The 113266-nt window shown below is 64.5% G+C and carries 108 protein-coding genes and 4 pseudogenes (1 of these 112 cut by a window edge); 65 read left to right on the top strand and 47 right to left on the bottom strand.

The genetic code is table 11. The features are described 5' to 3' along the window. The 4 genes from M3I53_RS04935 to M3I53_RS04920 form a co-directional block, all read right to left on the bottom strand. Window positions 1-523, bottom strand: partial view of a LysR substrate-binding domain-containing protein gene (locus tag M3I53_RS04935; protein ID WP_254314843.1) — the 5' portion only. It extends 398 nt beyond the left edge of the window; only the first 523 of its 921 coding nucleotides appear in the window; the start codon lies at window positions 521-523; the stop codon falls past the left edge of the window. A gap of 82 nt (window positions 524-605) precedes the next feature. Then, window positions 606-1742: a porin gene (locus tag M3I53_RS04930; protein WP_254314842.1), complete on the bottom strand. Its 1137-nt coding sequence runs from the start codon at window positions 1740-1742 to the stop codon at window positions 606-608. 81 nt (window positions 1743-1823) lie between these two features. Beyond that, window positions 1824-2864: an ABC transporter substrate-binding protein gene (locus M3I53_RS04925; RefSeq protein WP_254314841.1), complete on the bottom strand. Its 1041-nt coding sequence runs from the start codon at window positions 2862-2864 to the stop codon at window positions 1824-1826. A gap of 83 nt (window positions 2865-2947) precedes the next feature. Further along, on the bottom strand, window positions 2948-4078 hold the full coding sequence (locus M3I53_RS04920; RefSeq protein WP_254314839.1) for a mandelate racemase/muconate lactonizing enzyme family protein: 1131 nt from the start codon (window positions 4076-4078) through the stop codon (window positions 2948-2950). A 250-nt stretch (window positions 4079-4328) separates the two neighbouring features. Between M3I53_RS04920 and M3I53_RS04915 the strand changes: the two genes are divergently transcribed. The 3 genes and pseudogenes from M3I53_RS04915 to M3I53_RS04905 all read left to right on the top strand — a co-directional run bounded on the left by M3I53_RS04915 (window position 4329) and on the right by M3I53_RS04905 (window position 7335). Beyond that, a complete protein-coding gene (locus M3I53_RS04915; RefSeq protein WP_254314837.1) occupies window positions 4329-5789 on the top strand; it encodes a PLP-dependent aminotransferase family protein in 1461 nt (486 codons plus the stop codon). 30 nt (window positions 5790-5819) lie between these two features. Continuing rightward, window positions 5820-6073: pseudogene (locus M3I53_RS04910) on the top strand (LysR family transcriptional regulator); the annotation flags it as partial. 152 nt (window positions 6074-6225) lie between these two features. Continuing rightward, window positions 6226-7335, top strand: coding sequence for an aromatic ring-hydroxylating dioxygenase subunit alpha (locus tag M3I53_RS04905; RefSeq protein WP_254314835.1), 1110 nt, complete (start codon window positions 6226-6228; stop codon window positions 7333-7335). Window positions 7336-7358: 23 nt separating this feature from the next. Here the strand turns inward: M3I53_RS04905 and M3I53_RS04900 are convergent, their stop codons facing one another. The 8 genes from M3I53_RS04900 to M3I53_RS04865 form a co-directional block, all read right to left on the bottom strand. Further along, on the bottom strand, window positions 7359-7766 hold the full coding sequence (locus tag M3I53_RS04900) for a DUF1801 domain-containing protein (protein ID WP_254314833.1): 408 nt from the start codon (window positions 7764-7766) through the stop codon (window positions 7359-7361). 65 nt (window positions 7767-7831) lie between these two features. Beyond that, window positions 7832-8572 (bottom strand): LrgB family protein, encoded by a 741-nt coding sequence (locus tag M3I53_RS04895; protein ID WP_254314832.1) that lies wholly within the window; start codon window positions 8570-8572, stop codon window positions 7832-7834. A gap of 64 nt (window positions 8573-8636) precedes the next feature. Then, on the bottom strand, window positions 8637-9071 hold the full coding sequence (locus M3I53_RS04890; RefSeq protein ID WP_254314831.1) for a CidA/LrgA family protein: 435 nt from the start codon (window positions 9069-9071) through the stop codon (window positions 8637-8639). A 95-nt stretch (window positions 9072-9166) separates the two neighbouring features. Beyond that, window positions 9167-10630 (bottom strand): CHASE2 domain-containing protein, encoded by a 1464-nt coding sequence (locus tag M3I53_RS04885; protein ID WP_254314830.1) that lies wholly within the window; start codon window positions 10628-10630, stop codon window positions 9167-9169. Window positions 10631-10672: 42 nt separating this feature from the next. Next, window positions 10673-11287 (bottom strand): OmpA family protein, encoded by a 615-nt coding sequence (locus M3I53_RS04880; protein ID WP_254314829.1) that lies wholly within the window; start codon window positions 11285-11287, stop codon window positions 10673-10675. After that, a complete protein-coding gene (locus tag M3I53_RS04875; RefSeq protein WP_254314828.1) occupies window positions 11284-11751 on the bottom strand; it encodes a FecR domain-containing protein in 468 nt (155 codons plus the stop codon). Before M3I53_RS04875 ends, M3I53_RS04880 begins: the two co-directional genes overlap by 4 nt. Window positions 11752-12129: 378 nt before the next feature. Further along, window positions 12130-13398 (bottom strand): MFS transporter, encoded by a 1269-nt coding sequence (locus M3I53_RS04870; protein WP_302057572.1) that lies wholly within the window; start codon window positions 13396-13398, stop codon window positions 12130-12132. A 127-nt stretch (window positions 13399-13525) separates the two neighbouring features. Beyond that, entirely contained in the window at window positions 13526-14608 is a 1083-nt protein-coding gene (locus M3I53_RS04865; protein WP_254314826.1) for a tartrate dehydrogenase, read from the bottom strand. A 110-nt stretch (window positions 14609-14718) separates the two neighbouring features. On the opposite strand from M3I53_RS04865, the gene M3I53_RS04860 reads away from it, so the two are divergent. After that, complete coding sequence (locus M3I53_RS04860; RefSeq protein ID WP_254314825.1) at window positions 14719-15657, top strand: LysR family transcriptional regulator; 939 nt, start codon at window positions 14719-14721, stop codon at window positions 15655-15657. Between the two features lie 7 nt (window positions 15658-15664). Here M3I53_RS04860 and M3I53_RS04855 read toward each other — a convergent pair whose 3' ends face one another. Next, entirely contained in the window at window positions 15665-17152 is a 1488-nt protein-coding gene (locus M3I53_RS04855) for a PLP-dependent aminotransferase family protein (RefSeq protein WP_254314824.1), read from the bottom strand. 122 nt (window positions 17153-17274) lie between these two features. Here M3I53_RS04855 and M3I53_RS04850 point away from each other — a divergent pair, with 122 nt between their 5' ends. From M3I53_RS04850 to M3I53_RS04825, 6 genes are all read left to right on the top strand, one after another. After that, on the top strand, window positions 17275-17913 hold the full coding sequence (locus tag M3I53_RS04850; protein ID WP_254314823.1) for an FMN-binding negative transcriptional regulator: 639 nt from the start codon (window positions 17275-17277) through the stop codon (window positions 17911-17913). 29 nt (window positions 17914-17942) lie between these two features. Next, window positions 17943-18296, top strand: coding sequence for a cupin domain-containing protein (locus tag M3I53_RS04845; RefSeq protein ID WP_254314822.1), 354 nt, complete (start codon window positions 17943-17945; stop codon window positions 18294-18296). 163 nt (window positions 18297-18459) lie between these two features. Further along, window positions 18460-19380, top strand: coding sequence for an SMP-30/gluconolactonase/LRE family protein (locus M3I53_RS04840; protein WP_254314821.1), 921 nt, complete (start codon window positions 18460-18462; stop codon window positions 19378-19380). Continuing rightward, window positions 19377-20924 (top strand): UxaA family hydrolase, encoded by a 1548-nt coding sequence (locus M3I53_RS04835; protein ID WP_254314820.1) that lies wholly within the window; start codon window positions 19377-19379, stop codon window positions 20922-20924. Before M3I53_RS04840 ends, M3I53_RS04835 begins: the two co-directional genes overlap by 4 nt. Window positions 20925-20994: 70 nt before the next feature. Then, window positions 20995-22269 carry an MFS transporter gene (locus tag M3I53_RS04830; protein WP_254314819.1) on the top strand — a complete coding sequence of 425 codons (1275 nt, stop codon included), beginning with the start codon at window positions 20995-20997 and terminating at the stop codon, window positions 22267-22269. Window positions 22270-22326: 57 nt separating this feature from the next. Further along, window positions 22327-23445: a malate/lactate/ureidoglycolate dehydrogenase gene (locus M3I53_RS04825; protein ID WP_254314818.1), complete on the top strand. Its 1119-nt coding sequence runs from the start codon at window positions 22327-22329 to the stop codon at window positions 23443-23445. A 10-nt stretch (window positions 23446-23455) separates the two neighbouring features. On the opposite strand, the gene M3I53_RS04820 is transcribed toward M3I53_RS04825, so the two are convergent. Next, on the bottom strand, window positions 23456-23869 hold the full coding sequence (locus M3I53_RS04820; RefSeq protein WP_254314817.1) for a hypothetical protein: 414 nt from the start codon (window positions 23867-23869) through the stop codon (window positions 23456-23458). 110 nt (window positions 23870-23979) lie between these two features. Between M3I53_RS04820 and M3I53_RS04815 the strand changes: the two genes are divergently transcribed. The 4 genes from M3I53_RS04815 to M3I53_RS04800 all read left to right on the top strand — a co-directional run bounded on the left by M3I53_RS04815 (window position 23980) and on the right by M3I53_RS04800 (window position 28658). Further along, entirely contained in the window at window positions 23980-24906 is a 927-nt protein-coding gene (locus tag M3I53_RS04815; protein ID WP_254314816.1) for a LysR family transcriptional regulator, read from the top strand. A 133-nt stretch (window positions 24907-25039) separates the two neighbouring features. Further along, on the top strand, window positions 25040-26251 hold the full coding sequence (locus M3I53_RS04810) for a YbfB/YjiJ family MFS transporter (RefSeq protein WP_254314815.1): 1212 nt from the start codon (window positions 25040-25042) through the stop codon (window positions 26249-26251). Continuing rightward, window positions 26248-27528, top strand: a complete 1281-nt coding sequence (locus M3I53_RS04805) for an MFS transporter (RefSeq protein WP_254314814.1) — start codon at window positions 26248-26250, stop codon at window positions 27526-27528. Before M3I53_RS04810 ends, M3I53_RS04805 begins: the two co-directional genes overlap by 4 nt. Window positions 27529-27557: 29 nt before the next feature. After that, window positions 27558-28658, top strand: a complete 1101-nt coding sequence (locus M3I53_RS04800; protein ID WP_254314813.1) for a nitronate monooxygenase family protein — start codon at window positions 27558-27560, stop codon at window positions 28656-28658. Window positions 28659-28745: 87 nt separating this feature from the next. Here M3I53_RS04800 and M3I53_RS04795 read toward each other — a convergent pair. Next, window positions 28746-28973, bottom strand: a pseudogene (locus tag M3I53_RS04795) (RidA family protein); the annotation flags it as partial. Window positions 28974-29087: 114 nt separating this feature from the next. Between M3I53_RS04795 and M3I53_RS04790 the strand changes: the two are divergent. The 5 genes from M3I53_RS04790 (at window position 29088) to M3I53_RS04770 (ending at window position 33858) form a co-directional block, all read left to right on the top strand. Continuing rightward, on the top strand, window positions 29088-30044 hold the full coding sequence (locus M3I53_RS04790) for a LysR family transcriptional regulator (protein ID WP_254314812.1): 957 nt from the start codon (window positions 29088-29090) through the stop codon (window positions 30042-30044). Window positions 30045-30175: 131 nt separating this feature from the next. Further along, a complete protein-coding gene (locus M3I53_RS04785; protein WP_254314811.1) occupies window positions 30176-31315 on the top strand; it encodes a hypothetical protein in 1140 nt (379 codons plus the stop codon). 219 nt (window positions 31316-31534) lie between these two features. Further along, window positions 31535-32608, top strand: a complete 1074-nt coding sequence (locus M3I53_RS04780) for an MBL fold metallo-hydrolase (protein ID WP_254314810.1) — start codon at window positions 31535-31537, stop codon at window positions 32606-32608. 19 nt (window positions 32609-32627) lie between these two features. Beyond that, window positions 32628-32891, top strand: coding sequence for a hypothetical protein (locus tag M3I53_RS04775; protein WP_254314809.1), 264 nt, complete (start codon window positions 32628-32630; stop codon window positions 32889-32891). Between the two features lie 118 nt (window positions 32892-33009). Further along, entirely contained in the window at window positions 33010-33858 is an 849-nt protein-coding gene (locus tag M3I53_RS04770; RefSeq protein ID WP_254314808.1) for an AraC family transcriptional regulator, read from the top strand. Between the two features lie 16 nt (window positions 33859-33874). Here M3I53_RS04770 and M3I53_RS04765 read toward each other — a convergent pair whose 3' ends face one another. After that, on the bottom strand, window positions 33875-34054 hold the full coding sequence (locus tag M3I53_RS04765) for a hypothetical protein (RefSeq protein WP_254314807.1): 180 nt from the start codon (window positions 34052-34054) through the stop codon (window positions 33875-33877). Between the two features lie 26 nt (window positions 34055-34080). Continuing rightward, a complete protein-coding gene (locus M3I53_RS04760; protein WP_254314806.1) occupies window positions 34081-34833 on the bottom strand; it encodes a hypothetical protein in 753 nt (250 codons plus the stop codon). A gap of 462 nt (window positions 34834-35295) precedes the next feature. Here M3I53_RS04760 and M3I53_RS04755 point away from each other — a divergent pair, with 462 nt between their 5' ends. The 6 genes from M3I53_RS04755 (at window position 35296) to M3I53_RS04730 (ending at window position 43139) form a co-directional block, all read left to right on the top strand. Further along, the gene (locus tag M3I53_RS04755; protein WP_254314805.1) at window positions 35296-36879 is read left to right on the top strand and encodes a methyl-accepting chemotaxis protein; all 1584 of its coding nucleotides are present in this window, start codon (window positions 35296-35298) and stop codon (window positions 36877-36879) included. A gap of 389 nt (window positions 36880-37268) precedes the next feature. Beyond that, complete coding sequence (locus M3I53_RS04750) at window positions 37269-38366, top strand: glycosyltransferase family 9 protein (protein WP_254314804.1); 1098 nt, start codon at window positions 37269-37271, stop codon at window positions 38364-38366. Between the two features lie 349 nt (window positions 38367-38715). Then, window positions 38716-39675, top strand: coding sequence for an ABC transporter substrate-binding protein (locus M3I53_RS04745; protein WP_375542471.1), 960 nt, complete (start codon window positions 38716-38718; stop codon window positions 39673-39675). A 64-nt stretch (window positions 39676-39739) separates the two neighbouring features. Continuing rightward, a complete protein-coding gene (locus tag M3I53_RS04740; RefSeq protein ID WP_254314802.1) occupies window positions 39740-41116 on the top strand; it encodes a sensor histidine kinase in 1377 nt (458 codons plus the stop codon). 19 nt (window positions 41117-41135) lie between these two features. Further along, window positions 41136-41816: a response regulator gene (locus M3I53_RS04735; RefSeq protein WP_254314801.1), complete on the top strand. Its 681-nt coding sequence runs from the start codon at window positions 41136-41138 to the stop codon at window positions 41814-41816. 174 nt (window positions 41817-41990) lie between these two features. Continuing rightward, window positions 41991-43139 carry a porin gene (locus M3I53_RS04730; RefSeq protein ID WP_375542470.1) on the top strand — a complete coding sequence of 383 codons (1149 nt, stop codon included), beginning with the start codon at window positions 41991-41993 and terminating at the stop codon, window positions 43137-43139. Between the two features lie 79 nt (window positions 43140-43218). On the opposite strand, the gene M3I53_RS04725 is transcribed toward M3I53_RS04730, so the two are convergent. Beyond that, on the bottom strand, window positions 43219-43518 hold the full coding sequence (locus M3I53_RS04725; protein ID WP_254314800.1) for a hypothetical protein: 300 nt from the start codon (window positions 43516-43518) through the stop codon (window positions 43219-43221). A gap of 359 nt (window positions 43519-43877) precedes the next feature. Here M3I53_RS04725 and M3I53_RS04720 point away from each other — a divergent pair, with 359 nt between their 5' ends. The 3 genes from M3I53_RS04720 (at window position 43878) to M3I53_RS04710 (ending at window position 48598) form a co-directional block, all read left to right on the top strand. Beyond that, complete coding sequence (locus tag M3I53_RS04720) at window positions 43878-45254, top strand: 2-hydroxycarboxylate transporter family protein (protein ID WP_254314799.1); 1377 nt, start codon at window positions 43878-43880, stop codon at window positions 45252-45254. Window positions 45255-45372: 118 nt separating this feature from the next. After that, window positions 45373-47238, top strand: coding sequence for an ATP-binding protein (locus tag M3I53_RS04715; protein ID WP_254315097.1), 1866 nt, complete (start codon window positions 45373-45375; stop codon window positions 47236-47238). Further along, window positions 47228-48598, top strand: a complete 1371-nt coding sequence (locus M3I53_RS04710) for a sigma-54 dependent transcriptional regulator (RefSeq protein ID WP_254314798.1) — start codon at window positions 47228-47230, stop codon at window positions 48596-48598. The genes M3I53_RS04715 and M3I53_RS04710 overlap by 11 nt, the downstream gene beginning before the upstream one ends. Window positions 48599-48603: 5 nt before the next feature. Here M3I53_RS04710 and M3I53_RS04705 read toward each other — a convergent pair whose 3' ends face one another. The 3 genes from M3I53_RS04705 to M3I53_RS04695 all read right to left on the bottom strand — a co-directional run bounded on the left by M3I53_RS04705 (window position 48604) and on the right by M3I53_RS04695 (window position 51954). Continuing rightward, complete coding sequence (locus tag M3I53_RS04705) at window positions 48604-49041, bottom strand: hypothetical protein (RefSeq protein ID WP_254314797.1); 438 nt, start codon at window positions 49039-49041, stop codon at window positions 48604-48606. Between the two features lie 96 nt (window positions 49042-49137). After that, entirely contained in the window at window positions 49138-49866 is a 729-nt protein-coding gene (locus M3I53_RS04700; RefSeq protein WP_254314796.1) for a hypothetical protein, read from the bottom strand. A 165-nt stretch (window positions 49867-50031) separates the two neighbouring features. Further along, a complete protein-coding gene (locus M3I53_RS04695; protein ID WP_254314795.1) occupies window positions 50032-51954 on the bottom strand; it encodes a hypothetical protein in 1923 nt (640 codons plus the stop codon). A 637-nt stretch (window positions 51955-52591) separates the two neighbouring features. On the opposite strand from M3I53_RS04695, the pseudogene M3I53_RS38395 reads away from it, so the two are divergent. The 3 genes and pseudogenes from M3I53_RS38395 to M3I53_RS04685 form a co-directional block, all read left to right on the top strand. Then, window positions 52592-52780: pseudogene (locus tag M3I53_RS38395) on the top strand (LysR family transcriptional regulator); the annotation flags it as partial. A gap of 17 nt (window positions 52781-52797) precedes the next feature. Then, window positions 52798-53310: pseudogene (locus tag M3I53_RS04690) on the top strand (3-isopropylmalate dehydratase); the annotation flags it as partial. Between the two features lie 302 nt (window positions 53311-53612). After that, window positions 53613-54146: a lytic transglycosylase domain-containing protein gene (locus M3I53_RS04685; RefSeq protein ID WP_254314794.1), complete on the top strand. Its 534-nt coding sequence runs from the start codon at window positions 53613-53615 to the stop codon at window positions 54144-54146. 590 nt (window positions 54147-54736) lie between these two features. Here M3I53_RS04685 and M3I53_RS04680 read toward each other — a convergent pair. Next, complete coding sequence (locus tag M3I53_RS04680; RefSeq protein WP_254314793.1) at window positions 54737-55720, bottom strand: aldo/keto reductase; 984 nt, start codon at window positions 55718-55720, stop codon at window positions 54737-54739. A gap of 142 nt (window positions 55721-55862) precedes the next feature. Here M3I53_RS04680 and M3I53_RS04675 point away from each other — a divergent pair, with 142 nt between their 5' ends. Together M3I53_RS04675 and M3I53_RS04670 are read left to right on the top strand one after the other, a co-directional pair. Then, complete coding sequence (locus M3I53_RS04675; protein WP_254314792.1) at window positions 55863-56783, top strand: LysR family transcriptional regulator; 921 nt, start codon at window positions 55863-55865, stop codon at window positions 56781-56783. 186 nt (window positions 56784-56969) lie between these two features. Continuing rightward, a complete protein-coding gene (locus tag M3I53_RS04670; RefSeq protein ID WP_254315096.1) occupies window positions 56970-58286 on the top strand; it encodes an ATP-binding protein in 1317 nt (438 codons plus the stop codon). Window positions 58287-58332: 46 nt separating this feature from the next. Here M3I53_RS04670 and M3I53_RS04665 read toward each other — a convergent pair whose 3' ends face one another. Beyond that, window positions 58333-58698 (bottom strand): hypothetical protein, encoded by a 366-nt coding sequence (locus tag M3I53_RS04665; RefSeq protein WP_133181087.1) that lies wholly within the window; start codon window positions 58696-58698, stop codon window positions 58333-58335. A gap of 233 nt (window positions 58699-58931) precedes the next feature. On the opposite strand from M3I53_RS04665, the gene M3I53_RS04660 reads away from it, so the two are divergent. The 3 genes from M3I53_RS04660 to M3I53_RS04650 are packed head-to-tail and all read left to right on the top strand — an operon-like array spanning window position 58932 to window position 60182. After that, window positions 58932-59315: a GFA family protein gene (locus tag M3I53_RS04660; protein ID WP_254314791.1), complete on the top strand. Its 384-nt coding sequence runs from the start codon at window positions 58932-58934 to the stop codon at window positions 59313-59315. Next, complete coding sequence (locus M3I53_RS04655; RefSeq protein WP_254314790.1) at window positions 59312-59476, top strand: hypothetical protein; 165 nt, start codon at window positions 59312-59314, stop codon at window positions 59474-59476. The genes M3I53_RS04660 and M3I53_RS04655 overlap by 4 nt, the downstream gene beginning before the upstream one ends. Then, window positions 59439-60182 (top strand): response regulator, encoded by a 744-nt coding sequence (locus tag M3I53_RS04650; RefSeq protein ID WP_254314789.1) that lies wholly within the window; start codon window positions 59439-59441, stop codon window positions 60180-60182. Before M3I53_RS04655 ends, M3I53_RS04650 begins: the two co-directional genes overlap by 38 nt. Before the next feature lie 12 nt (window positions 60183-60194). Here M3I53_RS04650 and M3I53_RS04645 read toward each other — a convergent pair whose 3' ends face one another. The 3 genes from M3I53_RS04645 to fusA all read right to left on the bottom strand — a co-directional run bounded on the left by M3I53_RS04645 (window position 60195) and on the right by fusA (window position 63922). Beyond that, window positions 60195-61115 carry an alpha/beta fold hydrolase gene (locus M3I53_RS04645; RefSeq protein ID WP_254314788.1) on the bottom strand — a complete coding sequence of 307 codons (921 nt, stop codon included), beginning with the start codon at window positions 61113-61115 and terminating at the stop codon, window positions 60195-60197. Window positions 61116-61191: 76 nt separating this feature from the next. Then, on the bottom strand, window positions 61192-61749 hold the full coding sequence (locus M3I53_RS04640; RefSeq protein WP_254314787.1) for a TetR/AcrR family transcriptional regulator: 558 nt from the start codon (window positions 61747-61749) through the stop codon (window positions 61192-61194). Window positions 61750-61867: 118 nt separating this feature from the next. Further along, on the bottom strand, window positions 61868-63922 hold the full coding sequence (gene fusA, locus M3I53_RS04635; RefSeq protein WP_254314786.1) for an elongation factor G: 2055 nt from the start codon (window positions 63920-63922) through the stop codon (window positions 61868-61870). A gap of 393 nt (window positions 63923-64315) precedes the next feature. On the opposite strand from fusA, the gene M3I53_RS04630 reads away from it, so the two are divergent. Next, complete coding sequence (locus M3I53_RS04630; RefSeq protein ID WP_254314785.1) at window positions 64316-64804, top strand: hypothetical protein; 489 nt, start codon at window positions 64316-64318, stop codon at window positions 64802-64804. Between the two features lie 84 nt (window positions 64805-64888). On the opposite strand, the gene M3I53_RS04625 is transcribed toward M3I53_RS04630, so the two are convergent. The 4 genes from M3I53_RS04625 to M3I53_RS04610 all read right to left on the bottom strand — a co-directional run bounded on the left by M3I53_RS04625 (window position 64889) and on the right by M3I53_RS04610 (window position 68874). Continuing rightward, complete coding sequence (locus M3I53_RS04625) at window positions 64889-65311, bottom strand: hypothetical protein (protein WP_254314784.1); 423 nt, start codon at window positions 65309-65311, stop codon at window positions 64889-64891. Window positions 65312-66030: 719 nt separating this feature from the next. After that, the gene (locus M3I53_RS04620; RefSeq protein WP_254314783.1) at window positions 66031-66855 is read right to left on the bottom strand and encodes a Cof-type HAD-IIB family hydrolase; all 825 of its coding nucleotides are present in this window, start codon (window positions 66853-66855) and stop codon (window positions 66031-66033) included. 58 nt (window positions 66856-66913) lie between these two features. Beyond that, window positions 66914-67867 (bottom strand): phytanoyl-CoA dioxygenase family protein, encoded by a 954-nt coding sequence (locus M3I53_RS04615; protein ID WP_254314782.1) that lies wholly within the window; start codon window positions 67865-67867, stop codon window positions 66914-66916. 23 nt (window positions 67868-67890) lie between these two features. Continuing rightward, window positions 67891-68874: a BadF/BadG/BcrA/BcrD ATPase family protein gene (locus M3I53_RS04610; protein ID WP_254314781.1), complete on the bottom strand. Its 984-nt coding sequence runs from the start codon at window positions 68872-68874 to the stop codon at window positions 67891-67893. 63 nt (window positions 68875-68937) lie between these two features. Here M3I53_RS04610 and M3I53_RS04605 point away from each other — a divergent pair, with 63 nt between their 5' ends. Together M3I53_RS04605 and M3I53_RS04600 are read left to right on the top strand one after the other, a co-directional pair. Further along, a complete protein-coding gene (locus M3I53_RS04605; RefSeq protein WP_254314780.1) occupies window positions 68938-69672 on the top strand; it encodes a GntR family transcriptional regulator in 735 nt (244 codons plus the stop codon). Window positions 69673-69803: 131 nt separating this feature from the next. Next, the gene (locus tag M3I53_RS04600) at window positions 69804-70319 is read left to right on the top strand and encodes a LysR substrate-binding domain-containing protein (protein WP_254314779.1); all 516 of its coding nucleotides are present in this window, start codon (window positions 69804-69806) and stop codon (window positions 70317-70319) included. 39 nt (window positions 70320-70358) lie between these two features. Here M3I53_RS04600 and M3I53_RS04595 read toward each other — a convergent pair whose 3' ends face one another. Next, window positions 70359-71162 (bottom strand): FadR/GntR family transcriptional regulator, encoded by an 804-nt coding sequence (locus M3I53_RS04595; protein WP_254314778.1) that lies wholly within the window; start codon window positions 71160-71162, stop codon window positions 70359-70361. 446 nt (window positions 71163-71608) lie between these two features. Between M3I53_RS04595 and M3I53_RS04590 the strand changes: the two genes are divergently transcribed. The 10 genes from M3I53_RS04590 (at window position 71609) to M3I53_RS04545 (ending at window position 83833) form a co-directional block, all read left to right on the top strand. Continuing rightward, window positions 71609-73126: a UxaA family hydrolase gene (locus M3I53_RS04590; protein ID WP_254314777.1), complete on the top strand. Its 1518-nt coding sequence runs from the start codon at window positions 71609-71611 to the stop codon at window positions 73124-73126. A 111-nt stretch (window positions 73127-73237) separates the two neighbouring features. Next, window positions 73238-74326 (top strand): mandelate racemase/muconate lactonizing enzyme family protein, encoded by a 1089-nt coding sequence (locus M3I53_RS04585; protein WP_254314776.1) that lies wholly within the window; start codon window positions 73238-73240, stop codon window positions 74324-74326. Window positions 74327-74371: 45 nt separating this feature from the next. Then, window positions 74372-75124: an SDR family oxidoreductase gene (locus tag M3I53_RS04580; RefSeq protein WP_254314775.1), complete on the top strand. Its 753-nt coding sequence runs from the start codon at window positions 74372-74374 to the stop codon at window positions 75122-75124. Window positions 75125-75183: 59 nt separating this feature from the next. Beyond that, window positions 75184-76032 (top strand): ureidoglycolate lyase, encoded by an 849-nt coding sequence (locus M3I53_RS04575; RefSeq protein WP_254314774.1) that lies wholly within the window; start codon window positions 75184-75186, stop codon window positions 76030-76032. Between the two features lie 36 nt (window positions 76033-76068). After that, window positions 76069-77538, top strand: a complete 1470-nt coding sequence (locus M3I53_RS04570; RefSeq protein ID WP_254314773.1) for an aldehyde dehydrogenase family protein — start codon at window positions 76069-76071, stop codon at window positions 77536-77538. Between the two features lie 80 nt (window positions 77539-77618). After that, on the top strand, window positions 77619-78596 hold the full coding sequence (locus M3I53_RS04565) for an ABC transporter substrate-binding protein (RefSeq protein WP_375542469.1): 978 nt from the start codon (window positions 77619-77621) through the stop codon (window positions 78594-78596). 22 nt (window positions 78597-78618) lie between these two features. Further along, entirely contained in the window at window positions 78619-80163 is a 1545-nt protein-coding gene (locus M3I53_RS04560) for a sugar ABC transporter ATP-binding protein (protein ID WP_254314771.1), read from the top strand. Next, window positions 80160-81167 (top strand): ABC transporter permease, encoded by a 1008-nt coding sequence (locus M3I53_RS04555; protein WP_254314770.1) that lies wholly within the window; start codon window positions 80160-80162, stop codon window positions 81165-81167. Before M3I53_RS04560 ends, M3I53_RS04555 begins: the two co-directional genes overlap by 4 nt. After that, window positions 81164-82123 carry an ABC transporter permease gene (locus M3I53_RS04550; RefSeq protein ID WP_254315095.1) on the top strand — a complete coding sequence of 320 codons (960 nt, stop codon included), beginning with the start codon at window positions 81164-81166 and terminating at the stop codon, window positions 82121-82123. The genes M3I53_RS04555 and M3I53_RS04550 overlap by 4 nt, the downstream gene beginning before the upstream one ends. A gap of 36 nt (window positions 82124-82159) precedes the next feature. After that, entirely contained in the window at window positions 82160-83833 is a 1674-nt protein-coding gene (locus M3I53_RS04545; protein ID WP_254314769.1) for a GMC family oxidoreductase, read from the top strand. Window positions 83834-83995: 162 nt separating this feature from the next. Here the strand turns inward: M3I53_RS04545 and M3I53_RS04540 are convergent, their stop codons facing one another. The 8 genes from M3I53_RS04540 to M3I53_RS38140 form a co-directional block, all read right to left on the bottom strand. After that, window positions 83996-84487 (bottom strand): fasciclin domain-containing protein, encoded by a 492-nt coding sequence (locus M3I53_RS04540; RefSeq protein ID WP_254315094.1) that lies wholly within the window; start codon window positions 84485-84487, stop codon window positions 83996-83998. A 217-nt stretch (window positions 84488-84704) separates the two neighbouring features. Next, window positions 84705-85436 carry an anti-sigma factor domain-containing protein gene (locus tag M3I53_RS04535; RefSeq protein WP_254314768.1) on the bottom strand — a complete coding sequence of 244 codons (732 nt, stop codon included), beginning with the start codon at window positions 85434-85436 and terminating at the stop codon, window positions 84705-84707. After that, the gene (locus M3I53_RS04530) at window positions 85433-86035 is read right to left on the bottom strand and encodes a sigma-70 family RNA polymerase sigma factor (RefSeq protein WP_254314767.1); all 603 of its coding nucleotides are present in this window, start codon (window positions 86033-86035) and stop codon (window positions 85433-85435) included. Before M3I53_RS04530 ends, M3I53_RS04535 begins: the two co-directional genes overlap by 4 nt. Before the next feature lie 140 nt (window positions 86036-86175). Then, window positions 86176-87471 (bottom strand): Nramp family divalent metal transporter, encoded by a 1296-nt coding sequence (locus tag M3I53_RS04525; protein ID WP_309249483.1) that lies wholly within the window; start codon window positions 87469-87471, stop codon window positions 86176-86178. Between the two features lie 110 nt (window positions 87472-87581). Continuing rightward, on the bottom strand, window positions 87582-88556 hold the full coding sequence (locus M3I53_RS04520) for a ferritin-like domain-containing protein (RefSeq protein WP_254314766.1): 975 nt from the start codon (window positions 88554-88556) through the stop codon (window positions 87582-87584). A 430-nt stretch (window positions 88557-88986) separates the two neighbouring features. Further along, window positions 88987-89748 carry a slipin family protein gene (locus tag M3I53_RS04515; protein ID WP_254314765.1) on the bottom strand — a complete coding sequence of 254 codons (762 nt, stop codon included), beginning with the start codon at window positions 89746-89748 and terminating at the stop codon, window positions 88987-88989. After that, window positions 89745-91277 carry a nodulation protein NfeD gene (locus M3I53_RS04510; protein WP_254314764.1) on the bottom strand — a complete coding sequence of 511 codons (1533 nt, stop codon included), beginning with the start codon at window positions 91275-91277 and terminating at the stop codon, window positions 89745-89747. Before M3I53_RS04510 ends, M3I53_RS04515 begins: the two co-directional genes overlap by 4 nt. A gap of 543 nt (window positions 91278-91820) precedes the next feature. Then, window positions 91821-91943 carry a hypothetical protein gene (locus M3I53_RS38140; RefSeq protein WP_302057552.1) on the bottom strand — a complete coding sequence of 41 codons (123 nt, stop codon included), beginning with the start codon at window positions 91941-91943 and terminating at the stop codon, window positions 91821-91823. Window positions 91944-92263: 320 nt separating this feature from the next. On the opposite strand from M3I53_RS38140, the gene M3I53_RS04505 reads away from it, so the two are divergent. Together M3I53_RS04505 and M3I53_RS04500 are read left to right on the top strand one after the other, a co-directional pair. Next, window positions 92264-92626, top strand: a complete 363-nt coding sequence (locus M3I53_RS04505; protein ID WP_254314763.1) for a DUF4148 domain-containing protein — start codon at window positions 92264-92266, stop codon at window positions 92624-92626. A gap of 236 nt (window positions 92627-92862) precedes the next feature. After that, a complete protein-coding gene (locus M3I53_RS04500) occupies window positions 92863-93897 on the top strand; it encodes a 2-hydroxyacid dehydrogenase (RefSeq protein ID WP_254314762.1) in 1035 nt (344 codons plus the stop codon). A gap of 94 nt (window positions 93898-93991) precedes the next feature. Here the strand turns inward: M3I53_RS04500 and M3I53_RS04495 are convergent, their stop codons facing one another. Next, the gene (locus M3I53_RS04495) at window positions 93992-94414 is read right to left on the bottom strand and encodes an organic hydroperoxide resistance protein (RefSeq protein ID WP_254314761.1); all 423 of its coding nucleotides are present in this window, start codon (window positions 94412-94414) and stop codon (window positions 93992-93994) included. 40 nt (window positions 94415-94454) lie between these two features. After that, window positions 94455-94703, bottom strand: coding sequence for a DUF4148 domain-containing protein (locus M3I53_RS04490; RefSeq protein ID WP_254314760.1), 249 nt, complete (start codon window positions 94701-94703; stop codon window positions 94455-94457). Between the two features lie 412 nt (window positions 94704-95115). Here M3I53_RS04490 and M3I53_RS04485 point away from each other — a divergent pair, with 412 nt between their 5' ends. From M3I53_RS04485 to M3I53_RS04475, 3 genes are all read left to right on the top strand, one after another. Beyond that, a complete protein-coding gene (locus tag M3I53_RS04485) occupies window positions 95116-96159 on the top strand; it encodes an alpha/beta fold hydrolase (protein WP_254315092.1) in 1044 nt (347 codons plus the stop codon). A gap of 11 nt (window positions 96160-96170) precedes the next feature. Continuing rightward, a complete protein-coding gene (locus tag M3I53_RS04480) occupies window positions 96171-96698 on the top strand; it encodes a cytochrome P460 family protein (RefSeq protein WP_254314759.1) in 528 nt (175 codons plus the stop codon). A 75-nt stretch (window positions 96699-96773) separates the two neighbouring features. After that, a complete protein-coding gene (locus tag M3I53_RS04475; protein ID WP_254314758.1) occupies window positions 96774-97181 on the top strand; it encodes a GFA family protein in 408 nt (135 codons plus the stop codon). A 5-nt stretch (window positions 97182-97186) separates the two neighbouring features. Here the strand turns inward: M3I53_RS04475 and M3I53_RS04470 are convergent, their stop codons facing one another. Together M3I53_RS04470 and M3I53_RS04465 are read right to left on the bottom strand one after the other, a co-directional pair. Continuing rightward, window positions 97187-97735 (bottom strand): GFA family protein, encoded by a 549-nt coding sequence (locus tag M3I53_RS04470; RefSeq protein WP_254314757.1) that lies wholly within the window; start codon window positions 97733-97735, stop codon window positions 97187-97189. Beyond that, complete coding sequence (locus M3I53_RS04465; RefSeq protein ID WP_254314756.1) at window positions 97732-98295, bottom strand: thioredoxin family protein; 564 nt, start codon at window positions 98293-98295, stop codon at window positions 97732-97734. Before M3I53_RS04465 ends, M3I53_RS04470 begins: the two co-directional genes overlap by 4 nt. Window positions 98296-98599: 304 nt before the next feature. On the opposite strand from M3I53_RS04465, the gene M3I53_RS04460 reads away from it, so the two are divergent. The 5 genes from M3I53_RS04460 (at window position 98600) to M3I53_RS04440 (ending at window position 104692) form a co-directional block, all read left to right on the top strand. After that, complete coding sequence (locus M3I53_RS04460; protein WP_254314755.1) at window positions 98600-100432, top strand: cytochrome c biogenesis protein DipZ; 1833 nt, start codon at window positions 98600-98602, stop codon at window positions 100430-100432. Between the two features lie 270 nt (window positions 100433-100702). Beyond that, complete coding sequence (locus M3I53_RS04455) at window positions 100703-101068, top strand: DUF4148 domain-containing protein (RefSeq protein ID WP_254314754.1); 366 nt, start codon at window positions 100703-100705, stop codon at window positions 101066-101068. A 51-nt stretch (window positions 101069-101119) separates the two neighbouring features. Further along, a complete protein-coding gene (locus M3I53_RS04450; RefSeq protein WP_254314753.1) occupies window positions 101120-101908 on the top strand; it encodes an alpha/beta fold hydrolase in 789 nt (262 codons plus the stop codon). A 148-nt stretch (window positions 101909-102056) separates the two neighbouring features. Continuing rightward, window positions 102057-103247: an MFS transporter gene (locus tag M3I53_RS04445; RefSeq protein WP_254314752.1), complete on the top strand. Its 1191-nt coding sequence runs from the start codon at window positions 102057-102059 to the stop codon at window positions 103245-103247. 44 nt (window positions 103248-103291) lie between these two features. Then, window positions 103292-104692 carry an amidase family protein gene (locus M3I53_RS04440; protein ID WP_254314751.1) on the top strand — a complete coding sequence of 467 codons (1401 nt, stop codon included), beginning with the start codon at window positions 103292-103294 and terminating at the stop codon, window positions 104690-104692. Window positions 104693-104910: 218 nt separating this feature from the next. Here M3I53_RS04440 and M3I53_RS04435 read toward each other — a convergent pair whose 3' ends face one another. The 3 genes from M3I53_RS04435 to M3I53_RS04425 all read right to left on the bottom strand — a co-directional run bounded on the left by M3I53_RS04435 (window position 104911) and on the right by M3I53_RS04425 (window position 107196). Beyond that, window positions 104911-105297 (bottom strand): MAPEG family protein, encoded by a 387-nt coding sequence (locus M3I53_RS04435; protein ID WP_254314750.1) that lies wholly within the window; start codon window positions 105295-105297, stop codon window positions 104911-104913. Between the two features lie 44 nt (window positions 105298-105341). Continuing rightward, window positions 105342-106625: a diguanylate cyclase gene (locus tag M3I53_RS04430; protein ID WP_254314749.1), complete on the bottom strand. Its 1284-nt coding sequence runs from the start codon at window positions 106623-106625 to the stop codon at window positions 105342-105344. Window positions 106626-106803: 178 nt separating this feature from the next. Then, a complete protein-coding gene (locus M3I53_RS04425) occupies window positions 106804-107196 on the bottom strand; it encodes a universal stress protein (protein ID WP_254314748.1) in 393 nt (130 codons plus the stop codon). 238 nt (window positions 107197-107434) lie between these two features. On the opposite strand from M3I53_RS04425, the gene M3I53_RS04420 reads away from it, so the two are divergent. The 6 genes from M3I53_RS04420 (at window position 107435) to M3I53_RS04395 (ending at window position 112450) form a co-directional block, all read left to right on the top strand. Then, on the top strand, window positions 107435-107755 hold the full coding sequence (locus tag M3I53_RS04420) for a hypothetical protein (RefSeq protein ID WP_254314747.1): 321 nt from the start codon (window positions 107435-107437) through the stop codon (window positions 107753-107755). A gap of 204 nt (window positions 107756-107959) precedes the next feature. Further along, window positions 107960-108187 (top strand): hypothetical protein, encoded by a 228-nt coding sequence (locus tag M3I53_RS04415; RefSeq protein WP_254314746.1) that lies wholly within the window; start codon window positions 107960-107962, stop codon window positions 108185-108187. Between the two features lies 1 nt (window position 108188). Next, a complete protein-coding gene (locus M3I53_RS04410) occupies window positions 108189-109100 on the top strand; it encodes a 4-hydroxy-tetrahydrodipicolinate synthase (RefSeq protein ID WP_254314745.1) in 912 nt (303 codons plus the stop codon). Between the two features lie 511 nt (window positions 109101-109611). Further along, on the top strand, window positions 109612-110820 hold the full coding sequence (locus M3I53_RS04405; RefSeq protein ID WP_254314744.1) for a zinc-dependent alcohol dehydrogenase: 1209 nt from the start codon (window positions 109612-109614) through the stop codon (window positions 110818-110820). Window positions 110821-110992: 172 nt separating this feature from the next. Further along, window positions 110993-111490 carry a GNAT family N-acetyltransferase gene (locus tag M3I53_RS04400; RefSeq protein WP_254314743.1) on the top strand — a complete coding sequence of 166 codons (498 nt, stop codon included), beginning with the start codon at window positions 110993-110995 and terminating at the stop codon, window positions 111488-111490. Window positions 111491-111598: 108 nt separating this feature from the next. Then, window positions 111599-112450, top strand: coding sequence for a formate/nitrite transporter family protein (locus M3I53_RS04395; protein WP_254314742.1), 852 nt, complete (start codon window positions 111599-111601; stop codon window positions 112448-112450). A 71-nt stretch (window positions 112451-112521) separates the two neighbouring features. On the opposite strand, the gene M3I53_RS04390 is transcribed toward M3I53_RS04395, so the two are convergent. After that, window positions 112522-113266, bottom strand: a 745-nt coding sequence (locus tag M3I53_RS04390; protein ID WP_254314741.1) for an NRAMP family divalent metal transporter, incomplete at its 5' end; no start/stop codon positions are given.

Genomic DNA, 113266 nt, shown 5'->3' with positions numbered 1-113266 from the left:
GGCTGAACTCGCGCGCCGAGCCGACCAGCACGTGGCGCTCGCGCATGAGCAGCGTGCTCTGCCCGCCCGGCAGCGGTTCCATGCCGAAGCGGATCTGGCAATCTTCGTTGCGCTCCGTGCCGTGCAGCGGCCCATATTCGTTGGTGATGGAGATGCGCAAGTCGGGGTGGCGCACCTGGAAGTCGCGCAGGCGCGGCGTGAGCCAGCGCGTGGCGAGCGTGGGCGCGGCGTTCAGACTGAGCAGGCTGTTCGACGGATCGGCCCGGATCGTGTCGAGCGTATGGGCGATGCTGTCGAACGCGGCTTGCAGCGTGGGCAGCAGACGCTTTCCCGCGGCCGTGATTTCGAGCCGGTGATGATGCCGCATGAAGAGCGGCGTGCCGAGATAGTCTTCGAGCAGGCGAATCTGACGGCTGATCGCCCCCTGGGTCACGTGCAGGTTTTGCGCTGCCCTGGTGAAGCTGAGCGTGCGGCTCGCCTCCTCGAATGAACGCAGTGCCGATAAAGAGGGTAGGCGGCGCATGCAAGCCTCGCGATGCAGGAGCGCCGGCGCATTGTCATTCGCGCCGGCGCTTTTTTCAGTGATAAGGACTACGTGAAAAACGTCAGAACGCGTGCGTGATACCCACGCGGGCGACAGCCTGATTATCGGTGCCCGAGGGATTGAAGCCCGTGATCTGCGCGTTTTCCGCCGAGCCCGCCGCGTGCTGGTACACGCCCATCGCGTAGAGCGACGTGCGTTTGGACAGCGCGTACTGGCCGATCAGATTGACCTGATGATACTTCGGCGAGCTGTCGGTGGCGTGGTCCTGGCCCACCGTGTAGGTGTAGCCCGCACCCACGGTGAAGGCGGGCGTCACGGCATAGGTGCCGGCCACTTCGAAATTCTGGAAGTGCAGGTCGCCGCTGCCGGTGGCCGAGGCGAAGTCTACGTTCGAGTAGTTCGTCATCAGCTTGAGGCTGCCGATCACATACGACGCGCCAGCCGAAAGGATGCCCTGGTAGCGCGCGTTGGCGAGCGCGTCGCCGAAGATCGAGTTCACGAAGCTGCCGCCGCTGCCATAACCGGCCACCGCGGTGATGGGATCGTTGACGCGCAGGTAGCCTACGCCCGCGCTGAAGGAGCCGACCGTGTAGGCCGCTGCCGCGCTATACGAAGCGTTGTTCGAGAACTGGCCCGCCTGGCCGCCGAACGAATAGTGGCCTTCGAACTGGAAGCCGGCGAGCACCGGGCTCACGTATTTCACGGCATTGTTGACCGGGAACCCGTTGTCGAGGTTGTCCATGTCGTTCGGGTGGGCGAAATACCAGCCGCCGTAGTTGCCGTTGAGCGAAAACGGCTCGATCAGATCGACGGTGGCGTCCCATTGCTTGCCGAAGGTGATCTGGCCGTATTGATCCGACTTGAAGCCGACATAGGCGTTGCGCGAAAACGCGAGACCGCCGCCCAGGCCGCCCGTCGCCGCATTGAAGCCGCTTTCGAGCCGGAAGATCGCGGCGTAGCCGCCGCCCAGGTCTTCGGTGCCGCGCAGACCCCAGCGGCTGCCGGCGGGCACGCCGCTTTGCATCTGCACGAGCTTGCTGCCGGTGCCCGGCACGAGGTGGCCGTTCGCGCCGTTCGCCACGTTGCTGGCGTAGTCCACGCCGAGGTCGACGAGGCCGTACAGTGTCACGCTGCTTTGCGCGTGCACGCCCGCCGCGGCGAGCGCCAGCGGCAGCGCCGCAAGAATCTTCTTCTTCATTTAAGTCTCCTTATCATGGAGCCGCGTTGCGCGGCCCGGCTTTTCTCGTTGGAATCGTCTATCTCGTGCGGCGCATCGCGCTTACGCGCCAAGCGATTTTTGCACCTTCTGCGCGACATCGTCGGGCACCCAGGTCTTCCACATTTCGGGGTGCTGCTTGAGGAACTTGAGCGCTTCGTCCTGGGCATCGACCTTATGCTCGGTCATGTCGAGAATCGTCGTGTTCAGGAAGTCGATGGGAAAGTTCACCTTCGAGAAGAACGCCATCACGTCGGGCTCGGCCTGATAGAACGGCGTCGAAACGCCGATCTTCAGCTGCGAGACCAGATACGAAGAGGCGCAAGGCTGTGCGCTGTTGGCGTCGCGCAGCGTCTTCCAGCACGCTTCGTTGAACGGCGGCATCTTGAGCTGAACGAACTTGTACTTCGCCATCAGCGCGGCCGGCTCCCAGTAGTAGGTGAGAATCGGCTTGCCGCGCGCGTAGGCCGAGGAGATGGCCGCGTCGAGCGCCGCGCCGGTGCCGGGGCGGAAGTTCGTGTAGGTGTCGTCGAGCTTGAGCAGCTTGAGCAAGCGCGTATTCACGCGTTCGCAGTCCCAGCCCGAGGGGCAGTTGAGGAAGCGGCCGCGATCCGGTTCCTCGTCGTCCACGAAAAGACCCTTGTATTTAGGCAGATCGCTCACGGACTGAAGGTCGGGCGCGCTGGCCTTGATGCCGCGCTTCGCGTCGCCGTGCACCACGTAGTCGGGCACGTACCAGCCTTCCTTCGTGCCGCCCGGCAGAGTGTCGCCCACGAGCTTGACCGAACCCGCCTTGACCGCGCCCGCGATGATCTCCGAGCGGCCCGTCCACTGCTCGGACCAGATCTGCAGATCGTTGCGCGAGAGCGCCGTTTCGGTGGCCGCCGTGCTGCCGGGCACCGTGTCGGTCTGGCAGCCATAGCCGTTCTTGACGATGTAGCGCAGCACCTCGCTCGTAAAGTTGCCGCTTTCCCATGTGACGCCCGCGAAGCGCACGGGCTTGCCTGCGCTGCACCAGGTGCCGGCGGCGTGCGCCGGCAACGCGGCGAGGGCGAGCGGCGCTGCCAGGCAGGCTGCGCGCAGGAGGGTGGTCAGGCGTTTCATTGTGTGTCTCCGTCTTATTGAAATGTTTCGGAATGCTTCAGATGGGGCTGGCATCTCGTTCGTTGCTGCGGCCCAATGCGGTTTCAGTCGTAACGGCTGTCGTGTGCGCGTGTCGCTGCGAGCATGGCTTCGTCGAGTTCGATGCCAAGGCCCGGTGCATCGCTTAGCTCGATCCAGCCATTCGCGTCCACGTCGATCACGCGCTTGATCGGGAAGTCGCGCCGCGCCGGCGTCCATTCGGGCGGGTCGTACGGAAACTCGACGAACGGCGCGTGCGCAGCGCCTGCCACGACATGCAGGTTCGCCGCGAGGCCAATGCCGTTGCCCCACGTATGCGGCGTGAAGACCTTGCCGTGCGCCTCGATTTGCGCCGCGAGCCGCCGCGCGCCTTCCATGCCGAGCGTGCAGACGACATCGGGTTGATAAACGTCGAGGCAGTCATGCGCGAGGAGCGCCGCGAATTCGTGCGCGTCGCGTGTCATCTCGCCGCCTGCAATCCGCACTTCCGTTTGTTTGCGCAACTGCGCGTGGCCCGCGTAGTCGCCGCGATGCAGCGGTTCCTCGACCCAGTACACGCGATGCTTTTCGATCTGGCGAATCACGGCGAGCGCTTCGTCGGCGCGCCACGGCGCCTGGGTGTCCCACGGCATGCGCCAGCCCTGGTTGCAATCCACCATCAGTTCGATGTTCTCGCCTGCGGCTTCGCGCACGGCGGCGAGCGCGGCGAGATCGTCGGCGAGAGTCGGGCGGCCGAAGCGCACCTTGAGCGCCGGGAAGCCACGCGCGACGGCATGCTCGGCCCACTGCGCCATGCCTTCGAGCGTGCGATGCACGCCCGAGGACGCATAGGCCCGCACGCGCTTCGATCGGCCGCCGGCCATTTGCCAGCACGGCTCGCCGCGAATTTTCCCGACGAGGTCCCAGAGCGCGACGTCGAGTGGCCAGAGCCGGCCCGCGTGGAAGCTGAGGTTTTCGAGCACTGCCGAGTGCCGCGCGAGGTCGAGCGGGTCGGCGCCGATAAAGAGGTCGCGGTAGTCGTCGAAGCCGTACATCGCGTCGCCGGAGCCGAAGCCCACGCGGCCTTCGTCGTCTTCCACGCGCACGATCGTTGCGGGGAAGGCGCGCCGCGGACGACTGTCCCACGAGGCGGGGAACGGTGGGTCGAGCGGCAGCCGGTGCTGGCTCATGGTGATGCGTGCGATGCGGTTCGTCATGGCGCTTGGGGCGCCGCCTTGGGCGCGCAGCATTGCGTGGCTTACGTCTGAAGATACGCATGCCGCGCGCCGTGGGGCGGGCCACTGTCTCCTTGGCCTTGTCAGGCGTTACGGCATCCTAGAGGGTCAATTTGGTGCACTCAATGAAGTCAATTGAAGTAAATGACAGCCTTCATTTCCGCGAATTGGGCGCGATAATGACGCAGCCGTCGCGCCGTGCCGCGGCGTGCTTGTCTCCTTCGGGAAAACCATGAATAGCTGGATGCCCACGCTCTCGCGCAGCAGCGAACCCAAGTACCGCGCGATCGCCCAGGCCTATTCGCAGGCCATACACGGCGGCCAGATGCTGCCCGGAGAAAAGCTGCCCGCGCACCGGCTGCTCGCGAAGAAGCTCAACGTCACGACCGGCACGGTGAGCCGCGCTTATGCCGAACTGGAGCGCGGCGGACTGGTGGTGGCGCGGGTGGGCGACGGTACCTACGTGGCCGAGCCCGACGCCGACGGGGCGCGCATCCAGGACCGCACGCGCCCCGCGCCCGAGTCCAGCGAGCGCGCCGCGGCGGCGCTTTCAGCCGGCCTGCCGGGCGCGCCGGGCGTCCATGCGCCGGGACGCCTGATCGATCTCGGCCAGAACGTGCCGATGCCGACCGACGAAGCCTTCCTGTTGACGCAAACCTTGCGCGAACTGGCCGCCGACGAGCGCCTCGCGGGCGAGTTGCTTCTTTATCAGCCTGAAGGCGGCCGCCGCTCGCACCGCGAGGCGGGCGCGCGCTGGCTCGCGCGCATGGGCTGCACGGTGGCCGCCGAGCGTGTGCTGGTGACGCAGGGCGCGCAGCACGGTCTTGCCTGTGTGTTGCGCGCGGTGCTGCGGCCCGGCGACACGATCTTCGCCGAGGCGTTGAGCTATCCGGGCATCGTCGCGCTCGCGCGGCAGTTGCGGCTGAATCTCGTCGGCATCGAAATCGACGAAGAGGGCATCGTCCCCGCTGCGCTCGAGCGCGCGTGCGGGCTGCTTGCGCCGCGCGCGCTCTTTTGCGTGCCGACGCTGCACAACCCGACCACGGCGACGCTCTCCGAAGCGCGCCGCGCGCTGATCGCCGAGATCGCGGTGCGCCATCACCTCGTCGTGATCGAGGACCTCGTGCCCGCCGCGTTGCTCGATGCGCCGCCGACGCCGCTCGCCGCGCGGCTGCCCGAGCATGGCATCGTCATCAGCAGTCTTTCGAAGGCGGTCGCGCCGGGCCTGCGCGTGGGCTATGTGCAGGCGCCGCAGGACTGGGTCGGCAAGATCCTCGCGGTGATACGCAGCGACTGCTGGATGACGTCGCCGCTCGCCGCTGAGATCGCGGCGCGCTGGATCGTGGACGGCGAGGTCGATCGGCTCGTCGCCCAGCAGCGCGCGCAGGTGGACGCGCGCCATGCGATCGCCGCCGAGGTGCTGGCGGACTGGACGTATCGCACCGATCCGGCGAGCCCGCACCTCTGGCTGCCGCTCGCCGAGCCCTGGCGGGCCGCCGAATTTTCCGCGGCGCTGCGCCAGGCCGGCGTGCTAGCGAAAACGGCGGACAGCTTCGTGATCGGCCGCGGGTCGGCGCCGCACGCGGTGCGCTTGAGTCTCGGCGGCGCGCGCAGCCACGAGGCGCTGCGAGAAGGGCTGGACCTGCTGGCGCGCACGCTGCGCAACGGCCCGGAAGGGCTCTATTCGGCGTGACGGCGCCCGTTTAGGTTCGCGCGGCGCTACCTGAGCGCGGCGCTCAGGCGACTGCGCGCGCTCTATGCCGACACGCTGTTCGTGCGCACTGGCCGCGGGTTCGCGCCGACCTCGCCTGCGAGGAACTCACGCCCGTGATCAGCGAAGCGCTCGACAGTTGCCGCCATAGCCTCGCGATCGCCTCGCCCGATGCCACCACGTTTCATGGGCGCGCGGTTTCCATCGGGCTTTCGGACGACTTCGAAGTGGCTTTCGGCCGGCGCCTCCCATCGTCGAAGTCCAGGGCGCCATCATCGCGTGCTTTCCGGCAAAACACTGATCGACACCCATGCGCCATTCGCGTTGAATGATCGGGCATGAGATTTGCCTCCAATAATTGATTTCCCAGAACGACGATAACGACGATAGTGAAGGACTCGACCAGGAGATTCTCCGCATGCGCGCAATGCCTTTCCCCGACGGCTACACGATCGAGTCACATTTGCAAGAACCGCGCGACCTGCGCCGAGTGCCCATTCATCCCGATCACTGGTATCCGCTCGCCTGGTCGCGCGAACTAAAGCCCGGCAAGACGCTGGGCACGCATTTCGCCGGCGAGCCCATCGTGCTCTTTCGCACCGCGTCGGGTGCGGTGCACGCGCTCGAAGACCGCTGCGCCCACCGCCAGGTGCCGCTGCATGCGGGCGTGGTGGACGGCGAGTCGCTTCGCTGCGGCTACCACGGCTGGACCTACGATTGTTCGGGCCAGTGCGTGGACGTGCCTTACCTTGGCAGGGAGCGCCTGCCCAACGGCGTGCGCGCCTATCCGTGCCGCGAGGCGCACGGCATGATTTTCGTCTTTCCCGGCAACGCCACGCTCGCCGAAGAGACTCCGCTTCCCGTGCTGGATTCGGTAACGGACAAGGCATACAAGACGCGCCGCTTCGGGCGCGCGGTGAAGTGCCACTACTCGTTCATGCACGAGAACCTGATGGATATGAATCACCAGTTTCTGCACCGCCGGCAGATGGGGCAGATGCGGGCTCGCTCGCTCGGCCGGCGGCGCGGCGAGCGTTCCATCGAAGTGGACTACACGTTCGCGCGCATGGCGGGCAAGCAGCCCGCCGGTGAGGCGCTCGTGTTTGGCGCGAGCAAGAACCGCGCGGACCCGAGCGACCAGAGCGTGATGACGATCCGCACGGAATATCCGTATCAGACGCTGAAAATTCGCTCGGGCGACGACTCGCTGCTCATGGACCTGTGGATCGTTTATGTGCCGCTCGACGCGCGCCAGCGCACGAACCGGACTTTCGGACTCCTTTCGGTCCGCCGGCCCGCCATTCCGTTCCTGCTCGATGCGGCGTGGCCGCTGCTGGTCTGGTTCACGGAGCGCATCTTCAAGGAAGACCGCACCATCGTCGAACTCGAACAGGCCGCGCACGACAACCAGGGCGCCGACTGGAATCACGAAGTGTTTCCCGTCATCAACGAATTGCGCGACCTGCTGCGCGATTGCGGCGCGCGCAGCGTGATTCCCATTCGCGAGGTGAGCGAAGCCGATGCCTGAGGCGAAAGCGCCTCGCGCGCACGTCAGGCCGTTTTGCGGGCGCGCGGTTTGGCAGGCGCTTTTTTCTTCGCCTTGCCCTGGTTGAATTCGATCGCCGCGCGAATGAGCGCCGTCAGCGCGCGCTTGTCGACCTTGTCGCCCTCGAGATAGTCGATGGCGCGTCGCGCGTTGCCGTCGAGGCCGGCGTTGAACAGCTGCTTCGGGTCGGGCAGGCTCGCGCCGTACAGGAACGTGAGTTTCACCTTGCCCTTGTGCGCGTTGCCCACGGCGATCATGCCGTCGCGGTACCACACGGGGCTGCCCATGTATTTCCATTCCTCGACGATCGCCGGGTCGGCTGCGAGAATGGCCTCGCGCATCGCGACGAAAGTTTCGCGGCGCCAGTCGGTGAGTTCCGCGATTAGCTGGTCTATCCGTTCCGAAGGGGCCATTCGTGCTCCGTGCCTTGCATGACTTCCTGTTGTCGGGCAATCAGGATCGTAATGTAGCACTGAGGTCACCCCCTGACGCGGGCAATGACCATCGGAAGCACGAAGGGCAGGACGAGCGCGGAGATCGTGCCGTTCATCGCCATACCGAGCCCGGCGAATGCGCCCGCCTCCTCGCTGATCTGGAAAGCCCGGGCCGTGCCGATGCCATGCGAGGCCACGCCGATGGCGAAGCCGCGCGCGTCGTCACGCTGGATGCCGAGCACGCCCAGGATGAAGGTCCCCATGACCGCGCCCGAAATGCCCGTGGCGATCACGATAGCGGCCGTCAACGCGGGCATGCCGCCCACTTTGGCGGAGATCAGCATGCCGATGGCCGCGGTGACCGACTTTGGCGCGAGCGAAGCGACCGTTGCGGGCTGGCAGCCGAACATCACGGCGATCGCCAGGGCCGAAACGACGGCTACGCAGCTGCCGGCGAGCAGGCCGAACACCAGCGGAACGAAAGCGTTGCGCAGTTTGTGCAGTTGACGATGAAGCGGCACCGCGAGCGCCACGATCGCCGGTCCGAGCAGAAAATGAATGAAGCGCGCGTGTTCGAAATAGGCCTGGTATGGAATGCCAGCCAACTTCAGCAGACCCGTGAGCAGCAGGACCGCGATCGCGACAGGGTTTGCCAACGGGTTGCGGCCGCAGCGCTGGTGTATCCAGCAGGCGAGCAGATAGAGGCCGATAGTCGCGGCGATGGCGGGTACATCCGAACTCGTGAGCCACGCGCCGATGAAGGCAGGCACCGCATGGTCAGGCATGGTGGGTCTCCTCGCGCATAGCGGCACATAGCGGAACATACCGGCGCGAATGCGCCGCAACTGCTCAGGGTTCGATCTTCGCGGACGGCATTGATGGTTTCGCCTTTCTTTCGAGCAACGCGCAAGTCACGAGTCCGCCGGCGGCAATCGAAAGCGCCGTGCTCACCAGGATGGCGACAGCAATCGCGAATAGTTGACCCTTCAACACGCTGGCGAGCGCAAACACACCGGCGCCAGCGGGGATGAACAAGAGCGAAAGATGATTCAGCAACCCGAGTGCGGGACCTTCCACGACGCGCTCGATCCGCGGCGCCGCTGAGAGAAGGCAGAGCAGCAGCAGGAGGCCGATGACCGGACCGGGAACAGGCACGCGCGCGATCCACGCGATGAACTCTCCAACACCCTGTAGCGCGACGAGCAGCGCGAACGTGCGCACGAAGGCCAGGTCCGCCTTGACGGGTGCGGGGGCATGCAGTGGGGAAGGGGCGGGGTGGCGCATCGGCAAGCTCCGAAGGAACGTAACGAACGCAGCGACACGCCGGCAGTATCCGCCCGACTCGCGAACGAAAACATGGACGGCAACTGAAGAAATCGTTAAGTGTTGATCGTCGCGCCCGAACCGGGCGTCTTGGCGGAGCTGGATGCGTTTTGCGCTTCCGGCTCCATGAGGGAGATGGTGAAGAAGCTGCCCATGACCGCGGAAAGAATGATGAAGATCGATGCGGCATCGACAAGGAAGCCGAAATAACGGAATACGAAGAAGCAAATCGAAAGCGTCAACAAGTTAAGCGTAAGCCCGATGATGGCGGAGGCCTTCGGCACGGTGCGCATGAAGACGGCAAGTCGCGAATCGTTGCGCGGCACATACCAGATGAAGAACAGGCCGAGCGCGAGGATGAAAGCCGTCTCACCCCAGATCAGCCAGTCCGGGCGCTGCAGGAATCTGCCCTCGAAAATCGTTTCGATCACCTGCGCCTGAATCTCGATGCCGGGCACCAGTTCGCCTAATGCGGTCGTGCGCATGTCGGTGAGGCCCGTGCCGGTGAGGCCCACGAGAACCAGCTTGTTGCGGATGCGGCTCGCATCGACCTTGCCTTGCAAAACGTCGCGCGCGGAAACATAGCGCTGCTGCGTGCGCGCAATCGAGGCGAAGTGCAGCCAGATATCGCCGTCGGGTTGCGTGGGCACCCGCACGTCCGCCACGCCGACGGCCCGCACGCCGGATGGGCCCGCGTACACCTCGATGGCTGGCGAGCCGGTGGCCACGCGCAGTATTTCGATGGGCAGGCTCGGCACGAGTTTGTCGCCAAGACCCAGCACGAGCGGAATGCGCCGTACCGTGCCCTGTTCCTGTGCGACGTTGAGCATGGCCTGGCCGTGGGCTGCGCCCTGCAACTCGGGGAGGCTCGCGAGCACGTACGTGAAGCGGTGAACGTTCGCGAGGGCGTCCGGGCCGTGCACGAGCACGGGGGCGCTCAGGATGTCGGTGCGCGTCGTCGAGGTCGCGTAATCGAAGGCCGCTGCGCCGAGGATCGAAGGCGATGCGCGCAGCGCAGTCGCGAGAATGCGCTCATGACTGGGCAGCGCGCGCAGTTGCGTGGCGAGCGCGGCCTCCGAGGCGGGCAGGTTGTCGGCCACGATGCCAGGCGACGTCTGGTCGGGCTCGGGCATGTAGATGTCGAGGCCGATCGCCAGCGGTTCGTTCGCCTCGATCGCATCGACGAGCCCGGCGAGGCGGTTGCGCGGCCAGGGCCATTGGCCGAAGGATTCGAGCGTCTTGTCGTCGATCTCGATGATGGTCACCGGCTGCGTGGTCGGCACACGCGGAAAGCGACGCTGGTAGTGGTCGAAAAGAAGCTGGCGCGCCGAGCCGAAGGTGTCGGGCAACACGGTGACGAGCGTGTCGAGCAAGGCCGGACGCGCAATATCGCCGGGCCATTCGCTGCACAGGTTGATGAATAGAAGCGTCAAGAGCACCGCGAGCGCCCAGGGGCGCCCTTTGCGCGCCCGCATCATGCGCCTGAGGAAGACGATGCATGAGTTGCGGTAGCGTTTCATGGTGGCATGGGATCGATGAAGCGCATCGCAGATCGATACGGATTACTGAACGGTGATGACCGCGCGACGGTTTGCCTGGTTGGGCACGCCGTCCGCGGTATGGACGAGCGGCTCGCGCTTGCCTCTGCCTGCAACTTCGATCTGCTGCGCGGGTATGCCTGACTTGACCAGAAACGACGCCACGCTTTGCGCCCGACGCATGGAAAGCCGGTCGTTGAACTCCTGGGAGCCCGCCATATCGGTGTGCCCGACCACCGTGAGGTGAGGCGCGGGCCAGTTCGCCAATATTTTTTTCAACTCGGCGACGGTGGCCGCGGACTCGGGCGCAAGCTGCGTGGCGGAGTCGAAGACGAAGTTGATCGTGAACGTTCGGGGCCTGGGCGGCTCAGCAGCCAGCAGGTCGCCGTACTGGGCCTCCACCGCCGCCTTGTTGCCGGTGGTTTGCTCGATTGCGCCGCCTTTCGAAACATCGGCGCGCGTGTAGGCCTTGTCGATGACTTGTGTCTTGCCGCCGTTATGCACGATCACGTTGCCAACGCTGCCGTCCGGATTGGGCAGCAGCGTGATCTTGTCGGGCGTGCTGCACGCGCAGAGGCTCATGCACAGCGTGAGCGCCATGTATTGCGGCAGGCAGTGTGCGCCGTTCGTCGTCTTCAATGATCGGTCTCCGCGCTTCCGCCCACCTCGATGATGAATTCCGTGCCGCGTACGCCGAGCGTGGTGGTGGGCGTGCTATAACGCACGGCTTCCGGATTGGCTTTTGCGAGCTTGCCGTCGACCACGGCGAGCGAGCCGCGCTTGATGCTCACGTCGAGCGCGCCGTCGTACGTGGTGGTGTTGAATGCGAACTTGTTGAGATCGAGAACGGAGTTGGCGCCCTCGGTCAGCAGCGTGTTGTCGCGCAGGGTGATGCCGACGGAAGACGCGGGGCCGGTCAGGACGCGGTCGCTCGCGAACACCTCACTGCCTACAGCGACGCCGACCGGCTGACTCGCACGCTCGATATGCACCGCGCCTTTGATCGTCTTGACTATGCCAATTGCATCGGCTGCGTGCGCGTCGAAGATTGGCGGGCACCCGCAGGCGAGAAGCAAGGCATATTGGATGGCTTGGCTACGCACTGGCGACACCGTTTGGCGAAACGAACGTGAGGGCTCGCGCCGGGTCTCTCGGGCACCCGGCGAGGATAGTGACTCCGCGCGGCCTGCTCCGTGCGCTAGCGCACATAGTGCAAGCGCACGCAACGTGCGCCAGAATCGCCAAAACGGGCCCGGTTCCCGACTTGCGAGCGGCGTGCCCGAGCTTGCCCGGGTTTGCTGACACATTTCATGCTCATGCCGACATCGACCAACGCGAGACCGCACGGATCGCACGCCACAGCGCGGACATGGGCGCTGGCGGCGGCACAACTCGTTTCGTGGGGGACGATCTATTACGCGTTCTCGCTCTTCGTCGTGGCCTGATGCACTCGGCCGATGCCCGCGCAAGGGCCTGCCCCTTCAGTGGTCGTGCCTCACCTGCGCCATCACCGGCTGGCTCGCCTTGCGGCTGAGCATCAGCGTCACGACCGCGGAAAGCGCGAGCGTGGCGCCGACGACATACAAGCCCGCGGCGTAGCTCCCGGTCTGCGTTTTCAGCCAACCGATCACGGCGGGCCCCACGAACCCGCCGAGATTGCCGATCGAATTGATCATGGCGATGCCCGCTGCTGCCCCCGCGCCGGAGAGAAACATGCTGGGCATGGCCCAGAGCGGCGCCTTTGCCGCGCTGATGCCGACATTGACCACCACGAGCGCCAGCACGATCATCAGCGCGGTGCTGGCCTGACCCGCGAAGATGAAGCCCACGCATGCCAGCACGCAGGGAATCACGACGTGCCAGGTACGCTCTGTCGTGCGGTCCGAGTGTCGCGCCCAGAGAATCATGGCGACGACCGCCACGATGCTCGGGATAGCATTGAGCAGCCCGGTTTCGAGCGAGCTGAAGCCATATTGCCGGATGATGAGCGGCGCCCACAGGCCCAGCGTGTAAAGTCCGGCCGAGGTGCCGAAGTAGATCAGCGCGAGCGCCAGCACGCGTGGGTCGCGCAGGGCGCTCAGCGCCCCGGCTGTGTGGCCTGCGTGCCCTTCGCGCGCCCGCGCTTCCTCGGCGAGCTTCGTCATGAGCCAGTCGCGCTCTTGGGGCTTCAGCCAGTTTGCTTTCGAGGGCGCGTCGGTGAGAACCTTCAGGACCACGAAACCTAGCAGCACGGCCGGAACCGCTTCGATCACGTAGAGCAGCTGCCAGTTGGCGAGCCCGAACAGGGTCGGCAATTGCATGAGCGCGCCCGAGATCGGCGAGCCCAGGGCCGTCGAAATCGGCGCCGCCGCCATGAACCATGCGGCGGCTGCCGCCCGCTGCTTCGTCGGGAACCAGAGACTCAGGTAGAGAATGATGCCGGGGAAAAAGCCCGCTTCCGCCACGCCGAGCAAAAAGCGCAGCGCATAGAAACTGGTGGGGCCGGTCACAAAGGCGGACGCCGCCGAAACGATGCCCCACGTGACCATGACGCGTGCGATCCAGATGCGCGCGCCGACGCGGTGCAAGATGAGGTTCGAAGGCACTTCGAACAGAAAGTAGCCGATGAAGAAGAGGCCGCCGCCCAGGCCGAACGCCGTGGGCGAAAGGCCGATCGCCTTGTTCATCGTCATTGCCGCGAAGCCCACGTTGACCCGGTCGAGAAAGCTCACGAAATAGAGCAGCATGACGAACGGGATGATGCGCCACATGAGCTTGCGCGTGACGATTGCTTCGGTATCCGAATTCACGTGTCTCCTCCCTGGAGGGTTTTGGCGGGGGGCGCGCGGGTATTTTTTGTGTCACGCCCCGTGTCTGCTTTTAACGCCGCGGTAGCGCTCAGGCAGCGACGGCCGCCTTCTCGACGAGTTCGCACACCGCGGCCGTGACCTGCACGGTGGTCGCCTTGCCGCCCAGGTCGCCCGTGTGCAGCGCGGCGTTGGCGGTCACGGTCTCGATGGCCTGCATCACATGAGCGGCGGCTTCGGTCTCGCCGAGGTGCTCGAGCAGCATCACCACCGACCAGAACGTGCCGATGGGATTGGCAAGCCCCTTGCCCATGATGTCGAAGGCCGACCCGTGGATCGGCTCGAACATCGACGGATAACGCCGCTCGGGGTCGATGTTGCCGGTCGGCGCAATGCCCAGGCTGCCCGCGAGCGCGGCGGCAAGGTCGCTGAGAATATCCGCGTGCAGGTTGGTCGCCACGATCGTATCGAGCGAAGCCGGGCGGTTGACCATGCGCGCCGTGGCGGCGTCCACCAGTTCCTTGTCCCACTTCACGTCCGGGAACTCCTTCGAGATCTGCTGCGCGATCTCGTCCCACATCACCATGGCATGCCGTTGCGCGTTGCTTTTGGTGATGACCGTGAGCAGCTTGCGGGGGCGCGACTGCGCGAGGCGGAACGCAAAGCGCAAGATGCGCTCGACACCGGCGCGCGTGAGGATCGAGACATCGGTTGCGGCTTCGAGCGGATGCCCCTGGTGCACGCGGCCGCCCACACCCGAATACTCGCCTTCGGAGTTCTCGCGCACGATCACCCAGTTGAGGTCTTCGGGCTTGCAGCGCTTCAAAGGCGCGTCGATGCCGGGCAGGATGCGCGTGGGCCGCACGTTCGCGTACTGATCGAGGCCCTGGCAGATCTTCAGGCGCAGGCCCCAGAGCGTGATGTGGTCGGGCACGTCGGGGTCGCCCGCGGAGCCGAACAGAATGGCGTCCTTGTGGCGGATGGCGTCGAGCCCGTCGGCCGGCATCATCACGCCGTGCTGGCGGTAGTAGTCGGCGCCCCAGTCGAAGTTTTCGAATTCGAACGCGAAGCGCTGCGTGGTTTTCGCAAGCGCTTCCAGCACCTCCTTGCCCGCGGGCACGACTTCCTTGCCGATGCCGTCGCCGGGAATGGTCGCGATGCGATAGGTCTTCATGTCTCGTTCCTGTGAAGTGTGGCCAGTGTGGGTTCACTTTACCGAACTCCCGGTTCAAAAACCGGTGCTAGACTCAAAGCATCCTTAACCTGAATTCACAAGTGGCGACCGTGACCGACACCGTTCTACCCGCCGATCTGGGCTTTTTCTCGACGCTCGCGTCCTCGGGCAGCCTGAGCGCCGCTGCGCGCGAGCTGGGCCTCACGCCCGCTGCCGTGAGCAAGCGGCTAGCGCAAATGGAGGAGCGCGCCGGCGTGCCGCTCGTGAACCGCACGACCCGCCGCATGATGCTGACGCCCGAAGGCGAGGTGTACCTGGAGCACGCGCGCCGCATTCTCGACGAGATCGACGAGCTGGGTGAACTGCTGGGCGGCTCGAAGAAGCATCCCAAGGGGTTGCTGCGCGTGAATGCGACGCTCGGCTTTGGGCGCAGCCATATCGGGCCGGCGCTTTCGCGTTTCGTCGTGCAGTACCCGCAGGTTTCCGTGCAGCTTCAGCTTTCGGTCATGCCGCCGCCGCTCACGGAAGATTCATACGATGTCTGCATCCGCTTCGGCGAGCCGCCCGATACGCGCGTGATCGCGCGGCGTCTAGCGGCGAACCGGCGTTTGCTGTGCGCTTCGCCCGCCTATCTCGCGAGCCGGGGCACGCCCGCCACGCCGCACGATCTCGCGAAGCACAACTGCATCAGCATTCGCCAGGGCGACGAAGCTTATGGCGTGTGGCGGCTTTCTAACGAGCGCGGCAGTGCCCGAAAATCGGAGGCAATCCGGATCAACGGCAATCTCACGACCAACGACGGCGAGATTGCCGTGAAGTGGGCGCTGGACGGGCACGGCATTTTGATGCGCGCAGAGTGGGACATCAACGAGTATCTGGCGGACGGGCGGCTCGTGGTCGTACTGCCAGAGTATGAGACGCCGGGCGCGGACATCTACGCCGTGTACGCGCAGCGGCACCAGCTTTCCACGCGCATTCGGGCGTTCGTCGACTTCCTCGCTATCGAATTGAGCAAGTCGCAGCGATATCCAGTAGCCCGAACCGCCTAGCCGTGCCTCATTTCGCCGCCGCGGCGATCACGGCGGCGAGGCGCTGCGCGGCCGCTTTCATTTGCGCGCTGCTAAAGCCGCCAAAGCCCAGGATGAGCCCCGGGCGCGCGGTGCCCGCGGCGAACATGGGCGACGCGGCGCGCACCGCGATCCCCTCGTGCGCCGCAAGCCTCACGATCCGGTGGTCGTCCAGTCTCGCGGCGAGCCAGAGCACGAGATGCATGCCCTGATCGCCGGGCTCGATCCACGCCAGCTCACGGGGCAAAAGCGCTTCGAGCGTTGCGATCAGGCTGAGCCGCTGCTCTGCATAGACGTTGCGCACCTTGCGGACGTGCCGTTCCAGGTGCCCCTCGGTCATGAAGGCGGCGAGCACGTGTTGATCGGCCGTTGGCGGATGGCGGTCCATGAGCACGCGCGCGCCGCAGAACGCATCCACCAGGCCCGGCGGCACGACGACATAGCCAAGCCGCAGTGAGGGAAACAGGATCTTGCTGAAGGTCCCGAGATACACCACGCGATCCGGCGCGAGGCCCTGCAGCGCCGGAAACGGATAGCCCTCGTAGCGCAGCTCGCTGTCGTAGTCGTCTTCGACGACCCAGGCGTGGGCCGCGCGCGCCCACGCGAGCAACGCCGCGCGCCGCGCCATGCTAAGCGGCATGCCGAGCGGGTATTGATGCGAAGGCGTGACGAACGCCGCGCGCGCCTTCGGCGCGAGGCGAATGCCGGCCTCGACGTCCAGACCCTCGGCGTCCACGCTCACGCGCACCATGGCGTCGCGGTGGGGCAGGCTTTCGAGGATGGCGGTGACGCCACGGTAGGCCGGGTTCTCGACCCATGCCTGGTCGCGCGGCCCCAGCAGCACCTGGCTTGCGAGAAAGAGCCCCTGCTGGGTGCCGCTCGTGACGATAACCTGATCCGCTTCGCAGCGCACCGAGCGGGACTTGCGCACATAATCGGCAATCGCTTCGCGCAGCGCCAGGGCGCCTTGCGGGTCGGCATAGCCGGTCGGCGAGCCGGGCCCTCGCGCGCGCAAGCGGTTGCCGAGCCGGCGCCAGACGTCGCCGGGCGCGGTCATGCCGGTTGGCACCGAAATGGCAAATGGCACCGGAGGAAGCGGCTTGAACTCGCGTCCGATCCGGGCGAACGCTTCGGCGCGTTCCGGCAGCCCGGCTTGCGCCGCCTGCCCCGAATCCACGCGGGGCTCGCGCGCGGGCGGCGGCTCCCCCAGCGCGAGCGCCACGCGGGTACCGGCTCCGGCCTTCGATTCAAGAAAGCCCTCGGCTATTAGCTGCTCGTACGCCTCGACCACCGTGCCGCGCGCCACCTGGAGCGAAGCGGCGAGCGCGCGCGTGGAAGGCAGCGCATCGGCGGGCCGCAGATCGCCTTTGCGCACCGCTTCGCGCAACGCCTCGGCCACCTGGCGGCTGAGATTGCCGGCCTCCCGGTCCAGCGTGCCGAACGATGGCATCTCTGCGGCCTGCGCGGTTCTCGGCATGATTCTGGTTCACTGGAAAATGAATAAACTGGTTCTACAGAATAAACCACTTTTGAGGCAGACTCGAATCTGTGGCGGCATCGGCCGCGCTTACCCATCACCTTACGAGCAGGGACAAACGCATGTACGTACCAGCCCATTTCGCCGAAAACCGCAAGGACGTCCTGCACGACTGCATCGCCCAATATCCGTTCGGGACGTTGGTCACGCAGGGAAAGAGCGGGCTCGATGCCAATCACATCCCCTTTGAGCTCGCGGCGGCCGAAGGCGAGCTGGGGGTGCTGCGTGCGCACGTCGCGCGGGCCAACCCGGTTTGGCAGGACGTGGCAAACGGCGACGAGGTCCTTGTGATCTTCCGCGCGGGCGACGCGTATATTTCGCCGAACTGGTATCCGAGCAAGCACGAGGCGCACAAGCAGGTGCCGACCTGGAATTACGTCGTGGTCCATGCCCATGGGCGCATCAGAATTCTCGACGACGAGCGCTACGTGCGGGGTGTGATCGGCCGCCTGACGCGCACGCACGAAGCCACGCAGCCCACGCCCTGGAAGATGGCCGACGCGCCGAAGGACTACACGGACGCGCTCGTCAAGGCGATTGTCGGCGTGGAGATCGAGATCACGCGTCTGGTCGGCAAGAGCAAGCTCAGTCAGAACAAGGAAGAGCGCGATATTCGCGGCGCGGGCGAAGCACTCAAATCGAGCGGCGAGTCTCGCATTGCCGACGCCATGCTTGCCGCCGCCGACCAGAAGGCACAATAGCGCGCACCAGCGCACACGAGGGCCCCGTCATGGCTAACGACCCGCCGCTCGCGCCCGGCTTCTCAGGCATCGATTCAGCGAGCCTGCCATGGGTGCCCTCCCGCTTCGCACCCGGCGTGGAGGTCAAGAACCTCGGCAAGGCGAACGGCCGCGCGATACAACTGGTCCGGTTCGCTGCAGGGGCAACGTTTCCTGCGCACCGCCATACGGGCCCCGAGTTCATCTACGTGCTCGAAGGCGAGGCCGTGCAAAACGGCCGGCGGCTCACTGCGGGATATGCGGGCATCGCCGAACAGGGTACCGTCGATGCAGGATTTCATAGCGACGCCGGCTGCGTGTTCCTGCTCGTCTACGACCTGGACCAGGTGTTCGACAAGACCTGATTGCCACGCACGCTCGCGGGTAAACACGGGTAAACCACATTCCAGGCGCTTGAAGAAAATCTTCACAGGCCTATTCAACTAGTATTTAATAAACCGGCGCGGCAGTGAGCGATCGGTCATGCGCATCGCCGTGACCTGACCCTGACGGTACGAGGCCGGAACGATGAATCCCCACGAATACGAAATCCACGATGCGCGCTTTCGCATGCTGCTGCAGCCCAACGCGCAATTCGAGAAGCTCGCGGGCGGCTGCATGTGGGCGGAAGGACCGGTGTGGTTTCCCGCCGGGGACTTTCTTGTCTGGAGCGACATTCCCAACAACCGGATGATGCGCTGGGTGCCCGGCATCGGCACAGGCGTGTTTCGCGCGAACTCGAATTTCAGCAACGGCAACACGCTCGACCGCGAATGCCGGCTCGTGACCTGCGAACACGGCACGCGCCGCGTCACGCGCACGGAGCACGACGGGCGCATCACCGTCATTGCCGACCGCTACGAAGGGCATCGGCTGAATTCGCCCAACGACGTGATCGTGCATTCGGACGGCTCGATCTGGTTCACCGACCCCGACTACGGCATTCTCGGCGACTACGAGGGCTTTCGCGCGCCGAGCGAGATCGGCGCATGCCATGTGTATCGCGTGGCGCCGGATACCGGCGCGGTGCGGCGCGTGGCCGACGACTTCATGAAGCCCAATGGGCTCGCCTTCTCGCCCGATGAATTGCGGCTCTACGTGGCCGACTCGGGCGCGTCGCATATCGAGAACGGCCCGCATCACATCCGCGTATTCGACGTAGGTGCGCAAGGCGCGTTGGACAACGGCCGCATATTCGCCGAGGTTTCGCCGGGCGTGCCCGACGGCATGCGCGTGGACGAGCACGGCAACGTCTGGACGAGCGCGGGCGACGGCATCCACTGCTATGCGCCCGATGGCACGCTGCTCGGCAAGATCCTCGTGCCGGAGACGGTCGCGAATCTCGTGTTCGGCGGCCCGAATCGCAATCGCCTTTTCATTGCGGCCAGCTCGTCGCTGTACTCGCTTTACGTTGGCGTGCGTGGCGCTGCCCACGGAGACCGGCTATGACACTTCTCGACCCCGCCTTGCTTTCTTCCGCGCTCATTCTCCTCGATCGGCGCGATGACGTTGCCATCGCGCGCGGACAGTTGATGCCCGGCTCGGCACTCTATGGCGACCATACGGTCGCGGGCATGGTTCCGCCTGGCCACAAGGTCGCGTTGCGCGATATCGAGCCAGGCGATCCGGTGCGCCGCTACGGGCAGATCATCGGCTTTGCGAGCCGGCCGATCCGTTGCGGCGAACACGTGCATACGCAGAATCTCTCGATGGGCGATTTCGAGCGCGACTACGCATTCGGCGTGGACGCGCACGACACGCCGGCCGCTGCGCAGCCTGCCACGTTTCTCGGCATTCGGCGCGCGGACGGCCGCGTCGCGACGCGCAACTATATAGGCATCCTGACGTCTGTGAACTGCTCGGCCACGGTCGCCCGCGCGATAGCCGACCATTTTCGCCGCGACACCCACCCCGAAGCGCTGGAAGCCTTCCCCAACGTGGATGGCGTGGTGGCGCTCACGCACGGCGAAGGCTGTGCGCTCGCGGCCGAGGGCGAGCCGATCACGGTGTTGCGGCGCACGCTCGCGGGTTATGCACGACACGCCAACTTCTACGCCGTGCTAATCGTCGGACTCGGCTGTGAAACGAACCAGATTGATGGTCTCGTGGAAGCCGAACATCTCGAGCGCGGCGCGCGCCTTTCGACCATGACGATCCAGCAGACGGGCGGCACCGCGCGCACGGTGGCAGCGGGCATCGAACAGGTGCGTGCGCTGCTGGCCGATGCGAACCGCGTGACGCGCGAGCCGGTCGATGCGCGTCACCTCATGGTCGGCTTGCAGTGCGGCGGCTCGGACGGCTACTCCGGCATTTCTGCGAACCCGGCGCTCGGTGCGGCCGTGGACCGGCTCGTCATGCACGGCGGCACGGCGATCCTCTCCGAAACGCCCGAGATCTACGGGGCCGAGCATCTGCTTACACGGCGCGCGGTGTCGCGCGAAGTGGGCGAAAAGCTGGTGGCGCGCATTCGCTGGTGGGAAGCGTATTGCGCGCGCATGGAAGCCAACATGAACAACAACCCTTCTGCCGGCAACAAGGCGGGCGGGCTCACGACCATTCTCGAAAAGTCACTCGGCGCGGTGGCGAAAGGCGGCACGACGCGGCTCGTCGAAACCTACGAATACGCGCAGCCTGTGCGCGCGCAGGGGCTCGTGTTCATGGATACACCCGGCTACGACCCGGTGTCCGCCACCGGACAGGTGGCGGGCGGCGCCAACCTGATCTGCTTCACGACGGGCCGCGGCTCGGCGTACGGCTGCGCGCCCTCGCCGTCGCTCAAGCTCAGCACGAACAGCGCGCTGTGGCGACGCCAGGAAGAGGACATCGACCTGAACTGCGGCCGCATTCTGGATGGCGAGCAAAGCGTTGACGAGGCCGGCGCCGCGATCTTCGAGTTGATGCTCGCGACGGCCTCGGGACAGCGCACGAAGAGCGAGCTGCACGGCTACGGCCAGAACGAATTCGTGCCTTGGCACCTGGGGGCGGTCATGTAGAGCGGGAGCGATTCGGACAGGCGCCGCCACTCACTGCTGGACGACGCCACATTCAGAAGGAGTGCTTTCCATGAAGGAAAAATCGCGCTGGCTGGTCATTTTCTTCTGTTTTCTGGCGATTGCGGTCAACTATATCGACCGCGCCAATCTCGCGGTTGCGGCGCCGCACATCATGAAGGACCTCGGCATTGGTCCTGCCGCCATGGGGCTGCTGCTCAGCGGCTTCTTCTGGACTTACGCCGTGATGCAACTGCCGTTTGGCTGGTTCGTCGACCGGGCCGGCGCGCGCATCGCGTTGCCGTTCGCCGTGGGCTGGTGGTCGGTGTTCACCGGGGCTACCGCGGTAGCGGGCGGCTTCGCGGCGATGTTCGGCTGCCGGCTCATGCTCGGCGTGGGCGAGGCGGGGGCATATCCGTCGTGCGCGAAGCTCGTGAGCCAATGGTTCTCGCGCGATGAACGCGCGCTCGCCACGAGCATCTTCGACAGCGGCTCGCGCGTGGGCTCCGCACTCTCGCTGCCGCTCGTGGCCGCCATCATGGCCGCGTGGGGCTGGAAGGCGTCGTTTCTGATTACCGGCGCACTCGGGCTCGTGTGGATCCTGGGCTGGGTCGTGATGTACCGGGAACCCGAGGCGCGGAGCGCTCTCGAACAGCCGCGCGCGCCGGCGCCAGCCGCCGCCTCGATACGCTGGAGCGGCTTGTTCCGCTACCGCACCGTGTGGGGCATGATGCTGGGCTTCTTCTGCCTGAACTTCGTCATTTACTTCTTCATTACGTGGTTCCCGAGCTATCTCGTCGAGGCGCGCGGTTTCTCGCTCAAGTCGCTTGGCACGCTCGGCACCTTGCCCGCCATCGCCTCGATACCCGGCGGCTGGCTGGGCGGCTGGCTCTCCGATACGCTCGTGAAGCGCGGCTGGAGCCTGACTGCCGCGCGCAAGACGTGCATTGTCGGCGGCATGCTGCTTTCGTCCGTGATCACGTTGACCGGTGTTGTTCAGGATGTCTATGTAATGCTGGCGCTCTTTGCAGTTGCCTATGGGAGCCTCGCGGCCGCGGCGGCCAGCATCTGGTCGCTGCCTGCCGACGTCGCGCCGACCCCGCGGCATGTCGCCTCGCTGGCGGGCATTCAGAACTTCGCGTCGAATCTCGCAGGCATCGCGTTGACGACGTTTACCGGCGTGATGCTGCAGCTCACGCGCGGCTCGTTCACGATTCCGCTCGTGGTCGCCGGCGGGTTTTGCGTGCTGGGCGCGGTGAGCTATCTTGTGATTGTCGGACGCGTCGAGCCGCTTGAGGCTCCCGAGGCCAGCCGCGTCGACCAACCGGCTTACGCGCCGCGCACGTAAGCACGTAACCGCGAAGGCGCGGCCTCTTACCCCGCTGCCACACACAGGGTCACGTACATGTCGAATGCCACTGCCGCTAAAGGTTCAGAAGTCGTTATCGAGGCTCGCGCGCTGCACGCCTTCGTCGTCGCCATCTGGCGTGCGGCCGGCAGCGAGGCGCGCGAGGCAACGCTGGTTGCCGATCATCTCGTCGAAGCGAATCTCGCCGGGCACGACTCGCACGGCGTGGGCATGATTCCGCGCTATATGCTGTCGTGCCGCGAAGGCGAACTCAAATTGAATACGCACGCGCAGGTCGTGCGCGACGCGGGTGCGGTACTCACGATCGAAGCCGGGCGCGGCTTCGGGCAAGTCACGGCGTTCGAGGCGATGGAGTACGGCATCGAGCGCGCGAAGTCGCTCGGCGTGTGTGCGCTCGGCCTGCGCAACGCGCATCACATCGGACGTATCGGGCACTGGGCGGAGCAATGTGCGCGCGCCGGGCTCGTGTCGTTCCACTTCGTCAACGTCGCGGGCGATCCGCTCGTCGCGCCGTTCGGCGGCATCGACAGGCGCTTCGGCACCAATCCGTTTTGTGCGGCGTTTCCGCTCGAGGGGCGCTCGCCGCTGGTGCTGGACTTCGCCACAAGCGCGATTGCCGCGGGGAAAGTGCGCGTGGCCTACAACAAGGGCGTGGATGTACCCGCCGACGCCCTGATCGACAGCGACGGCCGCCCCACGCGCGATCCGGGCGCGCTGTTCAGCGATACGCAGCACGGCGCGCTGCGCGCGTTCGGCGGCGCGGTGGCGGGTCACAAGGGTTCGGGGCTCGCCGCGATGTGCGAGATTCTGGCGGGCGCGCTCTCGGGCGGCTTCACGACGCGCGAGCAAACCATCGTTTCCACGCACGCGATCGTCAATTGCATGACGTCGGTGATCGTCGACCCGGCGGCCTTCGACGCGCCTTCGCGCGAGCACGAAGCGCTTGCGTTCGTGGAATGGCTGAAGGCCACGCGGCGCGCAGCGGGTGTCGACGAGATCCTGCTGCCCGGCGAGCGCGAGGACGCGACGCGGCGGCAGCGCGAAGCGCAGGGCGTCCCCGTGGATGCGACGAGCTGGTCGCAGATCGTCGATGCCGCGCGCATGGCGGGCGTGACTGAGGCGGAGATCGCGGCGTGCGAGCATAGCTCACGTTAGCCACGTCCGGTCACTCGTCGCACTTCACCTCGTTTTTGGGCGCGACGATGATCACCGGGTAGGTGCCGCGATCGAGTTCGACGCGCACGACGATGGCCGTGGTGGCAGGGTCGCTATCGTCGTACACGCTCACCTTCTCGTTCTTCAATAGCGTGACGCCAGTGCAGCCGGACGCGTGGCTGTCGTCGTCGGCGATCTTGCATTGAATCTCGTTGTCCTTGAGGTAGCGAATGCGGTCGCGGTCGGGCGTGGCCAGATAGTCGCGCACGCTTTGCGCGGAGCCTGCAACGCCCGTTACATAACCGATCGCGCATTCGCGCTTCGAATTCGAATCGCCCGACGACGTTTGGGCAAGGGCGGGCGCGGCGGCCAGCGCCATGGCAGCGAAGGCAGCGAGGACCGGCGAGAGGGTGAGGCGCTTCATGAGTGATCGTTTGCCGCAAAAGTGGAAGCGCCGATTTTAACGCCTGCGCGATATCCGCTAAGATCGACGCGGAATTCACAGAGCGAAGCGACCGCACGCCAAAACGCGCAATGGACCGAATCGACGCCATGAAGGTTTTCGTCGCCACGCTCGACGAGGGGAGTCTCGCGGGCGCGGGCCGCCGGCTGGGCCGTTCGCCCGCGGCGGTGAGCCGGGCCATTGCGTTCCTCGAGGAGCACACCGGCACGGCGCTCCTGTACCGCACCACGCGCACGATCCGCCTGAGCGAGGCGGGCGAGCGCTATGCGCTCGCATGCCGGCGCATCCTCGCCGATCTCGAAGAAGCCGACCTGCTCGCCGCCGACGAACGCTCCGCGCCGCGCGGATTGCTGGGTGTAACGGCGGCGGTGGCCGTCGGCGAAGAGGTGCTGCGCCCGATGATCGAGGAGTTCATCGACCGCAACCCAGAGGTGTCGATCCGTCTGCACCTGCTCGACCGGCCTGCGAGCCTCATCGACGAGGGCATCGATGTGGCGCTGCGCATTGCGCATCTGCAGGATTCGACGCTCGTCGCCATTCCGGTGGGCGAGGTGCGGCGCGTGGTGGTGGCCTCGCCCGACTATCTCGCCACGCATCCGGCCATCGAGACGCCCGCCGATCTCGCGAGCCACCCGATCATCTCGATGACGCATTTCGGGCTCGACTCGTGGAGCTTCCCGGCGGCGCGTCAGACGGCGCTCCCCCAGGTCGTGCAGTTCTCGCCGCGCTTCATCGTGAATACGATACGCGCGGCGCGGGCTTCGGCCGTTGCGGGGCATGGCGTCACGCGGCTCTTTTCCTATCACGTGGCCGAAGAGGTCGAGGCGGGCCGGCTCAGGATCGTGCTGCGCGACAGCGAGCATGGGCCGCTGCCCGCGAATCTCGTCACGCCGCACGGGCGTCTCTCGGTGCCCAAAGTGCGCAGTTTCGTCGATTTCGCCGCGCCCCGGCTGCGCGCGTACTTCGAGCAAGCCCGGCGCATTACCGACGCCGACTGAGCAGCGTTCGCCATCCGTTCGCCGCGCGGAAGAATGACTTCCGTATCGCGGCGATTCTCTCGCCGCGCGATCTAACCTAGACTGACTCCCAACTTCAGCGGGTGCTTCACTGCATCCGCTTCCGGGAGTCGTCATGCATCAAGCCGTCTCGAATCCGTCCGCGCCCGCGGCCTACAACGTCTGGCGGGGCACGCTCGCCGGGGCTAGCGCAAGCCTCATCGGCATTGGTCTCGCGCGTTTCGCCTATACGCCGTTGCTGCCCGCCATCATCGGCGCCCACTGGTTCCCCGCCTCGACTGCCGCCTACCTCGGCGCTGCTAACCTGGGCGGTTATCTGGCCGGTGCGCTGCTCGCAGGCGCGATGGTTCGCGCCGCCAAACCCGCCACGGTGCTGCGCGCGATGATGCTGCTCGCGACCATCGCCTTCGTCGCCTGCGCGGTGCCCGTTTCGTTCCTCTGGTTCTTCGTCTGGCGTTTCGCCTCGGGCCTGTCGGGCGGCGCTCTGATGGTGCTCGCCGCACCCACGATCCTCGCGCACGTGCCGGCGGCGCGCCGCGGCTTCGCGAGCGGCGGCATCTTCACTGGCATCGGGCTCGGCATTGCCGCCTCGGGCACGATCGTGCCGATTCTGCTGCGCCAGGGCCTCACGGCAACCTGGCTCGGACTCGCCGTCGTCTCGCTGCTGCTCACGGCCGTGGCGTGGAACGGCTGGCCCGAGCACGGCAGCACGCCGGCGCACGCTCACGCGCCCTCGCGCTTCGAACACGCCAAGGCTTACCCCCGCGCGAAGCTGCGCGCGCTCTATGCCGAGTACGGGCTGAACGCCGTGGGGCTCGTGCCGCACATGATCTTCCTCGTCGACTATGTGGCGCGCGGACTGGGGCGCGGCGTGGATGCGGGCGCCGAGTTCTGGGTGCTGTACGGCATCGGCGCGATCGTCGGCCCGCTAGCGGCGGGGCACCTTGCCGACCGCGCGGGCTTCGGTCCCGCGTTGCGCGCCGCCTATCTGGTGCAGGCAGTGGCGGTCGCGATTCCGGCTCTCGGCATTTTCGGTCCGGCGGGGCTGATGGTTTCCGCCGTGCTGGTGGGCGCCTTCACGCCGGGCATCGTGCCGCTGGTGCTCGGCCGCGTGAACGAACTGCTCGCGCACCATCCGTCGGCCGTGAAGGGCGCGTGGACCCGCGCCACGACGAGCTTCGCCGTGATGCAGGCGGTCGCCGCGTATGGCCTGTCGTTCGTGTTCTCGTCGAGCGGCGGCAACTACCTCGTGCTCTTCACCATCGGCGCCGCGGCGCTCGTGGTTGCGCTCTTCGTCGATCTCTTCGCCGCGTTGGGGGCCAAGTGAATACCACCGTCTCCTCACCCGCGGCTGCGCTGCGGCAGTCAAACCCGCAACCGCGCGGCTACTCGGAGCGCAATGCGCAATACTGGCGGCGCAATCTCGTCGTGTGCGTAATCGGCTCGTTCACGACGCTCGTGAGCCTCAGCATGCTGCTGCCATTCCTGCCGCTCTACGTTCGGCAGCTCGGCGTGAGCTCGCAGTCCGCCGTGATCCAGTGGTCGGGCGTGGCGTTCGGCGCGACCTTCCTCGGCACGGCGCTCACCGCGCCGATCTGGGGGCGCCTCGCCGACCGCTATGGCCGCAAGCCCATGCTCGTGCGCGCCGCCATCGGCATGGCCGTGGTGATGTCGTTGATCGGCGTGGCGCACAATGTGTACGAGCTCGTCGCGCTGCGTCTGATCGCCGGCCTCGTGGGTGGCTATGCGTCGGCTTCCACGGTGATGGTCGGCACCCAGGCGCCGCGCGAGCGCGCGGGCTGGGCGCTCGGCATTCTTTCCACGGGCGCGCTCGCAGGCAATCTCGTGGGACCGCTGGTGGGCGGCGTGCTGCCCGGCTGGATCGGCATTCGCGGCACCTTTTTCGCCGGCGGTGCGATGATCGCCGTGGCGGCGCTCCTGACCATCTTCGTGGTGAAGGAAGAGTTTCATCCAGAAAGCGACGCGAAACCGCACGCAAGCAACGCGGCGGCCGGTTCGGGCAGCGGTGCGCGCCGCCCCGACTATGCGGTGGTGGCCGCGCTGCTCGTGACTGCGATGATGGTGCTGCTCGCCAACATGTCCATCGAGCCCGTCATCACGGTGTATATCGGCAGCCTGGGCGTGGGCGCGGCGCATCTCGCGCGCGTGGCGGGCGTGGTCATGGCATGCTCGGCGCTTGGCAGCATGCTGACGGCGGCGCGCCTGGGCGCACTGGCCGACCGCTTCGGGAGCTGGCGCGTGATCGTCGCCTGCCTCGTGCTCACAGGGCTCGCGATGGTGCCGCAGGCGTTCGTCACTCACTGGTGGCAGCTCGCGGGCCTGCGTGTGGTGATGGGCATGACGCTCGCGGGACTCTTGCCTTCGATCGGCAAGCTCGCACGGCAGTCGGTAGACGAAAGCAAAACGGGCCGCATGCTCGGCTATTTGCAGTCGGCGCAATTCAGCGGCCAGGTGGTGGGCCCGGTGATCGGCGGCGTGATCGGCGTTCACTTCGGTCTGCACGCCGTGTTTTTCGCGACCGGCGCGCTGCTGGTCGCATGCGGCGGACTCGCGCACTGGGCGCAGCGCCGCGCTCACGCTTGAAACTGGAACGCTTCCGGAGGGAACGCAACATGAGCACTCAAGTGGACCAACGGGCGTTGCTGCGCTCGCTCGGCATTCAGAAGCCGATCATTCAGGCGCCCATGGCGGGCACCACCACGCCGGCGCTGGCCGCCGCCGTGTCGAATGCGGGCGCGCTCGGCTCGCTGGGTGTGGCGGCGATGAACGTGGAGAACGCGCGCCGCGCGATCCACCAGACGCGCGAGCTGACGGCGAGGCCGTTCAACATCAACGTGTTCTGCCATCGCCCGGCCACGGCCGACGCGGCCGTGGAGCGTGCATGGCTCGACTGGCTCGCGCCGGTGTTCGAGCAATACGGCGCGAAGCCGCCCGCGTCGCTCTCGGAGATCTACACGAGCTTCGTCGTGGACAAGGCCATGCAGACCATGCTGCTCGAAGAGAAGCCGGCGGTGGTGAGCTTCCATTTCGGCCTGCCGCCCGATGCCGTGATCGCCGAACTCAAGCACGCAGGCATTCGTTTGTATGCGAGTGCAACCAATATCGACGAAGCGGCCGCAGCGGTGGAGGCGGGCGTGGATGCGATCGTCGCCCAGGGTGTGGAGGCGGGCGGCCATCGCGGCGTGTTCGATCAGAATGCCCGCGACGACGGCCTCGGCACGTTCGCGCTCACGCGCCTGCTGGTGAGCGAATTCGATGTGCCCGTGATCGCGGCGGGCGGCATCATGGACGGCGCGGGCATTGCGGCCGCACTCGCGCTGGGCGCGCAGGCGGCGCAACTGGGCACGGCGTTCGTGGCCTGCCCGGAAAGCGCTGCGGACGAAGGCTATCGGGCCGCCTTGCTCGGCGACGCCGCGCGCCATACTACGTTCACCTCGGCGATCTCGGGGCGGCTGGCGCGCAGCATCGTTAACCGCTTTACTGCGCTTGGCGAGGATCCCAAGGCGCCGCGCATTCCGTCTTATCCGATCACGTACGACGCGGGCAAGGCGCTGACCGCGGCAGCGAAGGCCAAGGGCGAGTTCGGCTACGGCGCGCAGTGGGCGGGCCAGGCCGCGCCGCTCGCGCGCGCGTTGCCGGCGGCGGAACTGGTGGCGCAACTGGAGCGTGAGACGCGCGAGAGCATCGCACGGTTGCAGTCGGTGTGGGCTTGAGCAGCATTCGATAAACGCAACCGGGAAGATCGGCACGCGCGATGGATGCGCGTGCCGATGTTCCTTTACGCGGCGGCGAAGACGGCTTCAGGCAGGCAGAATCTGTGCGATCACCACGAGTTCGACGGGCAGATCGAGGGGCAGTCGCGCATGCGAGAACGCGGAGCGCGCGTGTCCGGCCTTCTCGCCGAGCACGGCGGCGAAGAGATCCGACGCGGCGTCGAGCACGCCAGGCTGCTCGAGAAAGCCTTCGGCGCTGCTCACGTGGCCTTCCATGCGCACGATGTGATGCAGCCGCTCGAAGCTGCCCAGGTGTTCGACGGACACGATGTTCTCCTCCAGTGGTGATGACCATTCGCCTCATGCGGGACCCTTCAGCATAGAACTAAAGCATCGGGCGCGAACGGGAGCAATCAGGAGAAAACGGGCATGCAACGCAAATTCGACGATCTGCTGCTAGGCAGCATCGAACTGTTCTGCCAGGCGGCGGAGCTGGGCAGCTTCACGCTGGCGGCCAATGCGGCGAGCGTCACGCCCGCCGCGGTGAGCCGATCCGTGGCGCGGCTCGAAGAGCGGCTAGGCGTGCGCCTGTTCGTGCGCACGACGCGTCAGATCCGCCTGACCGATGCGGGACGGCGCTACTTCGAGCAGTGCCGCCAGGCGCTCTCGCAACTCGTGGACGCCGAGCGCGAAGTCACAGGCGAGCAGACCACGCCGGCTGGCGTGCTGCGCATCAGCATGCCCACGCCCTACGGGCACTATCGCGTGTTGCCGCTCTTGCCGGCGTTTCGCGAGCGCTATCCGGAGGTGCAGGTCGACACGCATTTGAGCAACCGCAACATCGACTTCGCAGACGAAGGCTTCGACCTGGCGATTCGCGGACGCGCGCCCGCCGATTCCAACCTCGTGGCGCGCAAGCTCGAAGACGCGGAGATGGTGGTGGTGGCCACGCCCGCCTATCTGAAGCGCGCGGGCGTGCCCAAGTCCGTGGCGGATCTGCAGTCGCACGAATGCATACAGTTCGAACTGCCAAGTAGTGGGCGTCATCTTGCGTGGACGTTCGACGGCAATGCCAATGAAGATGGCGATGTGATCACGAGCGGAAGTTACGGAACGTCGGGCGACGCGCTCGCCGGCGTGACGCTCGCGCGCGCGGGAGCGGGGCTGTTCCAGACGTATCGCTTCGTGGTGGCGGACGACCTGCGCGAAGGCAGGCTCGTGGAAGTGCTGCGCGAGGAGGGTGGACGCACGCGCCCGTTCATTCTGCTGTATCCGCATGCCCGTTACCTGACGTCGCGCGTGCGGGCGTTCGTGGATTTTCTGGTGGAGCAGCTGGCGGTGCCTGCGATCGCGCCGAAAGTGCAGACCGGAACCGCGAAACGTTGAAGCGCGCCACGCGGAATAGCCTCGCCTCCGGATCGTTTACGCAAAACGCGGGGCGCGCGAAGCATGGTGCGTTCACTGGCCGCGCGAGTCGTCCTGGCGTCCGGACCGTCCCCGCGAGAAGGAGGTGTCAGATGAAAGCTTCTCGCTCGTTGTCTGCATGTCGTTCTTACTTCGGCCGGAACCGGGCGGCGTTCGTGACGCGACTGCGTCACCTCGCGTTGGGTGCCGGGCTCTTCGCCCTGGCGCTGGGAACCGTGCGCGCCGATGGCCTGCAGGCGATCCTGCCGCCGGCCTTCGCGACTGCGTCGACCGTGCCGTCCAATGGCGACGTCAATCCGTACGGCATTGCATTCGTACCGTTCGGCGTGCCCTCATGGAGCACGCTCAAACCCGGCGACGTGGTGGTGTCCAACTTCAACGCGAAATCGAATCTGCAAGGCACCGGCACGACGATCGTGAAGCTCGTTCCGAATAGCCAGCCGGTGACGTTCTTCCAGGGCGCCAACCTCGGTCTCACCACGGCGCTCGTCGTGCTGAGAAGCGGCTTCGTGCTGGTGGGCAACGTGCCGACCCCCGACGGCAAGAACGTCACCGCGCCGGGCTCGCTTCTCGTGATCAATCCCCAGGGCCGGCTCGTCAAGGAACTCAAAGATGCGCGGCTGCTCGACGGCCCCTGGGACCTCACCGTGCTCGACGGCGGACAAGTCGTGAAGGTCTTCGTCTCGGACGTCCTCGACGGCACCGTCGCCCGGATAGACCTTGCGATCGGCGAGGACGGCGTGAAGGAGTTGCCCTCCTCGACCATCGTCGCTTCGGGCTACATGCATCGCACCGATCCGGCTGCGCTGGTCGTCGGCCCGACGGGCCTCGCCTATGATGGCCAGCACGACGTGCTCTACGTCGCTTCGACAGGCGACAACGCGGTGTTCGCCATCTACGGCGCGGCGGGTGCGAATCATAGCGGCGGAGTGGGGCGGCTGATCTATCAGGACAACAACCATCTGCACGGACCGCTTGCCCTTGCGCTCGCGCCCAACGGGCATCTCGTCACGGCCAATGGCGACGCCGTGAACGCCGACCCGCAACAGCCAAGCGAGATTGTCGAATTCACCGTGGAAGGCCAGTTCGTCGCGCAGATGTCGGTCGATCCCACGACGGGTTCCGCGTTCGGGCTCGCATTTGGCGTGGACAGCCAGCACCACTCGCAGTTCGCCGCCGTAGACGACACCACCAATGCGGCAACGGTCTGGACGTTGCGCACGGGTAACTGATCGGCAACGACGCAACGTCGCTCCCCATGGCTCGCGCCGAAGCACAGGGGCGAGCCGGGCAATGGCAATCGATGAGCCGCATCGCGGCGAGCGGCCTTTCGGCTCTTTGGTTCTGTGCCGAACAAACGCAGGTAAATCGCGCACGTGGAGCCGCCGGACCGAAACCGGATGCGGCATACTGGAAAGTGCACCAGGCGTTTGCCCAAACAGAGAGCCGCGATGATCTTTCGCCAGCTTTTCGACCCCGTATCGTCCACCTATACCTACCTGCTCGGCGACCCCGAAAGCGGCGAGGCGCTGCTGATCGACCCGGTCTACGAGCAGGTGCCGCGCGACCTCGCGCTGTTGCAGGAACTGGGCCTGCGCCTGCAGGCGACGCTCGACACCCATGTGCACGCCGACCATGTCACGGGCGCGTGGCGCTTGCGCGAGCGCAGCGGCAGCCAGATCGCGCTCGCCGAGGCGGTGGGCGCCGAGGGCGTGAACCGTTCGCTGCGGCACGGCGATCGCATCGCCTTCGGCAAGCGGTATCTGGAAGTGCGCGCCACGCCCGGCCACACCAGCGGCTGCCTGACCTACGTGCTCGACGACGCGAGCATGGCCTTCACCGGCGACAGCCTGCTGATACGCGGCTGCGGCCGCACCGATTTTCAGGGCGGGAGCGCGGAACAGCTTTTCACTTCCGTGCGCGAGCAGATCCTCTCGCTGCCGCACGACTGCCTGCTCTACCCGGCGCACGACTACCGCGGCATCACGGTTACGAGCGTGGCGGAGGAGTGTCGCTTCAATCCGCGCCTGGGCGGCGACGTCGATCTCGGCGACTTCGCGGGCTATATGCACAACCTGAATTTGCCGCACCCCAAGCAGATGGCCGTCGCGGTGCCCGCCAACCTGCGCTGCGGCAAGCCCGAAGGCGACGCGCCAATCCAGGAAACGCCCGACTGGGCGCCGCTCACGCTGCGCTTTAGCGGCGTGTGGGAAATCGAGCCCATGGCGCTGCTGGAGCATGCGGCCGCGCTGCAGATCGTCGACGTGCGCGAGGCCCCGGAGTTCATCGACCAACTCGGCCATCTGCCCGATGCGAAGCTCGTGCCGCTCTCGCAACTGATGGCCCGCATCGACGAGCTCGATCGCGAACGGCCTGTCGTGGCGGTGTGCCGCTCCGGCGTGCGCTCCGCGCAGGCAAGCGTATTGCTGACCAAGGCGGGCTTCGGCAAGGTGGCCAATCTCGCTGGCGGCATGTTGCGCTGGAAGGCCGAGGGATTGCCCGTCGCGCCGTGCGGTCCCCTATGACGCCCTGGAGGAGACGAACATGACAGCCCACGACTTCGCCGAGTTTTCCTGGGACGAACAGGAGGACGTCAAGGCCGTGCTCGCGAGCCGGGGGCTCGACCTGCGCGAATTCCGGATCTCGGACCACGAGAAAACGGCCGACGGCGGCGAGCGCGCGGCGATTCGCCAGGTATCCGTTACGCGGATCGCCAACGGCAAGACGGCCACCTACGACACCGATCACTTCGCCCCATGGATCACGGATTTCGACGAAGCGCTGCAGGCCGGCGAGTTCGACGACTGAACCCGATGATCGAGAGCCGGCGCCGATCACGCCGAGGAGGCCACGTACGGTCCTCCGCGCATGGCCGGCGTACACTCTTGCCCTTGAAAGGAATCGGGCACGAGGAGCGAGGATTGCCATGACGAACGCCACGGTGACTGAGGGCCGGAACGAACACTGGCTCGTCGCGCGGCGAGATGCGCAGACGGGCATTGAGAGCCTGCGCGCGCATTTCAGCGGCCATGCCTACGACCCCCACGATCACGACGACATGCTGATCGGCTATACGGAGCAGGGGGTGCAGCGCTTTCAGTGTCACCGGTCGCTGCATACGAGCGTGCCGGGCCGGGCGATCCTGATCGAGCCGGGCGCGCTGCACGACGGTCACGCGCCCGAGCCGGGCGGCTTCACCTACGCGATGCTGTACCTCCCGCAGCCGTGGGTCGAGTGTGCGGCGCGCAGGCTGAACATCGCGGGCCTGGGCGGCGTGGTGCCCGCTTTCGGCCAGACGCTCGTTGACGACCCGCGCCTGACCGAGTCGATCCGCCGTGCGTTTCTTGCGCTATACGGCGAGGAAGGCCGGCTCGCGCGCGATGAGGCGCTCGACTGCTTGCTTGAGCGCCTGGGCGGCCATCTGCTCGAGACGACCGCTGCGGCGCGCCCCGCTTCGCCCGCCCTTGCCCGCGTGCGCGATCTGCTGCACGAACATATGAGCGTGAACATCGGGCTCGACGAACTCGTCGATAGCTCGGGCATCGACCGGTTTCGTCTGACGCGCCTGTTCCAGCGCGAATTCGGCACGTCGCCCCATGCGTACCTGGTGCGCTTGCGCCTGCGTGCCGCGCGCAGGCTGCTGGCGGCGGGCCACACGCCGGCGCGGGTCGCGGCTGAGGTGGGTTTCGCGGACCAGAGTCATCTCGGCCGCTGGTTTCGCCGCGCGTACCGCATGACGCCGGCCACCTATCGGCGCATGTGTGCGCGCATGTGATTGCGCTGCGCTCGCGTTACCGGCGGAACAGCCAGCTCGCCAGTTGTGTGCCGACGAATGCGCAAGCGCCGCCGGCAAACGCTGCGATGCCCAGCGATGGGTAGCGGGCCGTGAACGGGTGCACGCAGATCAGCGCGACGAAAGTGAAAAGCGCTGTGAACATGCCACGTTTGAACTTTACGGTGGTTTCTCGCACGGCGGCTCCTCGCGGGAAGGTCTGCGCTATCGGCTCAACGCGGCCTGAGCCCGTTGCAGCCACTCGCTATTGTGCTCGCGGGCGTGGCGCGGCCAGTGCTTCGCGTCGTGCACGATCTCGGTATAAAGCTCGCGCGAGCGCTGGCGGTCGGCGTCGCCGGGCTGCTTCGCCAGCCAGTCGGCGAACAGGCAACGCGGGGCGGCGTCGCTGGCACACGAGAGCGCGGCTTCGAACGCGGCGCGCGTGCCCGCTGCGCCGTTCGCGGCGAGCGCCCGTGCATACAGCAAGGAGGGATCCGGCTGCTGGCGGGCGACTGGCTGGACGGCGAACAGCTTTTCGAGCGTCTCCTGCGTGGCCACGGCATTACCGTTGACAAACTGGGCGCGTGCGAGGCCCTCGAGCAACGCGGGATCGGATGCGAACGGCCCGGTGGCCGCCGCCTGGTAATGCTCCAGCGCTTCCACGGCGTTGCCCGCGTCGAGCAGCGCAGCGCCCAGCCGCATACGGTGCGCGACGGTCGGCGCACGGTCGAAATCGTTGCGCGCTTCGCGCACGGCGCGGTTGGGGTCGACCAGTTGCGAGATGGCCCGCCCTGTCGCCCTCGCCCCGCGCGACTGGCGCAGGCTCGGCAGATAAATGACGAAGAAGTAGACGAGGCTGCCGAGGCCGGGGAAAAGAAACAGGATCAGCAGCCAGTACATGTTCTGCTGGTTGCGGATGGCATGCACTGCAAAGAGCAGGGCGATGATGACGTAAAGGCTGATTCCGAAAATGCGCATTGTCGAGAGGGCCCAGTGTGGTGCGTGATTGGGTGTGACGTGTCGCAAGCCGTCGAATCGATCCGAAGCTCGCGGATCGTTGGCGACGGCCATGCAGTTTGCACTGCAGCGATTCAACTGTTCAATGATACCCGCCGGCAGCTTGCGCTCGCACGCAAGTGCCGTGGATTACGACGAATGCGTCGGGTTCGAAATCCGTCTGCCGCCACTCCCTCGTCCATGATGAGTTGCCACATCGGGAGTTGGCCGCGCAAACCCTTACGCCCGTCGTGCAGCACACGGGTGCACCAGGCGGCACACGTTGCGCATGCATCGATTTTCGCAAGAGCTTGTTGCGTCATCTGTCTCTAATGCGTGTGCAGCCGGCGCCGTATACGCAGAGACTCTCGCAGCGCGTGCCCGCGAAGGCGGGGTGCCGCTTGCTCAGGCACGCTCCTCAAATCATTAAAAAACGACAGACTGATGAAGCTTTCATTTGTGCAAAGGCTTTGGTTGCCGCTGATCCTGAGCCTCGTGTGTCTCGCAGGCGTATCGATCTATGACGCGTGGCAGATGCGGGCAACGCGCATCGAGGAGCGCAAGGCGGATTTGAAGCACGCCTCGGAAATCGCGCTCGCCGTGGTGAAGTCATTCGGCGAGCGTGCCAATGCCGGCACGCTGTCGCAAGAAGACGCCCAGAAGCGCGCGATGGAAGCCGTCAAGGACATGAAGTATGGCGAGGGTGGCTACTTCGGCATTATGAATTCGCAGTACGTGCTGCTGATGAATGCCGCAAGCCCGCACCTGGTCGGCAAGAACGTCGGCGACTTTCAGGATTCGAACGGCGTTTATCTGTTCAAGGAAATCGTTGCCGTCATCAAGCAGGAAGGTCAGGGCTTCGTGTCGTATTCGTTCAAGCGCGTCGGCTCGGACGAGGTCGCGCCGAAAATCTCGTATAGCGTGGGCTATCAGCCGTGGGACTGGATTCTCACGACGGGTCTTTATGTCGACGATATCGACGCGGCGTTCCGCGTGACGCTCTATTGGAGCCTCGGCATTCTGGCGGTGATCGCGCTGGCGCTCTCGGCGGTCGTGGCGGTGGTGAACCGGGGCATCCTGCGCTCGCTGGGCGGAGAGCCCGCCTACGCGGCGCAAATCGCCAACCGCATTGCCGACAACGACTTGACCGCCGTGGTGGAGATTGCAGCGGACGACCGCTCGAGCCTGCTGTTTTCGATGAAGCGCATGCAGGCGCAGCTTACGCGGACCATCGACACGATCAAGCATTCGGCTGACTCCATCGCCACCGCGACCAACGAAATTGCCGCCGGCAATCAGGATCTCTCGCAGCGCACGGAAGAGCAGGCCGCATCGCTCGCGCAAACGGCGGCGAGCATGGAGCAGTTGACGTCCACGGTTGCGCAGAACGCCGACAGCGCCCGCGAGGCGAATCAACTCGCCGCGCAAGCCGCCGAGGCCGCGGAGCAAGGGGGCACGGTGGTCTCGCGCGTGGTGCAGACCATGGAGGACATCAACGCGAGTTCGGATCGCATCGCGAGCATCGTCGGCATAATCGAGAGCATTGCGTTCCAGACGAATATCCTTGCGCTCAATGCCGCCGTCGAAGCGGCGCGCGCCGGCGAGCAGGGGCGCGGCTTCGCCGTGGTGGCTTCGGAAGTGCGTTCGCTCGCGCAGCGTTCGTCGGCGGCGTCCAAGGAAATCAAGGAGCTGATTCACGAATCGGTCGAACGCTCGCATGCGGGCGCGGCTCACGTGCAGGAGGCGGGCGAAAAGATGCGCGTCATCACGCAGGAAATCCGGCGCGTGACCGACGTCATCAGCGAGATCACAGCCGCGTCGGAGGAGCAAAGCAAGGGCATTGGCCAGGTCGGCCAGGCCGTCACGCAGATGGACGAGGTCACGCAGCAGAACGCGGCGCTCGTGGAGCAGGCCGCGGCGGCGGCAAGCGCGCTCGCCGCCCAGGCGAACGACCTCAAGGGCTCCGTTTCGATGTTCCGGCTGACTGGCTCGCACGATGTGCCGGGTCGGCACGCCTTACATGCGTAAGCTCCCGCGCGGGCGGTGCCATGTCCCGCGCGCATGCGCATCCGCCGCTAATTTGCACGGACGGACCCAGCGCAGGCAGAATACGAAATTCCGGTCGACCCAAATGGGGCTGGATTCCGCGGGCTGGCGGCGCGTGCAGCGGTCCGCGCAACAATCAAAAATTGAGCTTAGGGGAAGTTGAACATGGTCGGACGGATTCTGGCGGCGGTATCGATGATCGGCGCACTGGCCGCCTTGGCGGGGTGCAACACGGTCGCCGGTTTCGGGCAGGACATCACAGACTCCGCCCGGGCCGTCCAGCGCGTTCTGTGAGCTTCGCGCCGGGTGGCATAATAGCCCCTCGGTCAAAGGTTACGGATGGGCTGGAGAGCGCTCCTGCTGAGTAAACAATGAAAGTCGATACGGTCCGCGGTTTTATCAGCAAGAGTCTGCGGGTTCCCCATCCGGAAATCGTCCAGGATGAGGTAGAGAGCCTTTCCGCTTATAAAAAGCTTTCGCTCGTGAAGAAGCAGCTGCACAAGTGGTCGATACTCTCATTGAACCGGCAGCTGGGTCTCTATACGGAATCTGCGCAGTTGCGCCCGGGCGCCCGGATCCTGTTGTTCTACAGCGGCGTCAACAACCTCGGCGACGCGTTGATGGACCTGTCCGGGCGGGCGCTCGTCAGCGGCACGTCGTACAAGCTGGACGTGGTGCTCGATCCTTCCCTGGCTGAGCTTTTCCGCCACGACCGGTATATTTCGAAAGTCTATTCGGATTACCGCGAAATCGATTTCGGCGAATATGATTTCATTATTCTGAACAAGCTCGGCATTGGCGTCATTAAAGAAAAAATCCGCTATGCCGCTCAAAAGAGATTTACGAGCCTGATTGGATGGTATGCGGGGCGCAATTTCAACCACATTCAGTTCAGCTACTACTCGTTCAACAAGATTCTGAATTCCGGGATCGAAGAAGCGGCGCTGTACAGAAACTCGCGCCTGACTCTCGATGCGCCGCAAAGCCAGGATTTTCCGGCGCAAACGTGGGCGGGCAGAATTGCGATTTCGGTAGGCGGGAGGGAGTCGAACCGTATATACGGCAAGTGGGCCGACGTGCTTGCCCGGCTAGATGACGATCCCGAGATGTCGCGCTATCAATATGTGCTGATCGGATCGGACAACGGGCTCAAGGAAGCCAGCGATCTTATGGCCAGGTCATTCAGGAACTTGAAACTCGACTCGCTGGTCGGCAAGTTGAAGATCCACGAATGCTATGCGCTGATCGGGCAGAGCAAGCTGTTCGTCGGCGCGGACGGCGGCCTGCTGCATATCGCGCACGCGGCCGGCGTGCCGACCGTCGCATTGTTCAGCGACGATATCGACCCGCGAACCCGCTACGTGGAGAACGACTTCTTCAGGTGTTCTCCGCTCATCGGGCCGACCGACGTGACGAGCATCGAGCCAAACGATGTGGTGCGCGTCATGAAAGGCGCGCTGCCGCGATAGACACGGCTGGCAATTTTCCCTGGCAGAGACCCATAATCCGGGTCTCACTGCTTTACACGAAATCGATCAGGAATCCTGTGGGAATCGGCAGCGTGCCGGTGGTCGTCCTGAATAAAAACTATTGTCATTCAGAATGATTAACAACATAAATAATGCCGCCGCTCATGGAAATCCCGTATAAATCCGCGTGACCGGCGAAAGCTTCGGGAAGGGTTCGAATCACTAGAATCCCCCAAACGATCGAGGCGGCGAGCATCGCGCCGCCGGCCCATCCTGACGGAGACAATCAATGCAATTGAGTTTTGGCGCACTGCGTCGAGTCGCACTCGCTGGTGGCCTGCTGTTTGCCATGGCGCTTCAAGGCGCGCATGCCGCCGACGATGCCGGCGACAAGATCACCATCATGGTCGGCGGTATTACGAAGCTCATTTACCTGCCCGCGCGGCTCACCGAGCAACTGGGCTATTTCCGCGACGAAGGGCTGAACGTCGAGTTGCTCTCGCAACCCGCGGGCGTGGACGCGGAGAACGAACTGCTCGCAGGCGCGGTCCAGGCTGTGGTGGGCTTCTACGATCACACCATCGACCTGCAGACCAAGGGCAAGGACGTCAAGGCGATCGTCGTGTTCGGCCAGGTGCCGGGCGAAGTGGAAATGGTGTCGTCGAAAGCGGCCGGCACGATCAAGTCGATGGCCGACGTCAAGGGCAAGACGCTCGGCGTGACGGGCCTGGGGTCTTCGACCAGCTTTCTCACGCAGTATCTGGCGAGCCAGCATGGCCTCGCCTCGAGTGCGTACACCTTGTTGCCGGTGGGCGCGGACGCGAGCTTCATTGCGGCCATCAAGCAGGGGCGCATCGACGCGGGCATGACGACCGAGCCCACCGTCTCGGCGCTGCAGAAGGCCGGCGACGCCAGGGTGCTCGTCGATATGCGCACGGTGGACGGCACGCGCGCCGCGCTCGGCGGCACCTATCCCGGCGCAAGCCTTTACGTGCAGGACGCGTGGGCCGAGTCGCACAAGGTTCAGGCGGCAAAGCTCGCGCACGCGTTCGTGCGCACCATGCAATTCATTCACACCCACAGCGCCGAGGAAATCGCCGCGCAAATGCCCGCCGACTATCAAAAGGACAAGGCGCTTTACGTGAGCGCGCTCAAGGCCTCGCTGCCGATGTACACCGCGGACGGCAAGATGCCTGCCGACGGTCCGGCGACCGTGCTGAAGGTCCTCTCGAGTTTCAATCCCTCGGTCAAGGGCAAGCACGTGGATTTGTCCCGCACGTACACGAACGAATTCCTCAGCGCGAAATGAAGCACGCCCGGAGCTGCCGTCCTGCGCACGCCGCCTGGCGGTTCGGTACCTGAGAGAGCGTGACATGGTGCATAGCCTGCGTGGGCGGTTGCTGTTGTGGTTGCTGGTGCCGCTCGCGGCGTTTGTCGTCGTGACGAGTTGCGAGTCTTACGATGCCGCGCGGCAGACCGCGGATCTCGTGCAGGACCATTCGCTGCTGGATTCGGCGCGCACGATCATCGAAGACGTCGACTGGGACAACGGCTCCCTCAGCGCGACGATTCCGCCGGCGGCGTTGGAGTTGTTCGAATCGCCCTGGCAGGATCATGTGTTCTACAAGGTGCTGGCCGGCGATGGCCGCCTGCTGGGCGGGGCGCCGGACTTGCCGCTGCCGCGCGCGAACACAGCCGAGGCGCCCGTGTTCTACGACACCACGTATGCGGGTTTGCCGATTCGCGCCGTGGCCTACGAGCGCATGCTCTACGACTCGGGCCGCGCCGAACGCGTCATGGTGATCGTCGGCAAGACGATCGCGTCGCGCGATGCGATGATCAACGCGTTGTGGAGGCCGCAGCTCGCACGCCAGTGGTTCATGCTGGCGCTCGTCGCGCTGCTCGTGCCGCTCGGGCTCACGCTCGAACTGCGGCCGCTCATGAAGCTCAAGGACGACGTTGCCGACCGCGAGCCCGTGCAACTGGAGCCGATCCGCCCGGATCATCTGCCATCGGAGTTGAGGCCGATCGTCGAGGCGATCAACCAGTGCATCGCGCGGCTCAAGGTGCATGCCGCCATGCAGCGCCAGTTCATCGCCGACGCGGCGCACCAGCTGCGTACGCCGCTCACGCTGCTCACCACGCAAACGCAATTCGCGAGTCAATGCGACGCGAACGATCCCGCGCTTTTCGACGCACTCACGGGCGTGCGACGCACCAGCCAGAAAATGGCGGAGCTGACGAATCAACTGCTGCTGCTCGCGCAGGCCGAATCGATGACGCAATCGTCGCCCAGCCAGACGCGCGTCGATCTCACCGAAGTCGTGTCTTCCGTGCTCGAAGAGATGGTCCAGGCCGCGGAACGGCGCGGCATTGATCTCGGCGCGGAACTCGACGACAGCGTGCACGTGGCGGGCAACACCGGCCTGCTGGCCTCGCTTGTTTCCAACCTGATCGACAACGCCATCCGCTATACGCACAAGGGCGGCCGCGTGACGGCCGTGTGCCGCAGCGAAGGGGAGCAGGTCATGCTGCAGGTGGTGGACAACGGCCCCGGCATTCCAGCCGAGGCCCGTGCGCACGTGTTCGAGCGCTTCTATCGCGTCGCGGCGGATACCGAGGGCACGGGCCTCGGTCTCGCCATCGTGCATCAGGTCGCGCGCTCGCACGGCGGCTCGGTGAGCGTTGCCGCGGGGGCCGAGCGCGCGGGTCTGGTCGCGACGGTGCGTTTGCCCGCCTGGCCCGGATGAAAAGACGTGAGGAGGGACCATGAAGCTGCTGCTCGTAGAAGACAACGCCGAACTCGCGCACTGGATCGTCAACCTGTTGCGCGCCGAGAATTTCACGGTGGACTGCGTGGTCGATGGCGAAGCCGCAGACTCCGTGTTGATTACGCAGAGCTACGATCTCGTGCTCCTCGACATGCGCCTGCCGCGCCTGAGCGGCAAAGACGTGCTCAACCGTCTGCGGCGCAGGCGCAATAACGTCCCCGTGCTCATGCTGACCGCGCATGGTTCGATAGACGACAAGGTGGCATGTTTCGGCGCTGGTGCCGACGACTACGTGGTCAAGCCGTTCGACAGCCGCGAACTGGTTGCGCGCATCAAGGCGCTGATACGGCGGCAGACGGGCGAGAAATCGGGCTGGCTGACGTGCGGCGACTTGCAGTACGTTTGCGACACGCGCGAGTTCCGTCACAAGGACGCGCCGCTCACCCTGCGCCGGCGCGAGCATTCCATCCTCGAAGCGCTCATGCTGCGCCAGGGCAAGGCGGTGCCGAAGCAGGCGCTCCTGGATCGCATCTGCAGCCTGAGCGACGAACCGAGCGTGGACGCGATCGACATCTACATTCACCGCCTGCGCAAGCATCTGGCGGAATCGAGCGTGCAGATCACCACGCTGCGCGGCCTCGGCTACATCCTTCGCGTGAAAGAGCCGGTGGCGGCCTGAGCAGGCCGGACGTTTTTCCGGTATTGGTGGATGTACTTAGGAATACCCATCGTTCGTGAAAGAATCGCGAAGGATTCACCTCTCTACTATTCGTCTCACCCGCTGATTCACACGGCTCGCCGCAACCGGTGAGTGATGGCAGCGGGTCCATGAAAACTTCCAACGAAGCAACCCCTGGAGACGATCTTGAAGAGAAAACAACTTGCTGTCGCTGCAGTAGGCGCGACCTTCGGTGCACTGGCAGCGAGCGGCGCACACGCGCAATCGAGCGTTCAACTGTACGGCCTCATCGACCTGAGCGTCCCCACTTATCAATCGCACGCGGACGCCAACGGCAACCACGTGATCGGCATGGGCATTGCCGGCGAACCGTGGTTCAGCGGCAGCCGCTGGGGCTTGAAGGGCGCAGAAGACATCGGCGGCGGCACGAAGGTGATCTTCCGGCTCGAAAGCGAATACCGCGTGAGCGACGGCCAGATGGAAGACCCGGGCCAGATCTTCGACCGTGACGCCTGGGTCGGCGTGGAAGACGAGCGCTTCGGCAAGCTCACGGCGGGCTTCCAGAACACCATCGCGCGTGACGCCGCGGCCATTTACGGCGACCCGTACGGCAACGCGAAGCTCACGACGGAAGAGGGCGGCTGGACCAACGCCAACAACTTCAAGCAGATGATTTTCTACGCGGCGAGCGCAACGGGCACCCGTTACGAAAACGGCCTGGCGTGGAAGAAGGTCTTCGATAACGGTATTTACGCGGCAGCGGGCTACGCTTTCGGCAATTCGACGAGCTTCGGCAATAACGCGAACTATCAGTTCGCACTCGGCTACAACGCCCCGACGTGGACGGCCTCGACCTTCTATAACCACGTGAACCGCGACGGCAACTCGAACCAGGCGTTCTCGGTTGGCGGCAACTACACGATCGGCATCGTGCGCGCCAATGCGGGCTACTTCCGCTACTGGGGCAATCAGGGGGCGCTCGGCCAGCGTCAGGACAATGCGTGGACGGTCTCGTTCAAGCTCGTGCCGAAGGGCGCGCTGGACTACGAACTCGGCTATCAGCAAATGCGCACGCACAACGCCGCGTATAACGTCGATGGCGATATTCCGAACGCCAACATCGGCGCATTCGATCCCGCGAGCGGGCTGCACAACGGTTTCAAGGAGACGCTGTACGGCTCGATCTTCTATCACCTGTCCAAGCGCACCGAGGTGTATCTGGCGGGCGACTACATGAAGCTGCACGGCGGCTATACGGTGGGCACGACCTTCGGCGCGACCAACCAGGTCGAAGTGACGACGGGCGTGCGCACGCGCTTCTGATCGGACTTTTCAACCGTCCTCAAAGTACGCGGGGCTCGATTCGTCAGGCGAATCGAGCCCCGTCGTGCTTTCTGCGGCATCAACCCGCGTCTACGCAGGCAATGCTCGGCGCCGTATAGGCGGACGGGTAAGGCGACTCCGGTCCGCTCACGAGCCTCAGACGCTGCATGGCGAGGACATCGGCTTGCACCTGCTCGCGACGCGTGAGCGCCGCCAATTCGCCGGCGGGCTGTGATTCGTTCACGCTGCAAAGCAAATTTCTTCCGCTCGATAACTGCACAGGCGTCTGGTAGGCCGAACCCGGCGGCCCGGCCAGCGCGCCGGCACTCCACAGCGCCGCGGCACAAACGACGGCGCATCCTGGCAAGACGATTTTCATGGCTCGCTCCTCACGTTGCGGTGATTCATCTTCTGCCAACGATCGGCGCCGTTCCAGAGCGAATTCTGAAAATCACTCTTGCCATGCACTCAATGGTCGGGCCGAGGCAGGCCGAGATTTCGGCCTGCGGCTCGGGCCGATTCTGAAATCGCGGCTCGCTGGCCGGCGCGAGCTGCGTGGCATTCCCGGAAATATCAAACAAATCAATGCGTTGCGGATTATCCGAGATGCCGCCACGCGCTGGCACAGCTACTGCTTATAGAGACCCGGCGGTCTACACCTCGATAGCCCGCAACGTTTATTTAAACAAGCACCGGAGACGCGACGCAGTCCGGTCGCGAAAACGAAGGAGACATCCCGTGCAGAACAGTGCATCCCTATCCGCCGCCTCGCAGGTCAAGCAGGCGGTCCCCGAGTCATCCCCGACGACCCAAACGCGCTTCTGGCCCGAAGGCTGGTGGAAGCTGATGGAAATCCGCATCGGCATCATTCCGCTGCCGATCTACGTGATCCTGTTTGCGCTGATCGCGGGCTTCGCGGTCACCGGCAAGGTGCCCGGCGAGATCTCGATGGCCATCGCCGTGCTCGCTTTCTGCGGCTTCACGTGCGCCGAACTCGGCAAGCGCCTGCCGCTGCTGCGCAATATCGGCGCGGCGGCGATTCTCGCGACCTTCGTGCCTTCGGCGCTCGTGTACTACCACGTGCTGCCCAAGCCCGTGCAGCACCTCACGGTCGAATTCACGAAGCAGACCAACTTCCTCTATCTCTTCATCGCCTCGATCATCGTCGGCAGTATTCTCAGCATGGACCGGCGCGTGCTGATTCAAGGCTTCCTGAAGATCTTCATTCCGCTTGCGGCCGGCACGGTGGCAGCGACCATCGTGGGCACCGCGGTCGGCGCGGCGCTCGGACTCGGCGTCAAGCACACGCTGCTCTACATCGTCGTGCCGATCATGGCCGGCGGCGTGGGCGAAGGCGCGATTCCGCTTTCCGTGGGCTATTCGGAAATCATGCACGTCGCGCAAGGCGACCTGTTCGCGCAGGTTTTGCCGCCCGTGATGCTCGGCAGCCTCATCGCCATCATCCTCTCGGGCATGCTCGACATGCTGGGCAAGCGCATGCCGCATCTCACCGGCAATGGCCGTCTGCAAGTCGGCGCGACCGATGAACTCGCGTCGTCGAACGACGAAGCTCGAGGCCACGTGGACGTGAGCCACATCGCGGCGGCCGGCATCACGGCGATCACGCTGTACCTCATCGGCCTGATGGCGAACAAGCTGTTCGGCCTGCCCGCGCCGGTGGCGATGCTGTTTCTCGCCGTGCTCGTGAAGCTCGCGCGCGCGGTTTCGCCGCCGCTGCAGGAAGGCGCGTTCGTGGTCTACAAGTTTTTCTCGACCGCGGTCACCTACCCGCTGCTGTTCGCGATCGGCGTGGCGATGACGCCGTGGGACAAGCTCATGGCCGCGTTCACGCTCGTCAATGTCGTGACGATCGCCGCGACCGTGGTCACGCTGATGGGCACGGGCTTCGTGGTGGGACGCCTGATGAAGATGTACCCTATCGACACCGCAATCGTGAACGCGTGCCACAGCGGCCAGGGCGGCACCGGCGACGTGGCGATCCTCACCGCCGCGAACCGCATGCAGCTCATGCCGTTCGCGCAGATCGCCACGCGTATTGGCGGCGCCATCGTCGTGACCGTGACGCTCATCCTGCTCGCGCATTTCGGCGCATGACGCGCCGCTGTGCGCCCCTCGTGCGCGCCTTCGCGATCGTGGCGCCGGTGCATCCGGCGCGCGGTATCCGCTGAACCCGCCGTCTGGCGGCAGCCAATCGACGAGGGCGAACGTGCAGATGCGTTACAAGGGCATTCCATGGTGGGGATGGGCGGCGGCGGCCGTGCTGTATGTCGGTGCGGCCGCCGCCGCCGTGGAGTTCGCATGGAACCGCGCGATCGACGCGCTGGCCGAGGTCGGCGAGCATCGGCTCGATCTTTATGCGGCGAGCCTGCAAAGCGAGCTGGGACGCTTCGAGATGGTCCCCGCGCTGGTGGCGCGGCAGGACAGCGTGCGAGCGTTGCTCAAGGCGTCGCCCAATGAAGCGCGCGGCATGTTGCTCGCGGTCGATGCCTATCTCGAAGCGGTCAACAACGACGTCGGCAGCGGCGCGGTAGACGTGATCGACGCCCACGGCACGGTGGTCGCCGCGAGCAACTGGAACCAGCCGGTCAGCTTCGTCGGCACCAACGTGTCGTATCGCCCGTACTTCAAGGACGCGCTCGCGCAAGGCCGCGGCCGCTTCTTCGGCATCGGCACGAACACCGGCGTTCCCGGTCTGTACTTCGCGAGTGCGATTCGCGACGGCGACACGGCAATCGGCGCGGCAGCGGTGAAGGTCAGCGTCGATGCGCTCGAATCCGCGTGGCGCGCGCCCGGCGAGGCGGCGATCGTCGTCGACAGCAATGGCGTGATCGTGATCTCGACCCAGCCCGAATGGAAATTCAGCGCCATGCGCGCGATGACCGAGCCGCAGCAGCGCGATATCCAGGCGTCGCGCCAATACGCGGGGCGCATCGTCGAGGCGCTGCATTACCGGCGCGTGGGCGACTGGAACGACAACGCGTGGATCGGCCTCTTTCCCGACCTGCGCCGCGCGGGCCGCACGGCCCGCTTTCTCGTGATGTCGCGCCCCGCGCCGCAAGGGCAGGACACGATCATGGTGCTGCTCGACACGGCGGGCGCGCGGCGCCAGCAACGGCTCGCGTTCGCGTTCGTGACGGGCCTGTTTCTGATCGCCGCGCTTTATGCGCTGTATGCGGTGCAGCGCCGCCGCGTGATCGTGGAGAAGCTTAAGGCGCAAGAAGCCTTGCGCCGCGCGAACGATCAACTGGAAACGACCGTGGCGCAACGGACCGCCGCGCTCACGCAGGCGAACGCGCAGATGCAGCGCGAGATCGCCGAGCGCGAACGCACCGAGCAGCGCCTGCGCGCCACGCAGCAGGAGGTCGTGCATGCCGGCAAGCTCGCCGTGATCGGCCAGATGGCGGCGGGGCTCACGCACGAGCTGAACCAGCCGCTCGTCGCGATCCGCACGCTCTGCGACAATGCGCGTACCTTCTTCGAGCGCAATCAGGGCGCCCAGGCGAACGCCAATCTCGAGCGCGTCGGGCGTCTCGTGGACAGCATGGCGGTGCTCACGAGCGAGCTGAAGGCGTTCGCGCGCAAGCCGGAGGTGGAGCGCGTGGCGGTGTCGCTCGGCGAAGCCGTCGCGCATGCGCGGCTCATCTACGAGTCGCGCATCCGCGACGAAGCGGTGCGGCTCGACGTGCGGATCGCGCCGGGCACCACCGTGTACGCAGAGTCGAGTCAGCTGCAGCAGGTGATCGTCAATCTGCTGGGCAATGCGCTCGACGCCGTGCGCGACGCGAGCACGCGCGCGGTCGCAATCGAGGCAGGCGAGCCTGACACGCAAGGCCGCGTGCGCTTCACAATCGAAGACAGCGGCCCCGGCATCGCACCGGATGTGCTGGCGCACGTGTTCGAGCCGTTCGTGACGACCAAGCCGCGCGGACAAGGCCTCGGGCTTGGGCTCGCGATCACGTCGCGCATCGTCGAAGGCTTTGGCGCGAAAATCACCGCGACGAATCGCGACGAAGGCGGAGCCCGCTTCACGATCGAATTCACGGCCGCCGAGCCGCAAAGGACAGAACATGGCAGATGAGATTCGGGTGCTGGTCGTCGAGGACGACGAGAATGTCCGCATCGGCGTCGAGCAGGCGGTGGCGCTGGCGGGCTTTCCGGTGAGCGCCTATGCGTCTGCGGCCGATGCGTATGCCGACATCGCGCCGGGCGCGCCGGTCGTGATCGTCTCCGACGTGCGCATGCCCGGCATCGACGGCCTGCAACTGCTCGATCACGTGATGGCGATCGATCCGCAAATTCCGGTGCTGCTGATCAGCGGGCATGCGGACATTTCGACGGCGGTCAGCGCGATGCGCGTGGGCGCCTACGACTTCATCGAAAAACCATTCTCCTCCGATGTCATCGCGGGCCGCGTGGCACGCGCGGTCGAGAAACGGCGGCTCACGCTCGAAGTAGAGGGCCTGCGCGCTTCGCTGCACAACTGGCAGGGGATCGAGGCGCTCGTGCTCGGCAAGTCGCCGGCCATGGCGGAGGTCCGCAAGAAGATTCTGCGTCTCGCGGATACCTCCGTGTCGGTGCTGATCACCGGCGAAACGGGCACCGGCAAGGAACTGATTGCACGCAGCCTGCACGACTTCAGCGCGAGGCGCGACGCGCATTTCGTGGCGCTGAACTGCGGCGGTTTGCCCGAGCAGGTGTTCGAGAGCGAACTGTTCGGCCACGAGGCCGGCGCGTTCACGGGCGCGATCAAGAAGCGCGTTGGCAAGATCGAATGGGCAAATGGCGGCACGCTCTTTCTCGACGAGATCGAAACGATGCCGATGGCGCTGCAGATCAAGATGCTGCGCGTGCTGCAGGAGCGCGTGGTCGAGCGCCTCGGCGCAAACGAGCTGATTCCGGTGGATTGCCGCATCGTTGCCGCTTCGAAGGCCGACCTCGCCGAAGTGTCTGCCGAGGGCGGCTTTCGCGCCGACCTGCTGTACCGGCTGAATGTGGCGCAGATCGAATTGCCGCCGCTGCGCGAGCGGCGTGAGGACGTGCCCCTGCTGTTCGAGCATTTCGTGCTCGCGGCCGCGCGGCGCTTCGGCACGCCGGCGCCCGTCGTGACCGCTGCACAGGTGTCCGAACTCATGACGCACGCATGGCCCGGCAACGTGCGCGAGTTGCAGAATGTCGCCGACCGCTTCGTGCTCGGGCTGACCGGCGACAGCCTGCTTTCCGCGGGCGCGGCTGCCGTGAAAGGGGAGACGCTGGCTGACCAGCTAGCGTATTTCGAGCGGATGCTGATCGAGAACACGCTGCGCCGCCATCACGGCAACGTCGCCCAGGCGAGCGAGGAGCTTGGGATGCCGAAGAAAACGCTGTATCACAAGCTGCGTCAGCTGAAGATCGCGGATCGCGACTCGCAGGGCGACGAGAAGGACGACAAAGACGCCTGACCGGGCTAGTTGGTGCGGTACGTGGTCGTTGACGATTGCAGCTTGGTGAGCGCGCCGTTCTTGAGCCGGAACCAGCCTTCCGAGCCTTGCATCACGACTTCGTCGGGTTGCCAGAACACGCGCTTGATCGTCATGCGCGTGCTCACGTGTTGCACGAGCGGCGGATTGTGGCGAAAGTCATACAGCACCGGGCCGTAGGCGGTCTGCACAAGCATGCGCGTGATCGTGCTGTTGTCCTGGCCCACTTCGTCGAAGTGCGCGAGCGTCTTCGTGTCGAAGCGGTCGAAGACATCTTTGCCGAGGATCGCCACGAAGTCGCGATCGTCACGCACGAATTGCACCGTGCCTGCGGGGGTGGCGAACGAGCCGGTCGCGTCGCTTTGCGCATGAGCGCAGGTCACGAACGAGGCGGCGGTGAGTGCGGCGAGTAACAGTCGTTTCATGTTGCTTTCCAGTAGGTTCGCAGCATTTTCGTTCATTTCTGTCGCTACGTCGAAAATCTAAGGGTTCGGGAGCGCAGCTACCAGGCGCAGGCGTCTTCAGCCCGATTGCGCCACCCGCAGCGCGTGCAGGATTTGCCCCTCGTAGTCTGGCCAGTCTCCTGCCGAGTTTTCGATTGCGAGCTTCGCGAGGGGCAGCCGCTCGAACAGGGCGTCGGTGAGGCGGCGGTAGTCGCGATAGAGCGCTATCAGCCCCTCCAATCCCTCGTATCCCCGGCGCTGGCAATAAGGTGCCGCGAGCTTCCAGTTCACCTGATAGTCGATCCAGGCGGGACCGCGCTCAGCGCATACGGTCCGCACTGCGGCCTCGACATCGTTCTGCCAGAGGTAAATGACCAACGGAGCGATCGGGGCGATGACGGCGGCCAGCGCGTCCACATAGTCGAACATGAGCGCGGGCGGCGCTTCCATCAGCAGCAGGTGAGTCAGGTCGCCGTGAAAGAGCTGGCCGTCCATGACGGGGATGGCGTCGGCGTGCTGCTCGGCCTCGACAAAGTCAGTCCACCTGGCCAGCGCGCGCTTCGCGAGATGTTGCGGCGTCGCCTCCCGCCAGGGTTCGAACCAGTGTTCGAGTTCGTCTGTCGCGCGAACCGGATGGGGTGCCGTCCTTTCATGAATCGGCAACGCCTGTTGTCCCGCTTCTTGCAGACGCCTGGCGATGAATCGCATGGTCGTGGACTTGCCCGAGCCCATGATGCCCTCGACGATCACTAACCCATGAGCCTGCAAAGAACCCGTGCAGCCGGATGTCGACGGTGAATTTTTCATGTACTGGCTCGCGGATGCGCAGAGCACAAGTCTACCGCGGCAAGCATGCCTCGCCGGCGGTAAACGAAAGAGGCGTCCGGCCCGCGGAACAGTCTCCGCGGGCCGGGCGCCTCAGGGCAAAGCGTTTTCGTGCGGCCAGGCGGCCGCATGGTTCACCCTGCCCGCTCAGTTCGGCACGTAGCCCGTGGGCAGCGTCGCATTGGCGCTCGCCACCGAGGCATTCTGCGAAATCACATAGACCGGCGATTCGGTCAGGCTCAGTGCGACCTTGCCGTTGCTGTAGCTCTTCGTGGTCGGATTGCCCATTTCGTCGAGCACGGTGACCGTGCCGCTCGTGCCGGGTGCATCCACCGCGAGGCTGTAGCCCACGCTATAGGTCGAGCTGTAGCCGGCGCTCGCGCTCCACACGCTGTTGTTGTGCGTCCAGAGGGCCGTGATGACCGCGCCGTTGTTGAGCTGCTGGAACGCGTAGGCGTAGACCCCCGAGGGCGTCGTCTTCACCGGACCGAGCGTGTTGGTGCCGTCGAGAATACGCGTCATCGCCGCGACGGACATGGCCGCGGGCTTCGGGCTGATGTTCTGCGCGCCGTACTGACCCTGCGCGTCGGCGAGATCGAAGAACGTGCCGTAGCCCACGAGGCCCGGGAAGTCCGCACCGTAGAAGATCCAGGTTTGATCAGCGCCTTCGCCAAGAATGATCAGATGGCTGCGCGCCACCACTGCGCCTTGTGCGTACAGGATATTGCCGGTCGGATAGTTGGGACCGTACGACGAACCGTTGTCGTAGCTGATGCCGAGTTCCGTGCTGAACAGCTTCATGCCCGGCTTGTAGTCAGCCGCCATTTCGCTGCGCAGCGCACGCATTTGCCCCATCAGCGAGCCGGACGCGTTGGCCGGATCGGTTTCTTGACGCTCGGGCGGGAACGAAGGCGAGCTGCCGTTGATGTCGTAATAGCCGTGCGTCGTCACGCCGTCGATGTCCTGCGCATAGCCGAGCGGCGCGAGGGCCTTGAGCTGGTCGGCCGTGCCGGACGGCGCCGTATCGGTCGGCCCCATCACGACTGCGTGCGGGTCGGTCGAGTGAATACCCTGATAGACGGCCTGATAGAGCTGCACGAATTGCGTGTTATTGCCTTGCCATTGGGCGTCCGGTTCCCAGGTGAGCTGGTAGTAGTTCGACGCCTGCTTCGGAAAGTAAGTTGTCCGAATGAGGTTCGATTCCGTACCGATCCGGCTCATGTAGTTCTGGTAGTACGAGAGGTTGCTCGGCGGAATGGATTCGTCCTCGAACGCCCCGTTCGGGCTCGCCCAGGCGGGAATGCCGTCCAGACGCACGAGCCGCATCACGTTGCCCGTGGTGTAAAACGGGTCGAGATTGTTGGCGTTCGGGTTGAAGGTGTTGGGGCCGTTCGGCTCCATGTTGTACAGCTCGCGGTGGTCATAGGTCCACGAGATGCCGAGCGAGGAGAGCACGGACGTGTTGTCGTCTTCGCCTTGCATGCCGAAGCGGTGCAGGTCCTGGCGCGGATACGTCACGGTCGGCACGACGCCGGCCAGATTGGGCAGCACGCCGAAGGTCGCGGTGCCGGCGGGGCGGGTGCCCAGCTCGGGCAGCTGACCGCCCGCGGTGGCGAGCTTGGCGGTCACGGCAAAGTAGCCTGCGAGCGTCGAAGAGCAGCTCAGCGTGGTCGTCACCGGGCCTGCCGCCACCCGCAGGGTGCCGCTCGTGACCACCTTGCCGAGATGGTCGCTGATCGACCAGTTCACCGTGTCGGCTGCGGGCGCATTGGTGGTGAATGCGAGGGGAAACGCCGCGCCTGAGGCGAAGATACGGCCGCTCTGCGTGGTCGGCGTATCGACGCTCACCAGCTCGCTGCCGGAGCTCGCGCTCGATTTCACCGCGGAGCCGCAGTGCAGCGTGCCGCGCGTGGTGGTGGCCGCATTCGCGCTGGCGTCCATGGCAGCGGCGTCATTCGCGCCTGGTGCCGTGGCCGAAGCATTGGTCGCATCCGTGCCGGAGCTTCCGGAACCGCCGCCGCACGCCGCGAGGAATAGCGACGACGAGAGCAAGAGATAGAAGAGTTTCATCGGTCGAAAAAAAGACAAAACGACGCCCAGCCGGCGACGGCGCGCAATAGGCGCCCGGATGCTGGCTAAGGTCTGAAGAATGAGATTTAACGGACGCTGCACAACGGCTCGATGAGCCCTGCGCCCGCTACGTGCGCCGCGCGGCTCGCGCTATTGCGCGAACGTGCGTATCTGTCCTTTGCTTTCGCGCGGGTAAATATTGCACCCTCGCTACGGCTGCCCCGTCGGGAATTTCGGCCCTGCGCTGGATCCCTGGAGGAGGGAGACGTGCGCAATTTTTTCGGACGAAGATTACGAAGTCACTGCTTGAAGTCAGACGCGCGGCGGATATTACCGATAATTCCCCCTGGCATGTGAAAATCAGACGTAACAAAATGTCACACGAATTGGCTCGAGTTTCAATTACCGAAACTTAGTCAATTTCTGCCAATAGCCAGGTATTAATTACCTCAAATGCAGAAGGTAATGCTTACTGCATCGACTGCGTGTTTCACCTGCTATTGCCCGCTATATCGGCAGTTCCGGGGTGGTCTGAAGTGCACGGATGTAATTTATTCTTTCGTCTATATTTCCCTTTTAATTACCTTTCTGATTTATTCGGGTCGGACGTTAATTAACTCCCGTCGATTATTGCGACATGCGAATCGATCCCTATAGCCTCGAACTGTTCATTTCGGTGGCGGAGGAGGGCTCCATTGCGCGAGCGGCCAGCCCGCAATCACATCGCGACTTCGGCACTGAGCCGCCGCATGGCGAATTGGACGCGGCGATGGGACTGCCCTTGCTGATCCGCTCGTCGTCAGGCATCGAGTTGACCGAGGCGGGCCCACAAGGAGAAATTGGATGGCAACACTGGAATTGGCCGGCCGCGTACTGTTTCTTTGCAATGACCCGGAGCAGGTCGAGCGGCAATTGAATGGCGCCGATCTTCAAGGCGTCACGCCGGACGCATTGAAAGACGACGTCTCGACCGATGAAATCACGCCGATGAGCGTGCTCACACGCTTCGACGACCGCCTTGGCCGCATGCCTTACCTCGGCTTCCAGGCCGGCGGGCGCAATCTTGTTGGTATGGATTCCATACGAAATGGCGGATTCAGCGTGACCGTGGCCGGCAATCGCTACGGCAAGGGATCGTGGCGCGAGCACAGCCCGCGGGCCGAATACCGTGCGGGCATTCGGCTCGTCATCGCACTCAGTTTCGAGCGCATCTATCGGCAAAACGCTGACAATATCGGTCTGTTCACATCAACTGACTTCGGACTGATCGAGCGCATCCAGCGCGGCGAACCGATCGACATCGAAGAACTGATTGCCTCCCGCGACGGCCTTGCGGCTTCGTGTTCATCGCGGGGGCGATCGTGCTCGTGATGGTGTCCATCGGTCTGATGGGGCCCCGCACGCTTGGCAAGTCGCTGGAGAGCATTTCGCATTGAGCGGCCCTCGCTCCCTACCCAGCCATGTTTACGCAATTTTTCCGTAGGAGCGCCACATTTTTCTGAAATTGTTCGTTCGACCAGCGTAGGCTTTCAAGCAGTTTGATCAGTGAAGCGCTAACGCAAATGAACAACACTCACGGTGAGCGGCGACGCGCTCGTTCGCATGGCCTTCGCGCTCTCGTTCTGGCGGCGATCCTGGTGGGTGGTTCGTTCAACGGAATGACCTATGGCGCTGACGCATCGGTCGTCGCGCCGCCCGAACCCGCCTACGACGCCGTCCCACAGGGCATACCGACAGCCGAAGACATCGCGACCGTGTTGAACATGCGGTTTCATATCGGCTTGCACGATGCGCTCAAAATCGGCGAAGCAGTGCTGCAAGCCGCACGACGCGACACGATCTCGCCGATTCTGCTGCTCGCGGTCATTGCCGTCGAATCGAATTTCAACCGCTTCGCCGTGAGCGTCGCCGGCGCAAGGGGGCTCATGCAGGTCTTGCCCTCGCAGCACAGGGACGTTGTCTTTCGTACTTCCGATCTGACCGACGCGGGCACCAACGTCAGCATCGGGTCATCGATCCTGCACGACTACATCGAGGCGTCCGATGGAGACGTTCACGACGCGCTTCTGCGCTATAGTGGTGGCGCTAAAGACTACCCGCGGCGCGTGGCCGATCGCGTAAGCGTGATCAAGACGGCATTCCCCATCCAGCCGCGTATTCCGGCATCCGAAGCGGCGGCGCAATTCCAGTAACGACGCTTGCGCGGGAGGTACAACAACCATGATTCAGCCAACTGCTCACCTCACTGAGCCCATCCTGGCCGCGGACTCGTCCGTGTGGTTTTCGGCTTACCGGTTTGGGTGGGGATATTGTGCCTATTCACTGCCTTGCGAAGTGCTTTGTGAAAAGCTCGGTGCGACGGACGAGTCCCCGAAACAACTCATGCTGGCATTTGCGCTCAATAAATCGAGGCTCGTTCGCGTAATCGAGCATCGATATCCTCTACTCGTCAACGAGCGGATCACACTGGCAGCCACCGATCTCTGAGTGCGTTCCGGATGACTCGCCGATATTTGCCCGTCTGATCAGGGCGAATCCCCCTAGACCCTACGTCAACGGCGGCTTCGCTTTTGCCAGGCGCACCGATGGCGGCGGTCCCACGAGCTGACCCTTGCACGCGGCGATAAAACACGCCTCTGCCTTCGCGCTTCGCCGCCGGCCGGATTCGCGACTTGCGTAGCAGCTGCCAACTTCTATCAGTTCCAATGAATCGCGATGGATGTCCAACCGGCGGATCTGGTAGCCGGCCCATATCCGACGGACATGGCACGTGCGCGCGGGCTTAGCGATCCACCCGCTGCTGCCATTGGGCCGGATAGCGGTCGCCCACGACCTGGATCTCGTTGAGCGCCGCTTCGATCGCGGCGAGATCGCCGGCGCTCAACTCGACACTGGCCGCGCCCACGTTCTCGTCGAGCCGGGAAAGCTTCGTGGTGCCAGGAATCGGCACGATCCACGGCTTTTGCGCGAGCAGCCAGGCCAGTGCGATCTGCGCGCGCGTCGCGCTTTTTCCGTCGGCCAGGCGGCCGAGCACGTCGACCAGCCCCGCGTTGGCCTTGCGGCTCTCCTGCGTGAAGCGCGGCACCATGGCGCGGAAGTCGCTCTGGTCGAACGACGTGCGCTCGTCGATCGCGCCGGTCAGAAAGCCCTTGCCGAGCGGGCTGAACGGCACGAAGCCGATGCCCAGCTCCTCCAGAACCGGCATCACCTTGTGCTCCGGCTCGCGCCACCAGAGCGAATATTCGCTCTGCAGCGCCGCGACCGGCTGCACGGCATGGGCACGGCGAATGGACTGCTCGCCCGCTTCGGAAAGGCCGAAGTGCTTGACCTTGCCCTCGCGGATCAGGTCCTTGACCGTGCCGGCCACGTCTTCCATGGGCACGTTCGGATCGACGCGGTGCTGGTAGAACAGGTCGATGCGGTCGGTCTTCAGGCGCTTGAGCGACGCCTCGGCCACGGCACGGATGCGCTCTGGGCGGCTGTCCATGGGTTTCTTCGAGTCGCCGTCCTGAAAGCCGAACTTCGTGGCGATCACCACCTGGTCGCGAATCGGCGCGAGCGCCTCGCCAACCAGTTCCTCGTTGACGAAGGGCCCGTAGACTTCGGCCGTGTCGAAGAACGTGACGCCGCGCTCGAATGCCGTGCGGATCAGGCGGATCGCGTCGTTCTTCTCGGTGGCGGGGCCGTAGCCGAAGCTTAAGCCCATGCAGCCAAGGCCCAGTGCGGAAACTTCGAGGCCGTTCTTGCCGAGGGTGCGCTTTAGCATGTCTTGCTCCTTTTCGCGTGAACTGAAATGACCGGCGCTCCCGTTCACGCGGGAGCCGCCATCTACCCGACCCAGTGTAGGTTGCTGCAGACCGCTCAACAATCCCGCTAAACTTGCATGGGGTGTTGAGGGGAATTCACGAATGGTGCGCACCGGATTATCCGAACTGACGGCTTTCGTGACGATCGCCGAGCAGCGCAGTTTCAGCGGCGCAGCGCGCGTGCTGGGCGTTTCGCCTTCCGCGCTCAGCCACACCGTGCGCAACCTGGAGGCGAAGCTCGGCGTGCGCCTCCTGAACCGCACCACGCGCTCCGTGGCGCTGACCGAGGCGGGCGAGCAACTGCTCAGCCGCGTGCGGCCCGCCATGGCCGATCTGGAAGACGCCGTCAACGACGTCGCGACCGCAAGCAACCGGCCTTCGGGTTCCATCCGCATCAGCGCTTCGGAATCGGGGGCGCGGCCACTCATTCGCCATGTACTGCCGGGGTTCCTCGCCCGCTATCCGGACATCCGCGTGGAGTTCGTGGCGGACTCGCGGCTCGTGGACATCGTGGCGGGCGGCTTCGACGCGGGCGTGCGCGTGCTCGAAGACGTGCCGCGCGACATGATCGCCGTGCGCTTCACGCAGGACATGCGCTTTGGCGCGGTGGCCTCGCCCGAATATCTGGCGCAGCATGCGCCGCCGCGCGCGCCGCACGATCTCGAGCAGCACCGCTGCATCCGCTTTCGCTTCGAGAGCGGCGCGCTGTTCCGCTGGGATTTCGCGCACCGCGGCAAGAGCGCGAGCATCGACGTGGACGGGCCGCTCACCCTCGGCAACCTCAACCTGATGGTCGAGGCGGCGCTCGCCGGGGTGGGCGTGGCCTGGGTGCCGGAAACGCTCGTGGCCGAGCATGTGGCCGCCGGGCGGCTCGTCCACCTGCTGCCCGAGTGGGGGCCGGTGTTTTCGGGACTCTGCCTTTACTATCCGGCCAATCGCCATCCGCCCGCGGCGCTGCGCCTGTTCGCGCAGGCCGTGCGCGAATGGGCCGATGCCGCACCGCAGCGTAAGCCGCGAGCGTGAAAGGACGCTGTGAAACGAACCGGCCTGCAATGTATTGTGTCCCGCGCCCGCGCCGATACAGTGAGATACAAAGCCTCTTCCGGCATGGGGTATAAACCCATCATTCCCTGCACACGGAGTCCGAACATGCACGCCGATGGATTTGCGGGCCGCCGCCCCTCCGCTGGTTTTGCGGACGGCGCGGCAATGAGGGCGCTGCACTGGCCGCGCACGCTGTTCGCGCGCCTCGCCCTGATCCTTTGCGTCGGCCTTGTGCTCGCGCAGGGGCTGTCGTTCAAGCTCACCATGACCGAGCGTAACGACGCCACCGCGAACATGATGACCGACTACATTTCACGCGAAGTCGCCATTTCCGTGGCGCTGCTCGACCATCTGCCAGCGGCCGAACGCGCCGCGTGGCTGCCGCAGCTCGCGCGGCGCACCTATAGCTTCATCCTCGGTCCCGGCATCCCGGGCGAGCCGCCCGAAGCGAGCCGCTCGAAGAGCGTGGCCTCGGCCATTGCGGCGGGCCTCGGCGACAAGTACGCTCTCACGACCAATTCGGTGCCCGGCAAGCGCGAACGCCTGCAGATCCACCTGCGGCTGTCGGACGGCTCGCCGCTCACCATCGATTACCGCCCAGGTCCCGCGCTGCCCCTGTCGGGCTGGCTGCCGGCCGTGCTCGTCGCTCAGCTCATCGTACTGGCGGCGTGCTGCTGGTTCGCGGTGCGCACCGCCACGCGGCCGCTGCACGAACTCGCGCGAGTGGCCGACGCGCTCGGCCCGGACCTGAAGGCGGAGCGTCTGGCGGAAGAAGGGCCCTCCGAAGTGGCGCGCGCAGCGCGCGCGTTCAACGCGATGCAGCAGCGCATCTCGGCGCACGTGGCCGAGCGCATGCAGATCCTGGCGGCCATCTCCCACGATCTGCAGACGCCGATCACGCGCATGCGGCTGCGCGTGGACCAAATGGACGACGAAGCGCAGGCAGGCAAGCTCGCCCAGGACCTGCACGAAATGGAGCAACTGGTGAAGGAGGGCGTGGCCTACGCACGCACGCTGCACGGCACCGGCGAAGCGCCCGCACGTGTCGACCTCGACGCGCTGCTCGACAGCCTCGTATGCGACTACGTGGATGCGGGCTCGCCCGTGACCTTCGAGCGCCGCCTGAACGTGGCGATCGTCACGCGCGTGCAGGCGCTGCGCCGCATCATCGGCAATCTCGTCGATAACGCGCTGAAGTACGGGAGCACGGCGGCCATCGAGGTGAGCGCGTCGCCACAGGACAAGACCGTCACGATCTCGGTGCTCGACAGCGGTCCCGGCATTCCCGAGGAAGCGCTCGAGAAGGTGTTCGAGCCGTTCTACCGGCTCGAGACCTCGCGTAACCGGGGCACGGGCGGCACGGGTCTCGGCCTCGCGATCTCGCGCCAGCTCGCCGTGGCGATGGGCGCGGAGCTCACGCTGCGCAACCGGCCCGAAGGCGGGCTGGAAGGGCGGCTCGTGCTGGGCGGCGCGCAAGCGTGAAAGGCGGCGCGCCACGAGTGCACTGGCGTGTGGATCAAGCGGTTGCTCAGGCGAGTGGAATGAACACGTTGAACTGGCCTTCCTCGGGGTGGCGCGAGCGATGGCCCTTGCCAATGGTGTCTTCACACAGCACGACCGTGCCCGGCTCGCAGTGGCGCGTGTCGCCGTCGCTCGTTTCGAACTCGACCCAGCCGGTCATCCAGATCACGAACTGACGAACCGGCGTGGTGTGCCAGTCCGCCTCCTTTAGGCCCGCCGGCACCCAGCCAAAGCGCACCGCCTTCGCCGGCTCCCACGTGGAGAGGTAAATGGGTGGGATGTTGGGAAAGAGCTCGAGCGGCGTGAGCGGGATATCGATGTCCTCGAAATGGGACTCGCCCTGTGCGTCGGCGTAGATTCGCAGACATTTCATGGGGACCTCCTGGAGCCGTTCTCTGCGTTTCGCTCGCTATCAGCTTGCGAGCATAAACAATGCCGGTTTGTGGCTGGCCTGGCTGTGGTCATCGCCGGCCATTTCAGGTCGATATGCGTCGCGCCGGATGGGCGCTAGCGGTCATTGTCGTCCCGAATCGGGTGGGGCGGTTCCAGGTTGTACGCGGCGGGTGGCGCGCTATCCATCACCCATCGAAATCAATGGAGAGCAAAATGAGCACGTCGACGCGCGCGACCAGCTGGAAGGGTTCCTGTCATTGCGGTGCGGTAAAGTTCGAAGTCCACACGCCGGTTGAGCCGGCCGGGCGTTGCAACTGCAGCCTGTGCCGGCGCAAGGGCGCGCTGATGAGCCCGCCGTTCGAGGGCCGCGAACTGACGATCCTCGCGGGCGAAGAGGCGCTCACGCTGTACCAGTTCAACACGCGCGTGGCGAAGCACTATTTCTGCAAGCACTGCGGCATTTATCCGTTTCACCAGACGCGCAGGGACCCGGCGCGCTGGCGCGTCAATCTCGGCTGCCTGGAGGACGTGGATGTCTACGCGCTCGAAGCGTCGGTTGCCGACGGTGCTAGTCTTTCCCTGGTGGAGGACGCATGAAACGCCTGCTCGCCATCCTGTTCTTCGCGGCGAGCGGCCTGGCTGCGGAGATTGCGCATCCGGTGTACTGTTCGTGCATCGCGGAAACCCGTTCACGCCTCGCGCGCAAGGAGAAAAACACCAATGACGGAAAAGACGGACCACGTTCTGATCGTCGATGACGATCGCGGCATACGTGAACTGGTCGGGGCCTACCTCGAAAAGAACGGCATGCGCGTGTCGCTGGCCGCGAACGGGCGCGAAATGCGCTCGGTGCTGGAGGGCGGCGCGCCCGACCTGATCGTGCTCGACCTCATGATGCCCGGCGACGACGGGCTTGTCCTGTGCCGCGAGCTGCGCGCGGGCAAGTTCCGCGCCGTACCCGTGGTGATGCTCACTGCGCGCAACGAGGAGACGGACCGCATCGTGGGCCTCGAAATGGGCGCCGACGACTATCTACCCAAGCCGTTCGCCGTGCGCGAACTGTTCGCGCGCATCCGCTCGGTGCTGCGCCGCACACGCATGCTGCCGCCGGGCATGGAGGTGAGCGAGGCGGCGCAACTGCTCGCGTTCGGCGACTGGCGGCTCGACACGACGGCGCGGCATCTGCTCGACGCCGAGGGTACGATCGTCGCGTTGAGCGGCGCGGAGTACCGGCTGCTGCGCGTGTTTCTCGACCATCCGCAGCGCGTGCTCACGCGCGACCAGCTGCTGAGTCTCACGCAAGGCCGCCAGGCCGACGCGTTCGATCGCTCGATCGACCTGCTCGTGAGCCGGTTGCGCCAGCGCCTGCGCGACGAGGCGCGCGAGCCGCGTTACATCAAGACGCTGCGCAGCGAGGGATATGTGTTCTCCTCGGCGGTAACCACGGTCGAAGCTCCGGAGTAACGCAGGCCCGAGTCAGGTCTGGCCGAAGAAATGCAGCAGTGCTTCGGCCACGGCCGCGGGTTGCTCCTCCGGCAGGAAATGGCCGCAATGGGCCAGCGTCGCGCCTTGCACCTCATCGGCGTAAGGGCGCAGCGGACCGGCCATGTCAGGGATCGAGCCCTGATCGGCGCTCAGCGCGAGAATGGGCATCCGCAATTTGCCGCGCGAACTCAACTCGCGATTCTGACGCGCCGAAACATCGGCCGCGCGGTAGTAGGCCAGCCCCGCGCGCAATCCGCCTTCCTTCGTGAACACACGCAGATATTCGTCGATATCGGCATCCGTGAAGGTTTGCGGATTCGCCGTTTTGCGGCGCAGAAACCACTCCAGATACGCGCGCTCCTTGCCCGCTATCAGCAGCTCCGGCAGATCGGGCACCGCATGGAAGGCGAAGTGCCAAGTGCGCCACGCGCGCTCGGGCGCGACTGGCAGCGCTTCCGGCAGCGTGATGCCGGGAATGCCGGCGTCGAGCAACGCGAGGCTCGACACTTCATCGCCGAATAGCGCCGCGTAAGGGTAGGCGACCCAGGCGCCGACGTCGTGCGCGGCGAGGTGGTAGCGGCGTGCTCCGAGCTTGCCGAGCAGCGTGCGCAGGGCGGTCGCGAGCGATTGTGTGTCGTAGCCACCTTGGGGGCGGTCGGAGTCGCCCTGGCCGGGCAGGTCCGGCGCGATCACGCGATAACGCTGCGCGAGCAGCGGCATGACCTTGCGCCACGCGAACCAGCTTTCCGGATAGCCGGCTAGCAGCACGACTGTTTCGCCATCCTGATTTCCGCCGAGTACGTAGTGAAGCCGCGTGCCTTCAACGGTTTCAAAGCGATGCGCGAAGCCGGGCAGGATGGGCTCGGGCAACGAGGCCGGACCGTGGTCGATGACGCGTGTGGGCGTACTCATGACGTGAAGCTCCTGTGGACTTGAGGAACGCAGGCGTAGATTGGAAATAATCATTTCCAAATTGGCCAAAAAATTTTCAACGCAGCAAACGCATGGCTTCGTCGGCGGCGGCTAGCATGTCGCGCTGCGTGCGACCGGATTTGCCTAGCAAACGAAAGCCGTGGAGCAGGGCGAGCAAGGTGCGCGCCATGGCCGGGACATGGATTTCCGCTGCGACCGAACCGTCTTCCTGGCCTTGCTGGAGGAGTTCGCGGAGCATCTCTTCGGTGCGCCGCATGGCGGCTTCGATGCGTGTGGCGACTTCGTCGTCGAAAGTGGCGAGCGCCGTTGCGCTGGAAACCACGAGGCATCCGCGCCGCCCCTCGCTGCCGTGGGACGATTCGGCGTAGAAGAGGAAGATGACGCGAATCTTCCCGCTTGCTTTGGACTGCTTGTCGATGCGGCGGCGCAATTCGGCGTTGCGCGTGGTGACGTAGTGGTCGAACGCGGCGAGAAAGACGCCGCGCTTGTCACCGAAGGCTTTGTAGAGGCTGCCTGCGGTCAGGCCCGTTGCTTCGCTGAGATCGCCTACGGAGGTGGCGTGGTAGCCTCGCTCGCGGAAGACGCGCACGGCGCCGTTCACGACGGTTGCCATGTCGAATTCACGCGGGCGGCCGGGGGAGCGGGCCAGCGGTTGGGATGGGTGGTCGGATGCCATGGCGGCATTATAGGAAATGTTCGTTTCCTAATCAATAGCCCCGCTTTCAAGCCCCTCACTCCACACTCTCCCCCCGGCCCTTATGCTGCGCCGCGAGCTTTTCCTGATGCGTTGGCGGCACCGGATCGTAGTGGCTCAACTGGATGCTGTAGTTCCCATGGCCGCCCGCGAGCGAATTCAGTCGCGACTGGTAATCGTTGAGTTCGGCAAGCGGCACTTTCCCCGCAATGACCATGGCCTGCCCGCCCACCGTGCGCGTGCCGTGCACCTGCCCACGCCGCGAGGAAAGATCGCCGATGATGTCGCCCATCGCGGCCTCGGGCGTCATCACCTCGATATCGACAATCGGTTCGAGCACGATAGGCTGCGCTTTCAGCACCGCATCGATAAACGCCTTGCGGCCGGCGGTGACGAACGCCACTTCTTTCGAATCCACCGGATGGTGCTTGCCGTCGTACACAATCACCCGCACGTCCTGCATGGGAAAGCCCGCGAGCGGACCGCTGTCGATCACCTGCAAGATGCCTTTTTCCACCGCGGGCATAAACTGCGAAGGAATCGCGCCGCCTTTCACGGCATCCACGAACTCGAAGCCCGCGCCGCGCGGCAGGGGCTCGACGCGCAGCATGACTTCGCCGAACTGGCCCGCGCCGCCCGTCTGTTTCTTGTGGCGGCAATGGCCTTCGGCTTTGCCGCCAATCGTCTCGCGCCACGCAATCGTCGGCGGACGCGTCACGACTTCGAGTTTGTACTGATCGGTGAGCCGCTCCAGCATGTAGCGCAAGTGCAGTTCGCCCAGTCCGCGGACCACGGTTTCATTGGTCCCTTCGGGGTGGTCGATCTGCAGGCAAGGGTCTTCTGCCGCGAGCTTTTGCAGCACTTCCCACACGCGTTGCTCATTGCCGGGCCGCGCAGGCTCGATAGCGAGACCGTAAATCGGATTGGGAAACGCAGGCGGCGTGAGGTGGATGTTGCCGTCTTCGGGCGCGTCGTGCAGCACGGCGTCGAAGCCGATATCGTCAGCCTTCGCCACCGCGCAGATATGGCCGGGCCCCGCGCGCTGCACCTCCGTATGCTCCTTGCCCTGCAGCATCAGCAGATGCGCCACCTTGAACGGCTGTCGCGCATCACCGATATAAAGCTGGCTGTCGCGCGTCACCGTGCCCTGATGAATGCGAAACACGGCCACCTTGCCGATATACGGGTCCATCACAATCTTGAACACATGCGCGAGCACGTGTTTGTCGGCATGCGGCTCGGCGCGCACGGGCTCCTTGCCTTCCTTGCCCTCGACTTCGCGGTAGAACAGCGGCGGATTGCCTTCGGTGACATTGGGCAAGAGCCGCACGAACACGTCGAGCAGTTGCGCGATGCCCGCACCCGTCGCCGTGGAGGTGAAGCACACCGGCACGAGATGGCCTTCGCGCAACGCGCGCTCGAACGGCTCGTGCAGTTGCTCGGGGCTGATGGCTTCGCCCTGTTCGAGGTACAACTCCATCAGCGCGGGATCGAGTTCGATCACCTGGTCGACGAGCGCATTGTGCGCTGCCTCCACGGAATAGAAATCGGCCTCGCCAGCCGGATTGAAAAAGCAGTCCACCACTTCGCGGCCGCCTTGCGCAGGCAGATTGATCGGCAGGCAGGTCTTGCCGAAGGTCTCCTGGATCTGCTCGAGCAGCCCCGGCAAATCGACCTTGTCCGCGTCGATGCCGTTCACGATGATCATCCGGCACAGCTTGCGCTGCTGCGCGTACGCCATCATGCGCGTCGTCGTCATTTCGATGCCGGTGCGCGCATTGATGACGATGGCTGCCGTTTCCACCGCGGGCAGCGCGCTCATCGACATGCCGGCGAAGTCGGGGTAGCCGGGTGTGTCGAGCAGGTAGACGCGCGTGTCCTGGTGGTCGAGGTGGGCGATGGCGGAGTTGAGGGAGTGGTGGTATTTGCGTTCGAGGGGATCGAAATCGCAGAGGGCGGTGCCGCGATTCACGCTGCCTGGTGCGTGAATCGCGCCGCCCTGGTGCAGGAGTGCTTCGGCAAGCGAGGTCTTGCCGCATCCGGCATGGCCGACCAGAGCGATCGTGCGGATGGCTTCGGGACTGTAATCCATTTGTCGATCCATTGTTGTACAGATTTATCCAGTATGACCCACGGGAGTTTCAAAATTTCACTGTAGAATCAATAGGTTGCCAACATAATCAGTCCGGTTCGATCCATTTTGTTCCGACTGCTGCCATGTGTCCAGTGGGGGGCTAGATGGTGGGCTAGATGGTGGGTCAAATCCTGGGAAATACCCTATGCCGATGCTGACCCACCGCGCGCTGCGCAACCCGAAACCCGGCGACATGCCGCTCATTGATAGTCAGGTACCCGGACTAATGATTCGACCCAATGCTAACGGCGGCAAGTGGGCGCTACGCTACGTGGGCTCCACGACACGTAAGCGCCGTGAAATGGGGGGCTGGAAGCAAGCCGAAGAAACGCGCTGCGGTGGCTCAGTAGCGTGAAAGCGCACCTGGCGCCGCTGCTGGCGCGCCGGGTCGATACGCTCAAGCCGCGTGACTTTTCCGATGCGCTCGCGTCCGCATGGATCGAGTGCCCGCGTGTCGCGGATAACGTCTTTCAGCGTGCTAGCGCAATCATGGAATGGGAGTTCGCGGCGTACCCGGAGCACGTGATGTGTAATCCGGTGCCAAGCGCGCGCTCCTTGCTGCCGAGCAGAAGCGCGTGGCAGTCGAAGCCAAAGCACCGCCCCGCGATCCTGCATACCGATGCACCCGTGTTCATGCGAGCGCACCTTGCGGGCATTGGGCCGCACGAGCTTACGCGCGCGTGCACGTTCGTTCTGCTGCACACGGCGGTTCGGCCGGCCGAGGCACGAGGCATGGAATGGGCTGAGCTCGATCTTGATGGAGGCCGGCGGCTGATCCCCCAGGAGCGAATGAAAGGCGGCGTCGGCGGCACGCATTGGCGTATGAGCGCTGAAATGTGAAGCGAGAGACACTTCGCGAGCCGAAGCGGTCCCTCGCATTTCTCAAAACCGATCATTGGGACGGCGTGTGGTGGGAGAGTCGCGCTATCCCTTCTGCCAGATAACGTAGGCGTTAGTACCCATGGCGTCGACATTGGGCATTTCATCCACCCGCACATGCTGAAAGAAGCCCAAACAATGACTCCATGACGATGTGTCGGGATCGGATTCAATCCAACACGAATACCCCAACCGCTTCCAATCTATCGACCTGTCGTCATTGCAGCGCCAAAGGACCTCTTGGGCGATTGCCTCGCACCAAATCAAAGCATCTTCTGCTGACTCCGCCGCGATGAAAACTCCGGTCGTCGATTCATAGTCTTCGATCACTCCGCGCTCGAATAGCTGTCGGGGTTCAGGCTCGTGGTATTGAAAAATGACGAGGTATTCGTGTGCCATGTCGAAGAAAATTTGTTTAACGACATCAAGTTGTGGCCGGTCGTTGCAGATTGCCGAAGAATCCGGCACAGACGTCTATCGGCCGCTCCTGGCCGTTCGCGGCTAGTTGGTGATGTTGTCGCGTATCGAAGCTGGGTCTTTCGGTTCCCAGTACCCACCGCTACCGTGATACGTTTCCGCGCGCAACCAAAAAGCTTCATTGCAATGCCGGCAGCGAAAATGGTACTCGACGTAGTCGTCCCATGCGGCACCCGCCGCGAGTTTGTCAAATGAGACGGAGACCCAAGGGCTGTCGGGAATCACTTCTACGAGCGTTTTATCTGCGATGTTCTCCGCTGCGATCTGTATCGCTTTGCGTAGCTCTCGAGGATGCCTGATTGCATACCGAACGCGAAGGTCCTCGCATCGGGCGCATGCCACAGAAGACTCCTCCAAGGTTTTTCCGCCTTCAACAGGGATGGCCGGACAGATGCCGGTAGAGGCGACGAACCTAATTGTCGACGATTCATGCGTCGATGTCGAACGGCCGGTTGTGGCCGAACCCGGAAATTCGAAGTCGGATGTCCGGTCCCTCCGACGCTTTGGTCTCGAACTTCCGTAGCCGACCCGAAGCGGTCTTACGCGCTAGCGTCGCAGCGACGGCCGGTTCCAGGGAACAGCGGCCTAGCGCGGGCAAATGGCGAATAACGCCGAGCGGCTTCGGAGGCATCGTTCCCGCAGAGGACAGCTTCTCCGGTTTTCTGCTTCCCCCCTCCAATCGACCGAAATACGGGAATGGAACTCGCAGGCTAGGCCAGACGCTCGATGGCCCGGTCGGCCGGTAAGGTGAGCAATTGACGTAGCGCACTAGCGACGGCACCATCTGTATTGCGCCCAATGTGCGCCGCGTTGGGGAATAGCTCGAACAATTTCGGGTGTGCGTTGCCCATCACGTGGGGATTACCGGCAACGCGCAGCATTTCAACGTCGTTAAGGTTGTCGCCGAATGCCAGCACAACCTCGGGCTCTGCTTCCACCAGTTTCATCACGGACAGCAACGCGACGCCTTTCGAGACACCCCGTGCCATAAGTTCAAGGCAGTCCGGCAAGGAATACGTCGCCGAGACGAATTCGCCATATGTCGACGAAACGGCCTTTTCGACTGTGTGCAGCAAGGCGGGTTCGCCAACGAAGAGGAGCTTCGTCACGCCTTCTCCTGAGAATGCACGAAGGTCAGCGACTCGATATCTGAAGCCGGAATCCTGGTGGAACTCGAGCAGCGCCGGTGCTTCCCGGTCTATGAGCCATTCAGCCGACGTGAAGACATTCCTGACCACTCCATCAGGCATCTGCATGTTGAGGATGGCGCGTACGATCGATGCATCAATGTTCCACTGAGAAACCAGGCAGTCATCCGGCCCGTGCACGAGTGCGCCATTTGATGAGATCGTATATGCGGGCACGCCAATGCGTTCCCGGACGCCCCGGACGTCGACATAGTGCCGGCCGGAAGCAATGACGAAGGCGTTTCCGAGCATATGTAGCTTGCGGAATGTATCGATGGTGTCGGCGGTAACGACGTGATTCTCATTGAGCAGCGTGCCGTCGAGATCGGTAACTATCAAACGATACATGGATTGGAGTCCTAATGACGTTGCCCGGCTCGCAAGCCGGGCGTGAGACAGCTGGATGTTACCAGCTCTTCAGGCCAAGCAGCTTTTCACCCAGTTCGGTGAGTTCAGCGCGTGGGTATTTGCTCTTTTCCCATGCGCGCGGATCACCCGGGAAGGCGTAGCCCTGGGGAACATCGCGTTCCGACCAGCACTTGACGCGAAAGTCGCGCAACGCCTGATTCTCTTCGGCGGCCGGCTCCATCATGATGTACTGTGCCATGCGTACCCGGTTGGCCGATACGTTCGGCCAGATGCCATGTGCAAGCAGGCAGTTGAAGACCAGCATGTCGCCGGGTTCCATGTTGACCTGTGTCGGGTGCAGCCCGGTCATGTCTGGACGGAAGCCGTCGCGGTCATCCGGCTGCGACTTCACCCATTCGTCGAAGCCATAAAACAACTCGGGGACACACTGGAAGCCACCAACTTCCTTGTCTGCCGTCGACAGTGCGAGGACGCCCTGGACGCCCACGGGGCGCGGCCGAAGTTTCGAATCGACATCCCAGTGTACGAAGCCGCTGAACTCGCGACCATTCTTGTTCGGCGGGTTGAGATTGGCCCGATCAATGCTGACCCAAAGCTTTTCGTGGTCCCAGATGTCCACGAATAGGTCATACATTCGTTGATGTGAGCGGTTGTCCCACATCACCTGATTGTTGTAGGCCTCGACCATGCCGCTGTTGTTGAGTTCGGCCATCTTGATGTCCCGGCGCTGCGGACGGAACCAGCTTGCAGGATCGTGGCGGTCGAGCTCCTGAAACTCCCACAGGAAGTCGACCATTCGTTGAACCTGTGCCTCCGGAATGACCGACTTCACGACGATATAGCCGTTGCGCTGCCAGAAGGCGAATTCTTCGGGTGTCAGGACACGCAAAGGCAACTTCTTCGTAAGTGTGGCTAGCTCCGTGTAATCGGCCCCTTGCTTGTTGTTGCCGAGCGCTACTGTTGCATCAGCGTCTGCTGCATACGGATTCATGATGTCACTCCAGTCAAAGGAAATTAAGCGATGGCTTGATGCTCGTTCCGGGCGAGTTGTGCGAGGTGCAGGGCGCCAGCCGCGGCGTCCGCCCGCGGTTCGACAAGTTGTTTGAGCGGTTCGGGGGGAAGGTACGGTCGCAGCCGCGAGCCGAGCCCACCGCAAAGCGCAACCGGAAAGGCAGGCACGGGGGACAGCGCCCGGATCATCGTCGCGATCTCTTCGCCCGCCCCGGCGAGAATCCTCGCGGCGTCAGGATGGTTGGCAAATTCGAGGACCGTCCTTGCCAGCGTCCCGAACGTGGCCGGCGTAGCACAAGCGAGCCAGCCGAAGAGGTCCGCTCGCGTAGCGACGTTAATGGCCGAGCACAGGGCGTGAAAGAAGGCATCCTGGGGATGGCGCCCGTCAAATCCTTTCTGCACCAGCTGTGAAGCCCGCATGCCAATCCACGCGCCGCTGGCCTCGTCCCCTGCAGGGAATCCATAGCCGCCCACTTCGCGACGGGTGCCGTCCGCATACAGTGCTTCGCCGACACTCCCTGTGCCGATGGCGACTATGGCTCCGGGTTTGCCGCCATGTGCGCCGACCAGCGTCGTGAATGCGTCGGTTTCCACGCGGAGGTGCTGCACGTCCGGCGCCAGATCGAGGAAGCGACGCCGCCAATCCGCGTTATGTGCACCGGCCATCCCGATCGCCACGAAACATTCGGACCACGAGAACGTGCGCCCCACGGACGAAAACGCCCTGCCACAAACCTCATCGATTGTTTCCCACGCTGCGTCAATGCCTCGCGACAGCGCTGCCGGCCCACCTGTGGCCGACGCAAACACTCCACTTTGGTCTGCACAAACGACTCTCGTGCCCGTTCCACCTGCATCAATGCCGATCGCCACACCCTTCACGGTCTCCTCCCTTCCATCTTGAAACAATACCACTTGAATACCTTCATTGTTAGCCACTGAAATTCGTTTCGTCAAGGTAAAATATTGGCCATCAAGGAAATCCACGAGGCTGTGCCGGCGTGTACTTAGTGGTATTGTTTCCGCTGGTGTTTACCCGAGAAATATGTGATGGACCGACGAATTCGCCTTTTGACGCTGGATGAGAGCGACGCGACGCCCCTGTACATGCAGCTCGCACGCAAGCTGACGTCTGCCATCGAGGCGGGGCAGTGGCTCGCGGGTGAAGCGCTGCCGTCGGAACGAACGCTCGTTGAGACGTTGGGAATTTCCCGCGTGACAGCCCGGCGGGCGCTGCAGGTACTCGATGAAGAAGGCACGATCCTGCGCAATCGTGGACAGGGCACATTCATCGCGCCCAGGTTTACGCAGCCGCTCTCGAAACTGGACAACTTCACCGAGATGGTCCGGCCGAAAGGTTTCGTGCCGACGAGTGAAGTGACCAGTGCTCAACGGCGTGAGCCGTCACACGAAGAATGCCAGGCCCTTGGGTTGCAGGCTAACGACGAAGTGTTCTCCATCACGCGACTAAGAAAGGCCGGTACGACCATCGTGTCTCTCGACAGCTCGACGCTTCCTGTCGGCGTGATTTCCGACGCGAACGTGCTGGGAGACTCGCTCTATGCCTATCTGGACCGGATTGGAAAACCGGTGCTTCGCGCGGTCCAGCACTTCCGCGCTGCCATCGCTACTGCTGAGCTGTCGCGACAACTCTCAATCAAGGTCGGGGAACCGCTGTTACTGGTAGGCCGGGTGGGCTATACCCACGGTGAAGAGGCGGTGGAGCTCACGAAGACCTGGTGCATCAACGACTACTATGACTTCGTCGTTGAACTGAAGCGCTAGATGTGCATGTTCACAGCGGGTGTTCTACGATCCGGCAGCACGCGCTAATGATCGTCGTCGGATCTCAGTCGACCGCGGTTCATTGCTGGGCGCTTCCAGGAAATCGGCCACGCCAACGGTTCAACATCTGAATGTCGGCGAGGTATCGCAGAGGGCAGCCGCTTTCATGGCGGGTCAACACAGATGGGGAATCGCGGCGCATCTCGCCGCCTCCCACTCATCAGATAAGTGACGGCGATACCATTATCGACGCCGCGTCGTCCCGACTCGGAATCTGCCAGATGCCGATGTCGCTGCTACGACCGGGCCTGAAGGGTGGAACACTCGTATCGGTGCTCGACAAGGTGTCGAAGGACCTCATCGACGTGCATGTAGTTTGGCCGAAGGTGGCGCATCTCCGGCCAAAGGTCCGACACGTTGTCGATACGTTGGTTGGGCTGGCCGCGCAAGGGGCCCTCGACGCACGGCGCGACCGCGGACTCTTTATCGCTTGCTCCATCAGCGACGGCATCAACGCGCGCACCTTTAAATCGTCGACTCCGCATTCCTGGAGGACATGCGCAACGGCATGCGTACGGATAGGTCGTGGCGAGGCAGCTGTGCGCAACTTGCGAGCGCTTGAACTGAGGGGACGAACGGTTCGCTGACGAAGGAAGCAAAGAATTCGTACGGACGCACCACGACGCTCACGCTGAACGTTGTTTGTCCTCTGCGCGTGCGTCCGCAGGCGTATGGCTGTTCGAGGTCGCGAAGTCGAATGTCGAGCGCACGTGCTCCCAGGCCGCATTCAGGTGGCGCCGGACCGCTTCCTCGGCGCCATCCGGATCACGCGCGATGACTGCCGAGACAATGGCCGCGTGACCCGTGTAGTTCATGAGGTCGATCGCCGGTGTGGTGACGATCGAACGCCAGTGGTGATAAAGCCACTGGACGTAGGCATGATGGAGCGCCGGGAAGATCGGGTTGCGCTGCATCGTATAGAAAACGTGGTGGAAGGCAATATCGGTCTCTTCGAACCGGCCTGGGTGTCCGATCGCCGCCTTGTTCGCGGCCAGTGCAGCCTCCAGCTCCACGATATCCTCGCGCCTCGCATGCAGGGCGGCCCAGCGCGCCAGCGCGGCTTCCATGAACATCCGGGTTTCGAAAAGACTCCTGATGCCTTGCTCATTACGCGTCGTCAACTGGGCGACAAAATGGCTGAGCGCGCCCAGGGCCGATTCAAGATCGGGCTTGCAAACGACAGGTCGGCAGCCGGGGCGCGTCTTGATGAGTCCTTTGTTCGACAGGTCCGTGATCGCCTCTCGGACCACGGAACGGCTCACGCCGAAACGCACCATCAACTCGCGCTCCGTCGGCAGGCGCTCTCCAACAGCGATTGTGCCGGACTGGATCATCGCTGCCAGCTGACTGCGCACTTCGGGCGCGCGCAGCGCACTTCCGCCAAGGTTGCGAGACTGATCGGGTTCCATGCGGGCGGTCGCCTGCACCATAGCTACCTCAAAAAATCGATGAATGTCACGCGTCCATTATAAGACGCCTCGCGGCAGTCAGCAGACGCCGGTACGACCATGCATAGCCTCGTCTACCGATTTTGGTAGAGCCAAAAAACGACGCCGGAACGCTCGGCGGCTCGAATTGTGCGAGTTTACCCCAGTTACGCTAATTTCGCTCCAGGACGAAACTACACCTGCCGCAAATTTGGTAGCACCAAAAAAAGGGGGGTGAGATGAGGGAAGGGGCTTCTTCCGCCGTGCAAATGCCGCCCGAGGTCATCGAGGCTCGTGCATCCTCCCCGTTCCAGATTCGACGCTTGCGCTTCGTCATTCCTGGCGTGAACGCGCTGGTGCTCGGTCTCTCCGGCAAGCCGTGTGTTGCCGGGCAGCCTCACCGCGGCACGGCACGATCGCACCAACTTCGTTAGTCATTCAGAAAAAGTATGTCACTACCATCAACGATTCGGCTTCATCCCGCCGACGACGTCGTGATCGCGCGCGTGCAGCTAATTGACGGCATGCAGCTTGCATCGGAAGGTGTCACGGTAACTGGGCTCATTCCCGCAGGCCACAAGGTTGCGACGCGCGACATCGCGAGCGGCTCGCCCGTGCGCCGTTACGGGCAGGTGATCGGCTTCGCTTCCCGGGCCATCCGCGCAGGCGATCACGTTCACGTGCATAACGTGGCCATGGGCGAGTTCGCACGGGACTATGCGTTCTGCGCGGATCTGCAACCCATCGACTACATCGCGCGCCCGGCGACATTCCAGGGAATCGTCCGGCCCGACGGCCGTGTTGCCACCCGAAATTACATCGGCATCCTTACTACCGTAAATTGCTCGGCCACGGTCGCAAAAGCCATTGCGGCCCGATTCGACCGCGCTGCCCTGCGGGCTTTCCCGAACGTCGATGGCGTCGTGGCGCTCACCCACCCAATGGGGTGCTGTATCGATACGAAGGGCGAGGGCATGCGGCTGCTGCAAAGAACGCTGGCCGGCTACGCCCGGCATCCCAACTTTGCCGGTGTGCTCTTGATCGGTCTGGGTTGCGAAGCCAACCAGATTTCCACGCTGTTCGGCGCCCATGCACTGGCCGAAAACGAATTGCTGCGCAGCTTCACGATTCAGGATACGGGCGGCACCTCGAAGACCGTTGCCAAAGGCGTAGCCATCGTCAACGAGATGCTCGAATGTGCCAACCGCATCACGCGCGAACCGGTCCCGGCCAGCCATCTGATTCTCGGCCTCGAGTGCGGCGGCTCGGACGGCTACTCGGGCATTACGGCCAACCCGGCGCTGGGTGCTGCTGCGGACCTTCTGGTAAAGAACGGCGGCGCTGCGGTCCTGTCGGAAACGCCGGAAATCTATGGCGCCGAACATCTGCTGACGCGCCGGGCGCGCACACCGGAAATTGGCCGGAAACTCATTGAGCGGATCCGGTGGTGGGAAGACTACGCTGCCCGCAACCACGGCGAAATGAACAACAATCCGACGCCGGGCAACAAGGCAGGCGGCCTCACGACCATTCTCGAAAAGTCCCTCGGCGCAGTCGCGAAGGGCGGCTCGATGAGTCTGGATGCGGTCTACGAATATGCCGAGCCCATCGACCGCAAGGGATTCGGGTTCATGGACACGCCCGGCTACGACCCGATCTCCGTGACGGGCCTCGTTGCGGGCGGGGCGAACGTCGTCTGCTTCACGACCGGGCGGGGCTCGGCATATGGCTGCGCGCCGGCGCCCTCGCTCAAGCTCTCCACCAACACCGCGCTTTGGAAGCGCCAGGAAGAAGACATCGATCTGAATTGCGGCGAGATTCTCGACGGCCTGGCGAGCGTCGAGGAAATGGGCCAACGCATATTTGAACGGGTGCTGGCGACTGCGTCTGGCGAGAAGACGAAATCGGAGGGGCACGGCTACGGGCAGGACGAGTTCATGCCCTGGTTCGTCGGTGCCGTGATGTAGGACAGCCGTCGCGAAGCGATGCCGGCGATCTCACCCGGCGCGACTCGAGTTGCCGTGGCGTCTGGCAGGCCGCGGCAGGAATATGACTTCGCTCTCAGCAGGAGAAGATTGATGGCCAAGATTGTTGCGATTGATCCGGGGTACTACAGGATCCCACTGGATGCCACCCTCAGCGACAGCATGCACGGCGACATGCGCGCGTTCGAGCTCAATACGGTGCGGGTGCGCGACGCCGATGGCGTGGAGGGCACGGGCTACACGTTTACGTGCGGACGAAACGGAGCCGCGATCCATGCGATCCTGAGCCGCGATTTTCCCGAACTGGTCACCGGGCAGGACGCGGAGCGCATCGAATCCATCTGGAACACACTCTGGTGGGCTCAGCATTATGGCGGTCGGGGCGGCCCGACCGTTCTTGCGATCTCTGCGTTCGACATGGCCTTGTGGGATCTGAAGGCCCGGCACGCGGGCATGCCGCTCTGGAAGCTTCTGGGCGGCAACGATCCACGCGTGCCGTGTTACGCCGGCGGCATCGACCTCGACTTCCCGCTCGACAAGCTGCTCGGGCAGACCGACGACAATCTGGAAAAAGGCTTCCGGGCTATCAAGATGAAAGTCGGCCGCAAGCGCCTCTCGCAAGACGTCGAGCGAGTCAAGGCGATGAGGGAGCACCTGGGCGATGGCTTCCCGCTGATGGTCGACGCCAACATGAAGTGGACCGTGGACGAAGCCATCCGCGCGGCACGCGCTTTCCAGCCGTTCGAACTGGGCTGGCTGGAGGAGCCGATCGTCCCGGACGACGTTGCCGGTCATGCGCGCGTCGTTCGCGAGGGAGGCATGCCGATCGCGGCCGGCGAGAATCTGCGCTCGTTGTGGGAGTTCAGGCATCTGATTGCGTCCGGCGGAGTGACGTACCCGGAGCCCGACGTCACCAACTGTGGCGGCGTCACTGCGTTCATGAAAATCGCCCATCTGGCCGAAGCATTCAATCTGCCCGTCACTTCGCATGGCGCACATGATGTGACCGTGCACCTGCTGGCCGCGGCGCCGAACCGGTCCTACCTCGAAGCACACGGCTTCGGCCTCGATCGCTACATCGCCGAACCGCTGCGCATTGAAAACGGCTTCGCGGTGGCGCCCGACCGACCGGGCCACGGCCTGCAGTTCGACTGGATGGGACTGCAGGCGCTGCAGGCCTGACGATCTCACCCCGCAGCCACCTAATCGCATGAGGAAAACATCACCATGACCGGCAGACTCTCGGGCAAGACCGCCCTGATCACGGCAGCCGCGCAGGGCATCGGCCGCGCCACGGCCCAGGTGTTCGCGCGCGAAGGCGCCCGCGTCATCGCGACCGACATCGACAGCGATGCGCTCGCCACGCTTGCCGGCGCGTCCATCGAACGGCACCGACTGGACGTCACGGATGCGCAGGCCATCCGAACGCTGGCGGCGAGCACGGGTCCGGTTGACGTTCTTTTCAACTGCGCGGGCTTCGTGCACAGCGGCACGCTGCTGGAATGCACAGACGCAGAGTGGGACTTCGCCTTCGATCTGAACGTGCGCTCGATGTACCGGATGATGAGAACGTTTCTGCCCGGCATGCTCGAGCGCGGCGGCGGCTCCATCATCAACATGTCCTCGGTCGCGTCGAGCGTGAAGGGCGCGCCGGGCCGCTTTGCCTACGGCAGTTCGAAGGCCGCGGTCATCGGCGTGACGAAGTCGGTCGCGGCCGACTTCGTCACCCGCGGCATCCGCTGCAATGCGATCTGCCCGGGAACGGTGGAATCGCCCTCGCTCGCCCAGCGCATCAAGGCCCAGGCCGCGGAGCGAAACCTGCCGGTCGAGCAAGTCGAAAAAGGATTCGTGGCCCGGCAGCCGATGGGCCGCGTGGGCCGTGCGGAAGAGATTGCCGCATTGGCGCTCTACCTCGCCTCGGACGAGTCGGCGTTCACGACCGGCCAGATTCATGTCATCGACGGCGGCTGGTCGAACTGAAGCCAGCGGGCTTCCGAAAGGCCGGATCGCCTTGCTCAATCCATAGCACTGCAAAATTTATGAAACTGCTACGTTACGGCCCTGCGGGCCTTGAAAAGCCCGGCGTGCTCGACGTCGATGGCCGGATTCGCGACCTGTCGGGCTTCGTCGACGATGTCGCGGCCGGGACGCTCGCTTGCGCCCAACTCGCGAGGCTCCAGGCACTGGACGTGAGTGCGCTTCCTGTGGTGGGGCCATCGGTGCGAATCGGCCCATGTGTGGGCAAGGTCGGAAAATTCATTTGTATCGGCCTGAACTACGCCGATCATGCGGCCGAGGCGGGATTGCCGGTGCCGAACGAGCCGGTCGTGTTCGGCAAGTGGACGAGCGCCATTTGCGGACCCAACGACAATGTCGAAATTCCACGGGGCTCCGTGAAGACGGACTGGGAGGTGGAACTCGGCGTCGTCATCGGCAAGTCCTGCAAATATGTCAGCGAGGCCGAAGCGCTCGATTACGTGGCCGGCTACTGCGTCGTGAACGACGTGTCGGAACGCGAGTACCAGAATGAACGCGGCGGACAGTGGGACAAAGGCAAGGGCTTCGATACGTTCGGTCCGATCGGGCCCTGGCTCGTCACGAAGGATGAAGTTCCGGACCCGCAGGCGCTCGATCTGTGGCTGGAGGTCGACGGCCGTCGCTACCAGAGCGGCAACACGCGGACGATGATTTTCGGCGTGGCCGCGATCGTGTCCTACCTGAGCCAGTGCATGAGCCTGCAGCCCGGCGATGTGATTTCCACGGGCACGCCGCCCGGCGTCGGACTGGGCATCAAGCCTTCGCCTGTCTACCTGCGCCCGGGGCAAACGATGCGCCTCGGGATCGCCGGTCTTGGCGAACAGCGGCAACGAACGGTCGCGGCCGACTAAGGGCAGCAGGCAGCAAGATCACGGAGACATAAAGGCATGTTGCATCCCGCATTCAAGCAGGCAGGTATTCCTGAAAATAGGTTGTTCATCGGCGGCAAGTGGACGAAGTCCGAGTCCGGCGACGTCATCGAGGTTCAGAATCCCAAGGACGAATCGGTTATCGCGACCGTGTGCAGGGGCACCTGCGGCGATGCGCAAAACGCCGTAGCCGCGGCTTGGGCCGCCTTTCCGTCATGGGCAGCGCTTTCGGCCATTGCGCGCGCGGAGGTGCTTCGCCGATATGCTTCGCTCATCGACGAACACGCCCCGACGCTCGCGCGACTGCTCGTCGAGGAGCAGGGCAAGCCGCTGTCCGAAGCGATGATCGAAGCGGGCGCCACCAGCAAGCTCATCAGGCACGCTGCAGAGAGCGCACACTGGATCGAGGGCGAGATTCTTCCAGGCGACGCCGCGCAGGAGCAGATCTGGATCCAGCGGGTGCCGTTCGGCGTGGTTGCGGCCATGACGGCGTGGAACTTTCCGGCCGCGCTTTTCGCGCGCAAGGTGGGCCCAGCGCTCGCCACGGGCAATACGATCGTCGTCAAGCCTCATGAACTGACGCCACTGAGTACCCTGTATCTTGCGCAACTCGGGGCTTGTGCCGGCATTCCTGCCGGCGTTCTCAATGTGGTGATGGGCGCAGGCCGTGATGTCGGCGCGCATCTCGTTACTCACCCGCAGACCGGTTTGGTTTCCCTTACGGGCAGCACGCGTGCCGGCGGCGAGATTTACGCCGCCGCCGCGGCGCGTCTGAAACCGCTGCGGCTTGAGCTCGGCGGCAAGGCGCCGTTTATCGTCATGGACGACGCCAACGTTGACGCCGCCGTGAGCGCCGCCGTCGCTTCGAAGTTCTTCGCCGGCGGTTCGGTGTGCACGTCGAACGACCGGATGTACATCCACGAACGCGTGCACGATCACTTCATGGAAAGCTTCGTTCGCGCCGTTGCGGCGCTCCGGGTCGGCGATCCGATGACGGACGTTCAACTGGGCCCGCGAGTCAGCCGCGGCGAAGTGGAAAAGCTGCAGCAGATCGCGGCGAGAGCCGAGAGCGAGGGAGCCGAAAAGCTCTGGCAGCACGAGGGCGGTTGCGCGGCGTTCTCGCGTGGCTACTGGTTTCATCCGACGATCTTCTCGGTTCGAAGCAACGACCTTCGAATCATGCAGGAAGAAACTTTCGGCCCCATCATCGCGGCGATGAAGGTCACCGATTTCGAAGAGGCGCTGCAATACGCGAACGAGTCGGAGTACGGTCTCTCTGCGTATGTGTTCACGGAAAACAATGCGCGCATCATGCGCTGCATTAATGAACTGAACTTCGGCGAAATCTATATCAACCGCCCGGGCGGGGAAAGTGTCCATGGTTTCCACACCGGCTACAAGATGAGCGGCCTTGGCGGAGAAGACGGCCGGCACGGAATAGAAGGATTCCTGCGTAAAAAAACGATGTACAACCGGTTCGGTCGCTGAGGTTGCTTCCTTATCCCGTAAAGCATCTGAATCGTTTCTTCCTGCGCTCCATTGGTTTGCCACCCTCATCACATACGCCTATGTCAACACGCCGAGAATTTCTCATCGTTTCCACGGTCCTCACAGGAGCCGCGCTGTTCAGTTCACGCGCACAAGCGGCGCTGCCGCCCCTCGCCGTGAAAGCTTCTTACAAGGTCGGTTTCGCCCAGTCGGAGAGTAACAGTCCGTGGCGACTCGCCGAGACGCGGTCCATGCGCGACGAAGCCGCCAAACGCGGCCACAGACTCGTCTTCTCCGACGCCGCGAGCTCATCGGCCAAGCAGGCCTCGGACGTCAATGCGATGATCGCACAGGGCGTCGACGCCATTTTCCTCACTCCGCGCGAGGACAAGGCGCTCGTTCCCGCCATTTTCTCCGCGCGAGATGCCGGCATCCCCGTCTTTCTGCTCGATCGCGATGTCAGCCATGGCATGGCCCGGCCGGGCCGTGACTATGTCACGTTCATTGGCTCCGATTTCGTGGAGGAGGGGCGGCGCGTGGCCGAGTGGTTGATCGCGAATGCCAACGGCAAGAAAAAGATCATCGAAATCGAGGGAACCGTTGGTTCGTCTCCGGCGAACGACCGCAGGAAGGGCTTCGACGATGCCATCCGCGCGGCTGGCGGTTTCACGATCGTCGCGTCACAGTCGGGCGATTTTTCCCGCGACAAGGGACGACAGGTTACGGAAACGCTGATTCAGGCGCACCCGGACGCCGATGTCCTCTACACGCATTCCGACGAAATGGCGATGGGCGCGCTCGCCGCGCTCGAGGCCGCCGGCCGCAAGCCGGGCAAGGACGTCCTGGTCGTTTCGATCGACGGATCGCGAACCGCCGTCCAGGCCATTGCCGACGGAAAGATCGGCGCGATCTGCGGGTGCAGTCCCTTCTTTGGTCCGAAAGCGTTCGACGCGCTTGCCGATTACGCGGCCGGCAAGCCGGTCCCGCCTTTCATCAAGAACGAGGACCAGTTCTACGTCGCGAGCAATGCCAGAACACTTCTTGCCAGCACGTTCTGAAGCATGGAACAGGGAGACAACGATGCAGCCCACGTCGATCTCAACGGAGCCGTTACTCGACATCCGGCACATTGCGAAGCGCTTCGGCAAGACCCACGCCCTGGTCGACGCAACGTTCTCGATCGGTCGAGGCGAGGTGCACGCGCTCATCGGCCAGAACGGTGCGGGAAAATCGACGCTGATAAAAGTGCTCACAGGCTATTTTCGCAAGGGCGGCGGTGAATTCACTTTCGAGGGAAAACCGTTTCAGGCGAGCTCCCCCAACGACGCTCAGCATCTCGGCATCAGCACGATTTACCAGGAAATCAATCTCATCCCGCTGCGGTCGGTCACCGAGAACATTTGCCTTGGCCGGAACTTCCGGCGCTTCGGCCTGCTCGACTGGGCCGCCATGCAGGAGGACGCAAGACGCCTGCTCGCCCGCTTCGATATCGATATCGACGTGCGCAGGCCGCTTGGAGAATTCAACACCGCTACGCAGCAGATGGTTGCCATTGCACGCGCAACGGGATTCTCCGCTCGGCTCGTCATCATGGACGAGCCGAGCTCGTCGCTCGACGAGCGCGAGGTCGAAATGCTGCACAAGGTCATCGGCCAGTTAAAGGCCGACGGCATATCGGTCATCTACGTGAGCCACAAGCTGGACGAGCTTTACGCGATTGGCGACCGGATCACGGTCATGCGCGACGGGCGCACCGTGAGGACCTGTCCAATCGGTGAAATCAGCCGGATGGAGCTGGTGTCGACGATGATAGGCCGCGATGTCAGCAAGACGGACGGCCACGCCACGGCGTTCAGCCGCAGCGATTCGTGCATCGGCGATCGTGTGCTCGAAGCCCGCGGACTGGCGGCGCCCCGCGGGGTGCGCGATGTCGACATCGAGGTTCGCAAGGGAGAAATCGTCGGCCTCACAGGCCTGCTCGGTTCCGGCCGCACCGAAACGGCTCGCGCGATCTTTGGCGTCGACCGTCTCGAGGCCGGCCAGATGCAGATTAACGGCCGCCGTTACCGGCCGGGGAGCGCCGCCGACGGAATCGCCGCCGGGCTTGGCTTTTGTAGCGAGGACCGGAAAACGGAGGGGATCGTACCGGAAATGAGTGTGGCGGAGAATCTGACGCTGGCGCTGCTTCCGCGCATCAGTCGCCGTGGCGTCATCGATGAAAAGCGCGAACGCGAGATCGTGAACCGGTACATCGATGCGCTCAAAATCAAGTGCTCGGACCCGAAGCAACGGATCAGCGAGCTTTCGGGCGGCAACCAGCAAAAAGTGCTGCTGGCCCGCTGGCTGGCGACAGGCCCGGTTCTGCTGATTCTCGACGAACCCACGCGCGGCATTGACGTGGGCGCGAAGGCGGAGATCCAGCGCGTTATCCGCTCTCTTGCCGCGGACGGTCTCGCGGTCATCATGATTTCCTCCGAACTCGAGGAAGTGACGGAAGGCGCCGATCGCATCGTTGTCCTACGGGATGGGAGGACCGTGGCGGAACTCGCCGGCGCATGCGCGACCGAGGAGCAGGTCATGGCAGCGATGGCGCACGGGCACGAGGCCGGGGAGGCACGGGCATGATGAACCACGCGAGTTCACAGGGCCAGCGCGCCGCCGCGCGCTTGCGCAACTTCGACAGGGCCGCGTTTCTTTCGCGGTACGCAACGTTGATTGCCCTCACGTGCCTGATCGCTTTCAATCTCGTTCATACGCCGAATTTCACGACGATCGAGACGCTGAACATAAACCTCACGCAAGTCGCGGGAATCGTCATCGTTGCCGTCGGCATGACGCTCGTCATCGCGACCGGGGGGATCGATTTGAGCGTCGGCTCGCTGATGGCGATTGCGGGCGCCATTGCCCCTCTCGTGTTCACGGGCAACGCCTTCGGCGGCAATGTGCATTTGGCGGTGGCTGTCGCCGTCGTGGCCGCGCTCGCCGCGGGGGGGCTGCTCGGGCTCTTCAACGGCGTGCTCGTGGCGCGGCTGCGCGTTCAGCCGATCATTGCGACCTTGATCCTCTTCATCGCCGGGCGCGGCCTCGCGCAGGTACTGACCAACGGGAGCGTCCAGACCTTCAGCGTACCGGCGTTCGACTGGATAGGAAGAGGCAGGGCTTTCGGCATCCCGGCCCAGGTGCTGCTCATGGCCGTCATCGTCCTCGTCACGGCATGGTCGCTTCGAAAGACGGTCTTCGGCCGTTACGTCCTGGCGGCGGGCGGCAACGAGCGATCGGCAACGCTGGCCGGCTTGCCGGTCACGCGCATCAAGCTGCTCGTCTACGCGATATCCGGGCTGTGCGCAGGGCTCGCCGGGCTGGTGGTGGTCGCCATCAACTCGTCGAGCGACGCCAACCAGGTGGGCAACGGCATGGAACTGGACGCGATTGCCGCGGTGGCCGTTGGCGGCACGTCGTTGAGCGGCGGCAAGGCCACGATCGCAGGCACGCTGTTTGGCGCGCTGACCATTCAACTGGTGCGCTACACGCTGCTGGCCAATGGGGTGCCGGATGCGGCGGCGCTCGTCGTGAAGGCTGCGATCATTGCATTTGCCGTGTGGCTGCAGCAGCAAGGGAGTCAATCATGAATCGCGCTGTCTTCGTTCGTACCGCGAGCACCTATGGCGTCATCCCTGTCCTGTTCGCACTGGTTTTGTTCGGCGCGATGCGATACGAGCGATTCCTTTCGATTTTCAACCTCATGAGCCTGCTGCGCTACAACTCGATGTTTGCGCTCGTGTCGCTCGGCATGTGCCTCGTCATCATGACGGGCGGCATTGATCTTTCCGTTGGCACGGTTGCGGCGCTGTCGAGCGTCACCTCCGCGCTCGTCAGTCCTCACGGACTGGCAGCGGGGGTGGCGGCGGGCGTCGGAACCGGTGTCGTCGCGGGATTGGCCAACGGCCTGCTGGTTACGCACGCGAGGCTCCTGCCGTTCATTGCGACGCTCTGTTCCATGCTTGCGGCAAGCGGCCTGGCGCTGCTGCTTTCGCGCGGTAATACCGTTTCAGTCGACTACGACAGCGGCTTCACGTTCATCGGGCAGGGCAACTGCCTGGGCCTGCCGATGCCTGCGCTGATTGCCGGGGGCGCCTTCCTGGCGGGCGTCATTGTGCTCAACTACACGGCGTTCGGACGATCGGTGCTGGCCGTGGGCGGCGGCGAGGAAGCGGCCCGGCTGATGGGGTTGCGGCCCGGCCTCACGAAGTTCTTCGCCTACCTCGCAAGCGGGACGCTCGCGGGCCTTGCCGGCCTCATACTTGCCGCGCAGTTCGGCTCCGGTCAGCCAACGGAGGGCGTTGGGTGGGAGCTGTTCGCGATCGCCGCGGTTGTCGTGGGCGGGACACTGCTCACCGGCGGATCGGGCTCCATCCTTTCGACGCTGGCCGGCGTGCTGTTGCTTGGCGTTCTGTTCAACGTCCTGAATTTCGAAAACGGCATGGGGGTCTTCTCCATCTCGGCTTATTGGCAAAACGTTATCCGCGGAGCGTTCCTTCTGGTCGTCATCCTGATCCAGGCGCGACTTGCGGGCCGCCCCCGATAAGCCGTTGCCCGCGACGCCCGGCAGGACGTTTCCGCGATGTTGCAGCGACCTTCGGTTCGCTTTCGAAGGATTCAAAACTTGCAGTATGGGAGACTGGAATTGGCTCGGGAAGAGTTTGACTACATTGTGGTGGGCGGCGGAGCATCGGGCTGCGTAGCGGCTGCTCAGCTCGTGAATCGCGGCGGCTGTCGCGTCCTTCTGCTGGAGGCTGGGCATAGTCACCATCACCCACTGCTGGACATGCCGCCGGGCATCTTCAAGCTGATTCATGGCAGCAAGTACATGCGTTATCACAAAACGATTCCGCAGGAACACCTGGACGGCCGCGCCCACGAGATCCCGCAGGGGCACGTTCTGGGCGGAGGGTCCTCGGTGAACGCCCAGGTGTACATGCGGGGCCGCCCCTCCGATTATGACGAGTGGGACAGCTTGTTGAGCGGTAACGCCGAGAGCGCGGATTGGGGCTGGAATGCCGTGCTCAAGCACTTCCGTTCAATCGAAGGCAACAATCGCTTCAACAACGAAAGACACGGTATCGACGGTCCGCTTCTGGTTTCCGACCCTGGACACGTGACGGATTTTTCGCGCTGGTTCATCCAGGCGGTGCAGGGCATGGGAGAACCGTTCAATGCGGACTTCAACGGTCCGACACAGCGAGGTGTCGGCTTCTATCAGTTCACCAACCGCAACGGCCGCAGAAGCAGCGCCGCCTATGCGTATATCGAACCGCTCAGGAACGATGCGCGCCTGACCGTAAAGCTGAAAGCGGAGGTCCTGCGCGTCGTCGTCGAGAACCGCGCCGCGGTCGGCGTGGCGTACCGCCAGAATGGCGAGGAGAAGGTGGCCTATGCGAGGAGCGAGGTCATCATCAGCGCCGGCGCGCTGGTTACGCCGAAGCTGCTCATGCTTTCCGGAATCGGACCGGCCGCGCACCTGGCGGATCACGGCATTCCATGCGTGGCGGACCTGCCCGGCGTCGGCGCGAATCTGATCGACCACCCGGAGGTTCCCATCACGGCAATCGCCAACGGGAAGCACGGCTACTTCAAGCAGGGCACTGGCTGGCGCATGATCAAGAACGGCCTTCAATTCAAGCTCTTCGGCAGCGGGCCCATACTGACGGCCGGTCTCGAGGCCGGAGCCCTGGTCAACCCGCTCGAACGAGCCGGCGAGCCCACCATCCAGGCCTTCCCGGTTCCCATCGTCTATCTCGACCGGGAGGCACACGATGCACTCGAAGATACCTACGGCTTCACGATCACCACTGTGGTCGTGAAGCCGAAGTCGCGCGGTTTCGTTAAGCTCCGATCGCCCGATCCGGCAGCCATGCCGATCGTTTCGCCTCATCTGTTGAAAGAAGAGGAAGACATGCGGCAAATGATTGCGGGCCAGCGATTTTTCCTGGAGGCGTTCAGATCCGCTCCGCTCGCACGCCATCTGACGAGGATCGCACTGCCCGCGCACGACGACGACGAAAACCTGCGCCGCCACTGCAAACGATTCGTCAAAACCAACTATCACCCGGCCGGCACCTGCAAGATGGGTAGCGATACGGACTCGATGGCGGTGCTCGATGCAAGAATGCGCGTGCGCGGCGTGGAAGGCCTGCGGGTGAGCGACATGTCGGCCGTGCCGAACATCAACGCGGGCAACACCAACGCCCCGGCCATGATGCTCGGCGACCGGTGCGCCGATTTCATTCTCGACTGAGGAGGAGGCCTACCACGCCCCATAAAGAATGTTCTGCAGCGCGTTAAGAACGCGCAACGCTGCCGGTGCATAAAGATGCGATCGCCGCTTTTTAAACGATGGCCCCCCGAACGAAGGCTGGCTAGACAAAGTCCCCTTCGTCCGAGGCGAAACCGAAGCAGGTTACGGCATCAAAACCTTGTCGACGACATGAATCACGCCATTGGACTGCATGACATCGCCGATTGTGACGTGCGCAACGGCTCCCCTGTCGTCGGTGACCGCCCAGCCTTCGCCGTCCCGGGTGACAACGAGGGAGTCACCCTCGACCGTCGTCAGGCGTGCCTTGCCACCGCCGTTGTCGACCGCCATTGCGAGATCGTGCGCGGTAAGCCTGCCGGGCACGACATGGTAGGTCAGCACCTTGACCAGCGTGGCCTTGTTCTCCGGCCTCAGCAGTGTATCGACGGTCCCCGTTGGCAGCGCGGCGAACGCTTCATTGGTTGGCGCGAACACGGTAAACGGCCCGGCACCCGACAGTGTATTCACGAGGCCCGCTGCCTTTACCGCAGCAACGAGCGTCGTATGGTCCTTCGAGTTGACCGCGTTCTGGATGATGTTCTTCGACGGATACATCGCAGCGCCACCGACCTCCACGCTGCCTTCCGTTGACATCGATCCGGCCACCGCAACAGGAGTCACCGTTGCCAGCGTCAGCACCAGGCCAAACGCCGCACCTATCGTCTTAAATCTGCAGATCCGCATTCTGGGTTCCCCCGCATGTGTGTGAAGCCTCCGGACTGGAAGCAATCGTAGATACGGGTTGAACGCGGAAAAAGATGCACCGATTTCTTGGTACAACGAATTGTTAGTTTCCGGTCTCCTTTGTCGCTTACGCCGGACCAACCGGTCCTGCTGCAAGCACCGGTCCCGTCGGCTGCCCGGTCGGCGACCCGCCGTAAGGCTCCACTGAGACGGCCAGGGTCGCCTGCCGGGCCAACTCGGCAAGGTGATCACGAGGCAGTTTCACCACGGTCGCCCGGTCCACTGCAATCAGGCCGAGCGAGACGGGCTTCATTCCCGCAGGAATCACCCACAGTTCCGTGGAGTGGCCGGGGGCGACGGGAACGCTGGCTGTCGGGACAATGACCATACTCGCATGTTGCACGTCGACCGTCGCGGTCCAGGCAGCACCACCGCCAGGGCCCTGCCGTGCAAGACTCGCAACCATATAGCCACGGCCCGATGGTGTGCTCACACCGCCCGGCTGGACCAATATCAGCGAGACGGCCGCGAGCGCCGCAGCGACCGCGGTTGACGTCACGCCAATCCAGCGCCACAGCCGCACACTATCCCACAGTCTGCCGCGACTCCTGAGGCCGCCTTGGGCAGCCAGCCCCAACTCGCGCTGGATGTGAGTCCAGACATGGGGTGGCGGCGGTACGTCGTGAATGTCTTCGCTCAGGGGGATCAGACGTTCCTGCCAGTCTGCGACCGCTTGGGCGATGCGTGGATCGTGCCGCATGGCCCGTTCGAACTCTCGCAATTCATCGGCATCGAGCACGCCCAGCGCGTATTCCGCGCAGCGAAGCTCATCGTCAGGGGGGAGCGCGGACGTGTTCATCGTTCGAGACAGGTTTTCAGCTGCATCAGGCTACGCCGGATCCAGCTTTTCATGGTGCCGAGCGGCACGCTTAACCGTGTCGCCAGTTCGACGTAGGTGGTGCCCCTATAAAATGCTTCCCTTACGAACTCGCCGTGCCGCTCGGGAAGCGCTTGCAGGCACCGCTCCAGCCGCTGACGCTCCTGGCTGCGTTCGGCCAGCGTAGCTGGCGTCGGCGCCTCATCCGCAATGGCTTCCCCGGCTAGCTCGTCCAGATGTTCGGGCCGTTGACGCCTGAGGCGATCGATGGCCCGGTTGCGCGCGATGGCCGCGAGCCACGTGATTGCGCTGGAGAGGCCTGGATCAAACGTGGCGGCTCGCTGCCACACCGTGATATACACATCCTGAAGCACCTCTTCGGCCTCGCCCCGATCACGCAGCATCTTCAGGCAGATTCCGAAAAGCTTCGCCGACGTTTGCCGGTAGAGCGTCGCGAACGAGGTCCGGTCGCCCCGCGCGACAGCCAGCAGAACGTGGTTCAGTTCGTCGCGGTAACGGGCGCCAGGCTCGGGCGGCGCATTGAGCCTGTCGCCCGAGGGATTCGCTTTTGGTGAGTGCATGCTGTTTTCCGGGTGGGGGAATGCTGGAACATGCGACGTGAGTAGTCTACCAGCGTGACGCCCGTCCATCCGTCGTGTGCCATGCAGGTAGTGCCATTGCATCGTGAATGCCTCCGTGGAGTGCCTTTCGCGCTGGTTGACTACGCAACTGCCTGCCAGATCAGCACGAGATTGAGCAGCACGACCACCGCTGCGCCGAGCGACGCGATAATCAGCGTGATCCGGCGATTACGGTGGCGCCCCATGAGGCGCCCGCTTGATGTCAGCCAGATGAGCATCGCCATCGGCACCGGCAGCGCAATGCTGAGCACGACCTGACTCATGACCAGAGCGTTCGTCGGATTCGCGCCCAGTCCGATCACGATGAACGCGGGGACCATCGTCACGAGGCGACGCACCCAGACGGGGATACCGAACCCCACAAAACCCTGCATGATCATCTGGCCGGCGACGGTCCCCACTACCGAGCTGGACATTCCGGATGCGATGAGTGCGGCCAGGAAAAACAGCGCGGCAGCACCGCCGAGGAGGGGCGACAGCGTCTGATAGGCCGTCTCGATCTGCGCGATGTCCGGATGGCCGGCATGGAACGCACCCGAAGCCATGATGACCATTGCCATGTTGATGAGGCCCGCGATGCCCAGCGCGATAACGACCTCACTGTTGGAGAAAGCGATCATCTTCGTACGCTCATGCTCATTGCGGGGCCGAACCCGGTTCTGGGTGAGACCCGAATGAAGGAAGAGAACGTGTGGCATGACCGTGGCGCCGACGATGCCCACCGCCAGTACGACGGCGTCGTTATCCATACGCTGCGGGATGAACGCGTGCGTGAGCACAGCCGGCCACGCAACAGGCGTGATGAGCAGCTCGGCAAGGTACGACAGGCCGATCACGCCAACCAGCGCCGCAATGACCAGCTCCAGCGGTCTGAAGCCGACGCGGTCCAGCTGCAGAAGTCCATAGGTGATCAGTGCCGTCAGTACCATCCCCACCATCAACGGCAGATGCAGCAGCAGTGACAGTCCGATCGCCCCACCAACGAACTCGGCCAGATCGGTCGCCATCGCCGCCATCTCGCTGATTGCCCACATGGCGATGACGACCGGCCGTGGCAACGTTTCCCGGCACAGTTCAGCCAGGTTGCGGCCTGTCACCAGCCCGAGTTTGGCGGAAAGCATCTGGAACAGCATGGCGATAGCGTTTGCGAGTACAACAACCCACAGCAACGAATAGCCGTACTTCGCGCCCGCCTGGATATTGGTCGCGAAGTTGCCGGGATCCATGTAGGCGATCGACGCGACGATGGCGGGGCCGGCAAACGCCAGCATGGCCCGGGGCGCCCGGCTGTGACCCGCGAGCACCTCGTGGACGTCAGCGCGCGCCTGCTCGGTAAGCGTGCGCGGCGCGGCAAACTGATCAGAAAATTCGTTCACGGTATCTCCTTCCCGGTGTCACACGCGTTCGGAATCTGAGGGAGTTCCGGCGACGGGCCTGCGGGCGTCGCGCAGGGGCCGCCCGCCGCGGAAGCTTCAGCGCCTTGACGTCAGGCGCTCATGTTGAGCGTTCCGTTCACGCCATTCGGGAAGAAGCCGCCCTTGACGGCCATCGTGCTCGTCAGATAGACGATGTTCAGCACTTCGGCATACGTGCGGCTGAAGGCAATGCCATTGCTGTCTACCGGCACGATGTTGGAGGAACCGGGCGTAGTGCCGGTGATGCCCTGGTCGTCATTGCCAACCGTATCAAGGCTGTCACGCGCCGCGGAAATCGCATTGGCTGCTGTGATCAGGCTGGACATATCCAGGCCTTTCGCGAACAGCGAGGTACGCACAAGCCCCGCGTGATAGGCCTCGGTCGCGAGAATGCCCGCCGCGGCCTGCAGGAATGTCTTGTTCGAAAGCAGCGGTGACGCGCCGTGGTAGGCCGTCACCCCGACGTCCTCAAAGATGAACGCGCCCAGCAGGAAATTGTTGTCACTGGCATAGGGACTGAACGGGGCGCCGGCGCCGACCAGGCCGGCTGCGCGCGCCGCGACGGAAAAAGCGCCATTCGGATTGGTGCCGCTGATATCGATGACGGGCTGGGCGACGGCGGCGGAGCCGAGAGCGCTGCGCAGAAACGCGACGTGCTCGCGCTCGTCATTGGCGATTTCGTTGGCGTAGGCCTTGACCAGCGGATCCTGGAACGGCACCTGCTGACCGGCTATCACGGCCCCCTGGTTCCCTGCACCGGTCAGCATGCCGGCGGGCAAGCCGGCGCCCGTCGTTGCGTACGTATAGAACTGGGCCTCGAGGTATTCCAGATTGAGTGCGAAGTTCAGGATGTCTTCGTCGGTTGGCGCGCTGGGGCTGGCCGAGGCGCTGACGCCCGAGCCGCCGCCGCACGCGCTGATGATCGTTCCGCCGACCAGTCCGAGCCCAAGGCCGCCGGCATTCCTGAAGAATTGCCGCCGCCTGAGACGCCGGTCGGTACGACGGTCAAAAGCGTCGATAAGCTGTGCAGATAAATCGTCTGACATGACCATACTCCTCGCAAGACGTGGAGGGATGCCGCATGATTCGCAACGCAGGCGCCGACAACAGCAAGCCGTACGCGGGGCGGTAATCCGAATCGCGGACACAAAGACAGCTCATCCTTCGGTAAAAGGCAGGCAAGGTCTCAGGACGAGTGGGGTCTTCATGTGCATTTACGATGTGGTCAGTGCAATGGATGCAGGAGAGCCTGCTTTTTTTGATGCAATGGGTTAGGGCTTGCGCCTGGAGCAGGGGAGATGTGCATGCGTGCTCAGTACACGCGTGATGTGCCCGTCGCCGTCGTTTGATTGACTAACGCTTGCCGCATGCTGGTGCTACTCGACCGAGCGCCTGACAACCTGGCGCGTCATCGGCATCGGCATCGGCAGCCGCGTCGTGTCGATAGCGCAAACGGCTTGAAACCGAGGGGACGGATCATCTGGCCAAGCGGTCGATCAGCGCGTTGAGCAGTTCGATCGGCAACGGGAAAACGATGGTGGAGTTCTTGTCGGCGGCAATGGTGGTGAGCGTCTGCAGATAGCGCAGTTGCATCGCCTGCGGCTGCCGCGCGAGGCATTGCGCAGCCTGCAGCAATTTTTCGGACGCCTGCAGTTCGCCTTCCGCGTGAATCACCTTCGCGCGGCGCTCGCGTTCGGCTTCGGCCTGGCGGGCAATGGCGCGGATCATCGTTTCGTTGAGGTCCACGTGCTTGATTTCGACGTTCGACACCTTGATGCCCCACGCGTCCGTTTGCGTGTCGAGCACTTTCTGGATGTCGGCGTTCAGTTGCTCGCGCTCGGCGAGCAGGGCGTCGAGTTCGTGCTTGCCGAGCACGGCGCGCAGCGTGGTCTGCGCGAGCTGACTCGTCGCGTCGATGTAGCGCGCGACCTGAATGACGGCCTTTTCCGGATCCACCACGCGGAAATAGACCACGGCGTTCACCTTCACCGAAACGTTGTCACGCGTGATGACGTCCTGCGAAGGCACATCGAACACTACGGTGCGCAGGTCGATGCGTACCGCCACCTGTATCGCGGGAATGATGAGCACGAGGCCCGGCCCTTTGACCTTCCAGAAGCGCCCGAGCATGAACACGACGCCGCGTTCGTACTCCTTGAAGATGCGGATCGACGATAAGGCGATCAGTACCAGCAGCGCGATCAGAAGACCTGTGAAGCCGAACGTGAAGCCGATCATGAATGTTCTCCCTTCTCGTTTGCCTTGTCGTGTGCCGCGCCGTGCAGCGGGGTGACGGTGAGCGTGAGACCGCTGCGTGCGTTCACGCGCACGCGGCTGCCGGCGGCGAGCGGCGTGGCGCATGCCACACGCCAACGCTCGCCGTGCACGCGCGCCCAGCCCGTCGACAAGGCTGCGTGGCCGGGCCGCGGGTCGGGGTGCAGGCCATCGTCGATCACTTCGCCAGTGGCGCCTACCATCGCCTCCGCGCCGGTCACCACGGGCCGCCGCCGCGCGCGCAGCGCCACGCTGGAGACGGTGGCGACGAACGCCGCGCCGCCTAGCGCCAGGCCCGCGATGAGCGGCATGGGGATGCCGTAGCCGGGCGCGCTGGTGTCCATCAGCATGAGCGCGCCGATGGCGAACGCCACGATGCCGCCGAAGCCCAGCACGCCAAACGTGGGCAGAAATGCCTCCGCGATGAGGCACGCGAGCCCGAGCAGCACGAGCCCGAGGCCCGCGTAGTTCACGGGCAGCAGCTGCATGGCGAAGAGACCCACCAGCAGGCAGGTCGCGCCCGCCACGCCGGGCAGCACGAAGCCCGGGTTGGCGAACTCGAAGAAGAGTCCGTAAATGCCGATGGTCAGCAGAATCAGCGCGACGTTCGGGTCGGCGACGATCGAGAGAAAGCGGTTGCGCCAGTCGGGCGCGACGACTTCGAGCGGCGCGTGCGCGGTGGCGACGCGCAGCGTGCCCGCCGTGGTGGTGACGGTGCGGCCGTCGAGCTGGCGCGCGAGGTCGGCGGGGTCCTGCGCGATCAGATCGATCACGTGCTGGTCGCGTGCTTCTTCGTCCGAGAGGCTCACGGCCTCGCGCACCGCACGCTCGCCCCACGCCGCGTTGCGTCCGCGCAGCTGGGCGAGGCCGCGAATGTAGGCGGCGGAGTCGTGCATGACCTTGCGGGCTTCCGTCGATTCGTTGTCCTCGGCGTGCGGGGCCGAGGCGGCGGAGGCGGTTTCGGGAGCGCCTTGCGGGCCACCCGGAAAACCACCGCCGCCGCCCACGCCGAGCTGCACCGGCGATGCCGCGCCGAGGTTCGTCCCCGGCGCCATGGCCGCGAAGTGGCTTGCGTAGACGATATAGGTGCCCGCGCTGGCCGCGCGCGCGCCGCCCGGCGCGACGAAGGTCGCAACCGGCACCGGCGAGGCGAGGATCGCCTTGATGATCTGGCGCATCGACGTGTCGAGGCCGCCGGGCGTATCCAGTTGCAGGATCGCGAGCGGCGCGCGCTCGTGCGCGGCGCGCTCCAGCGAGCGGACGATGAAATCGGCGCTGGCGGGCCCGATCGCACCGTTCACCGTCATGACGACGACGGGCGGACTCGGCGCCGCGAACGCAGCAGGGATGGCTAGCGCGGCCGCCAGAGCGGCCCACGCGACCAGCAAGGCGACGAACACAACGGCGCGAGCAAGCCGCGCCGTGAGCGGGTGGTGCGGGTGAGCGTGCGGCGCGTCGTGCACCGCGGTATGCGAGGGGCGATGATCGCGCATCGGAAGTCCGGAAGGTGGCGCACGTTCCGGCTCACAGATGGGGCAAGAGCCGATACCTCAAGATTAGGCGCTTTCCGCCCAAAGCGCGAACCGGCCCGAATGGCGCGAAAACGCACCAAACGTGGCGCTGGGCACTGATTGCGCGGCTCCCGGGGCAATGGAGGAATCGGATTTGGCGCGTCGGCCTTCGTGGCTAACTCCCCGTGACCGGCGAGTCGTTGCAGTCGCAACAAAAAGGCAAGAGGGTGGTGGAAGCACGTACGGAGCGACCTTCGCTGCATCGACGCGGCGAGCTTCGAGGACGAACAGGACGTAGCAGCGTACCGCTCGAACGCGGTCGCGCATTGCGTGGCTTAGCGCAGCCCAGGGCCGGCGCACATTCTGGCCGCGCAGGATGGCGGCCCGATGCGGCGCGCGCGGATGCCTCCGGAATAGAGGCCTGGCTGGGCGCCGCATAAAACTCGACCGCTCGATGCGGCCGCGTGTTACTTCTCGTCCCTCGTTTGTACGGGCAGGGACGCTTGATGCAGTCAGGCGCGATTATTACCAGCGGCGCTGAGCTTCTGCGAGCAGTTCGCAGTATTCGAGATGACGGTTCAGCGCTTCGGCGCCAAGACGACGCAGTGCAGCCAGAACTTGAGTCAGCTTTTCGACGATTGCACCCATGATTTCCTCTTTGCTAGGGTTACTGCCTAAGGGATAACCCTTATTATAGGGATTTCAGGGCGGAATGCAAGGCGCGAGGGGCTAAGCGTGCAGTGCAGCAACGCTTTCGATTCGCCCCTTATTGGCATGCCAGCTGCCAGGCCCACACGAGAAGGCGCCTTCCTGTATCGCACTGTGTCTGGCGGTTCGTCCGACAAGCGCGCTTGCAAAAACGGGCGCGCGCGCAAACAAGCCAGATACATCGCGGCGTTCAAATGTCTCCTACGCAAGGTTGATACACAACAGTGCGCAACCACTCACCCAACGTCAGGAGAAACACCATGAAGCTCGCACAATCGCTCGCCGCCGCTGCTCTTGCTGCCCTCGTTGCCGTTCCCGCGCTCTCGTTCGCCCAGTCGAGCCAACCGGTGACGCGCGCCGAAGTGAAGGCCGAACTCGTGCAACTCCAGAAGGCCGGCTACAACCCGGCAAGCGACAACACGCAATACCCCGCGAACCTGCAAGCCGCGCTCTCGCGAGTGAATGCCGAAAGCGGCGCAGCTGCGTCGTCGTTCGGCGGTGTGGCCGGAGGCGCGTCCGCAGCAGGCAGCCGCATGCACTCCCGCGCCGCATCGAACGCCTCCAGTGCAAATGAGGCCGGCCAGGACGTCGTTGGCCTCGGCCCGATCTACGCTCACTCGTAATGCGCGCGGCACGACGCCGCGAAGTTTGCCGAGCACCGGCAGGCTTCGCGGCGTTGCCGCATCTATGTCCGGCCCGCTCATCCCCGATCGCTCGCCGGGCTGCTGTTACCATGTGCTTGCGCGCATGCATGCCCGCGCGGCGCACGCGAACGCTTTGACGTTCGGGTTCAAGGCGCATCCATGCGCATCACGGCGCGCAGTTCGCGCCGACACCCCGCAGCTCGCACGAGGTCAACATGCCGGGAACCCAGATCCCCACTTCCGCTCGCCCACGCATGATCCTGTTCAGCGCGCGCCAGTACGACGTCGATACGTTCACGGAGGCGAACACCGCTTTCCAGTACGAACTGCACTACCAGGAATCGCATCTCGACGCTGATACCGCCGTGATCGCCGATGGCTACGACGTGGTGTGCCCGTTCGTCAATGATGCGGTCGATGCCGCCACGCTCGAGCGCCTCCACAAGGGCGGCACGCGACTCGTGGCGCTGCGCTCGGCGGGCTTCAATCACGTCGATCTTGTAGCGGCACAGCGTCTTGGGATCACCGTCGCGAGAGTGCCCGCGTATTCACCGCATGCGGTGGCCGAGCATGCCGTCGGACTGATCCTCGCGCTCAACCGCAAGCTGCCGCGCGCCGTGTCGCGCACGCGCGAAGGCGACTTCTCGCTTGCCGGGCTGCTCGGTTTCGATCTGCATGGGAAGACGGCCGGCGTGATCGGCACGGGCATTATCGGCCGGTGTTTTGCACGCATCATGGGGGGCTTCGGCATGCAGGTTCTCGCCCATGACCCGGGCCCGCCGGCCGCCGACCTGCTGGCGCTCGGCGCGCGCTATGTGCCGCTCGATACGTTGCTTGCGCAGTCCGACGTGGTGAGCCTGCATTGCCCGCTCGTGCCCGCGACCCGTCATCTGATCGACCGGCGCGCGCTCGCGAAGATGAAGCGCGGCGCTATGCTCATCAATACCGGCCGCGGCGGCCTCGTGGAAAGCACTGCGCTCGTCGATGCGCTCAAGAGCGGCCAGCTGGGGAACCTCGGCCTCGACGTGTACGAGGAGGAGGGCGGCCTGTTCTTCGAGGACCACTCGGATGTACCGCTGCAGGACGACGTGCTTGCGCGTCTCCTGATGTTTCCGAACGTGATCGTCACGTCGCATCAGGCGTTCTTCACGCGCGAGGCGATGAACGAAATCGCGCAAACGACGCTACGCAATGTGGAGGCCTGGCGCAACGGGTCGCCGGGCAATCTCGTGGAAGCGCCGCACGGCTAAGGCGTAACGCCCGCGGCAACACGCCAAAGCGAAGCGGGGCGCGCGCAAGCCGCCCCGCTTTTTTGCTTTCTACTGCTACGCAATCACGCCTCGATCACGCCTCGACCACGCTGAGCGTGACGTCGATGTTGCCGCGCGTCGCCTTCGAGTACGGGCAGATCTGGTGTGCCGTTTCGACGATGCGCTGCGCCGTCTCGCGATCGACGCCCGGCAGGGTCACGTTCAGGCGGCCGCGCAGCTTGAACGCGTCGTCGGCGTTGACGAGGTCGATCTCGGCGTCGACCGCCACGTCGCGCGGCAGCGCCGTGCCGAGCTTCGTGGCCGCGCGGCCCATCGCGCCGATGAAGCACGCCGACCAGCCCGCCGCGAACATCTGCTCTGGGTTCGTGCCCGGCGCGCTCGATCCAGGCGGCGAGAGTTTCACGTCCAGACGCCCGTCGTCGCTGCGGGCCGCGCCGTCGCGGCCGCCGGTGGTGTGGGTCTTGCCGGTGTACAGCACTTTTTCTGCCTGAGTCATGGTGTTTATCTCCTGAAGTTAGCGTCGTTGGGACAATGAATTAGCTGCCGCGGTACAGCTGCTGGATTGCGGCGAGCTGGCCGTCGTGCTGCGCCTGAACCAGTTCCTGGCGAACCTGTGCACGCGTGATCTTTGCGTTGGCCGCATTGCCGGCGGGCGTCCATGCCTGGACTTGCTGAGCAGCGGGTTGCGCCGCGCCCGATTGAGCGGGCATGGCGGCGAAGACCGGAGCGGCGGTGAGGACTGCGGCGCTGGCGGCGAAGGCGACGGCGAGCTTCGATACGTTCATGACTTTCTCCTGGGAAGGGTCTGGAATTCCGTCCGGTCATCAGCAAGTTCCGGCGTTGATGCATTACAACCGCCGCACGTATCTGCCGTGTTTCATGAACGCCGCGTTTTGCAAGGGTATGTGTCTGTGGCCCGAGCTTATACATTGCGATACAAACTCGCCGCTCGTGCAATCCCGCTCGCGCCGCATCGGTCCTGGCACGCCGACGCTTTTTTGATTCGTTTTGTGTACGCGCTCGCAACAGACACATTGGGATACATGGCGCTTTTCCTGCCCGGTTATAAATTCACCGGGGCGTTTTGCCTGCCGCCGCGAGCGCGATCGAATGATTCGAACGATCTGCTGCCGCTGGCTCATCAACGAGGCCAAGCCGTTCGGGCGCGGCCTGCATGCACAACAAGGAGAAGTGGTCATGTCAGATCCCGTCAACGTCCGTCGCCGTCGCCTTCTCGGCACGTCGCTTGCCGGCCTCACGCTCGCGGACTTCGCATTCGGCGGTCTCGCGCACGCACAGTCGGCTGGCGGCGGTGAAGCCAACACGCGCACGGGCAACGGCGTCTCGTTCGGCCCGATCAAGCAGGTCAACGCGGGCCTGCTCAATGTGGGCTACGCCGAGGCGGGTCCGAAGAACGGCCCGGTGGTGATCCTGCTGCACGGCTGGCCGTACGATATCCATAGCTATGTCGAAGTTGCGCCGATGCTTGCCGCGTCGGGCTATCGCGTGCTCGTGCCGTATCTGCGCGGCTACGGCAGCACGCACATTGTCTCGGACGACACGCCGCGCAACGGCCAGCAGGCCGTCACCGCCGTCGATCTCATCGCGTTCATGGACGCCCTGAAGATCGATCAGGCCGTTCTGGGCGGCTACGACTGGGGCGCGCGCACGGCGAACATCGTCGCGGCGCTGTGGCCCGAGCGCGTGAAAGGGATGGTCTCCGTGAGCGGCTACCTGATCGGCAGCCAGGAGGCGAACCGCAAGCCGCTGCCGCCGCAAGCCGAGCTGCAGTGGTGGTACCAGTTCTACTTCTCGACCGAGCGCGGCGTGCAGGGCTATGCCGCCAATCGCGACGCGTTCAACAAGCTGATCTGGCAGCTCGCCTCGCCGAAATGGAACTTCGACGACGCGACCTTCGAGCGCAGCGCAGCGTCCTTCCAGAATCCGGACCACGTGGCCATCGTGATCTCCAACTACCGCTGGCGCCTCGGGCTCGTGCAGGGCGAAGCGAAGTACGACAGCCTCGAGCAGCGTCTCGCGGCCGCTCCGCCCATCACCGTGCCGACCATCACGCTCGAAGGCGACGCCAACGGCGCGCCGCATCCCGCGCCGGCCGCTTACGCGAAGAAGTTCACGGGCAAGTATCTGCACCGCACTCTCGATGGCGGCATCGGCCACAATCTTCCGCAGGAAGCGCCCAAGGAGTTCGCGCAGGCCATCCTGCAAGTCACGCATCTGTGACGGGGGCCGCGATGCAAGCACGCTTTTTCAGGCATCGCGCGCTCCTCGCGCTCGCACTGCTCGCGGGTCTTGCGCAGGGGCCCGCCGCGTGGGCCCAGCAAGGTACGCAAGCGCAGGGCCAGGCCGCCTCGCCGATCTACGGCGTGACCATTCCGCCCGGCTACCGCAAGTGGGAAATGATCGCGCCGGCCGAGGAGGCTGCGCCGCTCGACGAACTGCGCGTAGTGCTCGGCAATCCGGTTGCGATTAAGGCCATCGAGAATGCGACGCTGCCGTATCCCGACGGCACGATCCTCGTGAAGCTTGCGTACAAGCGCAAGCAGTCCGACGATTTCGGGCCGGCGACGGTGCCGGGCCAGCCCACGACGGTGCAGGTCATGGTGAAGGACTCGCGCCGCTATGCGTCGACGGGTGGCTGGGGATACGGGCGCTTCATCAACGGCGTGCCGGCCAACGAGGCGCAGCATCAAACCTGTTTTGCGTGCCACGCTTCGAAGGTGAAGGATCGCGACTACGTGTTTACGCGTTTCGCGCCTTGATGGGATGCCGGGGCTCCTGATTCGGGATTGGTGACATAATCCCGCAGTTGTCGTCAAACTGATCGGGAGAGCCCCATGCAGCGGACGTACCGTGGAAGTTGCCATTGCCAGTCGGTGAAGTTCGAAGCCCTAATCGATTTCAGCAAGGGCACGGGAAAATGCAACTGCAGTTTCTGTGGAAGGCTGCGCCTCTGGCTCGTGCAGGTTCGCCCGCAAGACTTCGTTCTGCTTGCGGGCGAAAGCGATCTCACGCATTACGAAGGGAAAAACCCGGTAGCCCACCATCCGTTCTGCAAACACTGCGGCGTGCACGTGTTCGACCGCGTCGATATGCCGAACGGAACGGGCTACGCTTACATCAACGTGAATATCATGTGCATCGACGACTTCGACCTGAACGAAGCGCTCGAAGCACCGATCTCCTATGCCGACGGTCTCGCGAATGACTGGGGCAATCCGCCTCGCGAAACGCGGCACCTTTGAATGGCTCAGGGCGCGCGTCCCGCATATTGAGCAATGCCGGGATCGCGAGCGTCCAGTTGATGCCGTTCAGATGTGAACTGAACGAATTCTGCGTGGAACCGTGAAGGCTCATCGAGCGTCCCGGCGTAGATAGTCACGATGTCCGGCGCATGCTGCGGTGTGCCGAAGAGCAGGCTGCCGCAATGCGCACAGGAATTTCGTGTAGTTGGCATGCCGCTGCCGCCCGTTATCGTATAAGAGCGGATGTCGCCTTCGAACGAGAATTCAGCAGCGCTCACGACAACCACCGGCAACCCGGCCGATCCGGAAGCGCGCTGGCAATCGCGGCAGTGACAAACGAGCTGCGCGAACGCTGCGCCGCGAGCCTCGTATTGCACCGCGCCACACAGGCAGCGGCCTTTCCAGTCTGTCGACATCGGTCTTCTCCGTTTTTGCAGGTACGCGCGCATGTTACGCGTAGATTCGGTCTCTTCGCGCGCTGCTGCCAGATCTGCGCGGGCAAACGCGTGGCCGCCGCCGCCCCGCGAGCCGGAGCGGCGGCGCCAGCCGATCATCCCTGCTTGCCCTGAATGCCCAACAGATCGCGAACTTTCTGCTCGGTCTGCGCGTAATCGCCCTCGCCGAAGTGGGTATAGACGAGCTTGCCGTTCTGGTCGATGAGGTAGACCGCCGGCCAGTACTGATTGCCATAGGCGTTCCACGTCGCGTAACCGTTGTCCTGCGCGACCGGGTACGTAATGCCGTATTGCTTGATGGCCTTCTGCAGGTTGCCGGTGTCGCGCTCGAACGAATACTCGGGCGTGTGCACGCCGACCACCACGAGACCCTTGTCGCGGTAGCGCGCGTCCAGCTCCTTGATGTGCGGGATCGTGTGCGCGCAGTTGATGCAGTCGAAGGTCCAGAAGTCGACGAGCACGACCTTGCCGTGCAACTGCTTGAGGTCGAGCGGCGGGCTGTTGAGCCAGTTGTTGATGCCGGTGAAGTCGGGCGCCTGCGCGCCGGTTTGCAGCGCTGCCGAGCCGCCCGACGGCGCTTCGCCCGAGGCGTACGCGGCGAGCCCGGCGGTGGCGGCGAGGCCGATGGCAACAGCGGCTATCTTGAGACGAGAGATCATGAGGGTTCTCCTTGTGTGGACGACGAGCGTATTGGAACGCTCCCACGTATCTGGGTCGTGTCCCGCCGGCAGCACTGTTGAAACGTAGTGTGTCGCCGCCGGGGCACGATACGTAGAGATACAAATCGTCCACCGCGCGTGCACCGCTGCACGCCCTTCGCGTGTTTGTATCCCTCTGTATCCAGCCGCTTTCGCGATACATGCCGATGCACGACGCACGCCTTCCAGACATTCCCCGGATACATGCCCGCGCTGAAATACGGCCCATGGCAAGTCCGCCGACATTCGTCTGGAGACCGAACTCATGTTACTCATCGTCATCGCATTCGTGGGCGGTGCGTTCACCGTCCTGAGCCCCTGCATCCTGCCGGTCGTGCCGTTCGTGTTCGCACGTTCCGAAGAGCCATTTCTCACAGGCCGGCTGCCCATGCTGCTCGGCCTCGCGCTCACGTTCGCGCTGCTCACGGGGCTCGGCGCGGCCGGCCTGAACGGCGCGGCGCAACTGAGCGAGTACGGCCGCTGGATCGCGCTGGGACTCTTCGCGCTGTTCGGCGCGGCGCTGCTCTTTCCCGCGCTCGCCACGCGCCTGTCCGGCCCGCTCACGGGGCTTGCCGACCGCTTCATGGCGCGCTCGCAGGACGACGGCGCGTCGCGCCGCATCGGCTCCGCCGTGCTGCTCGGCGCCGCCACGGGCTTGCTCTGGGCGCCGTGCGCCGGACCGATCCTCGGTCTCATCATCACCGGCGCGGCCCGCCACGGCGTGACCTGGCTGACCTGGGCCGCGCTCGCGGCCTATGCCGTGGGCGCCGCCAGTTCGCTCGCAGTGGTGGCGGGCCTCGGCCATCGTGCGATGGCTGCGCTCAAGCGCTCGCTCGGCGTGGGCGAGCATGTGCGGCGCGCGATGGGGGCGCTCGTGCTGCTCACGGTCGGCGCGATCGCGCTGGGTGTGGATACGCGCCTGCTTGCGCTGGTGCCGGGCGCTCCGACCAACGGCGTGGAGGCGCGCCTCGTCGACCTGCTTGCGAGCCCCGCTGCCGCACGGCAAACGCCGAGCGCGGAGCCAGCGCGTCATGAGGAGCAGGAAGCCCAGGCTCGCCCAGCGGTACAAGACGAGCCAGCGGCTCACATCGAGCGCGTGTCGCTGCCAGCCCCCGCGGCCGCCGTCGATCTTCCCGTGGAAGGCCGCCTGCCGGCGCTCGACGGCGCGACGGCGTGGCTCAACTCCGCGCCGCTCACGCCCGACGCGCTGCGCGGCAAGGTCGTGCTAGTCAACTTCTGGACCTATTCGTGCATCAACTGCTTGCGAACCCTGCCGTACCTGAAGACGTGGGCCGACCGCTACGGTAACGACGGCCTCGTCGTGATCGGCGTGCACACCCCGGAGTTCGGCTTCGAGCACGACACGGGCAACGTCAAGCGTGCGCTGGCGAACCTGGGCATTCGCTATCCCGTCGCCGTGGACAGCGACTACCGCATCTGGAACGCCTTCGGCAACCAGTACTGGCCGGCGTTTTATCTGGTCGATGCCGAGGGGCGCGTGCGCTATCACCACTTCGGCGAAGGCGATTACGCACAGGCCGAGCAGGCGATCCAGCAACTGCTGGCCGACAATGGCCGCGCCACGCCCGCGGCCACGCCGAAAGCACCGCAGGCGAGCGGCGCGCTGGCTCCCGCGGATCAACGCGACATCGGCTCGGGCGAAACGTATGTGGGGTATCGCGAGGCGCAGGGCAATGCGAACCCGGCGCGTGTGCAGGCCGATACGGCCGCCGCGTACACGTTGCCGGGGCAGCTCGGCCTGAACCAGTGGGCGTTCGGCGGCCAGTGGAACGTGGGCGCCGAGTCCGCCGTGGCGGGCGCGCCGCAGGCGAGCATCGCCTATCGCTTCCATGCGCGCGACCTGCATCTGGTACTCGCCCCCGCCGCCGACGGCAAGCCCGTGCGCTTTCGCATCAGCATCGACGGCGCGCCGCCGGGAGCCGCGCATGGCGCCGACGTCGCAGCGGACGGCAGCGGCGTCGCCACCAGCGCGCGCCTGTATCAGCTCGTGCGGCAGTCCGGCCGCATTGGAGATCACACCTTCGAGATCCGCTTTCTCGACCCGGGCGCGCACGTCTACAGCTTCACGTTCGGCTGATAAGCGCCACGCCACGCCGCGCCGCCGTGCCCTCGCGGGCCGGCGGCGTTTGCGTTGCGGCCCGTGCCTTGCATCGCGGCGGGCTTTTTGTAGCGCAATGTATCTGCGGGCAATTCGGACACGTTCATATGCAAACCGCGCCCCAAACGGAAACACGGCAGATACATCGGGACGTTCAAATACACCTACGCCAGCTCGATACACCCCTCGTGCTGAACCGAAAACGGATTGAACCCGATCGCTGTCTACCCTTCCTCTTTGGAGAACCTCATGAAAGCCCTCAAGCTCCTCGCTCTCGCCGCTCTCGCCGCCGCCCCCGTTCTTTCGTTCGCTCAGTCGAACGAGCCCGTCACCCGTGCGCAGGTGCGGGCCGAACTCGTGCAGCTGCAGAAAGCCGGCTACAACCCGGCCGCCGACGAAACCCAATACCCGCGCAACATCCAGGCAGCGCTGGCGCGCGTGGAAGCCACCCAGGTCGCGCAGCAGGCCGTTTCGCCGTCGTATGGCGGTGTGGCGGACGGCTCGTCCGACGCGTCCGCTCCGCGCAAGCCGCATCACGCGATGAACGCCGCGAACGCCGCGCGCGCCGCGCAGGACGATATCCCCGGCCTCGGCCCGATCTACGCGCATTCGTAATCCGCGTTTCCCGACCCACCGAACGACCCGACAAGAGAAGAGAGATAAACGATGGCCTCGATCAAGCAGATATTCACGTCCGTGGCGCTCCTCAGCGGCCTCTTCGCGCTGCAAGCGGCGCACGCCGCGCCCCCGCAGGACCTGAAAGGCACCAACGTCGTGCTGGTGCACGGCGCGTTCGCCGACGGCTCCAGCTGGAACCGCGTGATTCCGCTACTCGAAGCGCGCGGCCTGCACGTCGTGGCCGTGCAGAACCCGCTCAGCTCGCTCGCCGACGATACGGCCGCGACGAAGCGCGTGATCGAGCAGCAGAAGGGGCCGGTCGTGCTGGTCGGCCACTCGTGGGCGGGCGTCGTGATCAGCGAAGCGGGCAACGACGAGAAGGTGAAGTCGCTCGTGTACGTTGCGGCCTTCGCGCCCGACAACGGCCAGTCGATCGCCGATATCACCCAGGGCCAGCCGGACGCGCCCTGGGCGAGCGAACTGCGCAAGGACTCGGCGGGCTACCTGACGCTCTCCGACAAGGCGATCCGCCAGGACTTCGCGCCCGACCTGCCGCCCGTGCAGCAACGCATCGTGGCGGCCACCCAGGGCCCGTGGTTCAGCGGCGCGCTCGCGCAGAAGGTCACGCAGGCCGCGTGGCACGACAAGCCTTCGTATTTCGTCGTGACGACGCGTGACCGCATGATCGACCCCGCGCTGCAGGAATCGATGGCGAAGCATATCGGCGCGAAGGTGACGCGCGTGAACGGCAGCCACGTTTCGATGCTGAGCCAGCCGAAGGCCGTGGCCGACGCGATCATCGACGCGGCGGAACACGCGCAGCAGGGCGAACAGTAACCGGCCCGCGACGGCCGTGCGGTGGAAGCGTTTCCACTCGCGCGGCCGTTCGCCTGCCGCCGACACGCACGCGAGGAGCACCTGAATGCAACGCTGGGTACAGGGACTGATAATCTGCACACTTCCGTCATCGTCCGGAAGGCCCGCCGTGCGCCCATTCAGTGCCCTCATCATGCTCGTTGGCGTCCTGCTCGCATCGGCAGGCTATGGCGCGACGTTCCTGTTCTCCATGCACGTGCGCGCCATCGGCGGGAACGACATCAACACCGGCGTGGCGCTCGCGGGCGCCGCGCTCGGCACCTTCGTGGGCGTCTCGCTCACGGGCTGGGTTGCCCAGCATGTGGGCGCGGCGCGCATGGCCGCGCTCGCGGCGCTCTGCGTGGGCGCGGGCGTGGTGAGCTTCGCGCTCGTCGAGCAGGTGAGCAGCTTCGACGTCGTGCCCGGCTTCCTCGTGGGCTTCGGCTGGGGCGCGTTCTGCCTCGCCGCGCCCATGGCGCTCGCCGAGCGCACGAACGACGCGGAGCGCGGCCTCTGGTTCCTGCGCTTCGCCACCATGCAGATGACGGGCATCGGCGGCAGTCCGGCGCTCGCGGGCTTTGCGATCCGCTTCTGGCGCATGCCGCTTGGCGGCGTCCTCTACACGATCGGCGGCCTGTGCGTGCTGGCGGCCGTCCTGCTCGAACTGTTCGGCCGGCTCGCGCCGCATGTGCGCTCCAGCACCGCGACGCAAGAACCGGCCTCGCCGGACCCGTGGCTCCTGAAGATGGGCGTGATCGCCCGCACGCGCGCGGTGTATCCCATCGTCATCATCGCGCTGGGCGGCTGCGTGTTCTCGGGCCTCATGACGTTCCAGATGTCGCTCGTGCAAGGCACCGAGGCGAAAGCGACGACCTTCTTCAGCGTCTACACGGTGACGGTCATCGCCACGCGCTGGCTGCTCTCGCGCGTGGTCATCAAGATGCGCTCCGAAACCGCGACGAAAGTGCTGCTCGTCATGATGGTGATGGGCAGCGCGGCGATGTTCGTCGTGCCGTTTCATGTGTTGTTTCAATCGGCGGCTGCGGTGCTGCTGGGCACCGGGTACGGGCTCGCTTACCCGATCGTTCAGCTCCAGGCCGTCAACGACACCGTCGCCGCGCACCGCCGCGCCGCGCTCACGTGGTTCGTCGCGGCGTACTTCGTCGGCGCGTTCGGGTTTCCGACCGTCGGCGGCTGGGTGCTGGTGCACGGCGGCCGCGCGGCGCTGCTCGCGCTCATCGCGGCGTGCGGACTAGCGGCGCTCGCGCTGGCGGTTGTGCGCGACCGGCGGCGTGTCGAGACCTTATCGGCCAGCGCCTGAACAGGCCCTGGCCATTCCCATTTTGCTAACGAACCGGAGGGATCGTGACAGAACTATGGCGTTTATCCGCAACTGAGCTCGCCAAGCGGGTTCGCGCGCGCGAGGTGTCGGCACGCGAGGCCGCGAAGGTTGCGCTCGATCGTCTCGAAGCCGTCAATCCGCTCATCAACGCGGTGATCGACTACCGGCCCGAATGGGTCTTCGCGCAGGCCGACAAGATCGACGCGGCGATTGCGCGCGGCGAAGACCCGGGGCCGCTCGCGGGCGTGCCAGTGACCACGAAGATCAACATCGACCAGGCGGGCTTCGCGACGACCAACGGCACGCGTCTGCAGAAGGATCTGATCGCGCAGGTGAACAGCCCGGCTGTCGAAAACCTGGTGCGCGCGGGCGCCGTGCTGCTCGGCCGTACCAATTCGCCGACCTTCGCGCTGCGCTGGTTCACGAGCAACCAGGTCCACGGGCATACGAAAAACCCGCGCAATGCGTCGCTCACGCCGGGCGGCTCGAGCGGCGGCGCGGCGGCGGCGGTCACGGCCGGCATCGGGCATATCGCGCTCGGCACCGACATTGGCGGCTCGGTGCGCTACCCGGCCTATGCGTGCGGCGTGCATGGCCTGCGGCCCAGTATAGGGCGGGTGCCGGCGTTCAACGCGTCGTCGCCCGAGCGGCCGATCGGCGCGCAGATGATGTCGGGTGCGGGCCCGATGGCGCGCACGGTCGAGGACCTGCGCTTGGCGCTCGCGGCGCTTGCCGCGCCCGACCTGCGCGACCCCTGGTGGACGCCGGCGCCGCTCATCGGGCCCGACGTGCCGCGGCGCGCGGCGCTCTGCCTGCGCCCGGGCGGCATGAGCATCACGAAGGAGGTGGAGGATGCTTTGCTCGACGCCGGCCGCCGACTCGCCGACGCGGGCTGGACGGTCGAGCAGATCGATGACGTGCCGCTCCTGCGTGACGCCGGCGAAGTGCAGGAACGCCTGTGGCTCGGCGACGGCTTCCCGGCGCTCGCCGACGCCGTGGCGCGTGACGGCGACCCGGGCGCGCAGGCGGTCGTGGACGGCGTGCGCGCCAAGGTCGAGGCGATGCCCGAGAACGTGGTGGTCCCGTCGCTGGTGCGCCGCACGACGCTCACGCGCGCATGGCGCTTGTTCCTTGCGGAATATCCCGTGCTGCTGTTGCCGGTTTCCGGCGAACTGCCGTTCCCCGACAACCTCGACATGCAGGGCGCGGCGGGATTCCAGCGCGTGTGGGACGCCCAGCTGACCATGCGCGCATTGCCCGCGATGGGCCTGCCGGGGCTCGTCGTCTCGACGGGCATGGTGAAGGACGTGCCGGTTGGGGTGCAGATCGTCGCCGGGCACTTCCGCGAAGACCTGTGTCTGCTGGCGGGCCAGGCCATCGAGGCACGCGGCGCGCCGCCGTCGCCGATCGACCCGGCCATGTAAGCCGGGCGGGCGTTATGCGGGCTTCTTGACCACGGTGTCGTGAGGGGGCAGCGCGTGCCCCTCGCGGGTCTGCGGAAACATCGAAAGCAACGGCTTGCCCGTTGCAACTGCTGGCGTCGCTGCATGGCGATTCGCGTGGACCGTGGCGAGCACCGCCGACAACGTTGCGCGTACAGCGAAAGCGGCAGCATGGCCGCGCACGGGCTCACATCCTCGAGTCAACGCAGCAATGCGAGACTCAGCGCGATACCGGCCGCGTAAGTGCCGAGCGCGCCGAGAAATCGGGCGGGGTTGGGTTTCGCCATCGTAGGAAACGCGATCAGCCCGACGACGAGCAGGCACCGGCAGACGGTCGCTGCCACGATCAGCGCCAGCGTTACCGGCGAGGGCGAGCGTGTGCCCAGATAGAGAAAAAGCACGGCCAGGAAGGGAACATATTCGGCCGTGTTCGCATGCGCGCGGACGAGCTTGTGCAGCAGGCTGGCTGGGTCCGGCGCGCATCCCGAGAGTGTGCCTCCGCGAAAGCGAAGCACGGAAATGGACAGGCCGAGGCCAAACAGCAAAAGACCCAGCACAGCCGCGCAGGCCAGCGCAATTCTGTCCATTTGATGCTCCTTGGCGAAAGCAGGCGATGCAATTGCGGCGCGCGTTAGCCGACTTCGACGCGGTTGCGTCCGCTGTCCTTGGCCCGATAGAGCGCCACGTCCGCGCGTTTGACGATCGCGCCGAAGTCATGCTCGTCCGGCAGGCGCTCGGTTACGCCGATGCTCACCGTAAACGGAACAGGCTTGCCCAGTCGCCACGTGTGCTCGAAGTCCTGCTGCTCGATCGTCTGGCGCAGCTCCTCGGCCACGGCCGTTGCCTGGTCGATATCTAACTCAGGCAGCGCGGCGACGAACTCTTCGCCGCCCCAGCGGGCAAACACGCCAATGGGTCTGTCGCTGTTCATTACGACCTTGGCCAGCACGCGCAGGACTTCGTCGCCGATGTCGTGCCCGTAGCTGTCGTTGATCTTCTTGAAGTAATCGATATCGAGAATAAAGACGGAAAGCGTTTTGTCCGCTTCGAGAAGCTGTTCAACGGTGTCGGCAAATTCGCGGCGGTTCGGCAGGCCGGTCAGCTCGTCGGTCACGGCCTGCTTCTGGAGCAGGTCCATCAATCGAACGCGGTCGGCGATATCGCGAATCACGGCTGTGAATTCGATCAGCCCGCCCACGTTGATTTTCGAAATCGCAATTTCGACGGGCAACAGCGACCCATCCCGATGCAGCCCATACACGCGGTTGCGCTCGTCCATCTGCCGCGAGCGCACGGGCGAACGCGCGAACTGGTGGACGTATTGCGAATGATTGCCGCGGTAGCGCTCGGGCAGAAGGTCCGTGATCGGTTGGCCGAGCATTTCCTCGGCGGAGTACCCGAACAGGTTTTCGGCGGCGCGATTGAATAGCGTGATGCAATGCTGCTGGTCGATCGTGATGATGGCGTCGTACGCCGCGTCCACGACCGAGCGAAAGCGCGACGTGCTGACTTCCAGTTCGTGCGTCAGCAGCATTTTCGTGGTGATTTCAAGGCCTGTGACCATGATTTCGAGCACCGAGACGCCGCTTTCGGCGTGGCGTATCGGCTTCAATGACAGGCGCCACCAGTGCGTTCCGTCCCTCAGGTCGTAGGCTTGCTCGAGTTCACGGGCGACGCCGGATTCGAAGCACTGGGTGAGCTTTTTGCGGAATTCCGTTCGGGCGTAGTTGGGAATGAGCGAATCGAACGGGGCCGGAAACGACTTGATCGCACTACGCCTGCCGCCCGTCATGCGCATGAAATGATCGTTGCACGCCGAAACCACGAACTGGCCCCGCTCGTCGCGGCGGATCATGGCCACGCTCGCAGCGATTTCGTCGACGAAATCGCGCATCATGTTGGACCAGTCGGCCATCGAGCCTCCTTTGCCCGGTTGCCCAATACACTGACGATATAGTAGTCCGCATTGCGTGGCGCGCGGCAGCGCAATGCGCCCTGCAGATGTTTTCGAACATGCGGGTTCGCGCGCTCGGGCAGACCCCACCACACGGCAAGCAGCGTGTTGTTGCGCAGGCGATGGGACCGATACGCCGTCAATGCAACAAGGTCACGGGCACGCTGCAAAGCCGCCTGAGCCTTGCGAGCATCATCCATTTGCGCAGAAAGCCGAGATGGCTTGCGTCCACGAGAACGATATCCGCGCCGCCGCATTCCACGCACGCGGCGATGCTGCGTTCCGCGGGGCCAGGCGCGTGCCGCAGCCGGTACGGCACGCCTGCGTCCTTGAGAATCGCGCAGGTGGCGGCGAGCATGTCGCGGCCGTGCCGTTGCCTGCGCTTGCGGGCGCCGTTGCTCGCCTCGGCTTGCTGCATCGTCTCCACGATCTCGACTTCCACCATGCCGCGTTCGGCAAAAAGAAACGCGCTGTGGCGTGCGGCTTCGGCTGCGCCGTGCCGGTCAATGACGGGAATGAGGAGTTTCAACACGAAATGGCCCGAGAGATTGCGGATCGCATGATCGTAGCGAACAGCGCGTAAACAAGCCGTAAAAGATTGGCTGCCAGCGTGTAAATGCGGCGCTTTTTTACGGCATTTTTTCTTGTGCGAAGAAGAACGCCACGCCTACACTTGCGCGTCGAATCCTCCCGGGGCATTGCCATGTGCTGCCGCCGCCATTCAATCCTGTGTTTCTCCGCTAATCATGCCGATGCGTTTTAGAGGCTGGTTGAAGCTCGCGCTTCTCACGTTTTCCGTGGACCAGATACTGACCGCCGTGTTCGGCTACGTTACCCAGCAAATCGATGCGGGTATTTCGGACTTCGAGACAGTGATCTTCAGCTGCATTACATGCCTGCTCGTCAGCAACTGGCTGGTGACCGATGCGCGCGCCGCATGGGCCGCGGCAAAGAAGCAGGGATTCATCGGACCTGCGCGAAGCAGTGGAAGTGCGCACGAAGCGCCACTCGAAATTGCGAACGCGTGCCCGCGACGCTGGCTCGTCGTGCTGCATCTCGAGTTGAATCCGCAGCTCGCACACAGCATGTGAAATTTAGACACGACGCACCGCCATTTTTAACACCGGTTTTACGCGTTCGGGAATACGCTGAAGTTGTGTTCACAACCTGCGAGTAGCAATTCAAATCTCATGGCTTGCGCAAATCCCATCCCCCGTTACGAGATCGAGGCGCCGGCTCCGCGCCCGCGTGCCAAGGTCGTTCCGTTGCGGGCTCCGCGTGCCTGGCTCGAAGTCATGCTGAACGCGAATACCGAAGAAGCCGCACGGGCGCATCTCGCCGCGCTGCTGCATTCCCCGCTCGGCGTCTACGTCGCGCAGACGGCCTTCGTGCGCGGCGCCATGCGCGTGCTACTCGATATCGCGCCCGAAGACATCGACTTCACGATGCATACGCTGATAGGCAGCGTGCCGGAAGCCACGATCGGCGCGCTGCGCGCGCGCACCGGCAACAAGGGGGCCTGATATGTTCGAGGGAATCTGGTTGCCCATCGTGACGCCGCTGCGCAATGGCGAAGTGGATGTCGATGCGTTGGAACTCCTGACCGACAAATACGCGAGTGACGGCGTTGCCGGCATCGTCGCGCTCAGCACGACCGGCGAGGCGGCGCTCCTCAGTGACGTGGAGCGCGTGACCGTGCTGCAGGCCATAACGCAGGTCGCAGCGGGGCGCGTGCCCGTGATCGCGGGCCTGGGCGGCAGCGATACGCGTGCGTTCGTGCAGGATCTGCGCACGCTGGAAAGGTGGGACGTGGCGGGTTTTCTCGTTCCCGCGCCGTCGTATGTTTGCCCGGACCAGGCGGGGCTCGCATGGCACTTCGGGCAGATCGCGCGTGCGACGTCGAAGCCGTTGGTGCTGTACGACGTGCCGCATCGCACGGGCGTGCCGATCGAAGTCGAAACGGTGCGCGAACTGGCGGAATTCGACAATATCGTGGCGATCAAGGCTTGCGCCAGTGAGCGCTTCAAGGCGCTGGGGCAACTGCCCATCTCGCTGCTTTGCGGCACGGACGAAGCGTTTCTGGAGTGTCTCGAAGCAGGTGGCGCGGGCGGCATACTCGCAAGCGCACACATTTGCCCGGACCTGCTGCGCGATGTGCATGCGCTCGCGAAGGCGGGCTACGGCGAGGCGGCGGCCCGGCTTTTCGAGCGCTTCAAGGGCGTGCTGCGCCTGTTGTTCGCCGCGCCGAACCCAAGTGCGATCAAGGCCATGCTGGCGCTCGACGGCACCCTGTCGCACGAAACGCGTTTGCCGATCCGGCCGGCTTCGCCCGCGCTCGTCACGCAACTCGAATTCGCCCGCGCCGTGCTCGACGACCTGCGCGCCGCCGCGCCTTCGAGCGCTCAAGGAGCGCCTCGAGTGGCTTTGCCCCGCTGAAGTATCCCACTGTAAAGTTAGTGGCGAGGCCGCAGGCGCATTGCGCAATCCCGATACCTGTTCCACTCGCAGGCAGGAAACGCTCATACGCGCGTACGATAAGGCCGCTTTACGTACCGCCATCACTGGCTCAAATAATGTTCTCGCTGCGGTAGTTTATCTGTCGCCCTGACTTCGACGAAGCAGTCGCAGCGCGCAACCACGCCTCAGAGCCATCCGTCCTTCCTCCTGTCTCTGGCCAGCAGTCTCGCTCACAGAGGCAGCTAATCCAGCGTGTTTGGGCACAGGAACGGGCGGTGCGCTTCACCCATTTCGGGAACTCGCTCAAATGCCGCTGCACGGAGCGCAACGTGCACGCATGGTTGAGGCGTGAATACCAGGAGCGACGCTCTTCACTATGACTAGCCGAGCGCTGGCTCTTTTCTACCCGTCGAGTGTGGGCACATTTCATTAATGGCACCGCGTGTTGCGCATGTTCGCGCCGGGCCACTGAAACGAACAGGAGCAAACAATGAAAGCGGTGGTTTTTCATGACATCGGTGACATCCGGCTCGACACTGTCCCGGACCCGTCTATTCAACAACCTACGGACGCCATCGTGCGCATCACGTCGAGCGCAATCTGCGGGACCGATCTGCACATGGTACGCGGCACGTTAGGCGGCATGAAGCCTGGCACCGTGCTAGGTCACGAGGGCGTGGGCACCGTCGAGGAAGTGGGGTCGGGCGTACGCAATCTGCGCCGTGGCACGCGGGTGCTCATTCCATCCACCATTTCCTGCGGCGCGTGCTCCTATTGCCGCGCAGGCTATACGGCGCAATGCGACAAAGCCAATCCGAATGGCGCGCAGGCGGGAACGGCTTTCTTCGGCGGCCCCGAAAGCACAGGGCCTTTCAACGGCCTGCAGGCTCAGTACGCGCGCACGCCCTTCGCCAACGCGAGCCTGGTGCCGCTGCCGGACGAACTCGACGACGACCGCGCGATCCTTCTTTCGGACATCTTTCCGACCGGCTATTTTGGTGCGCAACTCGCCGAAGTGCGCGCGGGGAACGTGGTAGTCGTTTTCGGCGCGGGGCCGGTCGGACTCTTCGCCATCGCTAGCGCGCGCCTCATGGGTGCCGGCCGAATCTTCGCCGTGGACCGCGTCGCCTCGCGTCTGGACATGGCTCGTGCCCTGGGTGCCGAGGCGGTGAACTTCGAGGACGAGGACCCTGTAGAGGTGCTAACGGAACTCACCGCGGGCATCGGCGCCGATCGCGTGATCGACGCAGTGGGCGTCGACGCTATCCGGGGGAGCGGCGCCAGCGCTGACAAGGACGACGCAACAGCCGCCCAGTTCGACGAAGAGGTGCAGGAAATCACGGGGGGACGCGGCCATACGAACGGCAGCGCGTGGCAGCCAGGTAGCGGCCCTTCGCAGGTCCTGCAATGGGCCATGAAAACGGTGGCGAAGGCGGGCACGATAGGGGTCATCGGGGTGTATCCGCCCACCGACCGCTTCTTCCCGATCGGTGAGGCGATGAACCGTAACCTCACGCTCAAGCTTGGGAATTGCAATCACCGGACAATCGTGCCGGAACTCGTCCAGCTGGTGCGTGAACGCGGATTTGATCCGCTTGGCGTGCTTACCCAGCGAGAACCGCTTACCCACGTGCTCGACGCCTATCGCGCTTTCGATGCGCGGGAACCGGGCTGGATCAAGGTCAAGCTGGAGCCGTGACGCTCGCGGCGCGAACGGGCCTGCCGAGCGGCGGGTTGCCTGTCTGCCCGAGTTCGCCGTTCGCTCCCACGAGACCCTGGGCACGGCAGATGCGAAACCGCAAGCCACGATTGAGAACCGGCGAATTGATTGCGTTGAACGTGCCGACCCGGCTGCAAGGAGGAGAGCCAGAATGAAGGAGTCACCAGTCCTTGCCATCGTGCGTCAGGAAGACCCGCATTCATTCGATGCGAGTCTTCTTCTCGACGAAGTCAGCGCCATGGTCGCACTCTACAGCGGGGACGGCGCGCAGACGCGATTTCGTGTCGAAGACGCGACAACGCCGCGCGGTGCGTTCGTCGTCGCGCGGAGTGCAAAGGGAGAAGCAATAGGTTGTGGCGCTGTCCGGCGCCTCTCTTTCGAAGTGGCCGAATTGAAGCGAATCTACCGACGTCCTGAATGGCCCGGCGCGGGATCCGCCATTCTCCGTTATCTGGAGCGTATTGCCGTCACATTGGGATTTCGTTGCGTCGTTTTGCAGACGAGGGCGGCAAACCGCCATTCCATCGCATTCTATCAACGCCATGGATATCGAAGCATTGAGCCATACGGAGAGTATGTCAGGATGGGCGATGCCCGATGTTTCGGCAAGGCGCTGCCGTTGGTAACGCAACCGAAAACTCGCGCATAGCAGCGCTCGCCGCCATTCGGACACGCGGGCCCGATACTCGATCACCTTACCGTTCTAGCCCGCTGCTCGCCTGGTTTTTGGCATAGGGCGGCTCAAAGGAGCACGGTCATGCCCGAACTGCAAGCTGGCGCGGACTCGCCGCACCTCGACGATAGTCAGCGCGAACAGGCCGCCGAGCATTCGACCCCGCATCCTCTCGTCATCCATGAAATAGTTCGGGAGGAAGGCGAGACCGCTATGGGGCGGACATTCTCGGCGTTGATGTGGTCGGCGCTTGCGGCTGGCATGTCCATGGGTTTCTCTTTTCTCGCCCAGGCCATCGTCGAAAGTGCGTTGCCGGCGACAACCTGGCGCCACCTCATATCGAGCATCGGTTATTCGATGGGCTTCGTGTTTGTGATCCTCGGGCGCCAGCAGCTATTCACCGAAAGCACGCTGACGGCCGTCCTTCCCGTGCTTGTTCGTCGTGATCTGAAGACGATCGGACGAACGTTGCGCCTATGGTCCATTGTGCTTTTCTTCAATCTCATGGGTACGACGATCTTCGCGGCCATGCTGCAGTTCAGGGGCGTGTTCTCGCCGGAGATCGGTACAGCGCTAGCCAACGTCGCGCATGCGCCATTTTCGGGTGATTTCGGAGTGACGGTAGTGCGCGGCGTTTTCGCGGGCTGGCTCATCGCGCTGATGGTGTGGCTTTTGCCGAGTGCTCGCGCCGCGCGCTTGTCCACTATTCTGCTTGTGACATACACAGTCGGCGTGAGCGGCCTTGCTCACGTTATCGCCGGTTCTGCGGAAGCCGCCTATGCGGTAATGATCGGCGTGGCCAATATTGGCGACTACTTCGTTGTATTTCTGTTCCCCACTCTGATCGGAAATGTGATCGGTGGGGTCGCCATGGTGGCTATCGTCAACCACGCTGCAATCGCCCCAGAAATTGCTGGCGCTCAACGCCAGAAGTGAAGGAGCCGGAGCCGCATGCCCCATCGAGTACAACCCTGCAGGTACTGAGCGATCCTAAAAAATATCCCCCCCTACCCGGGAATGAACATGCCCACGGCCGCAAGCGCCATGAACGCCGTTGCGATCCAGCCGCCCGCTTTCAGCAGCCCCGAGATCGCGAACTTGCCCATCACGCGCCGGTTGGTGCCCATCAGCATGACCACGACCATGACGGGCACGGCAGCCAGCCCGTTGACGACGGCGCTCCAGTACAGCGCCTTGACCGGATCGAGATGTAAGAACGTGATGGCGGTGCCGCCGAGGATGGCCAGGGCAATCACGGCATAGAACTCGCGTGCCAGCGTCAGGTGCAGCGAAAGGCTGCTGCGCCACCGGAACGCCCCGGCAGCCCCGTATGCCGCAGAGCCTGCAAGGACGGGCAGCGCGAGCAACCCCGTGCCGACAATGCCAGCGGCAAAGACGTATGCCGCCAGATGGCCCGCTATCGGTTCGAGGGCTCTCGCCGCGTCGGCGGACGTCTGGATCTTCACGTGATGGGTGTAAAGCGTTGCGGCGGCCGTCAGCATGATGAAGAACCCCACGCCGTTGGAGACGGCCATGCCGATCCAGGTGTCGGCCGTGATCCGGTTAATGTGCCGGTACGCGCGAAACGACGAGATCCATCGCAGCGGCCGCTCGCCAGGTTTCGCCCGCATTTCCTCGACCTCCTGCGAAGCCTGCCAGAAGAACAGGTAAGGGCTGATCGTGGTGCCGAGAACAGCGACGACCGTGGTGAGATACTCGGCCGAGAGATGGGCCCGCGGCCAGACCAGCGAG

The sequence above is a fragment of the Paraburkholderia sp. CNPSo 3272 genome (assembly GCF_024206495.1).
Classification (GTDB): domain Bacteria; phylum Pseudomonadota; class Gammaproteobacteria; order Burkholderiales; family Burkholderiaceae; genus Paraburkholderia.
This window is presented reverse-complemented; position numbering and strand designations above follow the sequence as displayed.

Coding starts and splice junctions, on each gene's coding strand:
- M3I53_RS04850 (WP_254314823.1), top strand. CDS start 17,275: ATGTACGTACCAGCCCATTTCGCCGAAAACCGCAAGGACGTCCTGCAC.
- M3I53_RS04845 (WP_254314822.1), top strand. CDS start 17,943: ATGGCTAACGACCCGCCGCTCGCGCCCGGCTTCTCAGGCATCGATTCA.
- M3I53_RS04840 (WP_254314821.1), top strand. CDS start 18,460: ATGAATCCCCACGAATACGAAATCCACGATGCGCGCTTTCGCATGCTG.
- M3I53_RS04565 (WP_375542469.1), top strand. CDS start 77,619: ATGTCAACACGCCGAGAATTTCTCATCGTTTCCACGGTCCTCACAGGA.
- M3I53_RS04530 (WP_254314767.1), bottom strand. CDS start 86,035: ATGCACTCACCAAAAGCGAATCCCTCGGGCGACAGGCTCAATGCGCCG.
- M3I53_RS38140 (WP_302057552.1), bottom strand. CDS start 91,943: ATGGGTGCAATCGTCGAAAAGCTGACTCAAGTTCTGGCTGCACTGCGT.
- M3I53_RS04570 (WP_254314773.1), top strand. CDS start 76,069: ATGTTGCATCCCGCATTCAAGCAGGCAGGTATTCCTGAAAATAGGTTG.
- M3I53_RS04710 (WP_254314798.1), top strand. CDS start 47,228: ATGGCAGATGAGATTCGGGTGCTGGTCGTCGAGGACGACGAGAATGTC.
- M3I53_RS04510 (WP_254314764.1), bottom strand. CDS start 91,277: ATGCGCGATCATCGCCCCTCGCATACCGCGGTGCACGACGCGCCGCAC.
- M3I53_RS04740 (WP_254314802.1), top strand. CDS start 39,740: ATGGTGCATAGCCTGCGTGGGCGGTTGCTGTTGTGGTTGCTGGTGCCG.
- M3I53_RS04575 (WP_254314774.1), top strand. CDS start 75,184: ATGAAACTGCTACGTTACGGCCCTGCGGGCCTTGAAAAGCCCGGCGTG.
- M3I53_RS04465 (WP_254314756.1), bottom strand. CDS start 98,295: ATGATCTCTCGTCTCAAGATAGCCGCTGTTGCCATCGGCCTCGCCGCC.
- M3I53_RS04900 (WP_254314833.1), bottom strand. CDS start 7,766: ATGGCCCCTTCGGAACGGATAGACCAGCTAATCGCGGAACTCACCGAC.
- M3I53_RS04680 (WP_254314793.1), bottom strand. CDS start 55,720: ATGCTAAAGCGCACCCTCGGCAAGAACGGCCTCGAAGTTTCCGCACTG.
- M3I53_RS04495 (WP_254314761.1), bottom strand. CDS start 94,414: ATGACTCAGGCAGAAAAAGTGCTGTACACCGGCAAGACCCACACCACC.
- M3I53_RS04775 (WP_254314809.1), top strand. CDS start 32,628: ATGACAGCCCACGACTTCGCCGAGTTTTCCTGGGACGAACAGGAGGAC.
- M3I53_RS04760 (WP_254314806.1), bottom strand. CDS start 34,833: ATGCGCATTTTCGGAATCAGCCTTTACGTCATCATCGCCCTGCTCTTT.
- M3I53_RS04655 (WP_254314790.1), top strand. CDS start 59,312: ATGAAACGCCTGCTCGCCATCCTGTTCTTCGCGGCGAGCGGCCTGGCT.
- M3I53_RS04480 (WP_254314759.1), top strand. CDS start 96,171: ATGCAAGCACGCTTTTTCAGGCATCGCGCGCTCCTCGCGCTCGCACTG.
- M3I53_RS04395 (WP_254314742.1), top strand. CDS start 111,599: ATGCCCGAACTGCAAGCTGGCGCGGACTCGCCGCACCTCGACGATAGT.
- M3I53_RS04905 (WP_254314835.1), top strand. CDS start 6,226: ATGCGCGCAATGCCTTTCCCCGACGGCTACACGATCGAGTCACATTTG.
- M3I53_RS04700 (WP_254314796.1), bottom strand. CDS start 49,866: ATGAAAAATTCACCGTCGACATCCGGCTGCACGGGTTCTTTGCAGGCT.
- M3I53_RS04665 (WP_133181087.1), bottom strand. CDS start 58,698: ATGAAATGTCTGCGAATCTACGCCGACGCACAGGGCGAGTCCCATTTC.
- M3I53_RS04415 (WP_254314746.1), top strand. CDS start 107,960: ATGCTGAACGCGAATACCGAAGAAGCCGCACGGGCGCATCTCGCCGCG.
- M3I53_RS04820 (WP_254314817.1), bottom strand. CDS start 23,869: ATGAAGCGCCTCACCCTCTCGCCGGTCCTCGCTGCCTTCGCTGCCATG.
- M3I53_RS04470 (WP_254314757.1), bottom strand. CDS start 97,735: ATGATCGGCTGGCGCCGCCGCTCCGGCTCGCGGGGCGGCGGCGGCCAC.
- M3I53_RS04685 (WP_254314794.1), top strand. CDS start 53,613: ATGACCTATGGCGCTGACGCATCGGTCGTCGCGCCGCCCGAACCCGCC.
- M3I53_RS04455 (WP_254314754.1), top strand. CDS start 100,703: ATGAAAGCCCTCAAGCTCCTCGCTCTCGCCGCTCTCGCCGCCGCCCCC.
- M3I53_RS04650 (WP_254314789.1), top strand. CDS start 59,439: ATGACGGAAAAGACGGACCACGTTCTGATCGTCGATGACGATCGCGGC.
- M3I53_RS04915 (WP_254314837.1), top strand. CDS start 4,329: ATGAATAGCTGGATGCCCACGCTCTCGCGCAGCAGCGAACCCAAGTAC.
- M3I53_RS04430 (WP_254314749.1), bottom strand. CDS start 106,625: ATGGCCGACTGGTCCAACATGATGCGCGATTTCGTCGACGAAATCGCT.
- M3I53_RS04885 (WP_254314830.1), bottom strand. CDS start 10,630: ATGAAACGCTACCGCAACTCATGCATCGTCTTCCTCAGGCGCATGATG.
- M3I53_RS04800 (WP_254314813.1), top strand. CDS start 27,558: ATGAGCACTCAAGTGGACCAACGGGCGTTGCTGCGCTCGCTCGGCATT.
- M3I53_RS04640 (WP_254314787.1), bottom strand. CDS start 61,749: ATGGCAACCGTCGTGAACGGCGCCGTGCGCGTCTTCCGCGAGCGAGGC.
- M3I53_RS04770 (WP_254314808.1), top strand. CDS start 33,010: ATGACGAACGCCACGGTGACTGAGGGCCGGAACGAACACTGGCTCGTC.
- M3I53_RS04705 (WP_254314797.1), bottom strand. CDS start 49,041: ATGAAACGACTGTTACTCGCCGCACTCACCGCCGCCTCGTTCGTGACC.
- M3I53_RS04620 (WP_254314783.1), bottom strand. CDS start 66,855: ATGTATCGTTTGATAGTTACCGATCTCGACGGCACGCTGCTCAATGAG.
- M3I53_RS04855 (WP_254314824.1), bottom strand. CDS start 17,152: ATGCCGAGAACCGCGCAGGCCGCAGAGATGCCATCGTTCGGCACGCTG.
- M3I53_RS04715 (WP_254315097.1), top strand. CDS start 45,373: ATGCGTTACAAGGGCATTCCATGGTGGGGATGGGCGGCGGCGGCCGTG.
- M3I53_RS04405 (WP_254314744.1), top strand. CDS start 109,612: ATGAAAGCGGTGGTTTTTCATGACATCGGTGACATCCGGCTCGACACT.
- M3I53_RS04595 (WP_254314778.1), bottom strand. CDS start 71,162: ATGGTGCAGGCGACCGCCCGCATGGAACCCGATCAGTCTCGCAACCTT.
- M3I53_RS04545 (WP_254314769.1), top strand. CDS start 82,160: ATGTTGCAGCGACCTTCGGTTCGCTTTCGAAGGATTCAAAACTTGCAG.
- M3I53_RS04725 (WP_254314800.1), bottom strand. CDS start 43,518: ATGAAAATCGTCTTGCCAGGATGCGCCGTCGTTTGTGCCGCGGCGCTG.
- M3I53_RS04485 (WP_254315092.1), top strand. CDS start 95,116: ATGTCAGATCCCGTCAACGTCCGTCGCCGTCGCCTTCTCGGCACGTCG.
- M3I53_RS04580 (WP_254314775.1), top strand. CDS start 74,372: ATGACCGGCAGACTCTCGGGCAAGACCGCCCTGATCACGGCAGCCGCG.
- M3I53_RS04550 (WP_254315095.1), top strand. CDS start 81,164: ATGAATCGCGCTGTCTTCGTTCGTACCGCGAGCACCTATGGCGTCATC.
- M3I53_RS04670 (WP_254315096.1), top strand. CDS start 56,970: ATGAGGGCGCTGCACTGGCCGCGCACGCTGTTCGCGCGCCTCGCCCTG.
- M3I53_RS04475 (WP_254314758.1), top strand. CDS start 96,774: ATGCAGCGGACGTACCGTGGAAGTTGCCATTGCCAGTCGGTGAAGTTC.
- M3I53_RS04555 (WP_254314770.1), top strand. CDS start 80,160: ATGATGAACCACGCGAGTTCACAGGGCCAGCGCGCCGCCGCGCGCTTG.
- M3I53_RS04435 (WP_254314750.1), bottom strand. CDS start 105,297: ATGGACAGAATTGCGCTGGCCTGCGCGGCTGTGCTGGGTCTTTTGCTG.
- M3I53_RS04870 (WP_302057572.1), bottom strand. CDS start 13,398: ATGTGGCGCATCATCCCGTTCGTCATGCTGCTCTATTTCGTGAGCTTT.
- M3I53_RS04750 (WP_254314804.1), top strand. CDS start 37,269: ATGAAAGTCGATACGGTCCGCGGTTTTATCAGCAAGAGTCTGCGGGTT.
- M3I53_RS04605 (WP_254314780.1), top strand. CDS start 68,938: ATGGACCGACGAATTCGCCTTTTGACGCTGGATGAGAGCGACGCGACG.
- M3I53_RS04585 (WP_254314776.1), top strand. CDS start 73,238: ATGGCCAAGATTGTTGCGATTGATCCGGGGTACTACAGGATCCCACTG.
- M3I53_RS04450 (WP_254314753.1), top strand. CDS start 101,120: ATGGCCTCGATCAAGCAGATATTCACGTCCGTGGCGCTCCTCAGCGGC.
- M3I53_RS04790 (WP_254314812.1), top strand. CDS start 29,088: ATGCAACGCAAATTCGACGATCTGCTGCTAGGCAGCATCGAACTGTTC.
- M3I53_RS04825 (WP_254314818.1), top strand. CDS start 22,327: ATGTCGAATGCCACTGCCGCTAAAGGTTCAGAAGTCGTTATCGAGGCT.
- M3I53_RS04600 (WP_254314779.1), top strand. CDS start 69,804: ATGTCGGCGAGGTATCGCAGAGGGCAGCCGCTTTCATGGCGGGTCAAC.
- M3I53_RS04460 (WP_254314755.1), top strand. CDS start 98,600: ATGTTACTCATCGTCATCGCATTCGTGGGCGGTGCGTTCACCGTCCTG.
- M3I53_RS04735 (WP_254314801.1), top strand. CDS start 41,136: ATGAAGCTGCTGCTCGTAGAAGACAACGCCGAACTCGCGCACTGGATC.
- M3I53_RS04780 (WP_254314810.1), top strand. CDS start 31,535: ATGATCTTTCGCCAGCTTTTCGACCCCGTATCGTCCACCTATACCTAC.
- M3I53_RS04535 (WP_254314768.1), bottom strand. CDS start 85,436: ATGAACACGTCCGCGCTCCCCCCTGACGATGAGCTTCGCTGCGCGGAA.
- M3I53_RS04785 (WP_254314811.1), top strand. CDS start 30,176: ATGAAAGCTTCTCGCTCGTTGTCTGCATGTCGTTCTTACTTCGGCCGG.
- M3I53_RS04660 (WP_254314791.1), top strand. CDS start 58,932: ATGAGCACGTCGACGCGCGCGACCAGCTGGAAGGGTTCCTGTCATTGC.
- M3I53_RS04895 (WP_254314832.1), bottom strand. CDS start 8,572: ATGCCTGACCATGCGGTGCCTGCCTTCATCGGCGCGTGGCTCACGAGT.
- M3I53_RS04920 (WP_254314839.1), bottom strand. CDS start 4,078: ATGACGAACCGCATCGCACGCATCACCATGAGCCAGCACCGGCTGCCG.
- M3I53_RS04590 (WP_254314777.1), top strand. CDS start 71,609: ATGTCACTACCATCAACGATTCGGCTTCATCCCGCCGACGACGTCGTG.
- M3I53_RS04675 (WP_254314792.1), top strand. CDS start 55,863: ATGGTGCGCACCGGATTATCCGAACTGACGGCTTTCGTGACGATCGCC.
- fusA (WP_254314786.1), bottom strand. CDS start 63,922: ATGGATTACAGTCCCGAAGCCATCCGCACGATCGCTCTGGTCGGCCAT.
- M3I53_RS04400 (WP_254314743.1), top strand. CDS start 110,993: ATGAAGGAGTCACCAGTCCTTGCCATCGTGCGTCAGGAAGACCCGCAT.
- M3I53_RS04520 (WP_254314766.1), bottom strand. CDS start 88,556: ATGTCAGACGATTTATCTGCACAGCTTATCGACGCTTTTGACCGTCGT.
- M3I53_RS04810 (WP_254314815.1), top strand. CDS start 25,040: ATGCATCAAGCCGTCTCGAATCCGTCCGCGCCCGCGGCCTACAACGTC.
- M3I53_RS04410 (WP_254314745.1), top strand. CDS start 108,189: ATGTTCGAGGGAATCTGGTTGCCCATCGTGACGCCGCTGCGCAATGGC.
- M3I53_RS04645 (WP_254314788.1), bottom strand. CDS start 61,115: ATGAGTACGCCCACACGCGTCATCGACCACGGTCCGGCCTCGTTGCCC.
- M3I53_RS04615 (WP_254314782.1), bottom strand. CDS start 67,867: ATGAATCCGTATGCAGCAGACGCTGATGCAACAGTAGCGCTCGGCAAC.
- M3I53_RS04540 (WP_254315094.1), bottom strand. CDS start 84,487: ATGTCAACGGAAGGCAGCGTGGAGGTCGGTGGCGCTGCGATGTATCCG.
- M3I53_RS04865 (WP_254314826.1), bottom strand. CDS start 14,608: ATGAAGACCTATCGCATCGCGACCATTCCCGGCGACGGCATCGGCAAG.
- M3I53_RS04930 (WP_254314842.1), bottom strand. CDS start 1,742: ATGAAGAAGAAGATTCTTGCGGCGCTGCCGCTGGCGCTCGCCGCGGCG.
- M3I53_RS04505 (WP_254314763.1), top strand. CDS start 92,264: ATGAAGCTCGCACAATCGCTCGCCGCCGCTGCTCTTGCTGCCCTCGTT.
- M3I53_RS04745 (WP_375542471.1), top strand. CDS start 38,716: ATGGCGCTTCAAGGCGCGCATGCCGCCGACGATGCCGGCGACAAGATC.
- M3I53_RS04500 (WP_254314762.1), top strand. CDS start 92,863: ATGCCGGGAACCCAGATCCCCACTTCCGCTCGCCCACGCATGATCCTG.
- M3I53_RS04755 (WP_254314805.1), top strand. CDS start 35,296: ATGAAGCTTTCATTTGTGCAAAGGCTTTGGTTGCCGCTGATCCTGAGC.
- M3I53_RS04515 (WP_254314765.1), bottom strand. CDS start 89,748: ATGATCGGCTTCACGTTCGGCTTCACAGGTCTTCTGATCGCGCTGCTG.
- M3I53_RS04490 (WP_254314760.1), bottom strand. CDS start 94,703: ATGAACGTATCGAAGCTCGCCGTCGCCTTCGCCGCCAGCGCCGCAGTC.
- M3I53_RS04815 (WP_254314816.1), top strand. CDS start 23,980: ATGGACCGAATCGACGCCATGAAGGTTTTCGTCGCCACGCTCGACGAG.
- M3I53_RS04695 (WP_254314795.1), bottom strand. CDS start 51,954: ATGAAACTCTTCTATCTCTTGCTCTCGTCGTCGCTATTCCTCGCGGCG.
- M3I53_RS04925 (WP_254314841.1), bottom strand. CDS start 2,864: ATGAAACGCCTGACCACCCTCCTGCGCGCAGCCTGCCTGGCAGCGCCG.
- M3I53_RS04890 (WP_254314831.1), bottom strand. CDS start 9,071: ATGCGCCACCCCGCCCCTTCCCCACTGCATGCCCCCGCACCCGTCAAG.
- M3I53_RS04830 (WP_254314819.1), top strand. CDS start 20,995: ATGAAGGAAAAATCGCGCTGGCTGGTCATTTTCTTCTGTTTTCTGGCG.
- M3I53_RS04560 (WP_254314771.1), top strand. CDS start 78,619: ATGCAGCCCACGTCGATCTCAACGGAGCCGTTACTCGACATCCGGCAC.
- M3I53_RS04835 (WP_254314820.1), top strand. CDS start 19,377: ATGACACTTCTCGACCCCGCCTTGCTTTCTTCCGCGCTCATTCTCCTC.